An 86,124-nucleotide genomic window follows, 5' to 3' on the forward strand; every position below is an offset into this window, starting at 1 on the left:
TCGTCATTAACAAACGTTACATGCTCGGTATTTTCAACAGTGGAACGTGTGAATACGTAGCACTCTTTGTCTTTATAAGGGAATTCTCCAGCTTGTTCGTTCATTACCCAATCGTACGTTCTTTTACCCATGACAACGGTATCAACGGTTTCATAGAACTCGGAAGTTCCGTTATCACCCTCGCCTTCTACGTTAAATAACCATTCTAGTGATTCATCTTCTGTAGCAATGTATCCATCTAAACTTGATGCAATAAATACGACGACTTTTCGATTCATAACCATCACCTTTCTTTTTGCTGTAAGGTAAGTATACAATTAAAACATGACACCTTTTGTCATATTAAAAGATCTATTTATATTTTCACCTAAGGGGATTAATTGTATGAGAGCAGATCGATTGTTGACCATTATGATCTTGTTGCAAAACAGAGGGAAAATGACAGCCAAGGAATTGGCTGATGAACTAGAGGTATCAGATCGCACGATCCTAAGAGATATGGATGCGCTGAGCACAGCAGGGATTCCCATTGTCTCGGAACGGGGAAAAGATGGAGGTTGGCGATTAGTAGATAACTTTCGCAGTCAATTGAGTGGACTCAACACAGATAACATGAAATCGTTATTTCTTTTCCCATCAGGAAACGTACTTGAAGACTTAGGGTTAAATCGTGGAGCCTTAGACACTCGCCAGAAGTTACTAGCGGCAATCCCAGGTACATATCGAGATGAGGCAGAAGCGATCTGGGAAAGAATTCATATTGATTCAAGTACGTGGCGAGCGTCCAAAGAGAACCTTGATGCATTAAAGACCGTCCAACAAGCGGTTTGGGAAAGTAAGAAGTTAACCATTCTCTATGAACAAGCAGGTGGGGAACAAAATGAACGAGTGGTTGAACCGTTAGGGCTCGTAGCAAAGGGGAATACTTGGTATCTCGTTGCAATAAGAGATACGGAATTTCGTAATTACAGAGTGTCCCGCATACACAATGCCATCGTTCATAACGAAACCTTTATAAGACCAGCTAATTTCATATTGGCTGCGTACTGGGAACAGTCAAAGGAAGAATTCATTCAACGTTTACCAGCCTACGACGTCCAAGTTGAAATTCATCCATCCGTGATGAAACGGCTATATTTTACGAGTAAGTTTGTTCAAGTGATAAAAAAAAAAAGTTCAAATCCAGATCAGTGGATCGAGGCAACGTTAAGATTTAATGCAGAACAAGAAGCTGTCGAATTCATCGTGGGATTTGGCAATAAAATGAAGGTTATTGCTCCAAAGGAGTTGAAAAGTAAAGTGGTATCGTTAGCAAATTCCGTAATTGATTTTTACAAAGAGTAATTAGGAAATCTTCATAAATAAGGATTGGAGGTACACCATTGTTACTGATTTTAAGACTTGTGATAGCCATCGTAGTTGTCGTGTTATCGGTAATTAGTATCATTACTGAAAACTATGATTTTAGCAAGTATACAATAGGGCTTTTAGGGATTATGTTTATCATCATGGGGGTCGATGAATTTAAAAAAGATCGTAGTTTTTTTGCGATCTTCTGCTTCCTAGTAGCACTCTTTTCGTTGTACGTTTCAATAAATAACTTCCTAACGAGTTAGAAATGACATGTTGAAAGTTACCCAGTTGTCCAATGAGTAGAGCGTTATGAACTATGGGGGTGGATAAAGATTGGCTCATTTGTCTTTTATTTGATCTTCAATAGCGTGTTTTGTATCGTACTTACTTTTGTTCATGAAACCGGGCATTACCTTCTTGGTAGGTATATAGGAATTCCAAAAGAGAAAATACGTATTAAGATGAAAACGCTTCTACCTCATGTAGCGATTAAGAAACATGGGAATTGGATTTCACCTCTCCAGTATGAAGCATATAAAGAGGCTTATTTCGAATACGATCGAGACGGTCATTATTCATTTCGGTTTATTAATGCGGGATTTATTGCGGAATTGGTATTTATATTGATCTGTGTACCTATCTTCAATGTTGTTATAGGTTATCCTCCGTTAAGCATCTCCTTACTTCTAACAGCACTTGTTATCTACATTGTTTATTTAGGGATGAGCATTGTTATGACGATCAGAACAAGGAATCCTTGGGGAGACTTTGGTGCAATGTGGCACATATCAAAACTTCAATCAGCGATACTCATTTTGCTATCAATAGCAATTAAAGCTAGTTTGCTAGTATATTCAATCTCTTTGGTGTGATCCATAGAATAGTAAGCATTGCTGCTATTCACCCCATAACTTGCCGACGATTAACAACCGTAAACCGACAAAAATGAGACCAAAAATAGCACCTGTCAGCACATATACTAAAATTGAAGTAACAGATCGTGCGTCACCAAAGAGCATGGACCAAATCATATACAGTAGCGGCATTGCAATTGTTGGGATTAGAATAAAAAGAAGAACGGTTAGAAAACGATTCATACGATCACCTCTTGTTATCCAATACCCGAGTTCACTGAAACAATGTCATAACAATTCGACAAATGATTCAGATGTAAAGGCATAGCACGCGTTGATTTTCACAAGAAACTTACTATACAATTAAGAGTACGACTCATATAAAGGTGAACCATTTTGAAGAAAACAGATGAAACGGCCTCCTAAATCATTGTTAAGCACTAATTTAGGAGGCAAATAAAAATGACATTTAATCCGATTACTCTTGAGAATTGGGAACGCAAAGAATACTTTAATCACTATTTAAATCAACAAACGACATTTAGCATGACAACAGATATAGAGATTAGTTCATTTAAAGCAGCAATTAAAAGAAAAGGATACAAATTCTACCCAACATTTATTTACATGGTGACAGAAGTCATTAATGCAAATGAATCATTTCGAATAAGTTTCAATGAGGAAGGCAAGCTCGGCTATTGGGAGAAATTAATTCCCCTCTATACCGTTTTTGATGACCAAAAACAATCGTTTTCTAACCTTTGGACAGATTCAACAGGCAACGTTTTAACTTTCCAAGAAGACTATGATCGTGATGTAGCCGAGTACAATCACATTGGTGGTCTATTTCCCAAGACCCCGATCCCAGCCAATACATTTCCGATATCAATGATTCCATGGAACTCTTTTAGTGGATTTAATTTGAATGTCGGTAATGGTGGCAATTTCTTATTGCCAATTATTACGGCGGGAAAATATTATTCTAAAGGTACAGCAACGTATTTGCCAGTTTCATTACAAGTGCATCACGCGGTTTGTGATGGCTATCATGCAGCATCATTTATGAATCAATTGCAAGAATTAGCGAATACCACAAATGAATGGTTATAAATGTACTAGAAAACAGCTGTGTTTGTTCACAGCTGTTTTTTTAATGAAGGAGCGAGCTGTAGGGTTCTTCCGTGGGTTCTTTAGTTTTTAGTTACTTATCTACATGTGTTAATGTAAAATAAAAAATGTTCTGTTAATGGTGTTCGAAAAAGCCTTTTATTTATGGAGGTATAAACAGATGAGTAACGAAACAAACAAAAAAGCAAAGGCTACAAAGAAGGATTGGTTCTCAGTGTTAGCTGAAATTGCCGTTTATGTTGGAGCGTTTATTCGTGGTTTCTTTAAGTAACAATCCAATCGTAATGAAAATCTGTTTAAAGTACTGCAGTGAAATTAATCTTAAGCTCTATCTTGCAAGTGTTGCTCTTTACTTCTATTCCATTTATTTTTTGGCTGTTAACCGCAAGAAAAGACGTAAAGTTCTTTGGCTACATTGGCTTACATCGAATAAAGATGAATACGTCTGTTTTAAAATATAGTGCGTACTTCATCGGAATGATTTTCCTTATGCTAGCTATTATCGGGTTGATGGCAGTCAGTGGACTGAGTGACTCCAGTGACATTGCAATCGCACAATTCGCAGGATACGGTATCGTAGCAATCATCCCGGCGTTGTTTTATGCATTTATCCAAACTGGTTTATCCGAAGAGATCTTTTTTCGTGGATTTGTTGCGAAGAGGCTTATAAACAAGCTAGGTTTTCGTTTAGGCAACTTCGTGCAAGCATTCATTTTTGGAGTCGTGCACGGCATCATGTTTATTTTTATCACTAACTTCTTAGTAGCAATGATGATTATTACCGTAACAGGCGTTTGTGCTTATCTTTTAGGTTGGATGAACGAAATGAAGTCTGGAGGATCAATTTTACCGAGTTGGTTAATCCATTCAGTCGGCAACTTTATTGGCGCGATTTTTATTATGTTTAACATCATATAAAAGGGAGGCGTGAAAATGGAAGTATGGGACGCGATCACGAACTACCGTACTGATTTGAATCTTGGAGATGTGGAGAGAATTAATGGTTGGGTTTCAGATGACTTTATTGGGTATTTTGGATATTACAATGACGTTGATTATCGTGTGTATAGAGGGCAAGAGTATCGTGATGACAATGTACAAACATTTATAGGATACCAAGGAAAAAATCCTACATTCGAGTATAACGACCTTACATATAATCTACGTAAGCACGATGAATTGATTCTGACAGCAACGATTGATTTCTATCTTGAAGGTCAGAAGCAAACGACTGTGTTGACAGTGGAGGTATTCAAAAAAGAAACGACAGGCTGGAAGCTTTATCGTCAACATATGGAACATTACGGGTAAGCAGTTGGCTAATCGGATTCATCCTACTATTCTCATTACGTAAACAATGAATGGTAGTATACTTTGTGAAAAGGATGATCCGATGTTTAACCCTAAATTTCACTCAAAAGAAGGTTACGATCAAGCAATAGGAGAACTCATGTACATGCTCGAATTAACAAGAACGATGACAGAATTTGAACTTTCTGAGTTAACAACGATTGAATTGGATTTTCTTCATGATCATAATAGTAACTCAATTGGTATGTTACTTTCACATATGGCATCGATTGAATATTTACACCAAGTCATGTCGTTTGTAGATCGCATGTTCAATGAGCAGGAAGAGAAAGAATGGACAACAGCCTTGCAAATGGGTGAGCAAAGAAGAACAGAGATTCATTCTAATGATTTACCGTACTATTTAGAAAAGCTGAGTAAGGTAAGGCAAGTGACTTATGATTTCCTTAAAGAGCAAGATGACCAATGGCTCTATGAAGAGAGGCATTTTCCAGATGGAACACCGTACAATAACTATTATTTATGGTTTCATGTTATTGAAGATGAAATCAGTCATAGAGGTCAGATAAAATTAATTAGACGTTTAATAAAAGAAAAGGCGACCGTAAATTAAACACATTCAGCAACTGAGCGCAAGTAAGGCTTAAGAGCCTGGTTGCGCTTATTATTTGATTGATTTAACGGCATAATGTAATAGGGGTGATGTCATGGAATTACTTGAAAAAGGTAAGGCAATCAGCGCGTACTATCGTAACAATCCAAACGTTGATTTAGTCATGATTGCAGGTTCAGTATCACGAGGGTGGGCGGACCACTTATCGGATATTGAGATCTATGTGCTTTGGAACGAAGCCCCAACAGACGAGGATCGAAAGGAGCCAATAAAAGAGTTACAAGGAGAAATAATTGAGTTTCACCCTTTTGAAGAGGATGAATGGTCAGAAAGTTATGTGAATTAACATGTGAAGTATGAAATTAGCAACTTCTTAACCAAACGCGTACAAGAAATTGTGAACGAAGTTACAAAGGAATATGACACTTCAATAGATAAGCAATTAATAGTCTCGAGTATTAAAAGTGGCATTCCAGTCTTAGGGAATGAATTGTACGATGAACTTGTGGCACAAGTGACCCCATACCCTAGAGAACTAACGATCGCGATGATACATAAGTATATGAAACTAACGAATCGATGGAATGATCGTGAAGCGTTGATGAAAAGATGATTGGTTCATATTGAAGCAAGTCATTAGTTCAGTTCAACTGAATTATAACTATATGTTCTATGCCATCAATCAAGAATACATCCAACACCCGGTCTTTAAATGGAACAGTCAGGTAATCAGTCAATTCAGGCTCAAACCAAACAACTTAGAAGAGCGACTAGAAAGGATTAATTTTGGCCCACTTAAAAAAAGTATCTTAGAATTAGAGTTGCTTCTAAATGAGTTGTATCTGCTGGTTGAGAATCATTATCCAGAAGTTGTCCTTGAGAATACTAACAGTTCGTAAGCAACTTTAGAAAAGTTAACTACGTAAGGCAAAGAAGCAAGTTATTCATTATTAAATGACTTGCTTCTTTGTTCAATTAGTATTGTTACTCGACATTAATAAAAAAAGTACTCGCATAGAGGGTAATGATTAGAAGTAAGAACGTATTCATCATCACACCAAGAATCCCTAATATTTTCCCACCGATCGCAGCTGAAGTCTTCTTTCCGTTAGAATACGTAATGGCTATAATGCCAAAAACGATTCCAATGTAAGGGATGAGTAAAGATAATACGCTAAAGACGAATGCTTTACGGTCATCTTCAAGAAATCTTAGAGGAGATCTAAGAATAGGAACACCTCCAAAGTCTATGGCTGATAACAGCAAAGGATCAAGTATGAGTGCAAAGAAAATTACGGAGTAAATCGCTTACTTTTGCTTAACAAAATATTGATATAATCGAATGATGAGGACGATAATTAGGATAAGAATTATGAAAGCAATCACTGAAGTAATGACGGCTCCCCAGTCAATGCCAGTACTTAATACTTCGATTTTATCTTCTCCTTTCGAACGAATCATTGAGATAATTGTAACAAACAAGAATATGGTTATGTGTTTTATCGGTGATCTAGAAAGGGACGATTTGAAAGGTTCATGCTCTCTATACCTAAGAGTAGTGGAAGTAGCATGACAATAACTCCAATAATCATGATGATGCTTTCGAATAACCTCGAGAAGAAGTCGTCTGTAAAGGTCATCCCTTGTTTTAAAACAAGTCAACGACATCGGGAGCTTAATTAGGTATCGTTGCTTTTTCTAAAATAATGTATTAGTATTTAGTAAACTGATCGGTCAGTTTACTATGCCGATCACTAACATTGAAGGGGAATATTCATTATGGCTCGACCAGTAGGACAAGGCGAACAGACAAAGAAACGTATTGTGGAAAAAGCAAAGGTGATTTTTGAACGTAAAGGGTACGCGGCAACTTCGATGGAAGATATTCGTGAGTATTCTCAGATAAGCAAAGGCAGCATCTATTATCATTTTAAGAGTAAGGAAGAGCTCTTTTTGTATACCGTTGAGAAGGCGTCTGAATCATGGAGAATGGAGTGGGAGAAAGAAGCCAATCAACTTGCTACAGCAACCGAGAAACTATACCTTCTCGCTCGATTTTATGCTTCGGATATGCAAAATCCGATTTCAAAAATTGTACCTGAATATATGGGTTCGGAAAATATCGAAGAAATGGTGAAAGAAAAGCTGATCCATCTTGTTCAGCCGGAGTATGATGTTTTTTATGAAATTATAAATGAAGGTTTACGCAATCAAGAGTTTGTGAGTAATAAAAAGGCTGAAGATATCTCGCATATTCTTTATAGTACACTCACAGGTATGAGTATTACACAGTTCCTTGGTTACGATGAGGAGAAGTTCTATTTGCTTTATCAGAATGCGATCGAAATCTTTTTGAATGGGATTAAAAACTAAACCCTACGCCTCATAATTGTGAGGCTATTTTTATCGAGGTTAATAAACCGAACGGTCAGTTTATTTTATTGTGAAAGGAGAATTTTATGTCAGCAATCGTTTTGTATATCATTGTTTTCATTATTGCAGCTACACCCTTTTTAGAATCGACGTTAATTATTCCTATAGGGATATTGGCAGGCCTTAATCCATGGAGTGTTACCATGATTAGTATCATTGGGAATTTAATGACCTTTTTAATCGCAATTACCCTGTCTGAGCAATATATAAGATGGTTAGAAAATCGACCGAAAAACAAAAAGAATGAAAAGAGCGATAAAAAGAAAAAAGCAGTTAAACTTTGGAAACGATACGGATTACCTGGTCTTGCAGTTATTCATCCTGTGACGGTTGGAAGTAGTCATGCAACGGCTTTAATTGCTCGTTCATTAGGAGCCTCTAAAAAGTCCACCACATTATGGATCGGTGGAAGTATCATCGTTTGGGCGATTGTTTTTGCTGTACTTTCAATTGTTGGCGCAGATTTTATATACTCTCAAATCGACTCCGATGGACTTCTTAATCGTTGGTTCAATTTAAATTAATCTTAATGCAAATCAGTATCATAGAATAAAGCAAAGACTACTTCAGGTCTAATGATGACCTAAAGTAGCCTTTTATCCATCGTGTTATTCTGGTTTAGGTTCTTTCCAGCCTCTGCTGAATAAATAGCGATCGCCTTTCTCTAGTGGCCCGTTTTTCATAAACAAATAAGAAAGCAGTACAAACAGTACAGAAATGCCAGCTAAAATGTGAACGAATGCGAGTTGTTCAGTAATGAAAAATTCGAAGAGGGGACCGAGGTCTGCAAAAAAGAACGTTGCGAGCGAAGCAATTAACAGAACAGCACCTACACTTAACGTTCGTACTGTACCGAGGTTAAAGTAAACTGTTTGTGCGAGCACTCCAATACCGAAGAGAATGAACAGCCATAATGCATCAACCCATAGATATAAGAAGGGATTTGATTCATTCACAAGGTCTCCCATGTGAAAGATATACCCTTGATTTAATACGTAAGGACTTAAATAGTAAAATCCATTTAAGGTAAGGACGCCCAGTATAGTATAAATCGTTACAGAAAGATAAGTTGAAATCATAAATTGTTTTCTTGTGCCTCCTAATGAAAGAATACATTTGTATCCTTTCATCAAAAAGAAAGGAAAGAAGAGAAAAATGGCATAGAATGGGCCGAATAGGACCCCTATATTCTCATTTCCATCAGCATAGAAACTCAAAAAAACAAACAATCCCATTAAAGCAATTGTTATACCCGCGTTTATAAGGAATGTCGGTTTCATTTCTTTAAAAATGAGGCGGAAAGGTCCTTTAAGTGTATTCATACTTTCGTCGTCCCCTTTTTTGTTAGGTTCACGAGGTAGTCTTGAAGTGGTGCTTTTTCGATCTTGATGCCTGTTGCTTCCGTGCGCGTGATTAAGCTGTCGTCATAATCATCATCAATCATGACATGAAGTTGCTTGCCGATCTTGCGTTCCTCAAGAACGTTGCTCGTTCCGATCATCGATTTAACAGCTTCCACTGGTCCTGTTAGGAGGACTCCTTGTCGCTTTAGTTTCTCTGTTTCTTCATAGCGAGTGATGGTGTGTTGATTGATCAAGGCGATTTTTCACAGAGTGGTTCAACTTCATCAATGTGATGGGTTGATAACATAATCAGACGTGGAGAATCTTCATACGTATCCAATAACACATCATAAAAGGTTTTGCGCATACTAGCATCCAGACCATTTGCTGGTTCATCCATAATCGTAACGGGTGCTTTACTCGCAAGTCCTAACGTAATTTTAATCATGCTTTTCATACCTTTGGAGAAGTTTCTGATCTTCTTTCTCCTCGGTAACTCAAACACATCTACTAAATGTTCGGCAAATGATTGGTCCCAATTTGCATTGAAATAAGAACCGAAACGTAGTGCGTCATCAACATCCCATAAATCTGAAAATGGATGGTCTTCTTGCATGAACGTAACATGATTCATTGCATCTGGATTGTTATATGGCTGACCCCATCTACACTGATTGTTCCTTGATTTGGTTGTTCCATACCGGAAAGCAACTTCATTAGCGTTGTTTTCCCAGAGCCGCTACGCCCCCATAATCCGATGATCATCGGTTCGCTTTCGTGGAATGAAACGTTTTGCAAGGTTAATGCATTCCCATATGAAAACGACAAATTATCAATTTTAATCATCATAATCCTCCTCGATCAATTGAATAAATTCTTCTTTTGACATTTGAAGTCGTTTCGCTTCGCTCAGTGTGGGCTTAACGTATTGAAGATAAAATTCTTCTTTACGCTTAGTGAGTAGCTGTGCCTTTGCTCCGTCTGCGACAAACATCCCAACACCTCGTTGTTTATAGGCATAACCGGCCTCAACAAGCATGGATAGTCCTTTTTGTACGGTTGCCCGGTTCACTTGATAAAACTTAGAGATCTCTGTTGTTGATGGAATTTGCTCTCCTTCAAGCAATTCGCCATCAACGATATCATCAGCAATCATATCGAAGATTTGCTGGAAAATTGGTTTTGACTCATCTAGAACAGACTTCACTAAACGCTCCTTTCTCACTTCTGTGTTGAGTGGTTGATTAGTTGTGTAATCAACTATACATACAGAAGGTCATCTTGTAAAGTGTGATCTACCGAATTACCATTTATTGATAAACGTTTGGTGAAAAGAATGGTCAATAATTTGGGGAATAGCAGTGAGGAGATTATGAATGGCAAGGTCGTTTTAAGTATTTTTGTAGTGTTTGGTAGTTGTAACGGGTTTATTCGCTACGAATAGAGGGGCTATATTGTTGGTATTCATCTTCGATTAAGATTGAAGTCAATTGACAAAACTACGAGTTAATCATACCTTTAAAACAAGGTAACTAAATGAACGAGACTACATATAAGTACAGAAGGACTGGGGATCTATGGCACCACAAAATAAAGAACAACTCGATCAGAAGAAACATGAACGCAAAGCACAAATTATGCGTGCTGCGATTAAAGTATTTGCTGAAAACGGGATTAAACTGACAAAAATCAGTATGATTGCAAAAGAAGCGAAAGTGAGCCACGGCTCGTCTATCATTACTTTACTTCTAAAGATGAGATATTGTATGCAAGTCTAGATTGGGCAGTTGAAGAGCATAAATCTGCAAAGCTTTTTCAAGAACTGAATGATCATGAGGTTAGTCCGCTTGAACAAATTAAGCAGTTCACTCTATTTGCATTTACAGAGAGTGATACAGAAATTAGCAATGGCGTGTTTCGGATTATCCAGAATTTAAGTTCTACGAATGACCTACCTGAACATTTAGAGCAATTCGTAGAAAAAGCAGGACAATTCTACATCGAATCTTTGTATCCTCTTTTTGTCGAAGGACAGAATTCTGGAGAGATTATTAAAGGTGATCCGGAAGAGTTGTTGGGTATTTATTTGACAGTATTGTCCGGCATAATGGCAGATGATCCAGCGTTTTGGAAGGATAATACAGAGCAAAAAGTTGGCATTTTAATTAGGATGATCTCGGAAAGATAATTGTTATAAAAAAGATTGACATAAAAATAGAGCATACGTATTATTAAATTGACTGAATGAGTCAGTCAAAAAATTTTGTTGTTAAATTGACTGAATAAGTCAATCGACATAAAAGGAGAGATCTTTCATGACTGATCCGGTCATCTCAGTACAGTACATTAAGAAAAGATATGGTGAGCACCTCGTGCTAGACGGACTGAGTTTTCATGTGGAACGAGGTTCAATCTTTGCTTTATTAGGCGAAAATGGCGCTGGGAAAACGACGATGGTTCGTATTTTAGCGACGTTAATCAAAGCTGATAGTGGATCTGCAAAAATCGGGGGATATGATACCGACAGTGAATCCGTGTCTGTAAAGAAATTAATAAGTTTGACTGGTCAATACGCAGCAGTTGATGAGTTGCTCACTGGTGAAGAGAATTTGCAAATGATCGGCCAATTAAATCACTTGGATCACCGTACGGTTAAAGCACGCACAGTAGAGCTACTCGAACAATTTGACTTGAGTGGTGCTGCTAAAAAACGAGTCAGTACGTATTCAGGAGGAATGCGCCGTCGACTTGATATTGCAATCAGCTTGTTTGCGAATCCTGAAGTAATCTTCTTAGATGAGCCAACTACCGGTCTGGATCCTCGTAGCCGCAAAAACATGTGGGAATTAATTCGTAAACTGGCTGATCGTGGCGTGACGATCTTCTTAACAACGCAGTATTTGGAAGAAGCAGATCAACTTGCGGATAAAATTGCGGTTATGAATAACGGGAAAATCATTGAAACGGGAACCTCGGAACAATTAAAAAGCATCATTGGAAAGGAAAAGCTGGAGTTAACGTTCCAAGACCAAGCTTCTTTCGATGAAGCAAGTAAAGTCATCAAAGGGCAAATAAACGAAAGTGAGAAGCTCATTTCTGTTGAGACAGAAGGTTCAACGGAAATTTTACGTCGCCTTTTGAATACGTTGCATGAAAATCAAATAGAACCCGTTGCCATGCATTTCCGTAAACCGACATTGGACGACGTATTTCTTGAGATTACAGGCAAATCAGCTAAAGGAGCTTCGTCAAATGACTAATTTAAGATTATATTGGGCTGCGATGGACGGATGGACGATGACGAGACGTAGCATAAAGCATATCGTTCGAGAAAAGGAATCCCTAATGATGGCTATTGGATTACCAGTCGCTATTATGATTATGTTCGTTGCAGTGTTTGGAGGAGCGATTCAAACTGGAACGGACTATGTCAATTATGTTGTTCCAGGTGTCATTATTACGTGTGCAGGCTTTGGAAGTTCGATTATCGCTGTAAGTGTTACGCAAGACATGATTGGTGGGTTATTTGAACGCCTACGCAGCATGCCACTTCATCCATCTTCGTTAATGGTCGGCCATGTGATTGGTGGTTTCGTTCGGAATGCGATTGCTACGACTGTCGTTATTCTAGTCGCACTACTGATTGGTTTTCAGCCAGAGGCAGGGGTAGTAGAGTGGTTAGGAGTTATTGGTATCTTAACCTTATTTATGCTTTCTCTTAATTGGTTATTTGTCGTATTTGGATTGCTTGTAAAAAATGTAGAAACAGCCAACGCGATCACATTTCCGATGTTGTTTCTGCCCTATGTGAGTAGCGCATTTGTACCTACTGAAACGATGCCTTCATGGCTGCACACCTTTGCAGAAAATCAACCGATGACCCCGTTAATTGAGACATTACGCGGACTTCTTCTCGGTACACCGATTGGCACGAACCTGTGGTTATCCATTGCTTGGTTCGGGGGATTGCTCATCATTTCGTTTATTGTCGCAACGATTTTATTTAAGAAGAGAAAAGCTGAGTAGAGATTATTAAATGGACGTCGTTCACTTAAAGTGAACGACGTCCTTCTTCCAAAAGCTCCTCTGATTGCAAGGGGACAATCCAATCGTCTGGTACTTCCATCCACACCTCATTTCCCTCATAGAGAAAATGAACTTCCCAGTTTCCAGACGTGTAGAATGAAACTTCTTCGGTGTTATCATCAAAGGACGCACTAGTATTTACATGAACCCAATTAACTCCAGGTAACCCGCTTGCAGATGAATGTAGTTCGGAGAGCTCAATAGTCGTGGGAGTAATAGATTCTGCTCCTTGTTGAAGAGTGTAATTGAACTGTACAGCTCGTTCGAGATCAGGCAAATGCTCATCCAAATAAGATGTGTGGGTATTAGAGTCACCGGCTTCGCTAATGGGCTCTTTAAGTTCTGGTTCAATCGCAACATCACCGTCACCTTGCTGCGGTCCTTCATCAATTGATTGACGGATGTGCTGCAAAAGTTCCTCAGTCTCGTCATAGTCAAGCTCTACCATGTCATCACTGCCAAGCAGTGTGTCTTCCATGACCACAAGTGTAAGTCCGTATTTCTCACCTAATTCTTCGATTTCTTCAGAAGCATTGTTGCATCCAGTAAGTAAGGTAAAAACAGCTACGCTTGATAAAGTTTTCATGACATATCTAATACGAAACCCTCCTAATTAAAAAATTAACCTGCAAAAGGAGCCTAGAAGAAAAAGTAAAACAATATGATACATAGCACAATGATGAATGCGAGGGTGAAGACTCTTGAAAGGCAGCTTCCTTGAGCGAATGTTTCGGGTCTTCCAACGATCGCTTTATCAACGGATTCACCGATCTTTTCTTTTGGTTCGTTCTTCTTTGAATGATAATCTGAATTATTGGTCATCTCGAAACACTCCTATAATGCGTTGGTCTTCTTCAGAACAATTACCCTTATTAATGGTTCTTAAAAACGAACGTTATTGAAACACTACGGTGAATATGGTGTAATTGCTAACAGTATTTTTAACTTAGGGGAGTCGTTACAAGGCATGAGAGTTTTTATGAAGGAGTTTTCTTATTATTTAGCGGCTATCGGATTGGCGATTTTATTCTCAATTGTTGTGTCATTTTTGAATCCGTTAATAAGAGCAATTTCTGATCTAGTGTTCGGAACAACGTTGTTGGATTCAGGGAACTTTTCTATTGTGGCGAGCGGTCTATTTTTATCACTTATATTGTTAGTAGTGATTGTTCCTGTAGTAATTGTATTTTATCCTATAGGGATCCTCATTAAATATATAGTACTTAGCGCGCGGGGAACTCGAAAACATAGAAACCAAAGGCACGAAGCGTAAGGCATGAGAGTTCTTAATAAAAGAAGGTGTTTCTTCACAGGTCTATATAACAATGAAGTCCTTCTTTAATGTCTTCTCTTAAGTCACTGCTATTTATCTTTGGTTTGTTTATACTTAAGTGAAGCATAGGTTAATAATGAGATAATCGTACACACAGTTAACATACCGAGCAGGGTCGTGAGATTTATGGCGTTACGGCTAATCAGTTCAGTAAATATCATAATGAAAAATAGGCCTAATCCGATGAATAGAGCTTTTTTAGCCATGGGGACCTCCGATCTTTTTTAATATGTTTACCCGATTTTGCAGCTCCAAAAGCAAGTCATCTTGAATCTTTAGAGTGAATATAGAGTCGTTTGTAGTGACATTACTTATTGAAGGAGAAGTTATGGATAACATAGCAAATCAAGTTGCCAACTATATTAATCATCTTGATAAAAAAATCGTAATCGGAATTTCGGGTCATGGTGCTTCTGGGAAAACGACATTTGCAAATCATCTTCGAGAGTTGATTGATGAGCAACATGTCAATTATATGAATACGGACCCTTACATCATTGGCTCTGAACTTAGAAAGTACGCGACAATCGAGTATGAATTTGATCAAAAACGACATGCGTCTAAAATGACAGCGTGCCATCCAGCAGCCCACCATGTCGTCTCCTTAGAAAGAGATCTTACGATGATTCAAGAGGGATTAGATTTTAAAACGATCCAAACGCATTATATGGAAAGTGCGTTAGTATCATCTGATAACAAAGTTAGTATTGTGGAAGGGATGAGTACTGCATTTGTAGATCCAGGTTTATTTGATTTGAAGATTTACCTTTATACAGATGGAGAAACTGAGTTTATGAGAAGGGGCATTCGAGATGTGTCCGAAAGAGGCATGAACATCGAGTATTTAAAACAATCTCATAACCAACGAAGAATTCAATATGAATTATTTATGCATGCTTATCATGGGGCATTTGATCTTGTTATCAAGAATACGAATCACAGCTATGTTATAGAAAAAGACAGCTTGAACCTTTGTTAGATCAATTGGTCGTTCTTCAATAAAATGGAAATGGATGATGCTTAAGAATCATCTAATTCGCTTAACAATCCAAAATTTCATAAAAAACTTGGAACGTTCTTATTTATATGGTATGATCATTATTAACTAGTTTTGTTACGAAGAAAACAGAAAGCAAGCAACTTTCATCTAGAGTTTCACTTTGAGCAAGAATAGTAATAAATCGTGTAATGCATGTGCAAAGCACTAGGAGGCAACAATCATGGAACAAGGTACAGTAAAATGGTTTAACGCAGACAAAGGTTTTGGATTTATTGAGCGTGAAGGTAACGAAGACGTATTCGTACACTTCTCTGCAATCCAAACTGACGGATTCAAAACTTTAGATGAAGGTCAAAAAGTTAGCTTTGAAATCACTCAAGGTGACCGTGGACCTCAAGCTGCAAACGTTTCAAAAGAAGGCTAATAACCGATTAAAACAGACTCTTTGAGTCTGTTTTTTTATTGGTTGATAGGGAGTAAAGGGGATGACGTTACATCAAAGTCACAATACACAATTGCTTGAGCAATTAGCTCGCTTAGCTAAGCAGCTTAATGAAAACAATATTACTTGGGCGATTGGAGGATCATTACTCCTTTCGCAATACGGGATCGTGAAGAAAGTAAATGACATCGATGTGCTAGTGTCTGAGAAAGATGTAGGTCGTACGAAGACAATCATTGATACGATTGGGAATGAAAAGGAAGTTCAAAAGTATTCACCTTTTCGGACCAGTTATTTCTATAAATATACGATGAATGATGTCGAAGTCGATCTTATGAGTGGATTCGCTTTGGAACACGAAAGTGGCGTATACATACTCTCACTAACCCCAAATTCAATTGTTACGTGTACGCAAATTAACGGTGTAAGCATTCCGCTCTGTACGTTAGAAGATTGGTACATCTTATACAGTTTGATGCCTAATAAAGAAGAGAAAGAATTGCTTTTATTTCGTTATTTGCAGGCACATGGCATTTCTAGTAAGCAATTGTTGATCGAAGCGTGTAGACAGCCATTGCCGGATAGAGTTAGGGGTAATGTAAAACAGCTTCTTAAAAGCGTGAATCCATAGAATGATTTGTTTGTTGTGACATTAACGTGTTAAGGAGGTCATGTCATGCCTACGTGCTCAAACTGTAAGCAAGAATGGGGGTGGAGATTATCCATCAAAAATCATTCTCAATTTATGGGATGAGTTGCCCTTATTGTGATCAGGTACAGTATTTATCAAAAAATGCGAAAAGAAAAACATCGTTTTTAGCATTTTTACCGTTGCTCGTTCCATTATTAAATCTGTTAACAAATTTAGGCTTCTTAGCAACCATCATGATCTTCTTATCCGTGTCTTTGCTTTTCATGTCATTGTATCCATTTTTGATGGAGTTATCTAATGAAGATCAATTGGGATTTTGAATGTTTATTTTATAAGGAAGGGCTTGCCTTGAAGTACTTAAGGCGAGACCTTTCTTTTTTGATTATGATCATGAGGGAAATTTATTCAATTGTCATAGTGCTGCTTCCTATATTATTATGGAGTAGTTGCTATAAATCGTGTCGTGAATATGTGTGATAAGAAAGACCGAGAGACGAAAAGGTAGGGAAGTACGATGACAGAAAATTTCTGGCGTGATTTACCACGTCCATTCTTTATATTAGCTCCGATGGAAGACGTTACGGACGTTGTGTTTCGTCACGTCGTAAGTGAAGCCGCAAGACCAGATGTGTTTTTTACGGAGTTTACGAATTCTGAAAGTTATTGCCATCCAGATGGAAAGCAAAGTGTTCGCGGTCGCTTGACGTTTACTGAAGACGAACAGCCGATGGTTGCTCATATTTGGGGTGACAAACCTGAATTCTTCGAGGAAATGAGTATCGGCATGGCAAAAGAAGGATTTAAAGGAATCGACCTTAATATGGGCTGCCCGGTTCAAAATGTGGCAGGGAATGGAAAAGGAAGCGGATTAATTCGCCGTCCAGACGTCGTTGCTGAACTCATTCAAGCAGCCAAAGCTGGGGGACTGCCTGTAAGCGTAAAGACGAGACTTGGCTATACGTATGTGGATGAATGGCGTGAGTGGTTAGCACATGTACTAAAGCAAGACATTGCAAACTTGTCTATTCATTTACGTACGAAGAAGGAAATGAGCAAAGTCGACGCGCACTGGGAGCTCATTCCAGAGATCAAAAAACTCCGAGATGAGATTGCACCTGACACACTGTTGACGATCAATGGTGATATTCCTAACCGCCAAGTCGGCTTAGAACTCGTTGAGAAGTACGGAGTCGACGGTGTCATGATTGGACGAGGCATCTTTACCAACCCATTTGCATTCGAAAAAGAGCCTAGAGAGCATAGCAGTGAAGAGTTACTCGATCTTCTCCGCTTGCAACTCGACCTTCACGATAAATACCACGAGATTGAATCCCGTGCGTTTAAACCGCTTCACCGCTTCTTCAAAATCTATGTACGTGATTTCCGCGGAGCAAGTGAGTTAAGAAATCAACTGATGAACTCAAGTTCAACAGATGAAGTACGTTCACTCCTTGATACGTTCCAAGCTGAAAAACAAGAGACATTATAATTTGGAAACGCCCTTCAAAGTTCACTTTGAAGGGCGTTTTGTTGGTCATGAGACTAAAACTTTGTCGAGGTCCTGTTGTCTTGCACCACGGTCCCGGGCTCTTGCACCACGGTCCTGAGCTCTTGCTCCACGGTCCTGTTGTCTTGCACCGCGGTCCTGTTGTCTTGCACCATGGTCCCGGGCTCTTGCACCACGGTCCTGTTGTCTTGCACCGCGGTCCTGAGTTCTTGCACCATGGTCCCGGGCTCTTGCACAATCCCCTGATCTCTAGCCTCATGCAAAAAGGCATAGCTCTTTATAAGCTATGCCATGAATGATACTTTGTAATTTGCATGTCTTCGTAACAAAGAAACGTTCATTTGATAAAAAGCTGCATGCATTGAATCGTTGCTACTATCAAAATTCAGCACACCAGAGTTCAATTTCAATTTTTAACTCGGGTAATCCCAAAGCTGAGATGTAAGCCACAGTCATAGCTGGATAGGCGGACGGAAACAGTTCATCCCATTGAGCGTCTAAGAAGTTCCAATCGATTTGTTCGGTCGCCCAAATGTTAACTTTAATTATATTTTTTTCACTTAATTTCTCTGATGTAAGGATTTTCTGTATGTTTGAAAATGTATTCGTGACTTGATCGTTTAATTCAGGTGGGACATTGCCATCTGAATCTGTTCCGATTTGACCTGATGTGACGACTAAATCGGCACCTTTTAGAACTCGTGTCACATGACTGTAATTCCCTACGGGCTTAGCCATTGAATCTGGATTTTTCCTACTGATGTTTTGCATTGTATACCCTCACTTCTAGAGTTTTTCTGCTCGTTTTCTTAAAAAAAGATAGACTTCACCAATATCATGAATTTTAGAAGAAAACAGCAGTAGAGAATCCATAGCCGAAAGATAAAAACATGAGAATTTTCTTCTTCATAGCTTGGACACTCCTTTTCTCCATTTTGTAAGGTTTATTTTTTCGTTTTCTTAAGTGTTTTCATAAGAACGTAAACAATAAAAATGGTAAGTACAACGATCGCAAGTAGTGTAACGATCTGAATGGCGATTGTTGCTACAGCAATTTCTGAGTGTGTCACCTAATTACCCCTATTCATGTGTGCTGTTCCTATAATCGTACCAAAGAGTTCTAGTTAATTAAATGAATTGGGTAAAAAACTTCTGCATGCGAAGACGTGTTTGAATATCACATGTAGTGTAAAAATATTGTGATAAAATAGACCTAACATTTAATATGGGGGTTAGAAGAATGGAAATGGTAACGCCACAACGTTTAAATAAGAGTGACACGGTTGCCGTATTGTCCCCATCAGCAGGGGTGCCAAGCGTATTCCCACATATCTTTGATCAAGGAATACATATTTTAGAACAGGAACTCAATTTAAAAGTTAAGGAAATGGATACTGCCCGTGCAGCTGCTGAACAACTACATCAAAACCCAAAACAGAGAGCAGAAGATATCAATCGAGCATTTGCTGATCCGGAGATAAAAGCAATTTTCTCTTCAATAGGTGGTGATGATTCAATAAGAATTCTCCCCTATTTAGACACGGATTTAATAATGAAAAATCCTAAGATTATCATGGGGCATCGGATAACACGACGTTTTTAACCTATTTGAATCAATTAGGAATGGTGACGTATTACGGTCCTACGGTTATGGCTGGTATTTCGCAGCTTCATCGTTTAGAAGAGAATTATAAACGCCATATTCAAGATTTGTTGTTTCACCCGAGTGACACGTATGAGTTTCAACCGTATACACAATGGTCTGAGGGATATCCTGATTGGGCAGATCCCAACAACACAGGTGAAATCAATGCAAATAAACTGAATACAGAGGGCTGGCGTTGGTTACAAGGTGAAGGGATTAACAGCGGGAAGTTGTACGGAGGCTGTATTGAAGTATTGGAAATGTTAAAAGGGACAAGGTTCTTTTGTGATGTTGAGTTTTTTAATGATAAGATTTTATTCCTAGAAAATGCTGAAGGCACAACGACAGTCGAGCACATTAGACGGACCATTCGTAGCTATGGCATGCAAGGGATGCTCGAACGAATCCAAGCTCTCTTAATCGGAAGAGCTAGAGATTATTCTGATCAAGAAAAACAACAATTAGATGATGCGATTATTAGCGTCGTTCGGGATGAATTTCAAAACCATACGTTGCCGGTCATCACAAATGTTGATTTTGGTCACACAGATCCGATGTTCATCTTGCCTATGGGAATTCGTACTGAGATCAACTGTGACGAGAAGCGAATCAGGTTGGTGGAGCCTAGTGTGTTGTAAAAGTGAATGCCAAGCCCGTTCAAGAAAAGTAGCTTACAGTAATGATTTTTCGAATCATTACTAGATTATGTTGGAGGGTACCAATGATCATTCGTAATGTCATACGTTCAGATTATGAACTCGTCTCGCCGCGATTAAATGAGTGGTGGGGTGGCAGGCAAATGTCGGACATGTTGCCAAGATTATTTTTTGAGCATTTTAATGATTCGAGCTTTATTGCTGAAGTTGAAGGGGAGGTCATAGGCTTTCTAATAGGTTTCCTTTCTCAGACTCATAAGGATGAAGCGTACATCCATTTCGTCGGTGTGAATCCAAATCATCGCAAACGAGGGGTTGCTAGGGAGCTTTACCACACGTTCTTTACTTACGTTCTAAAAGAAGAGCGGTCAATTGTGCGCTGTATTACGTCGCCTGTAAATAAAACATCAGTCGCGTACCATACAACGATGGGATTCTACATTGAACAAGGCGATAAAGAAATCGATCACGTACACGTTAAGTCAGATTACGATGGACCTGGTGAAGATCGGGTAATGTTTGTGAAGGAACTTGAGTATTCGACATGTGGAAAATGCAAATAGACTTGTCAGAACAGTTGACAAAACGATGCGTGATCGTCAACTTGGAATGACTGAAAGGAATTCAGTGATGCAAATCTTCTTAGCGGTACTTTTTTCTGGAATAATTAGTGCAATCACAGTAAGTTCAATCATTAAAGTGCATTACTCATTGCACACCAAAGAAAAGAAATTTCTAAACGTCAATTCGCTTCTATGGCAACTTTGAGTACGATCGTTGGGTTAGTGTTTTAACAGTTCTACAAGCTTTATATGACTCTATTTTTACATATTTCAATAGCCTCACCTAAAAGAACATCTCTATAAAGAAGCGATTAAAAAGGAGATGAGAGTATGACCTTAGAAGTTGGCAGCACACTTAGTTTTAGTCGTACATTTACGAAAGAAGATGTTGATACGTTCACGAAGCTTTCTCTTGATGAAGGTGTTCATCATGTAAATCCTGATGAGAACGGGAACGTAATTGTTCAAGGGTTATTAACCGCAACGCTTCCAACGAAGATTGGGGGAGAGAATGACGTTCTTGCGCATACGATGAATTTCAATTTTCTTAAGCCAGTAGTCACTGGAGACACAATTTCATGTGTTGTGACCATTGATAAATATACAAAGAAAGACAGTGGACGAAGATCGATAACGGCTTCATTTCGTTGTATCAATCAAGATCACATTGAAGTCATGACAGGGTTATTTGCAGGCGTTATAAAATAACTTGATGTAAATAAGGAACGATTCAGATGCTTACTTTCTTGGATGATCGTAATGGCTTGTACTATATTTGGATATAGTAAGAGTGTTTTTAGGTTCGAATGGAGGAAGTTATGGATCAACGTAGGTATTTTTCCATTGGTGAGGTATCAAAATTAAAAAATGTAACGATTAAGGCGCTTCGTTATTATCATACGATTGGTTTGCTTAATCCAGCTTATATCAATCCTGACAATGGTTATCGATATTATACGATAGGTCAATTCATTTACATAGACATTATAAAACTTTGCCAACAAAGCAATGTCACAATCAAAGAGATTAAAGCTTTATTTGAAAAAGCAGATACGAATGAACTAAAGCTTTTCTTGGAAAAGAAGAGTAAAGAAATTGAAGAAGAGATGGTAAGTCTAGAGCAACTTCAGAAACGAATAAGTTTATTGCAGAGCACCATTCATTCTTCAGAAGTTGAACGTAAAAAAGAGGGTATTCACATACAAGCATTTGAAGAGCGGCACCTTTTACGTTCACCTACACAAGCTGGAGAACTAAATGAGGTTTTATCATTTGATCAGTTAGACGAGCAGTTAGCTGAATTTACGAATCATACATTCGAGTACGGGTTAATTTATACATTTTTGCACGACGAGCTGAACGTTCGTGACGTATTTCGAATGATTACCGTAGAAGACTATCAATTGCTAAAAGAAACTGCGACGGTTTCAGTGTTGCCAAGCGGACAGTACGTAACGGTAAATTGTACGAAGGAATCTGAGGAAGAAGCGCTACATTTGTTGGTAGACTATTTAAAGACGAACGGTCGGGAGTACCATGATCTATACATGTTGTACTTAGTGACGGACGTATTTAATCAAGATAATTATCATGCTCAATTCCAAGTAAACATTCAGCCACCCCATGACATAAGGTGGGCTGAACTTGGTGTGCCTAAAACGTATATTCATAAATGAAATTTGTGTTCTTAAATGCACCATCAGGGAGATCAAACGCGGTGACTTCTTCGTCTAGACAAACAAAGCCATTATGATCATAAAACCGTAGTTACTCATCGTGTCGGTATAGACATAGATCTTGTTTGTGTTCGTTTCGGTAAAATATGAAAAGAGCTCATTCAGCAATTTCTTTCCAACTTTTTTTCCTCGAGCTTGTTCAGATACAGCAAAGAATTCTAAACAACCTTGGAATTCATGTTCTTTGCCTTGAATTAATTTCTTGTAGGCCTCATTCGTTGAGTTCGTTAATTGAACGAACAAATCTCGGTCGTCGTCTTCTTGGTTGAGTAAGTGTAGCATTTCCTTCGTATAATCTTCTTGCAACATGCGATATGTCGGTGCCTCGCCAACTCTTGAACCGAAAATCACACCAACAACTTCTCCGTCTAACGTCGCAACTCTTCCGAAGCTGCTTTTATTTAAGATTGGACTTACAAACATCATCGTAACAGCAGCATCCAATAACTGTTCATCCTCAATAAACCCTTTAGCAAAAGCTTCGATGGTAATCGTTTTGATCGATTCAATATCTTCTTTTCTTACTTCTCTAATCTCAACGTTCATGTTATAGCCTCCTTTGATTGATTACTTGTAGTGTAAGGCCTCCCCTATAGGGAGAGTCAATCCATTACATGTAGCAGGAAAGTGAAAAGATTTAATTGAATAGTTATATCACTGCTAGAAACATTTGAATAGGAGGTTATGATGAATCAAGTTACGCAGGAAATCACAGCCCAAGTGCAAAAAATGCGTGAATTGCATGAGCAAATGACAAGAGGAAAGTTTGAAGAATTAAATACGTATTATTCAAAGGATTTTATGGGATATCTTTTTATTCCTGGGTCTGGCGAAGTAGAACAGATGAATTACGAAGCGATTACCAAAGGAAATAGCAATGCTGCGAGCTTCTATAAGGGGAAAGAGATTCAATTTGAGTACTCTGAATTAATGATTATGCCTCAAGCGAATGAGCAAGCGGCGGTCTCTTATGAAATTCTATTTATAGAGCAAGATATTCAAGTAAAGGCAGTGTCGCTAGAGGTCTGGAAGAAAGAATTTGACGGGGTATGGAGAATGATTAGATGGTATGAAGAGAAAGGACCTGCTTCGCAGCGTGAAAGAGTAACGGTTGACGACTAATGTTCAGTTTGGAAATGAACTGCCTGTCCTCAATTTGAAGTTAACACCATTATTAATGCCCGCATGGAGGCCGCGGGCTAGTAGGTTTACATATTCCCTAAGCAGTCTTAACGACCGTCACTTCAACATTTTCGGTACCAATCGTGAAATCTGGAGGTACTAATGTGAGGACAGATCGTGTTGTGGTAACCGTCAGACTTCTAGAAGCGGCTAACAGAGTAACTTCTGTCCCTTCAGTGTACGTACCTGGTACGAGAACGCCATCTTGTTAGATCTGTAGAGCAATTGTAGACCCGTTCATTGCGGATGCATTTTCTGACTAAGAAACCGTACACGTACCGGGTTCGACGAGGATAATCTCTGCTTCGCCTTCTGTGTAAGCCTAGTTATCGAAGTAGGTACTTAACTTAGTAACTTTGGTATAAAATAAGGAGGTCAAAGCTGTTATGAAACCAAGAATTACGATCATCACACTTGCTGTTGATGATTTGAAAAAATCCACAGCCTTTTATCAAAATGGATTAGGGTTCTCAACAGATGGGCTCGTTCAAGGTTCAGATCAAGTCGTGTTTGAATTAGAAGATGGGATCACTCTCGTATTAAATCTTCGAACTGAACTTGAGGAAATTGATCAAAGAAGCGCTAATTCCAAAAGGCCTTCTGAAGTAATTTTGAGTAGTATTGCTGATCGTAAAGAAGAAATCGATGCAACCTTAACAAGGGTTTTGGAATTCGGAGGCACAATTTTGCCTCGTCAGCCGAAGAGTTATGAGTGGGGTTATTCAGGTCACTTTAAGGACTTAGACGGTCATATTTGGGAGATTGTTTATTTTTATTGAGTGAAGTTAAAAGTAAAAGCGATAAGGCTACTTCAAGTAGCCTTATCGCTTTATTCATTCATGAACAATTGCTCTTCTAGAGCCTTCATTTTTTTGAAGTAGCCGTCCTTTTGCATGAGTTCATCGTATGTCCCACTTTCAATAATTTGACCATGATCTACGACGATAATCTGATCCATCTGATCAAGACCAGTTAAGCGGTGGCTAATGAGCACAACAGTGGCATCTTTTGCGCGCTCAAGAAGAAGGCGCAGCATACGTTCTTCAGTAAGTGCATCAAGTGATGTTGTTGGTTCGTCGAGCACCCAGAGCGGGGCTTCTCGAAGGAGCAGACGAGCGATTGCGAGTCGCTGTTTTTCACCACCAGAGAGGTTTTGTCCTTTTTCCTCAACGCGACTATCGAGTTCAAGGTGGGGCAATTCCGCTGCGTGTAACGCATTTTTAAGAGTAATGTCGTCTGTCATCTCTTCTGTAACGAATAGATTATCTCGAACGGTACCGACAAAGAAATGATTTGATTGCAAAGAGACATTTGTGTTCTTCCAAAGTGTGTCTTCTGAGATCGTAGATAGCTCGTGCCCATCGACTTTGACAGTGCCTTGATCATAAGGTAGTGCTTTTAAGAGTACATTCGCGATAGTTGTTTTACCCGAGCCACTTGCGCCGATAATCGCAGTTTTGCTTCCTGATGGAATTTGGGCGTTCACACGTTGGATTGCAGGGCGAAGTTGGTCCTCAAATTGAAGCATAACATCTTGGAACTCGATGTCTAGAGCTTTACTTAATTGAATGTCATTAGAGGAAACCTCAGGCTGGTTTTCCTCTTCAAGGGACTCAATTCGCTTTGCTGCATGAGTACTTTCTTGTAAATGATACGGTAAGGTTGCCATCGGTGTAATCTGTTCAAAGACGGTGAGCGTAATCATGAGCAGTAACGCCAGTAGAATGCCTGCTAAATTACCTTCTGCAACTTGATACCCCGCATAAAACAAGACGGCAACTGAAACGAGAAAGGAGAGCAAGCCGATTGTTGCATCGCTCCACATTTGAACTGATTGTGATTTTTGTTTTTGCTGTTCGTATTGCTTAATCGTGTTACGCACCTTTTGCTCCCGCTCTTCACGGGCTTGGTGAATGGTTAGTTCTCGAAAACCGTAAACGTATTCCGCAAACGTAGAAGAAAGCTCTCCACGTGTTTCTCGAATCTCGTCGTTGACTCGTCGTTGGCTGAGAAAGAATAGTGCAGGGATGACGAGTAGTGAGAGTGCTAAACCGAGTATGATTAGTACAGCAGTGCCGATTGAGAACAAGGTCGTAAATGCAATGGTTGCAAGAAATACTGAAAGCATGACGATCGGTGGATAGACGACACGGAGTAAAACGTTTTGAAGAGCGTCAACATCTCCGACAATCCTGGAGAGAATATCTCCACTCGTATAGCGGTTAAGAATTCGATTTGAGACGGGTTCTAGTTTTTCGTATACACGTAAGCGAATGTTGCTAAGCATCGTAAACGTCGCTCGGTGAGAATAATAGCGTTCACCGAAACGACTGACAGCGGATGTGATTCCGAGTAACTTTACGATCGCAACGATGACCATTAACGTTGCAATTGGAGGAGTTAGTGCAGCGTGAGAAATTAAATACCCGCTAGCAGAAAACAAACCAACGGCCGTTATTCCTGCGATAAAACCAGCAAGGATTGAAAGAAAGAGGTCCCTTTTTTCAGCGATAATGAGTTTGATAAAAGGTGTGAGTGCTTTCATGCTTGAGTGCCTCCTTGCTGCGTTGTGATCATGATACGGTATAAATCATCTTCTTTCCAAAGCGTTTCATGGGTGCCGCTTGCACGAATGGTTCCGTTTTCTAACAAATAGATGCGGTCTGCTTCTCGAATCGTGTAAAGTCGGTGAGCGACAATAATTACGGTCGACTGTTCGCTCAGTTTTTTGAGTGATGCTTGAAGCATCGTTTCCGTTCGAAGATCAAGACCCGTAGTAGGTTCATCGAAAAACACGACGTTCGGTTTTTTGTAAAATGCTCGAGCCATAAACACTCGTTGACGTTCCCCGCCAGACAGGCCTCGTCCTCCTTCACCAACAAGGGTGTGGATGCCATCTGGCAATTGCTCGATCCACTCAATAATTCCAGCTTCTGTTGCCGCATTTAAAACAGCTTCATTTGTTGGTTTCTTTTTGGAACCAAGTGAAATGTTCTCCGCAATTGTCCCTGCAAACAAATAACCATCTTGAGAAATCAACGTCATTTGGTCGTACCAAGAAGACGCTTCAATCTCACGTAAATGAATGGTTCCTAACAGATAACTTCCATTTGTGTGGGGCACTAGCCCAGCTAAGATGTGCAGAAGGGTCGTCTTTCCTGACCCTGTAGCACCGATCAAAGCGATCTTTTCATACGGTTTGGCAACAAAGTTGATGTGGGACAATTGAAAGCCTTCAGGATAAGAAAACTGTACATCATCCATTAAAAGTGTCGGTGGTTCTGTCTGATCAAGTTCGTTCGAACCGAACAGTTGCTCTTCATCGAATTCCTCGAGCAATGCTTCAGTTTTTTTCAGAGCTCCTTTACTCACTTTTCCTGAATGAAATGCGGAGCCGAGGTCTTTTAGCTTATTAAACAGTTCAGGTGCCAAAATCAACATTAAGAACCCTGAATAAAAGGTTGTGTCTTGAACGATGATCATACGGATGGCAACTTCTAAAGCGATAATCCGATGCTTAACATTGAAATGAATTCAAGTGCAAGGGAGTTCGTGAACGCGACTTTTAAGACATTCATCGTAGCGTCACGGAATTCAAGACTCTTATCTTTAATTCGTTGATGTTGCTGCTTCGTTCGTCCAAAGAACTTAATCGTGGACAATCCTTGAAGTGTGTCGAGAAACACACTTGAAAAGTTAGCCATTTTCTCAACTTGTTGTTTCGACTGATCACCGGTACGCATACCAATAATAATCATATAGACGAAAATAAACGGCGCTGTAATGAGAATAATGACACCTGATGCCCAATGTTCATAAAAAATCACTAATAAAAGCATGATTGGGATAATGGTTGATTGAATCATTTGTGGAATGTATTGATTAAAATACGCAGCCGTTTCATCGACCGTATCTAGAAAATAACTCGTCGTCTCACCTGTTTTTGTTTTCTTAGATGAGGTAAGAGTGCGATTTGAAAAGTGATGCAATAGTCGTTCACGCAGTGTGATTTTAACGTTTGTGGCTATGGTGTTCGCCATTCGATCAATCAGAAATCGACTAAAAATGCGTGCGAACAACGCAATCAGTAACGTGACAAATTGGGGTATAACTTCTTGAAAGGAAAGCGATTGAAGAAATAATCGATCAATAATTGAAACAATCATAAAGGCTTGAACTACGATCGCAACCCCTGTAATGACAGTAAGTAGTGTCATCGTAGTAAGGTGTGTACGACTAGGACGCAAGTGTTCGTTCAACAGAAGTCCTCCTAAACGTTTCTTTCTAGCTCTAGTGTATCTCTTATGTGAAGACTTTCACAATCCTTAGCTCTTATTCATCGTTATTGTTCCAATTATAGTCACATTCTAGTGACTGATCTGTCAAAAAAGCTTTGTGAAAGTAAAAAAAATGCCACATAGGCGTGGCATCTTACTTGCGAATTTCATCCAAATAGTTATAGATCGTTTGTTTCGTAACACCGAGGTAATCAGCAATTTGCTCTGCAGAACCTTGAATAAGAAAGGCACCTTTGCGGTCAAGATGTTTAACAAACGCAATTTTGTCATCACGCTTCATTGAAGTAATCGGAATGCCGATCGTTTGCTTTGCTTCTTCAAGAAGGGCATGGAACATTTCTTGAATATCTTTGCCGTAAAACTCTTGTTCTACTGGAGCTTGATCGTCGCTTGAGGAGACAAGTGTATTAAGAAACTTTGAGGTTGAAATGAGTGCTGTGATATCAAGGTTAATGCCGAGACAACCGATGACATGTCCTTTTGAATTGCGGATGTAAGAGAGCGAAGCTTTTAGCCAAAGGCCATCTTTCGTCCGGGTTGTAAATCCGTAGTTATCTTCGATTTCATTCCCGTACTTTCGCCAATCTTGAAACATGCGATCGGTCATCGGTGCACCAACTTTTCGATTGGTGACGTTTCCTTTTATATAAACGAGAGATGCGCTTACATCGGCAAAGTCGTGGATGACAACTTCTCCTTGATCACCGAAGTTCTCTGCGATCATGTTCGCAATCGGTACATAGCTTGCAAGTTCAGGTCGAATGGTAACCATTGCTTCAACCCCTTTCTAGTCATTCAATGAGAGTGTATCACATTTATATTTTATTATTAGTAAATAATTATTTTACTTATTTTAAAATATGATATACAGTAGACGTAAATCGATCGGAGGTGGTCATGGTGATTGAATCGGTTCGTTGGCCAGATGGCCAAACATTAGCTGCTGTTTTGACGTTTGATGTGGATGGAGAGACTGCACACTTAGCAGAGCCACGTAATCAAGATCGTCCATCATTGTTGTCCATGGGCACATATGGCCGTGGAATTGGATTGATCGTTTACTGTTAATACTTCGTAAACATGATATTCTTGCAACCTTTTTTGTGCCGGGGGCAATCGCAGAAATGGATTCTACAGTCGTAGAGCGGATCATCGACGGAGGCCATGCTATTGGACATCACGGTTATTTGCATAAGCCAAATGATCAGTTGACGAAGGAACAAGAAGAAGGAGAACTCATAAAAGGAATTGAAATTCTCGAGAAAACGATGGGAAAAAAGCCGATTGGTTATCGTGCCCCACTTTGGGAAATGCATGACCGTTCTCTTTCCCTTCTTAAGCAGTATGGTTTTTTGTATGATGCAAGCTTGCAAGCAAACGACATCCCTTATGAGGTCGAGGTAGAAGGTGGGAAATTGCTCGAAGTTCCTGGAACATGGGTCTTAGATGATTGGGAGCAGTTTGCATTCTCGGGAGATTGGGGAAGTTCGTTTCACATCGAGGAGCCTGACAAAGTGTATCGATTGTGGAAGGCAGAGTTTGATGCACTTTATGAAGAAGGGCGAATGTTTCATTTGACGATGCATCCTCAATTAATGGGACGAGCCTCTCGCGCTCAATTGCTTGACCGATTAATTGCGCATATGAAATTAAAGCCTGGTGTCTGGTTTACGACCATTGATGAGATTGCGCTTCGATGGCAAGCAGGAGAATTGTCTTTTCCTGTTATGACCCAACCAAATCGTGATCTATTATTTCCAGCGAAAGGAGAACAAAGTCATGATCATTAGAAATGCTAAATTGTATGGTCAGAGTGGGCAAGTTGACCTTGTGATGACGAACGGAATCTTTGAGAAGATTTCTCTTGCTTCTAGCGAGTTAAATGATGGGGAGATTAATGCTCAAGGAAAGCTGGTCATTCCACCATACGTGGAGCCTCACATACACCTTGATTATGCACTCGCCGCTGGCACACCGAGATGGAATGAATCAGGAACGTTGTTTGAAGCGATTCAGCTCTGGTCCGAACGTAAACAAGTCGTTCATGAAACGAAAGAAGATATAAAATTGCGGGCGAAACAAGCGTTGCTCATGCAAATTGAACATGGTGTCCAGCACGTCAGGACGCACGTTGATGTGACAGACCCATCTTTAACCGGGTTACATGCATTACTTGAGATACGAGAGGAAATGAAGCCATGGGTGGATGTACAACTTGTCGCTTTTCCTCAAGAAGGAATGTACGGTTACCGTGGTGGCGATGCGCTCGTTGAAGAAGCAGTAAAGCTCGGTGCGGACGTTGTAGGTGGAATTCCACATTATGAACCGACGTACGAAGAAGGCGTTGCGTCCATTAAGAAAGCGTTTGATTTTGCTGAGAAATATGACAAGCTGATTGATTTTCACTGCGATGAAGTTGACGATGAACAATCTCGTTTTGTCGAAGTCATCGCAAGAGAGGCAGATCGCAGACAGATGGGAGAGCGTGTCGTTGCCAGTCATACGACTGCCATGGGCTCTTATAACGATGCGTATGCCTACAAGTTATTTCAAAAATTAAAGCGCTCTGGCATTCACTTCGTTTCTCTACCAAAAGCGAATTTACACTTGCAAGGTCGGTTTGACACGTATCCGAAACGGCGAGGTCTAACGCGCGTGAAAGAATTATTAGAGGCAGATATGAACGTAGCCTTCGGACTCGATTCGATCCAAGATCCGTGGTATCCACTTGGTAATGGCAATTTAATGAGTGTGCTCGATACCGGCATTCACGCGGCACATTTGACTGGGTACAACGAGATTGTTCGATCACTTGAACTCATTACTTTGAACGGAGCAAAGGCGTTGAACCTTAAGCAATACGGAATCGAAGAAGGGCATGCAGCGAATTTACTCATCATTGATGCAGAAGACGAATACGAAGCTGTACGCAAAGAAGCAATTGTCCTTTATTCAATTCGAAACGGAGAAGTCATCGTAAAACGACAAGCGCCGGTAGTGGAATTATCAATATAATGGTAGCTAAAATTAAATATCAACTAAAAATGACTTGAGGTCTAATTCTCGAGTCATTGCTTTATGGATTTATTAGGTAATATGTTATATAGTATAGTTTAGTAAATTTTATATTCTAAATAATAAATCATAGGGTGGTGTGTAGTGCTTTGTTATTAATTAATAATAGGTTGTTAAAGTCTTCACCGATTTTTATCATGATAGTTTTATTATTTGGTTGCACCTTTGGTTCAGAGAATAATACTTCTATAACATTCTCGAAAGAAGAGCAAACCGATAATTGTACTGCTGCTAGTATTTACATAAATAAAGACCAGAAAGATAAGCTTATGACTATTTATCAAATCGGCGAAGAACGAGCAGAGCAAATACTAGATTTGAGAGAACAAAAACTGTTTAACGAATTTGAGGATTTGATAAGAATTGATGGGATTGGTAACGAACATTTAGAAGCTATTGAGAAAAAAAGTGATATTTGCTTTAATTAATGGTAAGTGTATTGAATCCTTGCATTACTTGCGGGGATGTAATTATAAGTTCAGGTAATAAATAACCAAAAATCCAATCTAGGTGACTAAAAGTTCACCCTAAATTGGATTTTTTAATAACCACTGTCACTTTCACTAAGACTTACATTCTTTAATTGCAATACTCCGTTTGGCAAGTGGATAAAGCCATCCACGTGGTCAGACAAGCCGACGATATAGTCGTTGTGAACGGTAAAGATTGCAGGTGCATCATCTACGATTTGTTGTTCAATTTGTTCATAGAGTGCGAGTCTTGCATCTTCATCTGTTTCTTCACGTGCTTGAATGAGCCACTCGTCAACCTCTTCGTTTTGGTAGAATGTCTGGTTCCCAGCTGAACCTAGGTTGTCAGAGTGATAGTTCGGGTGCAATGCATAATCCGCATCCCCTGTAGCTGAAGACCAGCCAAGAACGAACATGTCTGAATTCCCTTCGCCAACCGCATCGAGGTAAGCTCCCCATTCCATTAATTCAATGGACAACGTTACGCCAACTTCTTGAAAGTAATCTTGTACAAGTTCGGCGACTTGTACACGTAATGGATTCGCATCGTTCGTTAAGATTGTTGCTTCAAATCCATCTTCATAGCCTGCTTCTGCTAGTAATTCTTTTGCTTTTTCAGGGTTGTATTCTAACGGTTCAATGTTGCTTGAATACCCAAACGTATTCTCAGTAAGTGGCGATTCAGCGACAAGTCCATACCCATCGTACAAACCTTCAAGTAACGTTTCCCGATTTACGGTCATTGTTAACGCTTGGCGAACAAGTGGATCGTCAAACGGTTCCACCTCGGTATTGAAGCCGATGTATTCGTAGCCTAATTGTTCTTGAGTGATTACAGAAACGTCATCCATATGATCGAACTGACCGACATTTGCAGGTTCGATTTGTTGCATATAATGAGCTTCTCCTTGCTCCATCATGGCAATACGAGTTGACTGTTCAGGTACAACTTTGAATGTTGCTTGGTCAATTGCAGGAACTTCTCCGTAATAGGATTCATTTGCGGATAATACGAGTTCATTTCCTTGTTCCCAAGAATCGAATTCGAAAGGTCCTGTCCCAACAGGATTCATCGTTAGATCTGATTCACCTGCTTCATCTTGCTCAATTGCTTTTGGGCTCACAATTCCAGCTGATCCGTGAGCAAGGTGAGCGGGAAGAGGTGCAAATGGCGCCGATGTTTTGAAATGGACGGTGTACTCATCAACCGCCTCAATGTCTTCAACGAGTTCAAATAAAGACGCGCGTGGTGATGCGGTGTCAGGATCTAGAAATCGCTCGAAATTTGTGACAACGGCATCGGCGTTAAATGGCTCGCCGTCATGGAATGAAACGTCTTCACGTAAGTTGAATTCCCATGTCAAATCGTCGATCTGATCATAAGATTCAGATAACGCAGGTTGTAATTCCATGTTCTCATCATTCATCACAAGGTTCTCATAAATGTTCGTAAAAACGATGGTTGAAGGGATATCCGTCGCTGCGTGTGGATTTAACGTTACAGGATCTGAGGGCATCGCCAATATGAAATTGCCACCTGCTTCAACTTCACTACTCGTTTCATTAGCATTTGAACTCGTCTCGCTCTCTTCTGGATCACTTGAACAAGCGGTGAGTAGCAGTGCACTACTAAGTCCAAGGACAAGTGCGTTTCTTTTTGTCATCATTATCAATCTCCTTATTCTCTTAGGTGTCTACTTCCTTTAGAAATGTAACGCGTTACTACCAATCAGTCCTTTAAGTATACAAGTAATTCTGAATAGTTCAATGATCAAATTCTCTGCATTTCGTTATTTTTGGAAAGTTGTTGATGTAGATTATGACATCAACCTAACATGTACTATAATAAAAAAGTTGTTACTTTAGCCTTTGTATGATGGAATGGGGTTTATTTGTGATTGAATTGCAAAACGTAACGAAAAAGTTCGGTAACCATACGGCTATTCAAAACGTTTCCTTAACCGTACATCAGGGTGAAATTCATGGTTTGATCGGGGCAAGTGGGGCTGGAAAGTCAACGATGCTAAGGGTAATGAATTTACTTGAAATTCCAGATTCGGGATCGGTTTATGTTGGTGAGCGTGAGTTAACGACACGTTCAAAACGCGAACTGCGAGAAGCTCGCAAACGAATAGGCATGATCTTTCAACATTTTAACCTTGTCTTAAATAAAACTGTCGAACAAAATGTAGCCGTTTCCTTGCAGCTTGCACAAGTGCCTAAGCATCAGCGAATAGATCGTGTGCGGGAATGTTTACGCTTTGTTGGATTAGAAGATCAAATGGATAAGTATCCTGCTCAGTTAAGCGGAGGACAAAAGCAACGTGTTGCTATTGCACGCGCATTAGCAAATGAGCCTGAAGTTCTTCTTTGCGACGAACCAACGTCGTCACTTGATCCTCATACGACTTCAGAGATTCTAACCGTTATCCGTGATATACATGAACGTCTCGGTGTGACAGTGATTATCGTAAGCCATGAAATGAACGTCATCAAAAGCATTTGTCAACGAGTGACTGTCATGGATCAAGGAACGATTTATGAAACGGTACAGATTGAATCGTCGGGAATACCTAGAAGTGATCGAAGTCCTGAAAGGTTTATAAAGGAGTTAAAAAATGATGCCTGACATTCTTTTGCGTTATCAAGCGGAAATTTGGCAGGCAATCGGAGAAACGTTTATTATGGTAGGCGTTTCAATTCTTGCTGCTATTCTAGTAGGGCTGCCTGTTGGTACACTGCTGTATTTGTGTCGAAAAGGTAACTTGTTAGAAAATCGTTTTGTTTTTTCTTCGCTGAACCTGCTCGTTAACATTATTCGCTCGTTCCCGTTTTTGCTTCTAGTCGTCTTCTTAATTCCTTTTACTCGTCTTATTATGGGGACAGCGATCGGTACTGCGGCTGCAACGGTCCCTTTATCAATCATTGCATTTGCTCATTATTCTAGGCTCGTGGAACAATCCTTGTTAGAAATTCCTAAAGGTGTGATCGACGCAGCGGTTTCCATGGGAGCTTCGGTGAAAGAAGTCGTCTTTAAATTTCTACTTGTAGAATCAAGGTCGGGATTAGTCGTTGGACTTACGATGTCGACGATTAGCTTTATTAGCTATTCAACCATTATGGGGGTCGTTGGAGGCGGAGGCGTTGGTGACTTTGCCATACGTTATGGTTATCAACAGTTTCAAACGGATTTAATGCTATATGTCATTGTTATTATGGTTATACTCGTTCAGATGATTCAATTTATCGGAATGACCATTGCAAGAAAGATCGACAAACGTTAGGAGAGATTGATTCACCATGAAAAAACTTACGACACTAGTTGCAATACCTGCTCTATTATTAGCTGCATGCGGCACAACTGAAGATCAACAAGAAACAGATTCAACCGAAGAAACGACGGAAAGTACAGAAGAAGCAACTGAGGAAAGTGAAGAAGTTACTCTAGACGTTGCTTCCTTAATTCCTCCGATGACTGAAATTCTCGAATTAGTTGAACCAGAACTGGCTGAAGAGGGCATTGATCTAAACGTTGTTGTACTTGGTGACAATATTCAACCGAATGATGCCTTACATCATGAAGAAGTAGATGCGAACTTTTTCCAACACGTTCCGTTTATGGAAGAGTACAACATTAATAACGATGCATCTCTAGTACCTGTGGAGCCGATTTATTTCGCTAACTACGGTGTATATGCTGCTGATTATGAATCAATGGACGAACTTCCAGAAGGTGCAACGATTGCAATTGCAAATGACATCTCTAATATTGATCGTTCGCTACAGCTGCTCGCGCAGCATGATGTTATTGAGCTAGAAGAAACCGATGAGCGTTATTATACACAGTCTCATATTAGTGAGAACCCGAATGATTACAACTTTGAAGAAGTCGATTTACTTATGCTCGCCAGAATGTATGACGATGCAGATGCGGTTGTCATAACTCCGGCTTATGCTGAGCCGTTAGGATTAACTCCTGCAAATGACGCGCTTCTCACTGAAGGAACAGAAAATGAATTCGCAATTACACTTGTCGCTCGTGAAGATAACGTAGACGAAGAGGCAATTCAAACACTCGCAGAGGTGATGACTAGTGACATCGTTCGTGACTTTCTAGAAGAAAATTACGACGAAACAGCAATCCCTGCTTTTGATCATGAATAGAAAACGAATGACTTGGATGTATTTCCAAGTCTTTTTTTGTTGTTTTTGCATTCAAAAGTAAGCAAAATCATTGTATTTATCTAGTAGAAACTGGTATCGTAATTCTAACTAATTGAGAAGATGTGAGGTGCAACGATGAAAATTGCGCTACTTATGGTAGTTAGTATGTTGTCAGTTGTCATTGCAAGTCACGTAGAACCATCCAGTGAAGAAGTCATCCTTGAAGCCGATGAAAAAGACGATGAAGGCACTTTATAATTGTTATTCTACAATGTTTTTGTTCTGCCGCTTTGCCAGTGACAAATAATCATAGGCTTTCTCGTAATTGCTATTGACATAGTAATAGTCTGATACCTCGTGAGCCAACTCAATGAGCTCGATTTGGATTCCGAATTTCTTTAATTGTTGAAAGCCTTCCTGAATCATCCCATCATGAAAAGGTTTATATAAGAACACACCTCTAGATATCATACTTTTTGCACGAAACTCTTCAAACCGTTTGTGATCTTTTGTAAGCGCCTCTTCAATTTTATGTAATAATTGATCCCCTTCTTTTTGTTTACCTTGTCGAAAGCACGAATTTGCAAGCCGATAGAGGGTGTCCGCTTGGAATTCTAGTCGTAATTCTTCATCAACGTTCAACGCCATCTTAAACCTCTGTTCTGCATCATTGTTGTAATGAAAAAGGTAGTCATTTTTAGCGATGCTTTGATATAAAACTGCACGCTGGCGGTCTTTAAGTCCTTGAATGGTAAGTGCATCTTCGAATGTGGATTTTGCTTTTTCATAATAGCCAGTTTTTGAATAAATGTTCCCGATCAGCACTAGCGCACGAATGGTTTTTTTCGTAGATGCATGACTTTTCTTATATGTGTCGTAGGCTTTTATGGCATAGTTTAAGGCTGTTATGCTTTCTCCTAGATGATTGAACGTGTTCGCTTGTCGAAGATAAAAGTTGGCTTGATCAATATCGCATAACACACCAAGCTGTTTTTCAGCGGCGGTGTAATGCTTTAACGCTTTATAATAGTTTTTGGAGTGATTAAGTAGCGTACCTTCCATATAATGATAAAGGTACATCAGTGTTTGTTCTGAATCCTTTTCTGAAGAAGGCTGCTCTTGAAAAGGTTCATTTGGATGGTTGTTTTGTTTTTCGCTTTTTGAGAGCATCATTTGGTGTTTAGAATAAAGCAAGTTGTAATAGGATTTTGTTTGTGGATCTAAATGTAGGAATGGTAGATTTTCAGTAAGCTGATCTCGGATCTGAGCGGCTTTTTCAAGATCATTTAGAGATAAACAATGTAGCCAAGAACCTAAGTCTTTTATGATTTCATATTCTTCAGTCAAGTTTAAATGCTCCTTTCCTGTGTAACTCCATGAATAATCGCACTTTCTATATATTTAACTAGCATAATACAACAAAAATCTCTCGAATAAAATATATTCTGGTAGTTTAAGGAATATTAGATAGGATTCGACAGCGGTTGTCTAAAACGAGACTGAATGATGTCGTAATTTAAATGGGTGATGAATTTTGTCTAACGAAGTAAACGTTCATAAGGAGGAATAATAGGGCGAACTAAACGCTACTTAATTAAACGAAGGAGGTAGTGCGATGAAGCATTCTCTGAGAGAAATTGCCTTTGATGGCAGAGTTTATCGATGGCAGAAATCATTTGTATTTATTGTGTTATATACAATCGTATTCATTATAGGTTATTTCACCGATTTAGTAGCAATTTTGTATGGAACAACGTTGACAGCTTCAGTCGTTGCTTCCATTATTCTTCTTTTATCGATCCTTTTATATCGCCATAACAAACCTCGCGGAGAAGTGATCAAAGATGGCGTTGGTCTTGCAGTTTGTGTGATTATTCTTATCGTTTTTTTGAATCTCTAACACTGAACAGAGGGGAATCAAAGTGTCTAAACAAGTGTTATTCGTTCATAGTGCAGGTCCCCAAAATGCTCACGAAGGAAGTGACGCTTTTAAAGCATCACTCGTTCAACAACTAAGCAATGATTATCAATGGGTGGCCCCGCCAATGCCGTTTCCAGAGGATCCAACGTATGCTCAATGGAAATCTGTTCTAGACGAATCCTTTGCATCGCTAAATGATGATGTAATCTTAATTGGACATTCGTTAGGAGGATCAGTGTTGTTGAAATACCTTTCGGAAGAAACGTGTCATGTCTCCATTTCTACTTTGTGTTTGATCGCATCGCCATTTTGGGGTGTGGATCAATGGAGACGAAAGGACTTTGTGTTAGCAGAGGACTTCGAATCAAGGCTGCCAAACATTCCTCATATCTATTTCTATCAAAGCAAAAGTGATGAACAAGTACCAGAAACTCATATGACGTATTATGCAGAAAGAATTCAAAGCTTGCACATGAGAATGCTTTCAGGAAATGATCATCTGTTTCAAAACGGGTTGCCTGAATTGGTTACTGATTTAAAGCAGCTGCAATAACCACTGTATGATACTTCGTAGTTGATTCACGTAAGACGTTCGTTCTAAACTAAGAAGACAGATTACAGATTAATCCCAACACATAAAGATATAGTAGAGGAGTAATGCATGAACTGTTTATTACTAGGCGCCACAGGAAGAGTAGGAAGTCATGTCGTAAATCATGCTCTAAAAGAAAATCACTACGTGACACTCTTGGTGCGAACACCAGAGAATGTTCAAAGTACGCATGAAAATTTAACGATTATAAATGGAAATGTCTTAAATAAAGCTGATATTACTCGTGCTATGAAAGGTATGGACTTTGTCATTAGTGCACTCAATACAGATGGTTCAACGACATTGTCACAGAGCATGCCACTCATTATAGACGCCATGAAAGAAGAGGGAGTAAGGCGAATCATTACGGTAGGTACTGCTGGTATTTTGCAAAGCAGATCATCACCTGAATTGCTTCGTTATCAATCCAGTGAATCAAAGCGCAAATTAACTCGAGCAGCAGAAGATCATCACCGAGCTTACGAATGGTTGAAGACGTCGGGTCTCGATTGGACGATCGTTTGTCCAACCTATTTACCAGATGGGGAGTACACTGGACAGTATCGAGTAGAACGTGACTTCTTGCCAGAAGAAGGAGCGAAAATATCTGTACCTGACACGGCAGAATTCACATGGAAGCAAGTTGACTGTGATCAGTACATAGGAGCAAGAGTAGGAATCGCCTATTAATAGAGGCATATCTGTTAACCATGTTAGATTGCATATGAAAAAGTTCTCCAGATAATTAGTGCACTTTTGGCGACAAATGCTAACAAATTGAGTAGTAGTACATGATTGATGAAATTATTCGCGCGGTTCTAGTTATGCATATTTGCATAACTAGAACCGTGCTTTTTTGTGGTTAGACTGCATTAGTAAGTTGGCAAGCTTTTTGCAAGTTCAATTCTTTTAAATAGATACACGCAAAAGGAGAGAAGGGAATGAAAGAAGCAAAGCAACCGACATTGCTTGTAGCGCTTTTGCCAATTGCCTTTATGATTGTGGCATTAGTCGTTGCGATTGGGGGATACGGTGCAGATCCACATTTTCCACTGTTTATTAGTGCAGTAGTTGCTGTCATTATTGCGATGGCTCTAGGTCACACGTGGAAAACATTAGAATCGGGGATGTTGAAAGCGATTGGACTTGCCATGCAAGCGATTATCATTTTAATTATTATTGGAACGATTATCGCGTATTGGATTGCTGGGGGAATTGTACCAACGATGATTTATTACGGATTGAGCATTTTATCTCCTGGCTATTTTCTTGTTGCTGCTTGTATTATCTGTTGTGTCGTTTCGTTAGCTGGAGGTAATGCTTGGACAGCTGCGGGTACGATTGGTATTGCTTTAATGGGTGTTGGTGAAGGGCTCGGAATGAATCCAGCGATGGTTGCGGGAGCAATTATTTCAGGTGTTTACTTTGGAGATAAAATATCACCGCTCTCTGAGACGACAAACTTAGCGCCAGGGGTGCTCGGGGTGAATTTGTTTGAGCACATTCGTCATCTCCTTTATACGACGATTCCCGCACTGATTATTTCGTTGATCATTTATACGATCATGGGCTTTTTCTTACATCAATCTGGATCGGATACGTCTCAAATTGCGCATCTGCAACAAAATTTAACAGAATTGTTTACGATCACACCGTGGTTACTTCTCGTTCCTCTGATCGTTATTATTCTCATGATCATGAAAACCCCTGCAATTCCAGCGCTCGTCATTGGTTCAGTACTTGGGCTAATCTGTGCTATTTTTGTTCAAGGGGTAGCGTTTGAAGATACAATCGGCATGCTTGTTGAAGGCTATGTCGTCGAAACGGGTGATGAGGCTGTCGACAACTTATTAACGAACGGTGGCGTTGAAGCGATGATGTGGACCGTTTCGTTAATCATTATCGCGATGAGCTTTGGAGGGATATTGGAGTCTGCAGGGTTTTTCAAGGCGATTGTTGAAAGTCTGATGCGTCTTGCGAAATCTACAGGAAGTTTAATTGCAACGACAGTAGCAACTGCTTTTGCATCGAATGTCGTTGGGTGTGATCAATATTTGAGTATTATTTTACCGGCGCGAATGTATGAAGGTGAGTACAGAAAACGTCGCTTAAAATTAAAGAACTTATCACGAACGGTTGAAGATGCAGGAACGATGACATCACCATTAATTCCTTGGAACACGTGTGGAGCCTTTATGTTTGCAACGCTTGGTGTAAGCGCGTTTAGTTATGCGCCGTACGCATTTTTGGCGTTGTTAAGTCCAATTATAGCGATTATTTATGGTTATATAGGCTTTACAATTGAGTATGAAGAGGATGAACCGACAACAGAAAGTAAGCAAGCTAGTTAGATAATTTATCAACAATTCTAACAATCTCTCTACTTTTTTAGTATACTGATAGAAAGGGAGAGTTTTGTTATGTTAATGGAACAATTGCGACCAATTTACACCATTCCTGAACATTCCGATGAAATAACAGAATACTTACAAGAGTGCAAAGAGCCGTTCCTTTTCTTGGAAAAGGATAATCAACTGCAAGCCTATGTCGAGTTGAAAGATAGTGACGGTATTCAGTCGCGCAAAGACTTAGAGTTAGTCTCTACATCCATGCACAATGTCGGGGTGATTCAACCGGATCAATCGTTTACACTTCCGTTGATATTTCATTTAATGGGTGAGCCGATTGTGATTGTTCATGATGAATCAGAGTCACCAATTGGATTCATTGAACGAGAAGATGTGTTAATTGAGCTGTTTCAACGAGAACATCATAACGCGAATCTACTAAAAATTCTGTTGTCTTCAATTCCAATGGGAATGTTCATCGTTGATAAAAACGAGCGCATTATGAATAGTAATGATAAGGCTCTACAGATGATTCGATCGACACATAATCAAGTTGTCGGTAAATCAGCTGGTGAAGTGTTTCAACAAAATCACGTACATCGTGTGTTTACATACGGCGAAACGCTTCTGAATCAAATCCTCATTACAGATGAAATGGGCATCCTCGTCGACTATAGCCCGATTAAGAATGGAACTGGAGAAGTAGAAGGGGCAATAATCATCGTTCAAGATCTGCCAATGTTGAACAGATGGCAATGGAAATAGAATTTGTGAAAGATTTGAACCGGGATTTAAATGCGGTTTTGTCCACGATGTATGATGAGGTATTAATTGTCGATAAAGACGGCACATTGCTACGCCATAGCGACAAATATATTGAAGGATTATGGCCTGATGGGATCGATGCACTAGTTGGTAAGAATTTATTAGAAATTGATTTACAAGGGTTACCTCCATCGGTGACAAAGCTCGTCTTAAAACAACAAAAGAAAGTGTCTGTCGTTCAAGAGATTCCTTCGGGTGACAAAGTGCTTGCGATTGGAAACCCCGTATTTAATGCAAGAGGAGAACTTGAACGAATTATTATTGCCTCAAGGGACATAACAGAGAATATTCAGTTGAAATCAGAGTTAAGGCAAACGAAGGCTATCTCAAATCGTTATAAGGAAGAACTAGAAAGTCTAAAGAATCAACAAACCCCAAAGCATACGCTCATCTACGCAAGTGAGAAAATGGAGAGAATCATGAAGAACATCGAAAAATTATCGATGTTCTCGTCGACAGTGCTCATTCACGGGGAAACGGGTGTTGGGAAAGAACTGATTGCGAAATCCATTCATGAGAAAAGTGCAAGAAATAGCGAACCGTTTTTAGCGTTAAATTGTGGCTCTATTCCTGAGACGCTCCTCGAAAGTGAGCTGTTCGGTTACACGAAAGGATCATTCACTGGTGCTGATTCTAAGGGAAAGCCGGGCTATTTTCAGCAGGCAGATCGCGGTGTGCTTTTTCTTGATGAGATTGGTGATATTCCAATGTCATTACAAGTGAAGTTGCTTCGTGTCTTACAAGAAGGGGAAGTCGTGCCCATCGGTTCACAAACGCCAATTCCTGTTGATGTGCAGATTATTGCGGCTACGCATCGGGATTTGGAAGCGATGGTTCAAGATGGAAGCTTTCGTGAAGATTTGTTCTACCGCATTAATGTCGTGCCCATCCATGTGCCATCATTACGTGAGCGATCTGATGATATTCCACTGTTAGCGTACCACTTTATACGAAAGCTAAATGAGCGTTATCAGATGCGCCATTCGTTCTCGCCCGATGCACTTAGCTTACTTGAGACGTACGCATGGCCTGGAATATTCGCGAACTTCAAAATGTCGTCGAGCGATTGTTTGTGACTGCAGACGATGATTTAATTTCAGCAGAAGCAGCTAGCCAGTTTTTACGTGTCGAAAAAGTAATGAAACCGTCAGCAACATCACCGGTTTTGGCTTCTGTTATGCCTTTAAATGACGCAAAGCAACTCATTGAGAACCAATTGTTGCGTCTTGCGATGGAACAATTTAAGACAACGACAAAAGCAGCGAGAGCATTAGGATTAGTCAATCGGCTGTTAGTCGAAAATGGGCAAAGCTACAAAGCGAAACACCTGCAAGAGAGTAAGTTGTGCAGGTGTTTCGTTGTACATGTATGCATCGAATCATCAATTATGCAATTATGCATAATTGATGAAGTGGATTTATGCGTGAATGAGTAAGGTTTTATGTTGGCATAAGAATTGCATTTTAAACTAGGTATAGATTGCATACTTAGGAGGCGTTTTTTCATGGTTAAAACTGTAGCAAACGATGTTCATACATTAATTGAGCATGATAAAAAGCATTATATTCATCCGACATCTTCACCGAAGCTGCAACAAGAAGAAGGAACGCCGCTTATTTTCACGAGTGGCGAAGGTGTTTACGCCAACAGTAAAGACGGAAAGCGATATTTTGATGGGTTATCCATGCTTTGGAATGTAAATATCGGCCATGGTCGTAAAGAACTTGCGACAGCGGCGTATGAACAAATGACTCAAATGGCTTATGCTTCTTCCTTTAAAGGTTACTCAAATGAACCAGCGATTAAATTAGCAGAAAAACTGGCAAGCATCTCACCAGGCGATTTGAACGCAGTGTTCTACACCTCAGGGGGTTCAGAGTCAAATGATACAGCATTTAAACTGGCTCGTTTTTATTGGGCACAAAAGAACAAGCCCAAAAAGCGCAAGATAATTGCATTGGAGAATGCGTACCACGGTGTAACAATTGGTGCACAAACGGCAACGGCAATCCCGTTGTTCCATAACTTCTCAGAGTCAGGGATTGCAGATGTTCTCCATGCGAAAGCTCATATTACCGCTTGTGAAAACGGTGACAAAAATGACCCGGATTATGAGTCATCGATTCGCGCGACGATTGAGCGTGAAGGTGCTGATACCATTGCTGCTGTTATATTGGAGCCCGTTCAAGGTTCTGGCGGTGTGTATATTCCACCTGCAGGATATTTGGAAGCAGTACGAACACTGTGTAATGAGCATGAAATCTTGTTCATTGCAGATGAAGTCATTTGTGGGTTTGGACGTACAGGAAAGATGTTTAGTGTAGAGCATTGGGGTGTTACACCCGACATGATGAGCATTGCAAAAGGAATTTCGAGTGGCTATGCGCAATTAGGTGGGGTCATGGTTAACGATGCAATTCATACGGTTATTAACGAATATGACGGTGTATTGGCTCACGGGTTTACGTACAGTGGACATCCGACGGCTTGTGCGGTTGCATTAAAGAATATTGAAATCTTAGAAAATGAGAAAATCGTAGAACATACTGCTCAGATGGAGAAAGAGTTACTTGCACAATTAAAGAAACTAGAAGACAAACATGCTCACGTTGCCAATAGTCGTTCGATCGGTATGTTAGCGGCATTTGAAGTCGTAAAGAATGCTGAAACGGGAGAACGCTTCGCTGAAGATGTTGCACCTGCAGTCAAAGTCGTTGATGAATGCTTTGAACGCCAACTTATTTTACGAGCATTAGGTCCGAATCGAGATGTAATTGCGATTGCACCGCCGTTAACGATTACTAAAGAAGAGATTGCGGAAATGATTTCGATCATCGATGAGGCATTAACAGCCTCCTTTTAATCCATGAAAAGGAAGTGAAATGATGATTAAACGTTTAACGTTAGCAGGGTCTGCAAGAGAAATCGGCAAGAAACACGGTGAGCTTGGAAAAGAACAAGTTTTTCAAAGTTTGGATTTATACGAGCGCCTTTTCCATGAATATCAAAACATCACGTGGCAAGAAGCACGTGAGCGGGCGCTCGTTCACGTAAAAGCGATTGAAAAGCACGATCCATCGATGTTAGAAGAAATTGAAGGTATTGCATTAGGTGCTGGTGTTGATTTTGAAGACATTTTAGCGTTAAATGCGCGAAGTGAAATTGCTCTAGCGGGTAGTGGACCGAGTTTTTCAGATGGCTGTACAGCGATGTCAGTGTATCCTCCACTAACCAATGACACAATCATTGCCCAAAATTGGGACTGGAAAGGGGAACAAGAGAAAAGCTTGTTGCTCCTTGATATCGAAGCGGTTAATGCGCCAAAAATTACAATGGTAACTGAAGGTGGCATGATCGGCAAAATTGGCTTTAATGAAGCGGGGGTTGGGATTTGTTTTAACGCTCTCATTACAGACAAAAAGTCCGATCAGTTGCCGATTCATCTCGGATTACGGGCTGTGCTTAATTCTTATAGCATGAGTGAAGCCATTGCGAAGATTAAGCAAAAACAAATCGCGGCAGCAGCAAGTTTTCTTATTGGTTATGACAATGGTGAGGACGCTGGAATGAGCGTCAACGTTGAAGTATCACCTTTTGGCATGGATTACGTGAGTGGAGAAGATGGAAGACTTGTTCATACGAACCACGTACTTTCGCAGAAAGTATTGCAAGACTTATCCGATATGAATGAGTTACGTTTCGAAGATTCAATGCTTCGCAAAAAACGTGCAGAACAGCTTATGCTCGGCGCGCTCGTAAATAATGAGCGTATTGATGAAGACACATTTAAATCATGGCTAGGTGATACGTACAACGCACCGAATGCAATCAATCATTTCAAAAACGAAGCGGCACCAACACATCGTCAGATGGAAACGGTCTTTTCTGTTGTGATGAACTTATCAAAGCGTACGATGGATCTTTGTGTCGGCAAACCTAGCGAAAATGAATTTGTATCGATTACTCAGGAGGGGCATTATGGCGTACATTAATGGAGAATGGTTGGAAACGACTGATCAAGAGAATGTGTATAATCCAGCAACAGGAGAGGTGATTGGCTCTGTCTCTGTCGTTGGCGCAAACGAAACGAAAGAAGCGATTCAAGCTGCCAATGAAAGTTTTAAGACGTGGCGTAAGCTACCGGGTGCAACGAGAGGTGCCTATATGGCAAAAGCAGTTGAGATTATGCGCACTCGTGCAGACGAATTGGCTAATACGATTACAAAAGAAAATGGTAAGCCACTTGCTGATGCAAAAGGGGAAGTCACGAGTGGTATTAACTACTTAGAGTGGTATGCAGAAGAGGCGAAGCGTGTGTATGGCGATGTTGTACCAGCATCTCATGAAGACAAGCATCTTATGGTTCTTCGTCAACCTGTCGGAGTCGCAGCGGCAATTACGCCATGGAACTTTCCTTTTTCAATGATAACGAGAAAAATTGCCCCAGCATTGGCTGCGGGGTGTACGGTCGTATTGAAGCCTGCACCGGCTACACCACTTTCTGCGATTAACGTATTTGAATGTTTCCATGAAGCAGGAGTGCCTGCGGGAGTTGTGAATTTAGTCATTGGAGATGCAGAAGCGATTGGTAAAGAAATGACGAGCAGCACAGATGTGAGTAAGCTGACGTTTACGGGATCAACGGCTGTCGGTAAGATGCTCATGCGTGATTCTGCGGCGACAATGAAACGTATGAGTATGGAGCTTGGAGGTCATGCCCCTTTTATCATCTTTGAAGATGCCGATCTTGAAGCAGCGGCAAACGGTGTGCTCATGTCTAAGTTTAGAAATGCAGGTCAGACGTGTATTAGCACAAATCGTGTTTACGTTCAGCAATCGGTTGCTTCAGAGTTTGGAGATCTTTTAGCGCGTAAAGTATCAGAGTTAACGGTTGGTGATGGGACGAAAGAAGGTGTGGATGTTGGTCCTCTAATTAACGATGGTGCGGTTCAGAAAGTGAATGAACATGTTCAAGATGCTTGTTCTAAAGGCGGCAAGGTTTTAAGTGGAGGGAGCATTATCGAAAGTGACGGGAATTTCTTTGAACCGACAGTCATTCAAGGTGCAACCGACACAATGCGGATTGCTACTGAAGAAACGTTCGGACCTGTCGCACCGATCTTCTCATTTGAAACGACGGAAGAAGTCATTGAACGGGCAAATAACAGCCGTTACGGATTAGCAGGGTACTGCTTTACGAATGATCTTAGTCGTGCATATGAAGTGATGAATGAACTTGAATACGGCATTGTTGGCATTAACGACCCGACCCCGATTACCGTTCAAGCACCATTTGGTGGAATAAAAGAAAGTGGAACAGGCAAAGAAGGCGGCAAATATGGGCTTGACGACTATCTCATCGAGAAATTTGTGTCCATAAAAACCAACTAACTCGTGATGGAGGTTGCTTTATGAGTCGTGAACCCAAAATCATCGTTAGGCAGACAACGTTTGCTGATATCGATCAAATCATTACTGTAAATGCGATTGGGTTTGGTATTCCTGAAATTGCTTTTAAAAGAAAACACTTTGAAAGCCAGTTACGAACATTCCCAGAAGGTCAAGTCTGTGTCGAGTATGACGGTAAGATTATCGGTTCTTGTTCAAGTTTAATTATTGATTTTGATGATTATGGAGAAGACCACCGTTTTGAAGACATCGCCGATGACGGATATATTCGCAACCACAATCCAAATGGTCGACATTTGTACGGCATTGAAGTCGTCGTACATCCAGATTATCGCCATATGAAAATTGGCCGTCGCCTATACGAAGCAAGACAACGCATTTGCCAGTTATTTAATCTTGAAAGCATCTTATTTGGCGGACGATTGCCGAACTATTATAAGTATGCGGATCAATTTAGCGCAAAAGAGTATGCTGAAGAAGTAATTAAGAAGAATATTTACGATCCAGTATTAACGTTTCAATTATCGCACGGGTTCAAATTGCGAAAAGTTTTAGCGAGCTACTTGAAACATGACCAGGAATCGTTAGAGTACGCGTCACTCATGGAATGGAAAAACCCTCATTATGTACGGTCTGATGAGGCGTTGTATCAACGTTCATTGCCTGTAACATTTGCAGCAAGCCAATATGAACTTTCTCCAATTTCATCCTTTGAAGATTTTGCAATTCAAGTGGAGAATGACGTGCAAATCGCATTGGAGCACCATGCGCAAGCGATCGTGTTTCCCGAATTGTTAACGTTGCAATGGTTATCGTATCGAGAAGAAACCATTCCTAGCAAACAAGCACGGGCGATTGCTGAAGGTTATGAGAACTACCGTTCATTGTTTCATACCCTTGCAGTTCGTTATAACATGAACATTTTTGCAGGTTCAACCTTTGTAAAAGACGAAGGGACGCTTAAAAATCGAGCGCACCTTTTTCACCGTAATGGGACGGTTGATGTTCAAGACAAACTGCATATAACTGTCGAGGAGGAACGGAAGTATGGTATAGCACCTGGAGATGAACTAAACATCTTTGAAACAGACTTTGGCAAAGTGTCGCTCATGTTAGGGTATGATTTACAGTTCCCAGAAATTGTTAGAATGGCAGTCGGACGTGGTGCACACTGGGTAGTCGTACCTTTTGCAGGCTCAACCCAAGCATCGGCACTTGAAGTGGAGCGAATTGCCAAAGCACGTGCAATCGAAAACCAAATTTTCGTAGTCACATCGTCAATCGTTGGCAGAGTGCCAAATGTGAGTCATAGCAAAACGTATCACGGAGTAACAGGCATCTACTCGCCACTTGCACCGCAACTTTCAACTACCGGTGTGCTAATTGAATCGAACGTTTCAACTGGAGATGTACTCGTTGCAACAACGGATAAAGAAGTGCTTCGCCGAGAGAGAGTCAACGGTAGTTGGAGTCAGCGACGCCAGAGTTTGTATAAGGCATCTGATTTTGAAGTCGTTCATCCATAAGGAGGATTAAGTTTATGCGTATTGGAATCCCAAAAGAAGTAAAGAACAACGAAAACCGTGTAGCCATTACACCAGCGGGTGTGAGTCAATTGAAGTCAGCAGGACACGACGTACATATTGAGACAGAAGCAGGAGTTGCTTCTGGTTTTTCGGACCAAGAGTATCACGTAGCTGGTGCTGTTATTGAACCAACTGCAGCTGATGTTTGGAAGATGGAAATGGTGATGAAAGTTAAAGAACCAGTAGCAAGTGAGTATGATTATTTTTATGAAGGGCTGATTTTGTTTGCCTATCTACATTTAGCAGCAGAGCCTGAGCTTACATCAGCACTCGTTTCAAAGAAAGTGACAGCAATTGCATTTGAAACGGTTGAAAGTGAGAAAAGAACGCTTCCGCTTCTTACACCGATGAGTGAAGTCGCTGGACGGATGGCATCTCAAATTGGTGCTCAGTTTCTCGAGAAGCCTAAAGGCGGGAAGGGAATTTTATTAAGCGGAATTCCTGGTGTGCCTCGTGGTAAAGTAACCGTCATTGGTGGTGGCGTTGTTGGGACTAATGCAGCAAGATCGCAATCGGTCTTGGAGCAAATGTGACAATTCTAGATACGAACCCTGTTCGTTTGCGCGAATTAGATGAGTTGTTTGGTAACCAAGTTACGACAGTGATGAGTAACCCCGTTAGCATTCACGAAAACGTTATTGATTCAGACCTTGTCATCGGAGCCGTATTAATTCCAGGTGCAAAAGCACCTCGTCTCGTCCGTGAATCAACAGTTCAGTTAATGAAAGCTCATTCTGTCATTGTTGATGTGGCAATAGATCAAGGTGGAATTTTTGAAACGGTTGACCGTGTATCTACACACGATGATCCAACGTATACGAAGCACGATGTCGTTCATTACGCTGTTGGGAATATGCCAGGGGCTGTTCCGAGAACGTCTACGATTGGATTAAGTAATGTGACAATTCCTTATGCTGCTCAAATCGCTAATGATTTAGAAAAAGCATTACTTCACAATGTGAATTTACGTAAAGGTTTAAATACGTACCGAGGCCAAATCACATACGAAGCGGTTGCCACAGCGCACGGAAGTAAGTACGAACCATTTGCAGCGGTATAAACACATTTTTACGGGTCACACGAAGCTTATACCTTTCGTGTGATTTTTTGTGCAATATTACTTTGACACAAATAGTAATATTGCATATAATGTATTTTAGGAGGTGAGGTTATGTCTGGAATTTCTACTGATTTGATCCGAGGACATACGGTCACAATTATTCTAAATATACTTCGTCAAGGAGATAGCTATGGCTATGACATTTATAAGAAGATCATTCAATTGAGTGACGATCAATACGAGCTCAAAGAAGCTACGCTTTACACGGCCTTTCGTCGACTTGAGAAAGAAGAGTTGATCACGTCTTATTGGGGTGATGAAACGCAAGGTGGACGAAGGAAGTATTATCGTATAACACCAGAAGGAGAAGAGCGATATGAACAAAATCGACAAGATTGGGATTTTGCAAAAGAAGTCATCAATCAACTTATTAAAGGAGAGATTTTACATGACTGATGCGTTGGATAGAAAGATTGAGACGTACATCAATCATCTATTTAAAAATGTTGGAAGTAGTCAAGAAGCCTTTGAAATGAAAGAAGAATTGTTTTCCAACATGAAGGAGAAGATAAGTGACTACAAGTCACGTGGTCTAGAAGAAGATCAAGCGTTTAAGGAAGCGAAAGCATCACTTGGAGATTTAAGCGGTCTAATTGAAGATTTGCAACGATCTTCACAAGAAGAAGCGAAACACAACATGTATTCATCAAAGTCTGCGCGAATTTCAAAAGTAGGCATTGTCGCTTCTGCAGTCCTCATTTTATTCGGTACACTAACGTCGTTAATGCTCGTGTTTATGGATCTTGAGTCTGTCTCTGTCGTTGGACCGAACATCTTTACAGTTTCAGGTGGCGCGCTTCTCGTTTACAGCATACTAACGATTGAGACTACGAAAAGATATGCCATGCATCAAGGTCGTGCAGCGCTCTATGCTTTAGCAATTGGTACGATGTTGTTCGCGGTATTTGTTGGTTTCTCTGCAGGTGCTGCAACTGGAGAAATGTTCATTGCTATTTCTTCACTTATGGTTTTCTTGATCGCTGGTTTTGCTTTGTGGCTCGGTCTTTTACTATCAGGAAGGTCACGGAAGAAAAAATAAGGGGTAGGTACGATGCTTTCATTTTCTCATCAAAGCTCTACGAAACTAATCGTTGGGACCGACTCAGTTGAACGAGTAGGAAAAGAAATTCGTCAAGTTGGTGGTACGCGAGTTCTGCTTCATTACGGAAGCGATCGCATTAAACAAAATGGATTGTATGATCAAATCACCCAGTGGTTACAACGTGAGGGAATTTCCTATGTTGCACTTGGCGGTGTGAAACCAAATCCGATCCGCTCGCTTGTTCTCGATGGCATTGAGCTTTGTCGGGAGGAAAACGTAGATTTCATTCTTGCTGTCGGCGGCGGAAGTGTCATAGATTCAGCTAAGGCAATTGCAGTGGGCGTGGAGTATGAAGGTGACGTATGGGACTTCTTTAGTGACCAAGCGTCTGTGACGAAGGCGCTTCCGATCGGCGCCTTCGTCACGTTACCTGCATCGGGTTCTGAAGCGAGTGCGGATTGTGTTCTCACTCACGATACATTAGCGTTAAAGCGAGATATGGAGAGCAATGACTACATTCGCCCACAGTTTGCACTTTTAAACCCTGATTTTACGAACAGTTTGAGTAAGAAACAACTTGCGATCGCCTGCACAGATATTTTTTCACATGTGTTTGAACGGTATTTTTCACAGCTTGAGCCCTTACCCTTTGTGCGAGAATGGCAAGAAGCGACGTTGCGATCTATTGTTTCTGTAGCAAAAGAATTAGTTGAAGGTAAAGACGGCGAGAGGACGCGTACGGAAATGATGCTACTTGCTACGGTGGCTCACAATGATTGGTTAAGCTTAGGTGGGATTGAAGGGGATTGGTCAAGCCATGCCATTGAACATGAACTCAGCGGCAAATACGCGGATCTTCCTCACGGTACGGGGCTTGCGGTCGTGATGCCTGCATGGATGAAATATGTGTACAAAAGAAACCCGGAGCGGTTTGCAACATTTGCTCATAACGTGTTCTCGGTTACAGCAACTTCAGATGCTACAGTAGATGCCTACGAAGGAATTAAGCAAGTAGAGGCGTTTCTTACGACGATTGGAATGCCGACAAGCTTACAAGCTGCTAATCTTCCTGCAGGAGGATTTGAAGAAATGGCGAAAAACGCCACTTTATATGGTCCGATCGGTGACCTAGAACAATTATATGATAAAGATATCATACAGATCCTAACCCTTGCACAGAAATAGCCATTCCACAATTGGAATGGCTATTTTTCATTAATGTTCAGGTTGATTTGCATGGGGATCACGATCTTCAAGCAACGGAAAATCGAGAATTTCTTGATTGCCTTCATCAACAAGCCTTGCATTGGTCGCATTAAAGTCGAGTGCGGTTAGAAATACGGCATATTCAAATGCTTGTTGTTGTTCCTCATCCCACTCACTCTCATCGGTAATTGAATAATGAAGTTGTGCTTTACCGTCGTCTTCAATCCAAGCGTCATGCAATTCAATAACGTCTGGAATTGGTGATTCGTAGTAAGCGCCACCCTCAAACGCTTGCAGTTCATGAAGCACTTCTTCGAAATCATCACTTAGGATTGTGTGGTCTGTTGATCTTGTGGGGATTAGAGGGTTCTCATAGTCACTATCAAGTGAAATGCTAGGTCGATAATAACCAACCCCATCGTCCAGTACAACAGGTACTTCGGATAGTTCATCAAGGGGATTTATCATAACGCCAAGTTCGTCTCCAGCGTAGAAGTTCATCTGCTTAGCACCAAACCCATCACTTATGACGTGTAGCATATTCGTAAAAACTAAGCTTTCAGTCGAAGCCATGCTAATACTACCATCAGGAAAGTCTTCGGGGAATGTAAAGTGAATGACGTTGTTATCATCGATTTCAACGTTCGTCAAGTGTTCTGTAATGTGATCTTGAGTAGTGTCACTCGATTGGAATGAATGAGACAGACGGTGTTCAAGATCTGATGCAGATACAGTAATCGCTACGACTGGAATTACACCGTGTTCTTCATCGATAAGCTCATTATAATTAAGCATGATATTTTCTGTAAAAAACAATTCGTCATGTTCTACAGTTTCTTCCTCAGCCACATCGTCCGTTGTCGATGTATCTTCATTATCTTCCTCAGGGGCCGCGTCGACTGTCTCTTCTTTTACTGGCTCGGGGTCTTCATCACTTGCTTCTGTAGTTTCAACAGGATCTGTTGTTGTGTCGTTCATTTCTGAACTGTCGCAAGCCATCGTTAGAAGGAAAGGTAAAGTCGGAACAAAAGCCATGATTTTCTTGTTCAAAATCTTCCCTCTTTTCTACTCGTTTACTCATCGATTCCCTTTGGATTCAACCGATAAACGCAATCCCTTGATTTGTGATACGATACGGGAAACGATTCGTAACGAAAGAGGGATCTAAGCGATGTGGAAGTTCGACCATAGTTATTTGCAGTTACCAGAAACGTTCTATTCTAAGGTAGAGGAAACACCAGTCCAGTCCCCTAAGATGTTTATGTGGAATGATGAATTAGCGAAAGAGATCGGTCTCGATGACCTTCATGAACAAGAAAAGGTCGATGTTTTTTCAGGAAGCGAGCTACCGGAGTCATCAGCAAAGATTGCCCAAGCATACGCAGGTCACCAATTTGGCAATTTCACCATGCTCGGAGATGGTCGTGCGCTGCTGATCGGTGAACAACAAAAACCGAATGGTGAGCGCGTTGACATTCAGTTAAAAGGTTCCGGACGTACGCCATATTCTAGAAGTGGCGATGGACGTGCCGCTTTAAAACCGATGCTTCGAGAATATGTGATCAGCGAAGCGATGCACGGCCTAGGAATCCCAACGACAAGAAGTTTGGCTGTTGTTACAACAGGTGAGCTCGTCCATCGAGAGACCGCGTTACAAGGTGCCATTTTAACCCGCGTTGCGAGTAGTCATTTACGTGTCGGTACGTTTGAGTATGCCCGAGCGCTAAAAGACGATTCAATGCTAAAAGATCTTGCAGACTATGCGATTCAACGTCATACCCCGCAATTTCAAAATGAGGACAACCGTTATGCCTATTTTCTTGACGAAGTGATTAAGCGTCAAGCGAAGCTCGTTAGCCAGTGGCAACTCGTCGGCTTTATTCACGGTGTCATGAACACAGACAATATGACAATTAGTGGAGAAACGATTGATTATGGCCCATGTGCATTCATGGATACGTACGACCCAAGAACGGTGTTTAGTTCAATAGACAAAGACGCACGTTATGCTTACAGCAATCAACCATACATGGCAAATTGGAATTTGGCTCGTCTTGCAGAGGCGTTAGTTCCCCTTTTAAGTGATTCACAGCAAGAAGGTGTTGAGATCGCACAAGAAGCCATTGGCCGTTTCAAAGACTTGTATCAGATTGAAATGCTTCAAGGTATGCGTTCGAAGCTTGGGCTAATGAGTGAGGAAAGTGGAGACGGTGAGCTTATTGGAGAACTGCTGTCGCAAATGGAACAACGTAAGACGGACTTTACGAATACGTTCCGTGCGTTAACATTACGAGAGTGGGCTGAAACAGGCTTATATGGGACGAAGCATTTTGATGATTGGCTTGAGAATTATGAAGCGCGTCTCTCACGTCAAGAAGCGACTAAAGAAGAAGTCATGTCACAAATGAAACGAGTCAACCCAGCGATTATTCCGAGAAACCATATTGTAGAAGATGTGTTACGTCATGCAAATCAGGGGGATTCATCACACCTCATTCAATTTGTTGAGGCGCTAAAGAATCCGTACTCTTATTCAAGTGATCACAATCTGTACACAAAAACGCCAGAAGGTCATCAGCCGTATACAACGTACTGTGGGACGTGAATTTGAGCAGGGTAGATGAGTTCACTCATCTATCCCTGTTTTGTGATGCGTGTTATGATGTTCGTCTGTATATGTTAAGTGAACAGGGGATTTGACAATGAACTTTTACTCGCAATTACGAGCGAATCAACATTACAATAACGAACTTGAACAAGTCATCTTTCGTACGTATCATAAGTTAGCTTCAGAAGCGACATCTTCAAATCGACCAGGTATGCTACTTGGAAACATTCAATCTGGGAAAACGAGAGCATTTATCGGTGTAATTGGTGTAGCATTTGATCGGGATTACGATCTAGCAATTGTATTAACAAAGTCATCAAATGCTTTGCTAAAACAGACGTGTCAACGGTTAATGAGCGAATTTCATAATCCGATTGAAAACGACCAAGCGAGAGTGTACGACATTATGAAGCTACCAAATCGCATTCGAAAATATGAGCGCAATCAAAAACTCATGCTCGTCGTAAAAAAGGAAACGAAGAATTTAGACCGATTACATGAGCTGTTTTTTGAGACGCATCCAGAACTCAAAGATAAACGTATTTTATTTATTGATGATGAAGCAGATTATGCAAGTGTTTCATATCATCATAATCAAGCTTCTAACATTACGGAATTACGAGTCATCTCATCGAAACTTGATCAACTTCGAAAGGGTTTATCGTATTCTTCTTATTTACAAGTAACTGCCACGCCGTACTCGTTGTACTTGCAGCCTGAGGACCGTACGGTTCATGAACAAAAGAGTTACCTCCCTATTCGTCCAGCGTTTACTGAGATTGTGCCGATTCATGATCAGTATGTTGGCAGTAAAACGTATTTTGATAGCGAATTATCAAACACGTTATTCTGGCCAGTCAATGAACAAGAAATAGAAGTCCTAAAAAAACAAGACCGTAGGCGCGTGAAGGAAACGACGCTGTTAACGGCGGGTAATGTGAAAGGACTGCGTCATGCGTTTATTAATTTCATCACCGCAGCTGCAGTTCGGTGGGAACAACAGCGCCACGCCAATGAGCGTTGGAAGAAGTATTCGTTTCTAATTCACACAGACCGTGGGAAAAAAGCGCATGAGTGGCAGGCGGACGTTGTCATAAAGATGGAAGAACAATTTCGACAGCTGATGCACGGTGATGAGTTGGCATTTCAGAAAATCGTGCAAGAGTCATATGAACATGTGATTCAATCGACGACACGTTTTAAGCTACCTTTGAGCACGTGTACGAGTGTGTGAAAAAAGCTTTAAATGATGAGCATCTCGTAACGGAGGTCGTGAACTCAGAACAAGATGTGGAGAATTTGCTCAATCAGCAAGGTGAATTGCGGTTGCATGCACCACTTAATATATTCATAGGTGGTCAAATTCTTGATCGTGGAATCACTGTTCACAACGTCATTGGGTTTTATTACGGTCGAAATCCGAGGAATTTTCAACAAGATACGGTGATGCAGCATTCAAGAATGTACGGTGCAAGAGCAATCGACGACGTTGTTGTAACAAGGTTTTATACGACGCAAAAAATCTACAACGTGATGAAGCGGATGCATGAATTTGATTCTGAGTTACGCAGGTCACTTTCTAAAGAAGGGGAAGACCAGCAAGTCGTCTTTATAGAAAAAGCTGAGAACGAAGACTGATTCCTTGCAGCCCGAACAAGTTATTGCTTTCTGAATTACAAACGTTGACACCTCATAAGCGGATTTTGCCGACAGGCTTTCAAACGGATTATCGTACGAAGATTATTCCGCACGTAAAACGAATCGATCGGTTGTTGCTTCCTTTTGAGGATAGGCAGATTGGAAAGCTTTCGCTTTCTGCCGTCTCTAACATTTTTGATTTGATCAGTGAAACGCTCGTCATGGATGAAGGCTATTCTTTTCACGTTGATGATGTAAAGGCGATGATGGCGTATGCGGCAAAGAAAGACTTTGCTCACATTGTTGTAAAAACGAATCGAAACATCCGACGACTCACAAAAACAGGAGTATACGAGACATCACCGGACACAGCGAGCACAAAGAGCAGTGAATTAAGGGTTGCTCGTCAGTTAGCGAAAACAACACCAGCGATTATTTTCTTGCGTCAAAATGGAAAGGAAGAACACGGATGGAGTGGTACGCCATTTTGGTGGCCAATTATTGTTTTGCCGAGCACGATGACATCAACGATCTACGCTAATAAAACGATCCAGACTCGTTAGAGTTTGGATCGTTTTATGTTCAATTGAATGGCAGTTATTTCTTCGGGCAAGCTATTCATAGACAAGGAGGTTCATGTCATGACACTCGTACGCCTAGGGTATGTAGCGATGAGTCAAGAACTCACGAACGCGTCACCTTCTCAAACGATGACGTTTAAGCAGTTTCAATCAATTGATCACCGTGATGCAGCAATTCGAAAATTAGAGCGAATTGCGTTATCGAATTTAGACAATACGTTGCGCATTTTAAAGCACAATAGAGCTTCTGATATTTCATTTTACCGATTAACGTCTAGGCTTATTCCACTTGCGAATCATGAAGAATTGCTTGATTGGAAATACATGCGTCCTCTTCGTGACAAACTTAGAGAGGTTGGTAAATACATTCATGAACATCAAATGCGCGTGGACTTTCATCCTGATCATTTCGTGCTTTTGAATTCTCAAAAGAAGGAGATCTTTAAAGCTTCCCTTAAAACGCTCGGAATGCATTACAAGTTACTAATAGATGAACATTGACCCTACTCATCGATGTGTGATGCATGTGGGTGGTCTATACAAAGAAAAAGATCGTGCATTAGAACGGTTTATAGATAATTGGGGCGATGTGCCGTCTTCGTTACAGCAGATGATTATGCTAGAAAATGATGATAAATCGTTTACGTTAACTGATACGCTATATCTCTGTGAAAAACTACAAATTCCACTCGTATTTGATTACCATCACCATCTTGCTAATCATCATGATGAGCGTTGGGAAGATCATTGGGAGCGTGTTCTTTCGACGTGGGAGATGTCGCCTTTACCAGTGAAAATGCACATATCAAGTCCAAAAAGTGAGGAACAATTCCGAGCACATCATGATTTTGTGCAACCTGACCTATTTTTCGAGTTTTTACATACGATTAAAGGAACTGTAAAGCAAATTGACTGCATGATTGAAGCAAAACAAAAAGACAGTGCCTTGTTTACGTTAATGAATCATCTCAAACTAAGAGATGATGTGGAAGTTATCGATGGCGCAAGCTTTAGAATGTTATGACTTTTTGTTGACAGCGTCCTTCTTAATTATATAACATAATAGAAGAAGCCGTTTTGAGATCATGATATTGTAAGGTGGTGCAATCATTGTGAGTTCTACTCGTGAAGAAGAAGTGATGAAGGTTTTAGGTACGGTTGATGATCCGGAGCTTGCAGGAGTACGAATTCGAGATTTGGGCATGGTCCATGAAGTTGCCGTTTGCGGTGAAGATGTACGCGTCATTCTCGTGCCAACATTTGTCGGGTGCCCTGCGCTCACGATTATTGAGAAGAACGTCAAAGAAGCGTTATGCACATTACCTTGGATCGCATCGTGTGACGTATCATTTTCATTCGAAACGATGTGGTCAACCGAACAATTAACAGATGAAGGAAAAGAAAACTTGAAGAAAAATGGGATTGCGCCTCCTCCAACGGATTATGTGGAAGGCGAAGAATGGCACGTCGATTGTCCTTACTGTGATTCCTCATATGTTTCGATGGATAACGTATTTGGTCCGACTGCTTGTCGGTCAATTTTATATTGTCGCAGTTGTCGGAATCCATTTGAAGCGATGAAGCCTGTTGTCCCTTTTGCGTTAAACAATGCTCTTTCATAAGAAAGGGCTTTTTTTATTCCCTTTTTGTCTGCATGTAGTACACTAAATCACAACGATGATTAAGGGGAGAACGTGATGGAATATCTTGATGTATTTGATAAGAATTACAAGCATATCGGAGTTGAAGAACGAACGAAAGTTCATCAAAACGGGCTCTGGCATCATACGTTTCACTGTTGGTTGATTAAGAAAGAACACGATGAGACATACGTTCTTTTTCAAAAACGTTCGAATACAAAAGAAGACTATCCGGATTTGTTTGATATTAGCGCAGCTGGCCATCTCGAAGCAGGGGAAACGCCAAATGATGGGGTACGAGAAGTTGAAGAAGAATTAGGTTTGTCGTTCGCAATAGAAGAACTAGATTTTCTAGGTGTGATTCCTGTTGAAGCTTCGATGGGGATCGGAAAGTTCGATCGAGAGTATTGTTACACGTATAGCAAATTAGTTGATGACCAGTTGTTTAATCAACTTAAGTTAGATACTAAGGAAGTTGAGTCGGTTTCATGGTTTTCCTTAAAAGAATGTAAACATCTCTTATGTGACAACGAGATTGACCCTCGTTTCGTTCCGCATCCAAAAGCTTACTATCAAAAAGTGATCGATGCGCTTTCTAAGATGTAATGATCATTAGGGCGCACATCGTCATCAGATTACAGAATTGACAGTTTTTTTCAGCGTGCTATACTTGTTCCAAAAGACACGTTAGCGCTTCGTCGTAGTGCATAATTGATGATCGACTGTAACGTCGTGCCAATGGATTTGCCGGGGGACATCATGAGAAAATTAATTACGTATTTAAAGCCCTATACATTAATTATCGCTTTAGCGCTATTCATGATGGCTATAGAATTGACGGTTGAGCTTGCTCAGCCGTTGCTTATTGCCCGAATGATTGATGAAGATCGTCGTTGGAGAACTTAGCGTTGTCTTGCGATTAGGGTTGTTCATGGTCGCTTTATCGTTCGTGTCACTTGTTGCAGGAGTACTGAATTCCTTTTTAGCCGCACATGTTAGTCAACAAGTCGGTTGGCAACTGCGACAAGATCTCTTTACGAAGATTCAACGATTTTCTCTACATAATGTCACTCGTTTCAACAATGCGAAATTAACGACAAGGTTAACGAATGACGTCATTCAAATTCAGAATACGCTACTTATGTCAATGCGCATTATGGCCAGAGCGCCGGCTTTAGTTGTCGGTGGTGTCATCATGGCTCTTGTTGTGAATTGGCGCATTGCGATCATCTTACTTATTACCGTTCCACTACTCTTCGTTTTACTACTTTGGCTATTTATCGCTGCCAGTTCACGTTTCCGTAAAGTCCAGCATCACTTAGATGAATTAAATACAATCGTCCATGAAAACATTCAAGCCATCCGTTTAATTAGAGCCTATGTGAAAGAACGCTCAGAACAAAAGCGCTTTATTCAAGGAGCAAGCAAGTTACGTGATCAGACAATTTCTGCCTTTCGCTACGTTGAGGTGACGATGCCAATCATTCTTTTATTAATGAATGTGAGCATCTTGGCAATTCTTTGGTTTGGTCAAGCGTATATTCAGACAGGTCAAGCAACGACAGGTGAAATTGTCGCCATCATTAACTATAGTACTCGTACAGCGATGGCTTTAGGAATTTTCTCGATGATTATTATGAACTTATCGAGAACAAAAGCGTCGAGTGCACGTCTGTTTGAAGTGATGGAATCTCCAGTTGATGATTTAGAGGGCAATGTCCATCAAGGACAAACTACGAAACTAAGTGGAAAGCTTGAATTTAGGAATGTGAGTTTCACCTACGATCCTAATCAGCCCCGTGTTTTAAAAAATTTATCGTTTACGATTAAGCCTGGTGAAAAGGTCGCTATACTCGGTGCAACAGGTTCAGGTAAAACGACGTTAATGCAGCTCGTCTCAAGGCTTTATGAACCGAATGAAGGAAGTATACTGTACGACGATCAGCCAGGTTCAACCTATGCAACTTCTTCAATCCGAGCTCAAGTCGGTTACGTTGCACAACATGTGCATTTATTTTCTGGGCAGTTAAAAGAAGTTGTTGCCTTTGGCAAACAAAATGCGACTGAATCTGAGATCATAGATGCTTTAGAGCGGGCTCAGCTATCTGAAACGATTGAAAAGCTGCCAAAGGGAATAAAAACTAGAATTGGTCAAAAGGGGATCAACTTATCAGGAGGACAGAAACAACGACTCACAATTGCTCGGGCGTTGCTTTCGGATCCAGCGATTTTGCTGTTAGATGATAGTACGAGTGCATTGGATATGAAAACGGAGCATGCTTTCTTGCGTGCACTTGAAGATTTACGGTGTACGACATTACTCGTAACACAAAAGGTCGCAACGACGAAGAAAATGGATCGAATTATGTTGTTAGACGATGGTGAATTAATCGCCACAGGTACTCACAAAGAATTGTTAAAATCGAGTACGTTGTACCGAGAGATTACGAAGTCGCAACAAGATGGTGATCGTCTATGAAAACGCAATTAAAAGCACCATTTCAGCATGATGTTTCTCATTTAGAAGACATGCTAAAAAAACATTCTGCTGCGGATCAACCGAAAGGAAAGAAGCCAAAAAACATCAATCAGACGTTATGGCAACTTTGGAAAACAATGCGCAAAGAACGACTTAAGCTCGTTATCGTGTTTTTACTCGTTGCAATGAGTGCACTACTTGCGTTAGCGGGACCATTTATCGTAGGAATGAGCATTGATCGTTTCATCGCGACCGGGGAAGTTAATGGATTCGTATGGATGCTTGGGTTGTTACTAATCGTCTATCTGTTTCATTCACTCACCGTATGGCTTCAACAATTTGTCATGATTGGCATTTCACAACGAACCGTTTATCGGTTGCGCTCTCAACTATTTGACCATCTATTGCAGTTGCCGATTCGATTTTTTGATCGCTCTGAACAAGGCGATCTCATGAGTCGAGTGAACAATGACATCGAGAACGTTAGCAATACGTTGAACTCATCGGTAATTCAAGTGTTTACGAGTGTGATTACACTTATTGGAATAGTCATTGTCATGCTTTACTTAAGTCCAATTTTAACGCTCGTTGCCATGCTAGTCGTTCCGATGATGTTCTTTGGTATTCGATGGATTACGAAACGAACGCGAGTGTTATTTAAAGAACAACAGTCTCATCTTGGCGAGCTGAATGGTTATAGTGAAGAGGCGATTTCCGCTCATTCAATTACGAAAATGTTCTCACAAGAAGATCAAATGATTGAGCGGTTTCAAGAGAAAAATGCAACACTTAGGGAAACTGGATTTTGGGCGCAAGTGTATTCAGGTTGATTCCTAAGTTTATGAATGCGTTAAACAGCTTTAGTTTTGCGATTATCGCCTTAGCAGGTGGTGTGTTAGCTGTTAATGGCCTCGTCACTGTTGGTGTAATTGTTATTTTTGTAGAATATTCAAGGCAGTTTACACGTCCATTAAACGATCTTGCAAACCAATTTAACCTTGTATTGTCAGCGATTGCAGGAGCTGAGCGGGTATTTAGTGTGCTTGAAGAAGAGAAGGAACAAACAGACGAAAAGGATGCAAAAGTCATCGATTGGGAAGTCCAAGGAAATGTTCAATTTCAAAATGTATCGTTTTCTTATGATACAACGCCGACTATTCAAGATGTTACGTACCATGTAAATGCAGGGCAAACGGTGGCTCTTGTCGGTAAGACGGGAGCAGGGAAAACGACGATGATGAATTTGTTGACCCGATTTTATGAACTTGATGAAGGAGATCCTTCTTGATGGCATTTCCATTTCGACACTAACGAGAGACAGTTTACGAGAGAATATGGCAGTCGTTTTACAAGATCCATTTTTATTTCATGAGACGGTATTGGAAAATGTTCGCTACAGTGTACCAGAAGCAACAAGGGATGAGGTCATTGAGGCATGCAAATTAGCCAATGCCCATCCGTTTATCCGTGAGTTGTCTCAAGGATATGACACGATGCTTGAAGATGGAAAAGGAATTAGCCAAGGCCAAAAACAATTGCTGTCCATCGCGAGAGCAATATTACGTAACCCTAAGTTATTGTTGCTTGATGAAGCCACAAGCAGTATTGATTCAGTAACAGAAATGCATTTGCAACGGGCATTGGATACGTTGATGGAAGGAAGAACGAGCTTTGTTATTGCCCATCGACTCAACACTGTCAAAAATGCTGACCAATTGTTCATCTTTGATGACGGTACAATTGTTGAGCATGGAAGTCATGAAGAACTGATTGATCAACGTGGGGTGTATTATGAACTTCACACAGCCCAACAGTTTGATTGAAGGGGAGATCTCGGTGATGAAGACTGTGATTGCAATTGATGGTGGCGGGACAAATACGATTGCGGTGCTCGTGCACGAGCAAAGGGTTGTTGCTTACACGAAAGTCGGGGGAACAAATCTTGCGAGCGTTGATACAAACAAAATCCAAGCGTTATTAAAGCAAGCGATGAACAACCTAGAAACACAGGCGGAACGAGCATTTTCAAGTGTTTCCGTCGTATTTGCCGGAATGTCTGGTGGTGGAAGGGCGACTGAACAGCTGCGCGTGAAACGATCATTACAACCATACGTAAGGGCAAATGCCAAAATCATCGTCGATAGCGATGTATTATCAGCATTGTATAGCGGAACATTCGGCGAACGAGGGGTCGTATCCATTGCTGGAACAGGTGCTGTCGTTTACGGGCTCAATGCTCGTGGCGAGTATGCGCGAGTGGGTGGATGGGGTTATTTGTTTGAAGATGCAGGCAGTGGGTTTGAACTTGGGCGTCAAGCAATTCTTCGAAGCATGCACAATGACGATCAAAATCGTACGCGTACTCGTCTCGATCAAGCAGTGCTTCAGCATTACGATGTGAAAAATATGCAAGCATTGATTCCTATCATTTATGAGAATGGTAAAGAACGGGAGCGAATTGCTTCATTTAGCCCAGTGTTATCACAATTAGCAAGTGCAGGCGACCTTGAAGCTAGTGAGATCATTTCATACGCTCGTGTGAAACAAGTTGATGCAATTAAACAGGTGAAATCACAGTTGTTCCAACAAGACGAGACGTGTGTTGTTGTCCTTGCAGGTAGTGTTTATCAAGAGCTGCATTTATGGAAACCATTCTTCGAAAAAAGCCTTGATTTAGTAAAAGTTACTCGCCCGAAGTACCAACCTATTGCTGGTGCAATTGTTGCTTGTGATCTTGCTATGCAGCAAATGCGTACAAAAGAAGCGTATGAAAAGTTGTTTGAAATGTTGCCATAAGACGTTTCCGTTCTATCACTAATGAAGTAGTGTTACACTTGCACCAAAGCAGTTCGTGGATTCGTTTTGATGAAATACCATTCCCGGGGAATAATTCTTTTGTACTGTTTCTTAACGTTTAGTTAAAAATCGATGTGAAAGTTAGCAATCGTGATGGAGAGTTCTGGAGGGTGTTATTGTGTTACAGCCTATGAAAGGTAAATTGGAGCGAGCGATATTTGTAGAACGTCCAAACCGATTTATAATTATGGCGAGACGTTCAAATGGGGAACACGTACGTGTACATCTTCCTGATCCCGGTAGGCTTCAAGGAATTTTAGAACCAGGTAGAGAGCTTTTTTTGCGTTTTCATGACAATCCAAACCGCAAAACGAACTGGTCGGCCGTTTTAGCGGAGCGAGAAGATCAACGTGGCTTTGTCGCGCTTGAGACGACAAACGCGAATGCCCTTGCAAAGCTTGCTATCGAAAATCATAGGATCCCATCACTTGAGCCGTGGTCGATTGTTCGTCAAGAATATACGTATGGCGACTCAAGATGGGATTTTCTTTTAGAAAACGGAAAAGAACAAGCTTTGTTAGAAGTCAAAAGTGTTACGTATGGTATTGACGGAACGGGTTACTTTCCCGACGCAGTGACAAAGCGGGGCACAAAGCATGTTCAAGAGTTGCATCGAATTGCCAAGTCAACAAACTATAAAAGTATTGTATTATTCATTGCTCAACGAGACGATCTTTCGTGTATTCGACCTGCTGAACACATTGATTCCCAATTTGCTAAAGCGTTGACTGAAGCACACGAAAATGTAACAATCATTGGTTTGAAAACGAGACCAACAATAGATGGATATGAGGTTCTTGATGAACTACCAGTTTTATTTTCATAAGAAGGAAGTGAAGAAGACAAATGACATTAGAGCAATGGTTTGAAAAGGGAATGTCAATCGAGCAATACGTAAGTGAAATGGAGAAAAATAAAGAACATCTACATTATATTTACGAGCAGTTTCAGCTGCCAAAGGGTAAAGGTCAGCTTGAGCGTAATCTTAGAGCAATTATCTTAACTGAAGATTGGTGCGGAGATGCGATGGTAAACGTGCCGATTCTTATGCATATTGCAGAGCATCACAACATCGAAGTACGTGTGTTATTGCGTGATGAGACTTGGAGTTAATGGATCAATACTTAACGAACGGTACAGCTCGCTCGATTCCGATCTTTATCTTTATCGATGATGAAGGACATGAAGTTGCCAAGTGGGGACCAAGAGCACCAGAAGTACAAGAGCGCGTCAGTGATCTTATGAGCAAATTACCAGAGAAAACAGCTCCAAACTATGATGAAGAATTCAAAAAAGCAATCAAGTCAATGACGACGATGTATCGAGAAGACGAGCAAATTTGGTCAGACGTCTATCATAGCATTCAGTCAACATTGCGATAAAAAACAGAGCGAATTATACTTCCTCGCTCTGCTTGTAAGTCCAAAATGTTTCGTAACGAATCCATGCTTCAGGGTCAGTTGCACCTTCTTTGAGTTTTTGTTTCGTAATAGCGTCAACTTCGAGCGCTTGCGATCGGTGCGCGCGAATGGCTTCTTTCTTCATCTCTAGATATGGAGAGATGTCGAAGACTACGTCAGGTTCACCGATATGTTGCTCAGCATCCGCCGTAATGGCTTTTGTTAGAAGTGTTGGTCTTTTAGAATGATCCATCATTTTGATTGCTTCGACGACAGCTTCGCCGGTTGCATCATGGTCGGGGTGAATACTAAGGCCGGGATAGAACGTAATTATCGTTGTTGGTTGATGTTCTTCAATGACGTTAAGCAAGTGGTTAGCCACTGTACTCGTTAGTTCAAATTCTAACGTTTTGTCACGATAGCCAAGGTGAATAAATTGATCAACGCCCATGATACTTAAGGCATCTTCCAGTTCTTTTTTTCGGATGTGTGGCAACGTCTCACGATTGGCAATCGGGGGCATTCCGAAGTTCCTGCCCATTTCACCGAGTGTTAAAGAGACTGCGCTAACATACGCGTCTTTTGTACGTTTATAGTGTTGAACCGTTCCGGCAGCTGAAAAAGTTTCATCATCAGGGTGCGGAAAAATTAGCATTACGTGTTCTGTCATCGTTTTTTCACGTCCTTACTCAAATGGTGTTGTGCTAAGTTGTAAAGCGATTTGCATTTTGCCATCATCGTCAAATCCATACATTAAAAGTGCTTCAGTAAAAGTATAATCACTGTGCGTCAAGCCATCCGCATAAAGCCATCCATCGCTCGTTTTTAAGCCGACGCGAAATGGAGAATCTCCAGTTACTTTCCCTTCAATTAACTTTGCTTTTGCATTTCGAACAAAGCCAGAAGCTGCTTTACCATACGATATGCAGCATAAGCGCCGTTCGTCATTTCAAAATGTACGTAGATTTCATGATTAAAGTACTGTGATAAGTTTTCTTGAAGTTCGTCTTTGTTTATCTCAATCATCGTCTCATCCTTTCTCTTAATTTAGTGTAGCGTCTTTCTCTCTTTATGGAAAAGAATTTGCATAGGTCTGACGTCTATTTCATATAGTGTACCCAAGCCAAACGGAACGTAGGTGAAGATGGTTGTAAGACCTGCACGTTTACAAGCGAATGATACGGTTGGTATTGTCAGCTTAGGAAGTCCACTCGATCCGAATATTATAAATGAACGTATTCTCTATTTAGAAAGTCTTGGCTTTAATGTTCTTGTTGGAGAAAGTGTTTTTCGTTATACTGGTTTTTTATCTGGCAGTGATGAAGAACGTGCGAATGACTTCATGCGTATGATTGTTAATGAGCAAGTAAAGTGGATTTTGCCAGTTCGAGGTGGCGTCGGGGTAGCGGGGATCTTGCGGTACTTAGATTGGGATTTGATTCGTCAGAACCCTAAAATCGTAACGGGCTATAGCGACATTAGCGTACTGCTTAACGCGCTTTATCAGTTTGCCGACTTAGAAACGCTTCACTCCCTTATGTTAATTGATTTTAAATTGTCGACACCGGCGTTTAATTTCAATCAATTGTTCCGAGCAATTTCAAACACTCAAGTGCCCTACACAATTGAAAACCCTAGACGTATGCTTCGGTATTCGATTGTTCCTGGTGTTGCTGAAGGGGAAATTGTTGGAGGGAATCTTACGTCGATCATTGGTACGCTTGCTACACCCTATGAAATTGATACAGCTGGAAAGTTATTCTTTATTGAAGAAGTGAATGAACCAGTCCATCGTGTATATCGACAATTGCTTCACTTAGAGGAAGCTGGGAAGTTCGACGATTGCGCTGGTGTGTTAATCGGACGATGTACGAACTGTCAAACATCATACGGCGTGAATTATGAACAGTTATTAGAAGAATTCTTCTCATCAATTGGAAAACCGACGCTTGCGAATATCGCCTCAGGACATGGGCAATATAAGACGACAATTCCAATAGGTGCAGAAGCGATTATGGACAGCGAGAACGATGTTATTGAAACGATAAATCCAGTCGTTATCTAGTTTTTGGCACAAAATCTTTTTATACACCCTCTTGCTATTAAGATTTTACCGTGCTATACTCAGTTTGTCGAAAGTGATTGAATGTACGGTGTATTATTTTTTTCGGCCTCTGCTATACAGTTTAGGACGCAAAAAGGTTCACCATCTTTTCAATTATTTTACACTAATTTTTTTGTTCAAGAAGGAACGTACCTTTTTGAACCGCCTATTCAAAGGAGGCCACAAGCATGACTGGTAAAGTAAAATGGTTTAACGCTGAAAAAGGTTTCGGTTTTATCGAGCGTGAAGACGGAGACGACGTATTCGTACACTTCTCTGCGATCCAAGCAGAAGGTTTCAAGACTCTTGAAGAAGGTCAAGACGTTGAATTTGAAATCGTTGAAGGCGACCGCGGACCACAAGCTGCTAACGTAGTAGGTCTTTAAGAAGAGCTGAATACTCAGGAATAGAGGGGTATATTCCATATGGAATATACTCCTTTCTATTGTGCAAAAGTGAGCTAGACTTAGGTTTAGTGGAATTATCGTGATTAGGTTCGTTCCGTTTTTGGGATTGGAAGTCTTCGAGCGCTTTTGCATCATACATTCCTTAGAAGAAATAGAGAAAAGAGATGTAAAGGAGCATTTTTTGAATGAAGTTTAATGAGTTAGATTTACCTCTCGAGTTACTCGAGAGCATTGAAAAAATGGGTTTCGAAGAAGCGACCCCAATCCAAGAACAAGTATTACCAGTAGCACGTGAAGGTCATGATGTTATTGGTCAAGCACAAACAGGTACAGGAAAAACAACGGCATTCGGTCTTCCAATGTTAGAGAAGATTGACATGGATAACCCGAACGTCCAAGCGCTCGTTTTAGCACCAACTCGCGAATTAGCAGTACAAGTTGCTGATGAATTGACACGTTTAGGACGTAACAAAAAGGTTAAAACCGTTGCAGTTTACGGTGGAGCTGACATCAGTCGCCAAATTCGTGAATTAAAATCACGCCCACAAATTGTCGTAGCGACGCCTGGACGTTACATGGACCATACACGTCGTCGTACAATTCGTCCTGCTTCAATTGAGACAGTTGTCCTGGATGAGGCGGATGAAATGCTTAGCATGGGATTCGTCGAAGACATTGAAGCGATTCTTGAAGAGGTTCCAGATGAGCGTCAAACGTTGCTATTCTCAGCGACAATGCCAACTCGTCTTAAGAAAGTCTCTGATCGCTTTATGAAGGATCCTAAAACGGTTTCGGTTAAAGCGAAGACGTTAACGGTTGATAACATCGAGCAATTTGCGGTAAAAGTACCAGAAAAGCACAAATTACTTGCTCTTACTCGTATTATTGAGCTTGAAGATCCAGAGCTTGCGATCATTTTCGGGCGTACAAAGCGTCGTGTTGATGAATTATCAGAAGCTCTTGAGCATCAAGGCTATGCAGCTGCGGGAATCCACGGTGACTTAAAGCAAGCGCAGCGTACGAACGTTTTGCGTCGCTTTAAGCAAGGATCAGTGAAATTCCTCGTTGCAACAGACGTTGCAGCTCGTGGAATTGACGTATCAGGTGTTAGTCACGTCTTTAACTTTGATATTCCTCAAGAATCCGAAAGCTATGTTCACCGAATTGGACGAACAGGACGTGCAGGTCAATCTGGTAAAGCATACACATTTGCAGCACCGATTGAGATGGATCATTTAAGTATGATCGAGCGTGAAACAAAAGGGAAAATCAAAACGATTGATCTTCCTTCGAAAGAAGAAGCAAGCGATGTACGTCAATCTCGTTTAGCTGATGAGCTTGTAAAAGTAATTCAGAGCAACGGGCAAGCGAATTTCGAAGCAACTGCTGAGAAATTACTACAATCGTATGATGCAAAAGACGTTGTAGCTGCGGCGCTTGCATCAATTCAAAACGACACGAAAGAACCAATGAAGACATTAACTGGTGAACGTCCTGTCGTTAACAAAAAGCGCTCAAAAGCACCAAGTTCTAATAAGAATAAAAAAGGCGGACGCCGTTTCTACGAAGATCGTGACGGTAGAAACCGTAATCGTCGTCGCTCTAGCGGTGGTGGCGGTGGAGGAAGTCGTGGACCACAATCGTCTGGTGGAAGACGCCAAGATCGTCGACGTCAACCTCGTTAATAATGAGTTAAGAAACGCTTGCTATCCTAGCAAGCGTTTTTTTGTTTTGCTTTTCGACACAAAAGCAGAGCAGGAAAGTGTAGGCGTTTGTCGAATTCGTTATTGAAGAGCATACGAGGGGGATTAAGTATGGGTGCAATTCTAACTCAAACGACCCAAGCAAAGAATAGCCACAATATCGTCATTCGAACAGCGACCGTAAAAGATGCTAAAGCAATTCTTGAATTTAATGAAGAGGTGTTAGCAGAAGCCCCTTACTTACTAACGACCCGTGAAGAATTTACTTTAACGTTAAAAGAAGAAGAGAAGTTTCTGACGGATATGTATGATCACAAAAATAAATTGGCAATTGTTGCAGAGCTTGATGATAAAGTTGTCGGTTTTCTCGATTTTCATGGAGGAGATCGCAGGCGAAATCAACATGACGGTACCCTCGGAATGAGTGTACGTGAGCATTGGAGAAATCAAGGAATTGGTGATTTGCTACTTCGAGCTCTGTTTGACTGGGTGGAACGACATGAAACGGTTGAGAAGGTAAGTTTAGAAGTGTTTTCCCAGAACATTGGCGCCATTCACCTTTACATTAAACAAGGGTTCGTTCAAGAAGGTCGCAAAGTACATGCCATTAAACTAGATGACGGACAGTATATGGACCTCATCATCATGGGGCGCATCCTCAAATAACTTCGGGGTCAGTCCCCATCGCTTTAAAGCGATGGGGGACTGACCCCGAACGTTAGATGATGTGTTTTGAGCTTTTATTCTTTGTTTGTAGTGATTCAACGATGAGGTCAGCGGTAAGTTGACCGGACAATGTGACCATTGGTACGCCACCGCCAGGGTGTGTGGAACCGCCAACAAAATACAAGTTGTGATAAGTGCTACTTTGACTTGGGATTTTAAAACCGCCGTTCGTCTTACGGTTTGCCGTTACCCCGTATATGGAACCACCGACCGAACCGTAGAGATCATGGAGTCATTCGGTGTAAATGTGTAGTCGAATTCAATACAATCCCGAAGTCCGGTTAAGCCGTTTCGTTCTAATTTGGAAAGCACGACATCGCGGTAAGATCCGTATTGTTCTTGCCAATTTTCATTATCGTTTAATGGAGGCACGTGTGTGAGAATGAAAAAGTTCGCTTTTCCTTCTGGTGCTTGTGTTGGGTCACTTTTTGAAGAGATGCCAATGTACACGGTCGGATCATCGGCTGGACGTTTTCTTCATAGATCTGTTTGAACTCAAGTTCAGGATCTTTTGAGAAAAAGAAATTGTGGTGTGCGAGCTGTTCATAATCTCGATTTATGCCGAGCAGCATGACGAGTCCAGAGACCGTCGGTTCATATTTATGAACGAGCGGTTTGTTCGTATGTTCAGGCAGCAGATCAGCATATGTAGAAACAACCTCACGGTTTGAGACGACATAATCACTTTTGATCGTTTGACCAGTTGCTAACTCAACACCAGTAACAAGGTCTTTTTCGTTTACGATTTTCGTAACCTTTGTTTCCGTCTTAATCGTAACCCCTAATTTTGTTAAGACTTGTTCCATCGCTTTTACGATGTTGTATAATCCACCCTCAACGTAATAAATACCAATCCAAATTGGACGTGAGCAAGTTGAGACATCACGGCAGGTGCTTGATAAGGTGAGGATCCTACATACATAACGAGAAAGTTTAACAATTGTTGAAGGTGAGGATCTTCAATGTAGCGCTTCGTACCAGATGCCATACTTTTTAACGGATCAAGCTTTAACAGCTCTGGCAATGTATGATAACTTCGTAATTCAGTTAACCCGGTTAAGCTACGCTTATAAAAACTTTTCATACATAGCTCGTACATCATTGAACTGTAATTCATATATTGCAAAAACCCTTGCGCATCAGATTTTGAAATACGCTCAATTTCTTTTAACATCGTCGGTAAATCACCATGTAAATCAATCGTTTCACCGTCTTCGAAAAACGTTCGCCATTGAGGTTCTACACGAGTGAGCGTTACATAATCGTGTAAGTTCTCGCCTGCACGTTCGAAGAGTTGTTCTAAAACCCAAGGCATCGTCAAAATTGAAGGACCCGTATCAAACGAAAACCCTTCTCCTTGGCGTACATTGCACTTCCCGCCAATGCGTTCGTTTTGCTCAAGAACAGTTACATCAAAGCCTTCACAAGCGAGGCTAATTGCAGCGGAGAGACCACCTAATCCCCCTCCAACAATCGTTACGCTAGTCATCAATATCACTCCTAATTTTTAATAAATCCATGGAATTACGACCCATCGTTTTTTCTTCCACTGATCGTATCTTCCTTTTAACGTAAGTTCTAAAGCAGATTCTTCTTTTCGAATCCTTGCCCATAAGGCAATTGGAAATAGACTAACTGAAAGCATCATTGCAACGGGTGATTGCATAAACAGAGCGAAGCCTAACACGATTAACCCTAAGCCGACGTATAAAGGATGCCTTAGTAATTGATATGGTCCTTTGGATGACAGAATCATATCTTGTTTTGCATCGATCCCTCGTGTGAACGCATTTCCTAGACTTTTTATGGACCAGTAGCGTAGAAAAATACCAAAACCAAACAAAACGACACCGAGTAGTTGGATAAAGTAAAAATCGAAGCTGTTGGCGGTAAAGCTTGCGGTCGAAACGATGACGATGACGACAAACAAGATAAAATAAAAACTACTGTCCTTCTTGGCAGTTTGTTGCTCTTTTTTTATAAAAACTCCGCAATCCAAACGAAACAAAGACCGTAAAAAAGCAAATGAAGCAACAAGGTCACACCTCCTATATGGCATAGTGTTCCCAAACTGGAAAAACGATCCTCAAAAAATTTAACAAAACACTTGAAAGTCAAAGATAGTCAAATTATAATGGAGTTAAGAAAAGGTTAAATATAGTCAAAGTCAAAACAACAATAATAAAAACAGTTAAGAAAGAACGAGGAGGAAAACCATGATGAACTGTACTCATTGTCAAACGAACCAAGCTCGTATTCAAATACGCTTTCGAATGAACGGACATCAACACCAGATGCACTTATGTGAGACGTGTTACAAAGAGATTCAAAATCAAATGCACCAACCATCAGGTTTTGCTGCGAGTTCTCCATACAATGCAATGAATGGTCAAAGCTCGAAACAGCAACACACGATGACAACCGATGAAATGAATTCAGGTGGAATTCTAGATGAATTAGGGAAGAACTTAACCGCGGATGCGAATAACGGAACAATTGATCCGGTGATCGGTCGAGATGCAGAAGTTGAACGTGTCATTGAGACATTAAACCGCCGTAACAAAAACAACCCAGTCTTAATCGGTGAACCTGGTGTTGGTAAAACCGCTATTGCTGAAGGACTTGCACGTAAAATTGTCCAAGGAGAAGTGCCAAAGAAATTAAAGAACAAGCAAATTTACTTGTTGGACGTTACTTCTCTTGTAGCTGGAACGGGTGTTAGAGGTCAGTTTGAAGAGAGAATGAAGCAACTTATCGAAGAGATGAAGCAGCGCGACGATGTCATTTTATTTATCGATGAGATTCATCAAATTGTCGGTGCAGGCTCTGCAGAAGGATCATCAGATGCAGGCAACATCATGAAACCAGCGCTCGCACGTGGTGAGCTTCAACTTATTGGTGCAACAACATTAAACGAATACCGCAAAATCGAAAAGGACGCAGCTCTAGAACGACGCTTCCAACCAGTGATGGTCGATGAACCATCAACTGAAGATGCTCAAAAGATCTTGTTCGGTTTAAAACCGTACTATGAGAAGTATCATGAAGTTGAATATAGTGATGAAGCGATTGAAGCTGCAGTGCAATTATCGAACCGCTACATTCAGGATCGTTTCTTACCAGATAAAGCGATTGACTTAATGGACGAAGCGGGCGCAAAAATGAACTTGCATATTTCTGAGAGTACGATTGACGAAATTCAAGAACGACTTGAAGTCATTCAACAAGAAAAAGCTGACGCAGCAAGTAAAGAAGAGTATGAACGAGCAGCACAACTTCGTACTGAAGAACTGCAACTACGAGAAAAACAACAAGCAACGAAACAAGACAATAAAGATAATGTCATTCACGTTGCTGCAATCGAAGCACTCGTTGAAGCAAAGACAGGAATTCCAGTCCGTCGCTTGCAAGAAGATGAACAACAAAAAATGCGCAACTTGCCAGAGCGATTAGATCAATCAGTGATCGGGCAAGCGCAAGCAGTCAATAAAGTTACGAAAGCGATTCGTCGCAATCGTACGGGATTACGTCGGGGCAATCGACCGATTGGTTCATTCTTATTCGTTGGACCGACCGGTGTCGGTAAAACAGAATTGACGAAGCAGCTCGCTGTAGAATTGTTCGGTGACAAAGACGCGATGATTCGCTTTGATATGAGTGAGTATATGGAGAAGCACTCTGCGTCTAAATTGATTGGTTCACCGCCTGGTTATGTCGGTCATGAAGATGCAGGCCAGTTAACAGAACAAGTACGAAGAAAGCCGTATAGTATTATTTTGCTAGATGAAATTGAAAAAGCACATCCAGACATTCAGCATATGTTCTTGCAAATTATGGAGGACGGTCGTTTAACGGATTCTCAAGGTCGTACAGTAAGCTTCAAAGATACCGTCATCATTATGACGTCAAATGCCGGCAGCTCAGTTAAGAAAGCAACGGTCGGATTTGGAGCTAGTGAAGACGATCAAAAGCAAGTCACACAAGGCTTACAAGATTATTTCAGACCTGAATTTCTTAACCGCTTTGATGCGATTGTCCAATTCAACGCATTGACGAAGAAACATTTATTATCAATTGTTGATCTTATGCTGAACGATTTAACGGAAGTGGCTAACGAACGAATGGTTACGTTAACTGTTGATCAAAAAGCAAAAGAAAAAATTGTAGAATTAGGTTATGACCCTGCCTTTGGTGCACGCCCACTACGCAGAATTATTGAAGAGCACGTTGAAGATGGAATTAGCGACGCCATGCTTGAAAATGAACAAGCAAATTCAATGCAAGTGACGGTGATTAACGATCAAATTGTCGTCCAGGCTTCCTAATGTTGGAAGAGCCCGAGATTTCTCGGGCTTTTTTCTATTTATAGTTCCGAAATCACCGACGGACTGGTACACTAAGGATAGCAGGTACATCATAAAGAGGTGAACGTAGGATGGACAAGATTAAGATTGTGACCGACTCGACGACAGATCTCCCCGAGGAGGTTCTTGAACATCATCAAGTCACGGTCGTCCCCTTGACGATTTTAATAGATAACAATAGTTACAAAGATGGCGTTGACTTGAATCCAGATCGTTTTTTAGAAATGATGAGAGAAGCAGAAGAATTACCCAAAACCTCTCAACCCTCTCTTGGGGAACTTATTGAAACGTATGAGGAATTAGGCAAGGATGGTAGCCAAATTCTATCCATTCATATGACTGCAGGAATGAGTGGGACGTATAAAGCAGCAAGCATTGCTGCAGAACAAGCAGACGCAGACGTAACGGTTGTAGACTCTACGTTTATTGCCAATGCTTTAGGGTTTCAAGTCATTGAAGCTGCAACGATGGCAAGTGAAGGCAAGAGTATGGACGAGATTCTAGAACGTTTAGATCACGTGCGTAAGAACTCGAAGATTTTCGTCGTTGTGAGTACACTTGAGAACTTATTAAAGGGTGGACGGATCGGTCGTGGGAAAGCATTTATCGGCTCGCTACTCAAGTTGAAGCCGATAGCAGCCCTAGAAGACGGTGTCTACACACCGGTCACGAAAGTGCGAACACAAAATCAAGTCGTTCAAACATTAATGAATCACTTCAAACAAGACACTGAAGGTAAAATAGTCAAAGGCGTGAGTATTTCGCACGCAAACGGCTTGGAACTTGCTCATAAGCTCCGTGAGAAATTAAGTGAACACAAAGTGTCGATTCAATCAACAACACCTGTCATCAGTACACACACAGGTGAGGGAGCCATTGGTTTTATGTATTATACAGATTGAGGTTAAGCTCGGTACTTCGTACCGGGCTTTTTATTTCAAATACAGTCATAATTTGAAAGGGGAAGACAATGCCTATATATCAAAAATTAGTTCGTGATCGTATTCCAGAGATTATTGAGCGTCAAGGATTGACGTATTCTTCTCGTAAATTGAATGATGAGGAATACATGACGAAATTACGAGAAAAATTAAATGAAGAAATTGTAGAATATGATAATGCGACAAGTGATCGTGAAGCATTGGAAGAATTAAGTGATGTTTTGGAAGTAGTATATGCCTTAGCGGCGTTTCACGGGTCAACAATCGAATCCATTGAAGCAAGCCGAGCTAAAAAATCTGAAGAAAGAGGCGGATTTCTTGAAAGAATTTTACTAGAAGAGGTAGAAGATGACTAACGTCCGTTTATTTACAAAGACATTAGGACCGGCACTAAAAAATCAAATTGATCAAGCTACTTCAATTTGCATTCTCACGTCATTTGTCATGAAATCAGGTGTGGCTTATTTAGCTCAGTCATTAGAAAAAGCGGCATTACGTGGCGTTGACATCAAAGTTTGTACCGGTGATTATCTATACATTACACAACCGGATGCGCTAGAGCGATTATTAGCGATTCACCCGAGCATTGAAGTTAGAATGTGGCAAAGTCACGGAAAGTCGTTTCATCCTAAAGCGTATTTAATCGAAAGTTCCGATCAAAAGCGTAGCTTCATTGGTTCATCAAACCTTTCTTACTCGGCGTTACACACTGGTGTTGAATGGAATGTTGAAGTGAGTGGGCATGAAACGTTTTATGAAGAGGCATTGGATCAGTTTGCTAAAACATTTTATTCTGAAGCAACAATTCCTTTAAATCATGAAACACTTAAAGCGTACCGTGAACGCTACGAACGCCAGCAATTAAACCAACCTCGTATTTCTCATTCGTTTACCGAAGGTGAAGAGATGGATTTGATGTTGCCAGATGAGGAGCCCATGACAGCGGAAGCATTAACCATCTTTGAACCTGCATCAACGTATGAAGTTGAACTAAAACCGAGGTTTGCACAAGTAGAAGCATTAGATCAGTTAGGGCGTACAGTAGAAGAAGAATATTCAAAAGCGCTGGTTGTCATGGCTACAGGACTTGGCAAAACGTATTTAGCGGCGTTTTTTGCAAAACGATACAAACGAGTTCTTTTTATTGCGCATTTAGAAGAAATACTCTATCAAGCTGAACGGTCATTTCAAAACGTTCAGCCGAATAAAACAACAGGAATCTACAACGGTAAACATAAACAATTTGATGTGGATTATTGTTTCGCTTCAATCTATACACTAAGTATGGATCAGCATTTAAAAGTTTTTAATCCTGATGATTTTGACTTAATTGTAGTGGATGAGTTTCATCATGCAGCTGCAAATACATATCAAAAAGTCTTGGATTATTTTGAACCTAATTTTTTATTGGGGATTACTGCCACACCAGATCGAAATGACAACAAAGATGTTTTTGCGCTTTGTGATGGCAATGTCGCTTTTCGTCTGGATTTTTTAGAAGCAATACGAAGGGAGTGGCTATCTCCTTTTTATTATTACGGGGTCTATGATGATACGGACTACAATCAACTTACGTGGCTTGGTAATCGCTATGCTGAAGATGAACTGCTCGTTACTCAGCTTCATGAACGAAAGGCTCGATCGATTTATGATGCATGGCAACGACACAAGCAAACAAAAACAGTTGTGTTTTGTTCGTCGATTCGTCAAGCGAATTTTCTTTGTTCATTTTTCAAAAATCAAGAGGTCGCTGCTGTTTGTTTACACTCCAATTCAAAGGATAATCGAGATGAAGTAATCGCTTCATTTACAGAAGGTATGATTGAGGTGATTTTCACGGTTAATCTATTTAATGAAGGTGTGGATATCCCTGCAATCGATACATTGCTGTTCGTCCGTCCAACAGAGTCTTTAACGGTTTTTACACAGCAGATTGGTCGGGGGTTGAGACTCAGCACAGGTAAGAGCCATTGTGTGATTATTGACCTCATAGGCAATTATCGTAATGCAGATGTTAAGCTACAGGTGTTACATCAAGGTAGTGAGAAACAAAAGAATAGTTTTAAAAAACCACAGCTACCTGAACAGTGTGATCTTAATTTAGACACAAAAGTCGTCTCTTTATTAGATGAAATGAGACGAAAAAAACAGCCTCGAAAAGAGATGTTGAAACGAGATTTCGTAGCAGTTCAGCAAGAGTTAGGTCGGCGTCCTAGTTATCTGGACCTTCATTTGTTAGGCGATCTAACGTCATCTTCGTATCGGCAAGAATACGGCTCGTATGTTCATTTTTTACAATCCTATGATGAATTAAATGTTGACGAATCAAAGATTGTTGATACGTATAGTGATTGGATTAAGGAAGTCGAGAAGACGAGTATGGCAAGAAGTTATAAAATGGTTGTGTTGTTATCGATGCTTCAACGAGGCACAAAAGCATGGGCGGAACCGATAACGAGTAGTGAAAGTGCAAAGGCGTTTAGCGCGTTTTATTTGGAAAAAGAATATCGCTTTAGAGAATTCTCAACCGACAAAACGACCAGCAATCATTGGATCTATGATCGTACTAAGACTGCAAAAAAAATTGAAGAAATGCCGATGACAAAGTGGAGTGGCAGTGCAAATGGGTTGTTGTACTATGATGAAGGAACTCTCCGTTTGGGTTTTAATGTCCCCACCGAAGATCGTGCTCTTTTATATTCAATAATAAAAGAAATTTGTGACTATCGTTTGCATTGGTATTTTGAGCGTAAAGGATATAGTAAGCGTTAAGAAGGAACATAAAGATAACATCGCTCTTATGCAAGCGATGTTTTTTGGTTTATCAATGATACTTACATTTAATTTACAAAAGCGAGGGAAAGTGAAATCACCAATTTGCTGACTTGAAGAAGTCTTAACATTTTTAGTAAATATCATCATACTCCCGTAAATCTATAGGAAAAAGGTTTTGTTAGTTAGCTTGGTTTCTGGCATTTTTAATTGCGACCGTTAATATACTCAGTGAGTAAAGTCTAGTATTTTCATTGAGGAGGCGTTGGAGTGTCAAAGAAATTGTGGCTTAGCTTGGTGGGTATTGGTGTGATCTCAAGTGGGTTTATCGTGTCAGATGTAGCAGCAGAAGGGAGAGAGGGGGCGACTGAAGTTCAAGTAAACTTTGTACGTGATGGGGATCCAGGGGATCCTGATGGGGCGCTTCGCTTTGAACAAGTAATAGAAGATTTTAGCTTCGGTGAGCAGTCGATCTCTTCATCTTCTCAAACATATACGGTAACAGACGGTATTGAACGTTTCGTAGAAGTGACAGATAACCGAGGAACTGGTGCAGGATGGGATGTGCAAGTACGTGCTCCACAATTAGCATCAGAAAATGCTGAATTAACAGGTGCCGAGCTTTTGCTTACGCCTTCATCAATTTCATCTGATTCATCAAACGTCTCTAACCCTCCTTCACTTTCTGGAACGATTCGGGTGACGGATGCTGCACAATCAATCATAAGTGCAGGAGTAAATGAAGGGTTAGGTACTTGGGAAACAAACTTCTTACCTACAAACCTGGAGCTTGTTGTGCCACCAGGAACGGCTCGAGTGGATGACTATTCGACGACAATTACGTGGATGCTTTTAAGTACACCTTAACGATGGGGCTGCATGAGCAGCCCTTATTGTCACGATGAATAGAATGATGAATAGTGTGAGGTGTATGAAGTGAAGTATTGTTATGCTGTGATTGTTAGTGTGCTCATGTTTGTGGTTTATTCTGATACGATGTATGCAAATGAGCCGTCATTTACGGTTACACCACTATTTCCAGATGAACAAATCGATGGAAACGAGTCTTATTATGAACTGCAACTAGATCCTACTGAGTCCACGGATTTTGAAGTTGTTCTTCACAATCTGAGTTCTAATGAAGTTACAGTAAACGCTTCGCTGTTTCCTGCTGTGACAAATGAGCACTTTGTGATTGATTATATTGAGGCGGAGAGTGAAATTGTAGATCTCATCGATGTACAGCCGAGTGTCACTCTTGGTCCTCACGAAGTGAAGACAATCGATGTCGCCGTACAAGTTCCCGATCAAGCTTTTGACGGGATTTTACTCGGAGGTTTGTATTTTGAAGAAGCCTACGATGAAAACATAACAAATGGTGGCATTTCAAATGAATACGCGTATCTCATTGGTTTACAACTGACGAATGATCATGAACAACATGGAGCAATTGAACCAGAATTAAGTTTTATCGATGTCGAACCGATTACGTATGAGAATAGACCACGTATTAACGTATCATTTCAAAATGATACTGCGATTATTATGGATGATTTAACGGTTGTAACTGAGATATTTACAGATGAAGGTGAACGGATTGCGTCACATGAAAAAGAAGATGGTCGAATGGCACCGCGTTCAGCGGTCACGTATGGGTAGAACTGTCTGAAGTTTTAAAGCCAGGCACCTACATTGCAAACGTTACTGCGACAAACGACGTCGACGAGTGGGTGTGGGAAGTGGAATTTACGATTGAAGAGGAAGATTTTGCTGAAGCAGAAATGATTGAAGAAGAATCAGCTGAATCCTTCCCTTATTGGATGGTAATAATCGTGGTAATCGCGATCCTTTTCGTTCCAATTGCATTCTTGTTAGGTCGACGTGGTCGTTCATGAAAGTGTTTATTCAAGCTATAAGTTTTATTGTATTGTTGTCAATTCAACCCTATGTAGAAGGAACTGATATCGAAGATTGTGAAGTTGATGAGGACTACGTTTGTGAAGAACTTGATGAAGAAGAGGAACTCAAAGAGATTGAAGAAAACAAAGAAAATGAAGAAAATGAAGATGTAGCAGATGAAATTGCTGAAACATTACCGTCTGAGAATAGTGAGCATGATGAAGGTGAAGAGTCAAATGATCGCAATGACAATGCAGAAGAGAGCAATGAAACAGAAGCTGAGGCACCATCTGAAGAAGAGAGCGAACAAGAAGAGAACGCACCTGAAGAGAACAACGAACTACCAGAACAACGAGAAGTCGTAGAGCAAGAAGTTATATACGAAACAATGAGTGTGAGAAACTCTTCCCTTTCGACGACACATACACCGATGGGAGATCATACTTTTTCAGCAGGAACCTTGCGTTTAGAAACGAAGAACACAGCTTATTTTTATGGGCTCCTCAACTTAGTAGCTAGCAATGAATTTAAAATCGACATCCAATTGCCAGCTGAGATTCCAGTTGAACAATTTGCACAATCGATAACGAGTGCTAGCATCCAAATGGGGTCAAGGTCTCGTCAGATTAACAAAAATGATTTTATTGTCGTACAAGGTCAAAATATAATCACACTCAATACGCAGTTTAGCTCAAACATTTTTGAATGGCTTTTGAACATTATTGGACTAATTGGGAGGGATCGAGAAGTAACATTAAGGATCGATGCAGACCTTAAAGCGATGAACTTTGAAGATGGTTTATTGCCACCCCATCCAAATAAAGCATTGCCATTCTCAAGTACGTTTACGTTAGAACGTGGGGGAGCTCCAGGTGTTTCCCACCTAACATTGCAAACGTGGAACTCTGAAATAGTGTTTCATGATCATGATGGCAGTTTATTGCCATTAGAAAATGGTCTACCAGTAATTGAACTACCGTTTAATAATGACGGTGAACCTTTTCAATTTCTTGATTATGTTTCGGCGAGGAATGTGTTTACAGGTGAGTTAAGTAACAATGCTCAATTTGTCGCAACACATAATGAAGTTGTAGAGCAAGATCACCTGCAAAGGCCAGGCGATTATGTTTTAAAAGCAGGTGGTACGGATCAAAGTGGGACATCTTTACGTGTAAAAGAAGCAATCGTTCGTGTACAACCTGGCAATGTCTATTTTGAGAATGTGCCAACGGCATTCAATTTTGGAAACGTACCTGTAAACGATCAATCGGCCATTCACACGCGTCAACAAGGGCATAGTCATTTGAACGTTGTAGATGAAACCGGTGAGCATTCACCTAGTTGGCGCGTTCATGCGACACTAGAAAAGCCTCTCACCTCAATGCTTCATTCAGAAGTGGTGCTGCCCGAAGCGATTGTGTTCGTTAATAAGAACAAAGAAAAAACGGTCTTATCAAATAGCTCCATACTCGTCTACAAACCAACGCATAATGGGTTGGAGCATCCAATTCAGTGGCAGATCGATGAAGGCGTACTTCTACAAACAGCCCTCATCAGAGAGTTGGATCATTTGAAGGATCTGTCCGTTGGACGTTAGTAAATGCACCTTAACGACCCGACTTACATAGACCAATTCAGTGGAAGTCGGGTTGAGGGATGTCATAGACAATCAATGTGTATATTCTAGAATAAAACTACGAAATCGGTTGTGCTTAATCGACCAATTTCGTAGTTTTTTGCTGTTTGTGACTACAGGACTTATGGATGAACTTCTCGATAGTTAGTCATTACGGTGCATAAACGTTAATCTATCAATGGTTGTAAAAATGAAAATGGTTTCATCGTTAATATCAAAAGTATAGCCTCAGTATAAATGGATATATTTGGAATTTTTAAGATTCAATAGTCGGTATATGACATTTGATCATAATTCATGAATCTAGGTTCTTGTGCTCGTTTTTTCGCTAAATTCAAAGACGTGTTGTACAAGAGTGGTATTCATTGACTATTCGGATTAACCACACAATGTTAAGATTTTTGTAAAAAGAAAGAACATTTTGTATTAATGTGATTATTTTCTGTATTTCAGGAGTGAGCAGATGAAAAGAGTGAAGCTTCTCGTCTACATAGGTTTCAGCTACTTCCTGTTGATATTCATCGCACTACATTCAACACCTACAGAAGCGATGTTTGTCGACCTTGAGCAAGTAAATGGAACGGTCACAGTCGAAAATTGGAGTGAAAGCGATGAAAAAAGTAACCTCGATTCTTAGTGGAGCGTTAACCACATTGCTCACCATCATCTTACTCGTCACTGTTGCGGCGGTCGTAACGACCCAAGTCACTGATGGTGAACCGAGTCTATTCGGATATCAAATAAAAATAGTATTGTCAGGCTCAATGGAGCCAGGTATTGATACAGGTTCCGTCATTCTCGTTCGGGCGGTCGATGAACCAGGAGTATACCAAGTTGGCGATGTTGTAACGTTTCAAACGTATGAAGGTCCACTCGTCACTCACCGTATTCACGAAGTCATTGACGGTGGTCAAAGTTACATAACAAAAGGGGATAACAACCCTCTTCCGGATACACAAGTACTCGAGCCGTCGATGGTTGTTGGTGAATATACTGGCATGACGATTCCATACTTAGGGCATGTGTTTTCATTTGTGTCATCCGATGTTGGTGTGATTTTCTTGTTCATAATTCCTGGTGTTCTACTCGTTCTTTACTCGCTGTATACGATCGTACAAGCGTTACGTGAAGTTGATCGATTGAGTAAAGAACAACAACAAACGGTGTCATCGTCCCAACAAGAATAGTTGTTGGGCGTTGCATAATATAACTCACTTTAGGAGGAATGGTCATGAGTAACAACAATGTAAAAAAGCAACTCGGGTTAGGTGTTGCAACTGCGGCACTAGGACTTACGCTAATTGGAGGGGGAACGTATGCCTACTTTAGCGACAGCGTGACGACGAATAATACGTTTGCAGCTGGTACGTTGGATTTAAGTGCTAGTCCAAACCAGATTATTGAAGTAGACAACATCAAGCCTGGCGACTCCTTTATTGAAGATTTTGAGCTTGTGAATGATGGTAGTTTAGACATCGGTTCTGTGACAATTGATACGAATTACCGTGTCATCGACGTAAAAGGTGATAACAGCGATGATTTCGGAGATTTCATTGAAGTTGAGTTTCTCTATAACGTCAATAATTTTGATGAAGTCATCTATGAGACGACGTTAAGTGAACTTCAAGATATGTCTCCAGAAGCTGTCAACCAGAACATCTTTTATCCAGAGCTTGGTGATCGTGGATTACCTGTAGGTGAAAGTCATGATCTCGTTGTGCAGTTTAACTTTAAAGGTGATGTGGACGCTGATTTGAACCAATTCCAAGGTGATTCTCTGCAACTGGATTGGACGTTCATTGCAACACAAGATATCGAATAGCTAAAATTTTTATTTAATCTTATTCTTTTTAATTTTTTAAATAAATCAATCTATCGGGAGGTTTTTATGAGTCGAAACAAATATATTCAAAAACGTTCCTGGCTTGCATTAGGCGCTCTGCTGTTTGCAACGAGCTCTATTCAAGTCGCCTCAGCTGATGAAGGCTCTGCTACTTTGGCACCCCCAACGACGGGTTTTGAAGATCGTAACCAAGAGCATTGGTCTACGTTTGATGAAGAAATTAATTTTCTAAATGAGTTGTCTGAATCAGATCTTGCTTCTTATTCAGAAGTTGGACAAACGGTTGAAGGCAGACCTATTCATCTCGTACGAATTGGCGATCAAACGTTAACGGATGAAGAAGTAGCAGAAGGTCGCAATATGCTCGTCGTTGCTACACAGCACGGAAACGAACCAGCAGGACGTGAGATGGCATTGCAATTTATGAGAGATCTCGCGTTTACTGACGATGAGGGAATTCTTGAGCAACTGGAAGAATCCACTGTACTCTTCGTGCCAACAGCAAATCCAGACGGATTTATTCGTGACCAACGGGCAAACGCCAACAATGTCGATATGAACCGAGACCATCTCGTGCTTCAACAACCTGAAACGAGAGCACTTGCAGAAGTGTTAGATACGTATCAACCAGACTTGACGGTCGATGCCCATGAGCGACCAAGGGCATACGGTAACCCAGACATTGAATTTTTATGGCCAAGAAACTTGAACATTGATGAAGACATTCGGGCTTTAAGTGAATCGCTCGTTGAAGACGTACTTATTGAGGATATTGCAGAACAAGGCTTCACAACTGGAATTTATGGAACGCCTGGTGGAGCTGGAAATGGTGACGAGCGAATTTCTAGAAACATGCTCGGATTACGTCATGGATTAGGCTTATTAACGGAGACGGCAGGAATGCAAGAACCAGTAAAACGAGTCGATGCACAGATGGCAACCATTGAAGCAACGTTTGATTTTTACACAGAACAGTTTGAAGAGATTGGTGAAGCCGTTCAAGCTGCGCCAGAAAAACGAGCGCAAGATGGAGCGACAGGTGCCACTCCTTTTTACTTCGATGGAGCGGACAACTGGGATCCAACCATTGTGCAAGACCCTCACTACTGTGGATACCTATTGCATGAACAACAAGTAGATGAACTTGGACATATCGTGGACGCCTTTTCACTTGAGACTGAAAAGGTAAGTACGTACGGCACGTTCGTTTCAATGGGACAACCGATGATGACGGTCATTCCAAAGCTTATGGATTCGGATGCGTTATATAATGAAGTGAACGCATTGCCTCTTTCATCTTGTGAGCAACCGCGAGTAACAGCAAGTTATTTAAATGATTTTGTAGACATTTTAGATGAAGAAGGAGCCTTCTCTACGACGGCCATTCATCGAGCGCTTGATCTTCATACGACAACTCTCGCACACTTTGAAAATCGTGGACAAGAAGATCGTCTTTTAGAACATACGCGAGGATTCCAAGCGTTGTTAAACCGTTATCAAGATCAAATGACTGACGAAGCGTACTCCATGCTTTATACGTTTGCATATGATCTGATGGACTATTATGAACTCGTATTTGATGTGGACCGTGCGATGGGTCACATTTCACACTTGAGCGAAACAATAGGACCGAGAGTTGCAGGTGGCGATGCTGAGCGTGAAGCAGCAGCGTACATTGAAGGAGAGTTTGAACGTTTAGGTTATGAAACAGAACAACATCTCTTTGATATTCGTAATGGACAAGCAGAGTCACAAAACGTCATCGCAGTTAAAGAAGCAGACGGTGTTGAAAACCCTGAAATCGTTTACGTAACGGCGCACTATGATAGCGTAAGCGTTTCTCCAGGAGCGAACGACAATGCTTCAGGAACAGCAGCTATTATTGAATTGGCACGTGTTTTAGAGGATGTGCCAAGTGACAAAGAAGTACGTTTTATTGCCTTTGGAGCAGAAGAAATCGGATTAGTAGGAGCTCGTGAGTACGTCGCACAATTATCTGAAGAAGAGATTGAGCGAAGTGCTGCGAACTATAATCTTGATATGATTGCGACAAACTATGAAGCAACGTCACAAATGCACATTACAACCGTAGACGGTGAAGAGAATGCAGTTTGGGACTCTTCTGTTCATGCAGCTGAAGTTCTAGGCTATGATCACAACGATTATACACTTCATCGAATGGGACGCTCAGATCATGTACCGTTCCATGACGCTGGAATTGATGCCGCACTTTACATCTGGATGGAACCAGGCACACCTCCAGGAGCCGCAAGACCTGAGCCTTGGTATCACACACCAGAAGACACGATTGACCGAATCAGCAGAGCGCTTGCAATGGGTAGGAGATCTCATTGATGTCGCTGTCACAGACCTTATTTCTCAAGAAGACATTGAAGCAGTAGAAGACGCAGCATAAGTAAAATAACCGAAACCGCCCCCTTGTTTCGAAGTACGTACGATGAAGCATAACTCGTGATGAGTTATGCCTTTTTTGGCGTGATTGTAGCATTCGACATGGTGCAAGAGAGCGGTAGCGTGGTGCAAGAGGACGGAAGCGCGGTGCAAGAGGAAGGTAGCGTGGTGCAAGAGCGAGGTAGCGCGGTGCAAGAGAGCGGTAGCGCGGTGCAAGAGCGA

The 86,124-nt window shown here is 40.8% G+C and carries 96 protein-coding genes and 5 pseudogenes (1 of these 101 only partly in view); 76 read left to right on the forward strand and 25 right to left on the reverse strand.

Features of this window, described 5'->3' with window-relative positions; genetic code table 11:
* Positions 1 to 284 carry the 5' portion of a dihydrofolate reductase family protein gene (locus JCM19038_RS13960; RefSeq protein ID WP_042419308.1) on the reverse strand. Its footprint begins 250 nt before the window's first position, so only the first 284 of its 534 coding nucleotides appear in the window; the start codon lies at positions 282 to 284; its stop codon lies off the left edge, out of view.
* A 100-nt stretch (positions 285 to 384) separates the two neighbouring features.
* Here JCM19038_RS13960 and JCM19038_RS13965 point away from each other — a divergent pair, with 100 nt between their 5' ends.
* Complete coding sequence (locus tag JCM19038_RS13965; protein WP_042419129.1) at positions 385 to 1,344, forward strand: YafY family protein; 960 nt, start codon at positions 385 to 387, stop codon at positions 1,342 to 1,344.
* Positions 1,345 to 1,382: 38 nt separating this feature from the next.
* Positions 1,383 to 1,616 (forward strand): YczI family protein, encoded by a 234-nt coding sequence (locus JCM19038_RS13970; RefSeq protein ID WP_042419132.1) that lies wholly within the window; start codon positions 1,383 to 1,385, stop codon positions 1,614 to 1,616.
* A gap of 633 nt (positions 1,617 to 2,249) precedes the next feature.
* Here JCM19038_RS13970 and JCM19038_RS13980 read toward each other — a convergent pair.
* The gene (locus tag JCM19038_RS13980) at positions 2,250 to 2,450 is read right to left on the reverse strand and encodes a hypothetical protein (RefSeq protein ID WP_042419138.1); all 201 of its coding nucleotides are present in this window, start codon (positions 2,448 to 2,450) and stop codon (positions 2,250 to 2,252) included.
* 219 nt (positions 2,451 to 2,669) lie between these two features.
* On the opposite strand from JCM19038_RS13980, the gene catA reads away from it, so the two are divergent.
* The 8 genes from catA (at position 2,670) to JCM19038_RS14020 (ending at position 8,216) form a co-directional block, all read left to right on the forward strand.
* Positions 2,670 to 3,317, forward strand: coding sequence for a type A chloramphenicol O-acetyltransferase (catA, locus tag JCM19038_RS13985; protein WP_042419141.1), 648 nt, complete (start codon positions 2,670 to 2,672; stop codon positions 3,315 to 3,317).
* Positions 3,318 to 3,644: 327 nt separating this feature from the next.
* Positions 3,645 to 4,253 carry a CPBP family intramembrane glutamic endopeptidase gene (locus tag JCM19038_RS13990; protein WP_042419143.1) on the forward strand — a complete coding sequence of 203 codons (609 nt, stop codon included), beginning with the start codon at positions 3,645 to 3,647 and terminating at the stop codon, positions 4,251 to 4,253.
* Positions 4,254 to 4,268: 15 nt separating this feature from the next.
* On the forward strand, positions 4,269 to 4,646 hold the full coding sequence (locus JCM19038_RS13995) for a DUF4440 domain-containing protein (RefSeq protein ID WP_152549455.1): 378 nt from the start codon (positions 4,269 to 4,271) through the stop codon (positions 4,644 to 4,646).
* 82 nt (positions 4,647 to 4,728) lie between these two features.
* Positions 4,729 to 5,259 (forward strand): DinB family protein, encoded by a 531-nt coding sequence (locus tag JCM19038_RS14000; protein WP_042419148.1) that lies wholly within the window; start codon positions 4,729 to 4,731, stop codon positions 5,257 to 5,259.
* A gap of 94 nt (positions 5,260 to 5,353) precedes the next feature.
* Positions 5,354 to 5,605 carry a hypothetical protein gene (locus JCM19038_RS21025; protein ID WP_052361676.1) on the forward strand — a complete coding sequence of 84 codons (252 nt, stop codon included), beginning with the start codon at positions 5,354 to 5,356 and terminating at the stop codon, positions 5,603 to 5,605.
* A 3-nt stretch (positions 5,606 to 5,608) separates the two neighbouring features.
* On the forward strand, positions 5,609 to 5,872 hold the full coding sequence (locus JCM19038_RS21030; protein ID WP_052361678.1) for a hypothetical protein: 264 nt from the start codon (positions 5,609 to 5,611) through the stop codon (positions 5,870 to 5,872).
* A gap of 1,166 nt (positions 5,873 to 7,038) precedes the next feature.
* A complete protein-coding gene (locus tag JCM19038_RS14015) occupies positions 7,039 to 7,632 on the forward strand; it encodes a TetR/AcrR family transcriptional regulator (protein WP_042419150.1) in 594 nt (197 codons plus the stop codon).
* 86 nt (positions 7,633 to 7,718) lie between these two features.
* Entirely contained in the window at positions 7,719 to 8,216 is a 498-nt protein-coding gene (locus JCM19038_RS14020; RefSeq protein WP_042419151.1) for a small multi-drug export protein, read from the forward strand.
* A gap of 84 nt (positions 8,217 to 8,300) precedes the next feature.
* Here JCM19038_RS14020 and JCM19038_RS14025 read toward each other — a convergent pair whose 3' ends face one another.
* The 5 genes from JCM19038_RS14025 to JCM19038_RS14035 are packed head-to-tail and all read right to left on the reverse strand — an operon-like array spanning position 8,301 to position 10,242.
* Positions 8,301 to 9,014 (reverse strand): hypothetical protein, encoded by a 714-nt coding sequence (locus JCM19038_RS14025; protein WP_042419153.1) that lies wholly within the window; start codon positions 9,012 to 9,014, stop codon positions 8,301 to 8,303.
* Positions 9,011 to 9,289 carry a hypothetical protein gene (locus JCM19038_RS23765; RefSeq protein ID WP_238554420.1) on the reverse strand — a complete coding sequence of 93 codons (279 nt, stop codon included), beginning with the start codon at positions 9,287 to 9,289 and terminating at the stop codon, positions 9,011 to 9,013. Before JCM19038_RS23765 ends, JCM19038_RS14025 begins: the two co-directional genes overlap by 4 nt.
* On the reverse strand, positions 9,286 to 9,669 hold the full coding sequence (locus JCM19038_RS23770; protein ID WP_238554421.1) for an AAA family ATPase: 384 nt from the start codon (positions 9,667 to 9,669) through the stop codon (positions 9,286 to 9,288). Before JCM19038_RS23770 ends, JCM19038_RS23765 begins: the two co-directional genes overlap by 4 nt.
* On the reverse strand, positions 9,666 to 9,881 hold the full coding sequence (locus JCM19038_RS23775) for an ATP-binding cassette domain-containing protein (protein ID WP_238554422.1): 216 nt from the start codon (positions 9,879 to 9,881) through the stop codon (positions 9,666 to 9,668). The genes JCM19038_RS23770 and JCM19038_RS23775 overlap by 4 nt, the downstream gene beginning before the upstream one ends.
* Complete coding sequence (locus tag JCM19038_RS14035) at positions 9,874 to 10,242, reverse strand: GntR family transcriptional regulator (RefSeq protein WP_042419156.1); 369 nt, start codon at positions 10,240 to 10,242, stop codon at positions 9,874 to 9,876. Before JCM19038_RS14035 ends, JCM19038_RS23775 begins: the two co-directional genes overlap by 8 nt.
* 370 nt (positions 10,243 to 10,612) lie before the next feature.
* Here JCM19038_RS14035 and JCM19038_RS21040 point away from each other — a divergent pair, with 370 nt between their 5' ends.
* From JCM19038_RS21040 to JCM19038_RS14050, 4 genes are all read left to right on the forward strand, one after another.
* A complete protein-coding gene (locus JCM19038_RS21040; protein WP_052361683.1) occupies positions 10,613 to 10,813 on the forward strand; it encodes a TetR/AcrR family transcriptional regulator in 201 nt (66 codons plus the stop codon).
* Positions 10,798 to 11,223 (forward strand): hypothetical protein, encoded by a 426-nt coding sequence (locus tag JCM19038_RS14040; RefSeq protein WP_052361686.1) that lies wholly within the window; start codon positions 10,798 to 10,800, stop codon positions 11,221 to 11,223. Before JCM19038_RS21040 ends, JCM19038_RS14040 begins: the two co-directional genes overlap by 16 nt.
* 127 nt (positions 11,224 to 11,350) lie before the next feature.
* Positions 11,351 to 12,295 (forward strand): daunorubicin resistance protein DrrA family ABC transporter ATP-binding protein, encoded by a 945-nt coding sequence (locus JCM19038_RS14045; RefSeq protein WP_042419159.1) that lies wholly within the window; start codon positions 11,351 to 11,353, stop codon positions 12,293 to 12,295.
* Positions 12,288 to 13,061, forward strand: a complete 774-nt coding sequence (locus JCM19038_RS14050; RefSeq protein ID WP_042419161.1) for an ABC transporter permease — start codon at positions 12,288 to 12,290, stop codon at positions 13,059 to 13,061. Before JCM19038_RS14045 ends, JCM19038_RS14050 begins: the two co-directional genes overlap by 8 nt.
* Positions 13,062 to 13,086: 25 nt before the next feature.
* Here JCM19038_RS14050 and JCM19038_RS14055 read toward each other — a convergent pair whose 3' ends face one another.
* Together JCM19038_RS14055 and JCM19038_RS14060 are read right to left on the reverse strand one after the other, a co-directional pair.
* Positions 13,087 to 13,707: a hypothetical protein gene (locus JCM19038_RS14055; RefSeq protein WP_042419163.1), complete on the reverse strand. Its 621-nt coding sequence runs from the start codon at positions 13,705 to 13,707 to the stop codon at positions 13,087 to 13,089.
* 53 nt (positions 13,708 to 13,760) lie between these two features.
* A complete protein-coding gene (locus JCM19038_RS14060; protein ID WP_042419167.1) occupies positions 13,761 to 13,943 on the reverse strand; it encodes a hypothetical protein in 183 nt (60 codons plus the stop codon).
* An 839-nt stretch (positions 13,944 to 14,782) separates the two neighbouring features.
* Between JCM19038_RS14060 and JCM19038_RS14070 the strand changes: the two genes are divergently transcribed.
* From JCM19038_RS14070 to JCM19038_RS22385, 5 genes are all read left to right on the forward strand, one after another.
* Positions 14,783 to 15,433 (forward strand): uridine kinase, encoded by a 651-nt coding sequence (locus JCM19038_RS14070; RefSeq protein WP_042419174.1) that lies wholly within the window; start codon positions 14,783 to 14,785, stop codon positions 15,431 to 15,433.
* 241 nt (positions 15,434 to 15,674) lie between these two features.
* Entirely contained in the window at positions 15,675 to 15,878 is a 204-nt protein-coding gene (locus JCM19038_RS14075) for a cold-shock protein (RefSeq protein ID WP_042360192.1), read from the forward strand.
* Positions 15,879 to 15,939: 61 nt separating this feature from the next.
* On the forward strand, positions 15,940 to 16,527 hold the full coding sequence (locus JCM19038_RS14080; RefSeq protein WP_042419177.1) for a nucleotidyltransferase: 588 nt from the start codon (positions 15,940 to 15,942) through the stop codon (positions 16,525 to 16,527).
* Between the two features lie 535 nt (positions 16,528 to 17,062).
* A complete protein-coding gene (locus JCM19038_RS14085) occupies positions 17,063 to 18,037 on the forward strand; it encodes a tRNA-dihydrouridine synthase (RefSeq protein WP_042419179.1) in 975 nt (324 codons plus the stop codon).
* Positions 18,038 to 18,084: 47 nt separating this feature from the next.
* Complete coding sequence (locus JCM19038_RS22385) at positions 18,085 to 18,354, forward strand: hypothetical protein (RefSeq protein ID WP_152549456.1); 270 nt, start codon at positions 18,085 to 18,087, stop codon at positions 18,352 to 18,354.
* A 79-nt stretch (positions 18,355 to 18,433) separates the two neighbouring features.
* Here the strand turns inward: JCM19038_RS22385 and JCM19038_RS14095 are convergent, their stop codons facing one another.
* Positions 18,434 to 18,826 carry a RidA family protein gene (locus tag JCM19038_RS14095; RefSeq protein WP_042419184.1) on the reverse strand — a complete coding sequence of 131 codons (393 nt, stop codon included), beginning with the start codon at positions 18,824 to 18,826 and terminating at the stop codon, positions 18,434 to 18,436.
* 173 nt (positions 18,827 to 18,999) lie between these two features.
* Positions 19,000 to 19,125 (reverse strand): hypothetical protein, encoded by a 126-nt coding sequence (locus JCM19038_RS24525; protein WP_255343385.1) that lies wholly within the window; start codon positions 19,123 to 19,125, stop codon positions 19,000 to 19,002.
* A 170-nt stretch (positions 19,126 to 19,295) separates the two neighbouring features.
* On the opposite strand from JCM19038_RS24525, the gene JCM19038_RS21045 reads away from it, so the two are divergent.
* From JCM19038_RS21045 to JCM19038_RS14120, 5 genes are all read left to right on the forward strand, one after another.
* Positions 19,296 to 19,658, forward strand: coding sequence for an LD-carboxypeptidase (locus JCM19038_RS21045; protein ID WP_052361688.1), 363 nt, complete (start codon positions 19,296 to 19,298; stop codon positions 19,656 to 19,658).
* Between the two features lie 5 nt (positions 19,659 to 19,663).
* The gene (locus tag JCM19038_RS21050) at positions 19,664 to 20,338 is read left to right on the forward strand and encodes a hypothetical protein (protein ID WP_052361689.1); all 675 of its coding nucleotides are present in this window, start codon (positions 19,664 to 19,666) and stop codon (positions 20,336 to 20,338) included.
* An 83-nt stretch (positions 20,339 to 20,421) separates the two neighbouring features.
* A complete protein-coding gene (locus JCM19038_RS14105) occupies positions 20,422 to 20,919 on the forward strand; it encodes a GNAT family N-acetyltransferase (RefSeq protein WP_042419187.1) in 498 nt (165 codons plus the stop codon).
* A 330-nt stretch (positions 20,920 to 21,249) separates the two neighbouring features.
* On the forward strand, positions 21,250 to 21,627 hold the full coding sequence (locus tag JCM19038_RS14115; RefSeq protein ID WP_042419194.1) for an enoyl-CoA hydratase: 378 nt from the start codon (positions 21,250 to 21,252) through the stop codon (positions 21,625 to 21,627).
* 110 nt (positions 21,628 to 21,737) lie between these two features.
* Positions 21,738 to 22,595, forward strand: coding sequence for a MerR family DNA-binding transcriptional regulator (locus tag JCM19038_RS14120; RefSeq protein ID WP_042419196.1), 858 nt, complete (start codon positions 21,738 to 21,740; stop codon positions 22,593 to 22,595).
* 54 nt (positions 22,596 to 22,649) lie between these two features.
* Here JCM19038_RS14120 and JCM19038_RS14125 read toward each other — a convergent pair whose 3' ends face one another.
* On the reverse strand, positions 22,650 to 23,201 hold the full coding sequence (locus JCM19038_RS14125) for a GNAT family N-acetyltransferase (protein ID WP_238554423.1): 552 nt from the start codon (positions 23,199 to 23,201) through the stop codon (positions 22,650 to 22,652).
* A gap of 141 nt (positions 23,202 to 23,342) precedes the next feature.
* On the opposite strand from JCM19038_RS14125, the gene JCM19038_RS14130 reads away from it, so the two are divergent.
* Both JCM19038_RS14130 and JCM19038_RS14135 read left to right on the forward strand, forming a co-directional pair.
* Positions 23,343 to 23,777, forward strand: a complete 435-nt coding sequence (locus JCM19038_RS14130) for a DUF4440 domain-containing protein (RefSeq protein ID WP_042419199.1) — start codon at positions 23,343 to 23,345, stop codon at positions 23,775 to 23,777.
* A 446-nt stretch (positions 23,778 to 24,223) separates the two neighbouring features.
* Positions 24,224 to 24,616: a VOC family protein gene (locus JCM19038_RS14135; RefSeq protein ID WP_042419201.1), complete on the forward strand. Its 393-nt coding sequence runs from the start codon at positions 24,224 to 24,226 to the stop codon at positions 24,614 to 24,616.
* 50 nt (positions 24,617 to 24,666) lie between these two features.
* On the opposite strand, the gene cydC is transcribed toward JCM19038_RS14135, so the two are convergent.
* The 4 genes from cydC to JCM19038_RS14150 form a co-directional block, all read right to left on the reverse strand.
* A complete protein-coding gene (gene cydC, locus JCM19038_RS14140; RefSeq protein ID WP_042419205.1) occupies positions 24,667 to 26,382 on the reverse strand; it encodes a thiol reductant ABC exporter subunit CydC in 1,716 nt (571 codons plus the stop codon).
* Positions 26,379 to 27,320: an ATP-binding cassette domain-containing protein gene (locus JCM19038_RS23780; protein WP_238554424.1), complete on the reverse strand. Its 942-nt coding sequence runs from the start codon at positions 27,318 to 27,320 to the stop codon at positions 26,379 to 26,381. Before JCM19038_RS23780 ends, cydC begins: the two co-directional genes overlap by 4 nt.
* Before the next feature lie 14 nt (positions 27,321 to 27,334).
* Complete coding sequence (locus JCM19038_RS23785; protein ID WP_238554425.1) at positions 27,335 to 28,096, reverse strand: ABC transporter transmembrane domain-containing protein; 762 nt, start codon at positions 28,094 to 28,096, stop codon at positions 27,335 to 27,337.
* 172 nt (positions 28,097 to 28,268) lie between these two features.
* The gene (locus JCM19038_RS14150) at positions 28,269 to 28,907 is read right to left on the reverse strand and encodes a transcriptional regulator (RefSeq protein ID WP_042419208.1); all 639 of its coding nucleotides are present in this window, start codon (positions 28,905 to 28,907) and stop codon (positions 28,269 to 28,271) included.
* Positions 28,908 to 29,032: 125 nt separating this feature from the next.
* Here JCM19038_RS14150 and JCM19038_RS22920 point away from each other — a divergent pair, with 125 nt between their 5' ends.
* From JCM19038_RS22920 to JCM19038_RS14165, 4 genes are all read left to right on the forward strand, one after another.
* Positions 29,033 to 29,203, forward strand: a complete 171-nt coding sequence (locus JCM19038_RS22920) for a hypothetical protein (RefSeq protein WP_193745138.1) — start codon at positions 29,033 to 29,035, stop codon at positions 29,201 to 29,203.
* Positions 29,204 to 29,238: 35 nt separating this feature from the next.
* On the forward strand, positions 29,239 to 29,925 hold the full coding sequence (locus tag JCM19038_RS14155; protein ID WP_238554426.1) for a polysaccharide deacetylase family protein: 687 nt from the start codon (positions 29,239 to 29,241) through the stop codon (positions 29,923 to 29,925).
* On the forward strand, positions 29,915 to 31,150 hold the full coding sequence (codA, locus tag JCM19038_RS14160) for a cytosine deaminase (RefSeq protein ID WP_042419209.1): 1,236 nt from the start codon (positions 29,915 to 29,917) through the stop codon (positions 31,148 to 31,150). Before JCM19038_RS14155 ends, codA begins: the two co-directional genes overlap by 11 nt.
* A 149-nt stretch (positions 31,151 to 31,299) precedes the next feature.
* Complete coding sequence (locus JCM19038_RS14165) at positions 31,300 to 31,638, forward strand: helix-hairpin-helix domain-containing protein (protein WP_042419211.1); 339 nt, start codon at positions 31,300 to 31,302, stop codon at positions 31,636 to 31,638.
* Between the two features lie 113 nt (positions 31,639 to 31,751).
* Here the strand turns inward: JCM19038_RS14165 and JCM19038_RS14170 are convergent, their stop codons facing one another.
* Positions 31,752 to 33,344 (reverse strand): glutathione ABC transporter substrate-binding protein, encoded by a 1,593-nt coding sequence (locus tag JCM19038_RS14170; RefSeq protein ID WP_193745139.1) that lies wholly within the window; start codon positions 33,342 to 33,344, stop codon positions 31,752 to 31,754.
* 230 nt (positions 33,345 to 33,574) lie between these two features.
* Here JCM19038_RS14170 and JCM19038_RS14175 point away from each other — a divergent pair, with 230 nt between their 5' ends.
* The 4 genes from JCM19038_RS14175 to JCM19038_RS24530 all read left to right on the forward strand — a co-directional run bounded on the left by JCM19038_RS14175 (position 33,575) and on the right by JCM19038_RS24530 (position 36,102).
* Positions 33,575 to 34,309: a methionine ABC transporter ATP-binding protein gene (locus JCM19038_RS14175; protein ID WP_052361692.1), complete on the forward strand. Its 735-nt coding sequence runs from the start codon at positions 33,575 to 33,577 to the stop codon at positions 34,307 to 34,309.
* A complete protein-coding gene (locus JCM19038_RS14180) occupies positions 34,302 to 34,964 on the forward strand; it encodes a methionine ABC transporter permease (RefSeq protein WP_042419310.1) in 663 nt (220 codons plus the stop codon). The genes JCM19038_RS14175 and JCM19038_RS14180 overlap by 8 nt, the downstream gene beginning before the upstream one ends.
* A 16-nt stretch (positions 34,965 to 34,980) precedes the next feature.
* A complete protein-coding gene (locus JCM19038_RS14185) occupies positions 34,981 to 35,844 on the forward strand; it encodes a MetQ/NlpA family ABC transporter substrate-binding protein (protein WP_042419216.1) in 864 nt (287 codons plus the stop codon).
* A 135-nt stretch (positions 35,845 to 35,979) separates the two neighbouring features.
* Complete coding sequence (locus JCM19038_RS24530) at positions 35,980 to 36,102, forward strand: hypothetical protein (protein ID WP_255343386.1); 123 nt, start codon at positions 35,980 to 35,982, stop codon at positions 36,100 to 36,102.
* Positions 36,103 to 36,105: 3 nt separating this feature from the next.
* Here the strand turns inward: JCM19038_RS24530 and JCM19038_RS14190 are convergent, their stop codons facing one another.
* Positions 36,106 to 37,191, reverse strand: a complete 1,086-nt coding sequence (locus JCM19038_RS14190) for a lipopolysaccharide assembly protein LapB (protein WP_042419219.1) — start codon at positions 37,189 to 37,191, stop codon at positions 36,106 to 36,108.
* A 268-nt stretch (positions 37,192 to 37,459) separates the two neighbouring features.
* Here JCM19038_RS14190 and JCM19038_RS14195 point away from each other — a divergent pair, with 268 nt between their 5' ends.
* The 13 genes and pseudogenes from JCM19038_RS14195 (at position 37,460) to JCM19038_RS14255 (ending at position 51,872) form a co-directional block, all read left to right on the forward strand.
* On the forward strand, positions 37,460 to 37,744 hold the full coding sequence (locus tag JCM19038_RS14195; RefSeq protein ID WP_042419222.1) for a hypothetical protein: 285 nt from the start codon (positions 37,460 to 37,462) through the stop codon (positions 37,742 to 37,744).
* Between the two features lie 22 nt (positions 37,745 to 37,766).
* Positions 37,767 to 38,318 (forward strand): alpha/beta fold hydrolase, encoded by a 552-nt coding sequence (locus tag JCM19038_RS14200; protein WP_042419224.1) that lies wholly within the window; start codon positions 37,767 to 37,769, stop codon positions 38,316 to 38,318.
* A 108-nt stretch (positions 38,319 to 38,426) separates the two neighbouring features.
* Complete coding sequence (locus JCM19038_RS14205) at positions 38,427 to 39,047, forward strand: NAD(P)-dependent oxidoreductase (RefSeq protein ID WP_042419226.1); 621 nt, start codon at positions 38,427 to 38,429, stop codon at positions 39,045 to 39,047.
* A 251-nt stretch (positions 39,048 to 39,298) separates the two neighbouring features.
* Complete coding sequence (gene nhaC / locus JCM19038_RS14210) at positions 39,299 to 40,708, forward strand: Na+/H+ antiporter NhaC (RefSeq protein ID WP_042419229.1); 1,410 nt, start codon at positions 39,299 to 39,301, stop codon at positions 40,706 to 40,708.
* A gap of 69 nt (positions 40,709 to 40,777) precedes the next feature.
* A pseudogene (locus JCM19038_RS25110) lies at positions 40,778 to 42,871 on the forward strand (sigma 54-interacting transcriptional regulator).
* A gap of 163 nt (positions 42,872 to 43,034) precedes the next feature.
* Positions 43,035 to 44,393: an aspartate aminotransferase family protein gene (locus JCM19038_RS14220; protein WP_042419232.1), complete on the forward strand. Its 1,359-nt coding sequence runs from the start codon at positions 43,035 to 43,037 to the stop codon at positions 44,391 to 44,393.
* A 22-nt stretch (positions 44,394 to 44,415) separates the two neighbouring features.
* The gene (locus JCM19038_RS14225; RefSeq protein ID WP_052361695.1) at positions 44,416 to 45,522 is read left to right on the forward strand and encodes a C45 family peptidase; all 1,107 of its coding nucleotides are present in this window, start codon (positions 44,416 to 44,418) and stop codon (positions 45,520 to 45,522) included.
* Positions 45,509 to 46,921, forward strand: a complete 1,413-nt coding sequence (locus JCM19038_RS14230) for an NAD-dependent succinate-semialdehyde dehydrogenase (protein ID WP_081831811.1) — start codon at positions 45,509 to 45,511, stop codon at positions 46,919 to 46,921. Before JCM19038_RS14225 ends, JCM19038_RS14230 begins: the two co-directional genes overlap by 14 nt.
* A gap of 20 nt (positions 46,922 to 46,941) precedes the next feature.
* On the forward strand, positions 46,942 to 48,465 hold the full coding sequence (locus JCM19038_RS14235) for a GNAT family N-acetyltransferase (RefSeq protein ID WP_042419242.1): 1,524 nt from the start codon (positions 46,942 to 46,944) through the stop codon (positions 48,463 to 48,465).
* Positions 48,466 to 48,479: 14 nt separating this feature from the next.
* Positions 48,480 to 49,585, forward strand: a pseudogene (gene ald, locus JCM19038_RS14240) (alanine dehydrogenase).
* Positions 49,586 to 49,696: 111 nt separating this feature from the next.
* Entirely contained in the window at positions 49,697 to 50,041 is a 345-nt protein-coding gene (locus JCM19038_RS14245; protein WP_042419245.1) for a PadR family transcriptional regulator, read from the forward strand.
* Complete coding sequence (locus JCM19038_RS14250) at positions 50,034 to 50,684, forward strand: permease prefix domain 1-containing protein (RefSeq protein WP_042419247.1); 651 nt, start codon at positions 50,034 to 50,036, stop codon at positions 50,682 to 50,684. Before JCM19038_RS14245 ends, JCM19038_RS14250 begins: the two co-directional genes overlap by 8 nt.
* 12 nt (positions 50,685 to 50,696) lie before the next feature.
* Positions 50,697 to 51,872, forward strand: coding sequence for an iron-containing alcohol dehydrogenase (locus JCM19038_RS14255; RefSeq protein WP_042419250.1), 1,176 nt, complete (start codon positions 50,697 to 50,699; stop codon positions 51,870 to 51,872).
* 30 nt (positions 51,873 to 51,902) lie between these two features.
* Here the strand turns inward: JCM19038_RS14255 and JCM19038_RS14260 are convergent, their stop codons facing one another.
* Positions 51,903 to 52,943 (reverse strand): hypothetical protein, encoded by a 1,041-nt coding sequence (locus JCM19038_RS14260; RefSeq protein ID WP_042419253.1) that lies wholly within the window; start codon positions 52,941 to 52,943, stop codon positions 51,903 to 51,905.
* Between the two features lie 121 nt (positions 52,944 to 53,064).
* On the opposite strand from JCM19038_RS14260, the gene JCM19038_RS14265 reads away from it, so the two are divergent.
* The 13 genes and pseudogenes from JCM19038_RS14265 to JCM19038_RS25130 all read left to right on the forward strand — a co-directional run bounded on the left by JCM19038_RS14265 (position 53,065) and on the right by JCM19038_RS25130 (position 65,077).
* Entirely contained in the window at positions 53,065 to 54,498 is a 1,434-nt protein-coding gene (locus tag JCM19038_RS14265; RefSeq protein ID WP_042419255.1) for a YdiU family protein, read from the forward strand.
* A gap of 97 nt (positions 54,499 to 54,595) precedes the next feature.
* A complete protein-coding gene (locus JCM19038_RS21055; RefSeq protein ID WP_052361697.1) occupies positions 54,596 to 55,735 on the forward strand; it encodes a hypothetical protein in 1,140 nt (379 codons plus the stop codon).
* Complete coding sequence (locus tag JCM19038_RS21060) at positions 55,732 to 56,139, forward strand: Z1 domain-containing protein (protein WP_052361699.1); 408 nt, start codon at positions 55,732 to 55,734, stop codon at positions 56,137 to 56,139. The genes JCM19038_RS21055 and JCM19038_RS21060 overlap by 4 nt, the downstream gene beginning before the upstream one ends.
* Positions 56,140 to 56,183: 44 nt before the next feature.
* Complete coding sequence (locus tag JCM19038_RS21065) at positions 56,184 to 56,702, forward strand: hypothetical protein (protein WP_152549460.1); 519 nt, start codon at positions 56,184 to 56,186, stop codon at positions 56,700 to 56,702.
* Positions 56,703 to 56,780: 78 nt separating this feature from the next.
* Positions 56,781 to 57,744, forward strand: a pseudogene (gene uvsE, locus JCM19038_RS14275) (UV DNA damage repair endonuclease UvsE).
* 88 nt (positions 57,745 to 57,832) lie between these two features.
* Positions 57,833 to 58,342 (forward strand): 1,2-phenylacetyl-CoA epoxidase subunit PaaD, encoded by a 510-nt coding sequence (gene paaD / locus JCM19038_RS14280; RefSeq protein WP_238554430.1) that lies wholly within the window; start codon positions 57,833 to 57,835, stop codon positions 58,340 to 58,342.
* A gap of 75 nt (positions 58,343 to 58,417) precedes the next feature.
* Positions 58,418 to 58,966, forward strand: coding sequence for an NUDIX domain-containing protein (locus JCM19038_RS14285; protein ID WP_042419258.1), 549 nt, complete (start codon positions 58,418 to 58,420; stop codon positions 58,964 to 58,966).
* A 153-nt stretch (positions 58,967 to 59,119) separates the two neighbouring features.
* A pseudogene (locus JCM19038_RS14290) lies at positions 59,120 to 60,839 on the forward strand (ABC transporter ATP-binding protein).
* Positions 60,836 to 62,662, forward strand: a pseudogene (locus JCM19038_RS25555) (ABC transporter ATP-binding protein). The pseudogenes JCM19038_RS14290 and JCM19038_RS25555 overlap by 4 nt, the downstream one beginning before the upstream one ends.
* 16 nt (positions 62,663 to 62,678) lie before the next feature.
* A complete protein-coding gene (locus JCM19038_RS14300; protein ID WP_238554433.1) occupies positions 62,679 to 63,635 on the forward strand; it encodes a BadF/BadG/BcrA/BcrD ATPase family protein in 957 nt (318 codons plus the stop codon).
* A gap of 178 nt (positions 63,636 to 63,813) precedes the next feature.
* A complete protein-coding gene (gene sfsA / locus JCM19038_RS14305; protein WP_081831814.1) occupies positions 63,814 to 64,521 on the forward strand; it encodes a DNA/RNA nuclease SfsA in 708 nt (235 codons plus the stop codon).
* Between the two features lie 20 nt (positions 64,522 to 64,541).
* Positions 64,542 to 64,808 (forward strand): thioredoxin family protein, encoded by a 267-nt coding sequence (locus JCM19038_RS25125; RefSeq protein WP_307190040.1) that lies wholly within the window; start codon positions 64,542 to 64,544, stop codon positions 64,806 to 64,808.
* Positions 64,808 to 65,077 (forward strand): thioredoxin family protein, encoded by a 270-nt coding sequence (locus tag JCM19038_RS25130; RefSeq protein ID WP_307190041.1) that lies wholly within the window; start codon positions 64,808 to 64,810, stop codon positions 65,075 to 65,077. Before JCM19038_RS25125 ends, JCM19038_RS25130 begins: the two co-directional genes overlap by 1 nt.
* Positions 65,078 to 65,090: 13 nt before the next feature.
* Here JCM19038_RS25130 and bshB2 read toward each other — a convergent pair whose 3' ends face one another.
* From bshB2 to JCM19038_RS24535, 3 genes are read right to left on the reverse strand one after another with little or no spacing between them, the layout of a single operon-like run.
* Positions 65,091 to 65,765, reverse strand: coding sequence for a bacillithiol biosynthesis deacetylase BshB2 (gene bshB2, locus JCM19038_RS14315; RefSeq protein ID WP_042419264.1), 675 nt, complete (start codon positions 65,763 to 65,765; stop codon positions 65,091 to 65,093).
* A 15-nt stretch (positions 65,766 to 65,780) separates the two neighbouring features.
* Positions 65,781 to 66,020, reverse strand: coding sequence for a DUF1806 family protein (locus JCM19038_RS25560; protein ID WP_081831815.1), 240 nt, complete (start codon positions 66,018 to 66,020; stop codon positions 65,781 to 65,783).
* Complete coding sequence (locus tag JCM19038_RS24535; protein ID WP_152549461.1) at positions 65,966 to 66,121, reverse strand: DUF1806 family protein; 156 nt, start codon at positions 66,119 to 66,121, stop codon at positions 65,966 to 65,968. Before JCM19038_RS24535 ends, JCM19038_RS25560 begins: the two co-directional genes overlap by 55 nt.
* A 118-nt stretch (positions 66,122 to 66,239) precedes the next feature.
* Here JCM19038_RS24535 and JCM19038_RS14325 point away from each other — a divergent pair, with 118 nt between their 5' ends.
* From JCM19038_RS14325 to JCM19038_RS14340, 4 genes are all read left to right on the forward strand, one after another.
* Positions 66,240 to 67,160: an LD-carboxypeptidase gene (locus tag JCM19038_RS14325; protein ID WP_042419266.1), complete on the forward strand. Its 921-nt coding sequence runs from the start codon at positions 66,240 to 66,242 to the stop codon at positions 67,158 to 67,160.
* Between the two features lie 227 nt (positions 67,161 to 67,387).
* Complete coding sequence (locus tag JCM19038_RS14330) at positions 67,388 to 67,585, forward strand: cold shock domain-containing protein (protein WP_042360841.1); 198 nt, start codon at positions 67,388 to 67,390, stop codon at positions 67,583 to 67,585.
* A 206-nt stretch (positions 67,586 to 67,791) separates the two neighbouring features.
* Positions 67,792 to 69,291, forward strand: a complete 1,500-nt coding sequence (locus tag JCM19038_RS14335) for a DEAD/DEAH box helicase (RefSeq protein ID WP_042419269.1) — start codon at positions 67,792 to 67,794, stop codon at positions 69,289 to 69,291.
* A gap of 129 nt (positions 69,292 to 69,420) precedes the next feature.
* Entirely contained in the window at positions 69,421 to 69,975 is a 555-nt protein-coding gene (locus JCM19038_RS14340; RefSeq protein ID WP_042419273.1) for a GNAT family N-acetyltransferase, read from the forward strand.
* Between the two features lie 419 nt (positions 69,976 to 70,394).
* Here the strand turns inward: JCM19038_RS14340 and JCM19038_RS25135 are convergent, their stop codons facing one another.
* Genes JCM19038_RS25135 through JCM19038_RS14350 form a run of 3 tightly spaced genes read right to left on the reverse strand, consistent with a single transcriptional unit; the run spans position 70,395 to position 72,034 of the window.
* On the reverse strand, positions 70,395 to 70,841 hold the full coding sequence (locus JCM19038_RS25135; RefSeq protein ID WP_307190042.1) for an NAD(P)/FAD-dependent oxidoreductase: 447 nt from the start codon (positions 70,839 to 70,841) through the stop codon (positions 70,395 to 70,397).
* Between the two features lie 5 nt (positions 70,842 to 70,846).
* The gene (locus tag JCM19038_RS25140; RefSeq protein WP_307190043.1) at positions 70,847 to 71,524 is read right to left on the reverse strand and encodes an NAD(P)/FAD-dependent oxidoreductase; all 678 of its coding nucleotides are present in this window, start codon (positions 71,522 to 71,524) and stop codon (positions 70,847 to 70,849) included.
* 18 nt (positions 71,525 to 71,542) lie between these two features.
* Entirely contained in the window at positions 71,543 to 72,034 is a 492-nt protein-coding gene (locus tag JCM19038_RS14350) for an isoprenylcysteine carboxylmethyltransferase family protein (RefSeq protein WP_193745140.1), read from the reverse strand.
* A gap of 220 nt (positions 72,035 to 72,254) precedes the next feature.
* Here JCM19038_RS14350 and JCM19038_RS14355 point away from each other — a divergent pair, with 220 nt between their 5' ends.
* From JCM19038_RS14355 to JCM19038_RS23805, 12 genes are all read left to right on the forward strand, one after another.
* Positions 72,255 to 74,360: an ATP-dependent Clp protease ATP-binding subunit gene (locus JCM19038_RS14355; RefSeq protein ID WP_042419325.1), complete on the forward strand. Its 2,106-nt coding sequence runs from the start codon at positions 72,255 to 72,257 to the stop codon at positions 74,358 to 74,360.
* A gap of 110 nt (positions 74,361 to 74,470) precedes the next feature.
* Positions 74,471 to 75,301 (forward strand): DegV family protein, encoded by an 831-nt coding sequence (locus JCM19038_RS14360; protein ID WP_042419276.1) that lies wholly within the window; start codon positions 74,471 to 74,473, stop codon positions 75,299 to 75,301.
* 68 nt (positions 75,302 to 75,369) lie between these two features.
* Positions 75,370 to 75,696: a nucleoside triphosphate pyrophosphohydrolase gene (locus tag JCM19038_RS14365; protein ID WP_042419280.1), complete on the forward strand. Its 327-nt coding sequence runs from the start codon at positions 75,370 to 75,372 to the stop codon at positions 75,694 to 75,696.
* The gene (locus JCM19038_RS14370) at positions 75,689 to 78,112 is read left to right on the forward strand and encodes a DEAD/DEAH box helicase family protein (protein WP_042419283.1); all 2,424 of its coding nucleotides are present in this window, start codon (positions 75,689 to 75,691) and stop codon (positions 78,110 to 78,112) included. The genes JCM19038_RS14365 and JCM19038_RS14370 overlap by 8 nt, the downstream gene beginning before the upstream one ends.
* Positions 78,113 to 78,382: 270 nt before the next feature.
* On the forward strand, positions 78,383 to 78,979 hold the full coding sequence (locus tag JCM19038_RS14375) for a WxL domain-containing protein (RefSeq protein ID WP_052361704.1): 597 nt from the start codon (positions 78,383 to 78,385) through the stop codon (positions 78,977 to 78,979).
* Positions 78,980 to 79,048: 69 nt separating this feature from the next.
* Positions 79,049 to 79,771: a DUF916 domain-containing protein gene (locus JCM19038_RS14380; protein WP_042419287.1), complete on the forward strand. Its 723-nt coding sequence runs from the start codon at positions 79,049 to 79,051 to the stop codon at positions 79,769 to 79,771.
* 80 nt (positions 79,772 to 79,851) lie between these two features.
* Complete coding sequence (locus JCM19038_RS22395; RefSeq protein ID WP_238554431.1) at positions 79,852 to 80,007, forward strand: hypothetical protein; 156 nt, start codon at positions 79,852 to 79,854, stop codon at positions 80,005 to 80,007.
* Positions 80,004 to 81,608 (forward strand): hypothetical protein, encoded by a 1,605-nt coding sequence (locus tag JCM19038_RS14385; protein ID WP_042419290.1) that lies wholly within the window; start codon positions 80,004 to 80,006, stop codon positions 81,606 to 81,608. The genes JCM19038_RS22395 and JCM19038_RS14385 overlap by 4 nt, the downstream gene beginning before the upstream one ends.
* Before the next feature lie 502 nt (positions 81,609 to 82,110).
* Complete coding sequence (locus JCM19038_RS22925) at positions 82,111 to 82,284, forward strand: hypothetical protein (protein ID WP_193745141.1); 174 nt, start codon at positions 82,111 to 82,113, stop codon at positions 82,282 to 82,284.
* Positions 82,259 to 82,834 (forward strand): signal peptidase I SipW, encoded by a 576-nt coding sequence (gene sipW, locus JCM19038_RS14390; protein WP_042419292.1) that lies wholly within the window; start codon positions 82,259 to 82,261, stop codon positions 82,832 to 82,834. Before JCM19038_RS22925 ends, sipW begins: the two co-directional genes overlap by 26 nt.
* A gap of 44 nt (positions 82,835 to 82,878) precedes the next feature.
* Entirely contained in the window at positions 82,879 to 83,469 is a 591-nt protein-coding gene (locus tag JCM19038_RS14395; RefSeq protein WP_042419295.1) for a TasA family protein, read from the forward strand.
* A 66-nt stretch (positions 83,470 to 83,535) separates the two neighbouring features.
* Positions 83,536 to 85,845 carry a M20/M25/M40 family metallo-hydrolase gene (locus JCM19038_RS23805; RefSeq protein ID WP_052361708.1) on the forward strand — a complete coding sequence of 770 codons (2,310 nt, stop codon included), beginning with the start codon at positions 83,536 to 83,538 and terminating at the stop codon, positions 85,843 to 85,845.
* The last annotated feature ends 279 nt before the right edge of the window (positions 85,846 to 86,124 follow it).

The organism is Geomicrobium sp. JCM 19038 (assembly GCF_000698125.1).
Classification (GTDB): Bacteria; Bacillota; Bacilli; order Bacillales; family Marinococcaceae; genus Geomicrobium_A.

Coding starts and splice junctions, on each gene's coding strand:
- JCM19038_RS13965 (WP_042419129.1), top strand. CDS start 385: ATGAGAGCAGATCGATTGTTGACCATTATGATCTTGTTGCAAAACAGA.
- JCM19038_RS13980 (WP_042419138.1), bottom strand. CDS start 2,450: ATGAATCGTTTTCTAACCGTTCTTCTTTTTATTCTAATCCCAACAATT.
- catA (WP_042419141.1), top strand. CDS start 2,670: ATGACATTTAATCCGATTACTCTTGAGAATTGGGAACGCAAAGAATAC.
- JCM19038_RS13995 (WP_152549455.1), top strand. CDS start 4,269: ATGGAAGTATGGGACGCGATCACGAACTACCGTACTGATTTGAATCTT.
- JCM19038_RS14000 (WP_042419148.1), top strand. CDS start 4,729: ATGTTTAACCCTAAATTTCACTCAAAAGAAGGTTACGATCAAGCAATA.
- JCM19038_RS21025 (WP_052361676.1), top strand. CDS start 5,354: ATGGAATTACTTGAAAAAGGTAAGGCAATCAGCGCGTACTATCGTAAC.
- JCM19038_RS14015 (WP_042419150.1), top strand. CDS start 7,039: ATGGCTCGACCAGTAGGACAAGGCGAACAGACAAAGAAACGTATTGTG.
- JCM19038_RS14020 (WP_042419151.1), top strand. CDS start 7,719: ATGTCAGCAATCGTTTTGTATATCATTGTTTTCATTATTGCAGCTACA.
- JCM19038_RS14025 (WP_042419153.1), bottom strand. CDS start 9,014: ATGAATACACTTAAAGGACCTTTCCGCCTCATTTTTAAAGAAATGAAA.
- JCM19038_RS23770 (WP_238554421.1), bottom strand. CDS start 9,669: ATGAATCATGTTACGTTCATGCAAGAAGACCATCCATTTTCAGATTTA.
- JCM19038_RS23775 (WP_238554422.1), bottom strand. CDS start 9,881: ATGATTAAAATTGATAATTTGTCGTTTTCATATGGGAATGCATTAACC.
- JCM19038_RS21040 (WP_052361683.1), top strand. CDS start 10,613: ATGGCACCACAAAATAAAGAACAACTCGATCAGAAGAAACATGAACGC.
- JCM19038_RS14045 (WP_042419159.1), top strand. CDS start 11,351: ATGACTGATCCGGTCATCTCAGTACAGTACATTAAGAAAAGATATGGT.
- JCM19038_RS14050 (WP_042419161.1), top strand. CDS start 12,288: ATGACTAATTTAAGATTATATTGGGCTGCGATGGACGGATGGACGATG.
- JCM19038_RS14055 (WP_042419163.1), bottom strand. CDS start 13,707: ATGAAAACTTTATCAAGCGTAGCTGTTTTTACCTTACTTACTGGATGC.
- JCM19038_RS14060 (WP_042419167.1), bottom strand. CDS start 13,943: ATGACCAATAATTCAGATTATCATTCAAAGAAGAACGAACCAAAAGAA.
- JCM19038_RS14070 (WP_042419174.1), top strand. CDS start 14,783: ATGGATAACATAGCAAATCAAGTTGCCAACTATATTAATCATCTTGAT.
- JCM19038_RS14075 (WP_042360192.1), top strand. CDS start 15,675: ATGGAACAAGGTACAGTAAAATGGTTTAACGCAGACAAAGGTTTTGGA.
- JCM19038_RS14080 (WP_042419177.1), top strand. CDS start 15,940: ATGACGTTACATCAAAGTCACAATACACAATTGCTTGAGCAATTAGCT.
- JCM19038_RS14085 (WP_042419179.1), top strand. CDS start 17,063: ATGACAGAAAATTTCTGGCGTGATTTACCACGTCCATTCTTTATATTA.
- JCM19038_RS22385 (WP_152549456.1), top strand. CDS start 18,085: ATGAGACTAAAACTTTGTCGAGGTCCTGTTGTCTTGCACCACGGTCCC.
- JCM19038_RS14095 (WP_042419184.1), bottom strand. CDS start 18,826: ATGCAAAACATCAGTAGGAAAAATCCAGATTCAATGGCTAAGCCCGTA.
- JCM19038_RS21045 (WP_052361688.1), top strand. CDS start 19,296: ATGGAAATGGTAACGCCACAACGTTTAAATAAGAGTGACACGGTTGCC.
- JCM19038_RS14105 (WP_042419187.1), top strand. CDS start 20,422: ATGATCATTCGTAATGTCATACGTTCAGATTATGAACTCGTCTCGCCG.
- JCM19038_RS14115 (WP_042419194.1), top strand. CDS start 21,250: ATGACCTTAGAAGTTGGCAGCACACTTAGTTTTAGTCGTACATTTACG.
- JCM19038_RS14120 (WP_042419196.1), top strand. CDS start 21,738: ATGGATCAACGTAGGTATTTTTCCATTGGTGAGGTATCAAAATTAAAA.
- JCM19038_RS14125 (WP_238554423.1), bottom strand. CDS start 23,201: ATGAACGTTGAGATTAGAGAAGTAAGAAAAGAAGATATTGAATCGATC.
- JCM19038_RS14130 (WP_042419199.1), top strand. CDS start 23,343: ATGAATCAAGTTACGCAGGAAATCACAGCCCAAGTGCAAAAAATGCGT.
- JCM19038_RS14135 (WP_042419201.1), top strand. CDS start 24,224: ATGAAACCAAGAATTACGATCATCACACTTGCTGTTGATGATTTGAAA.
- cydC (WP_042419205.1), bottom strand. CDS start 26,382: ATGAAAGCACTCACACCTTTTATCAAACTCATTATCGCTGAAAAAAGG.
- JCM19038_RS23780 (WP_238554424.1), bottom strand. CDS start 27,320: ATGATCATCGTTCAAGACACAACCTTTTATTCAGGGTTCTTAATGTTG.
- JCM19038_RS14150 (WP_042419208.1), bottom strand. CDS start 28,907: ATGGTTACCATTCGACCTGAACTTGCAAGCTATGTACCGATTGCGAAC.
- JCM19038_RS22920 (WP_193745138.1), top strand. CDS start 29,033: ATGGTGATTGAATCGGTTCGTTGGCCAGATGGCCAAACATTAGCTGCT.
- codA (WP_042419209.1), top strand. CDS start 29,915: ATGATCATTAGAAATGCTAAATTGTATGGTCAGAGTGGGCAAGTTGAC.
- JCM19038_RS14170 (WP_193745139.1), bottom strand. CDS start 33,344: ATGACAAAAAGAAACGCACTTGTCCTTGGACTTAGTAGTGCACTGCTA.
- JCM19038_RS14180 (WP_042419310.1), top strand. CDS start 34,302: ATGCCTGACATTCTTTTGCGTTATCAAGCGGAAATTTGGCAGGCAATC.
- JCM19038_RS14185 (WP_042419216.1), top strand. CDS start 34,981: ATGAAAAAACTTACGACACTAGTTGCAATACCTGCTCTATTATTAGCT.
- JCM19038_RS24530 (WP_255343386.1), top strand. CDS start 35,980: ATGAAAATTGCGCTACTTATGGTAGTTAGTATGTTGTCAGTTGTCATT.
- JCM19038_RS14195 (WP_042419222.1), top strand. CDS start 37,460: ATGAAGCATTCTCTGAGAGAAATTGCCTTTGATGGCAGAGTTTATCGA.
- JCM19038_RS14205 (WP_042419226.1), top strand. CDS start 38,427: ATGAACTGTTTATTACTAGGCGCCACAGGAAGAGTAGGAAGTCATGTC.
- nhaC (WP_042419229.1), top strand. CDS start 39,299: ATGAAAGAAGCAAAGCAACCGACATTGCTTGTAGCGCTTTTGCCAATT.
- JCM19038_RS14220 (WP_042419232.1), top strand. CDS start 43,035: ATGGTTAAAACTGTAGCAAACGATGTTCATACATTAATTGAGCATGAT.
- JCM19038_RS14225 (WP_052361695.1), top strand. CDS start 44,416: ATGATTAAACGTTTAACGTTAGCAGGGTCTGCAAGAGAAATCGGCAAG.
- JCM19038_RS14230 (WP_081831811.1), top strand. CDS start 45,509: ATGGCGTACATTAATGGAGAATGGTTGGAAACGACTGATCAAGAGAAT.
- JCM19038_RS14235 (WP_042419242.1), top strand. CDS start 46,942: ATGAGTCGTGAACCCAAAATCATCGTTAGGCAGACAACGTTTGCTGAT.
- JCM19038_RS14245 (WP_042419245.1), top strand. CDS start 49,697: ATGTCTGGAATTTCTACTGATTTGATCCGAGGACATACGGTCACAATT.
- JCM19038_RS14250 (WP_042419247.1), top strand. CDS start 50,034: ATGACTGATGCGTTGGATAGAAAGATTGAGACGTACATCAATCATCTA.
- JCM19038_RS14255 (WP_042419250.1), top strand. CDS start 50,697: ATGCTTTCATTTTCTCATCAAAGCTCTACGAAACTAATCGTTGGGACC.
- JCM19038_RS14265 (WP_042419255.1), top strand. CDS start 53,065: ATGTGGAAGTTCGACCATAGTTATTTGCAGTTACCAGAAACGTTCTAT.
- JCM19038_RS21055 (WP_052361697.1), top strand. CDS start 54,596: ATGAACTTTTACTCGCAATTACGAGCGAATCAACATTACAATAACGAA.
- JCM19038_RS14285 (WP_042419258.1), top strand. CDS start 58,418: ATGGAATATCTTGATGTATTTGATAAGAATTACAAGCATATCGGAGTT.
- JCM19038_RS14300 (WP_238554433.1), top strand. CDS start 62,679: ATGAAGACTGTGATTGCAATTGATGGTGGCGGGACAAATACGATTGCG.
- JCM19038_RS25125 (WP_307190040.1), top strand. CDS start 64,542: ATGACATTAGAGCAATGGTTTGAAAAGGGAATGTCAATCGAGCAATAC.
- JCM19038_RS25130 (WP_307190041.1), top strand. CDS start 64,808: ATGGATCAATACTTAACGAACGGTACAGCTCGCTCGATTCCGATCTTT.
- bshB2 (WP_042419264.1), bottom strand. CDS start 65,765: ATGACAGAACACGTAATGCTAATTTTTCCGCACCCTGATGATGAAACT.
- JCM19038_RS24535 (WP_152549461.1), bottom strand. CDS start 66,121: ATGATTGAGATAAACAAAGACGAACTTCAAGAAAACTTATCACAGTAC.
- JCM19038_RS14325 (WP_042419266.1), top strand. CDS start 66,240: ATGGTTGTAAGACCTGCACGTTTACAAGCGAATGATACGGTTGGTATT.
- JCM19038_RS14330 (WP_042360841.1), top strand. CDS start 67,388: ATGACTGGTAAAGTAAAATGGTTTAACGCTGAAAAAGGTTTCGGTTTT.
- JCM19038_RS14335 (WP_042419269.1), top strand. CDS start 67,792: ATGAAGTTTAATGAGTTAGATTTACCTCTCGAGTTACTCGAGAGCATT.
- JCM19038_RS14340 (WP_042419273.1), top strand. CDS start 69,421: ATGGGTGCAATTCTAACTCAAACGACCCAAGCAAAGAATAGCCACAAT.
- JCM19038_RS25135 (WP_307190042.1), bottom strand. CDS start 70,841: ATGGAACAAGTCTTAACAAAATTAGGGGTTACGATTAAGACGGAAACA.
- JCM19038_RS25140 (WP_307190043.1), bottom strand. CDS start 71,524: ATGACTAGCGTAACGATTGTTGGAGGGGGATTAGGTGGTCTCTCCGCT.
- JCM19038_RS14355 (WP_042419325.1), top strand. CDS start 72,255: ATGAACTGTACTCATTGTCAAACGAACCAAGCTCGTATTCAAATACGC.
- JCM19038_RS14360 (WP_042419276.1), top strand. CDS start 74,471: ATGGACAAGATTAAGATTGTGACCGACTCGACGACAGATCTCCCCGAG.
- JCM19038_RS14365 (WP_042419280.1), top strand. CDS start 75,370: ATGCCTATATATCAAAAATTAGTTCGTGATCGTATTCCAGAGATTATT.
- JCM19038_RS14370 (WP_042419283.1), top strand. CDS start 75,689: ATGACTAACGTCCGTTTATTTACAAAGACATTAGGACCGGCACTAAAA.
- JCM19038_RS14385 (WP_042419290.1), top strand. CDS start 80,004: ATGAAAGTGTTTATTCAAGCTATAAGTTTTATTGTATTGTTGTCAATT.
- JCM19038_RS22925 (WP_193745141.1), top strand. CDS start 82,111: ATGAAAAGAGTGAAGCTTCTCGTCTACATAGGTTTCAGCTACTTCCTG.
- sipW (WP_042419292.1), top strand. CDS start 82,259: ATGAAAAAAGTAACCTCGATTCTTAGTGGAGCGTTAACCACATTGCTC.
- JCM19038_RS14395 (WP_042419295.1), top strand. CDS start 82,879: ATGAGTAACAACAATGTAAAAAAGCAACTCGGGTTAGGTGTTGCAACT.
- JCM19038_RS23805 (WP_052361708.1), top strand. CDS start 83,536: ATGAGTCGAAACAAATATATTCAAAAACGTTCCTGGCTTGCATTAGGC.